The sequence below is a fragment of the Streptomyces sp. NPDC007901 genome (genome assembly GCF_042959465.1).
Classification (GTDB): domain Bacteria; phylum Actinomycetota; class Actinomycetes; order Streptomycetales; family Streptomycetaceae; genus Streptomyces.
Map to the genome: position 1 here is coordinate 56302 of NZ_JBIBKW010000013.1, position 112195 is coordinate 168496.

Genomic DNA, 112195 nt, shown 5'->3' on the forward strand with positions numbered 1-112195 from the left:
TGTCCTGCATCATCCGCGGGTTGAAGGCATTGAGTTTCTCGGGCCGGTCGAGGGTGACGGTGAGGATCCGGTCCGCCACCTCGGCCCGTACGGTCTCGTACCGCTGCTGCGCCATGCGCGTCCTCCGCCACCCGTCGACCGGTTCTCATTGAGCTTAATTAGTTATAGCATTCAGCTCTACTTACTCGTTAGTGATCTGCGGCGGTGGAGATGACGGAGCTGACCGATCTGCTGGTGACGGCCGTCGGGCCGGTCCGGCTGGTGGAGCTGAACCGGCCCGAGCAGCTGAACGCCATGAGCGAGGAGCTGCACACCGGGCTCGCCGGCCTGTGGGACGACCTGGCGGCCGACCCGGAGGCGCGGGCGGTCGTGGTCACCGGGCGCGGGCGGGCGTTCAGCGCCGGGGGCAACTTCGGGATCATGACTCGGGTCCAGCGCGACGCCGCCTTCCGGGAGCGACAGGTGGACGAGGCCCGCCGGATCATCACCGGCATGATCCGCTGCCCGCTGCCGGTGATCGCGGCGGTCAACGGCCCGGCCGTGGGCCTCGGTTGCAGCCTGGCCCTGCTGAGCGACCTGGTGCTGGTCGCCGACGACGCCTATCTCGCCGACCCGCACGTGCAGGTGGGGCTGGTGGCGGGCGACGGCGGTGCGTTCGTGCTGCCGCCGCTGGTCGGCGGGGTCCGGGCGAAGGAGCTGCTGTTCCTCGGCGAGCGGGTGAGCGCCGAGGACGCGGTGCGGCTGGGCATCGCCAATCGTGCCGTGCCGAAGGACAAGCTCCGGGACGAGGCCATGGACCTGGCCGGACGGCTGGCCGCGCTGCCCACGCAGGCGCTGCGCGAGACCAAGCGGGCGGTGAACCGGCATCTGGAGCAGGCGCTGGACACCGTGATGGAGCCTGCCCTGCTCGCGGAGCGGGACTCCATGCACGCGCCGGACCACATCGCCGCCGTCGAGCGGATCATCGCCGCGCGCGGCCGCCGCTGAAGGGGAGAGGAGCACACGGCCATGGACTTCGCGTTCAGCGCGGAGCAGGAAGAACTGCGCCGCACCGTACGGGCGTTCCTCGCGGACACCTCGCCCGAGTCCGAGGTACGACGCCTCATGGAGACGCCCGAGGGCTTCGACCGGGACCTGTGGCGCCGGATGGGCGGCGAACTCGGGCTGCAGGGGCTGGCCGTCCCCGAGGAGTACGGCGGCGCCGGCTGCGGTCCCGTCGAAGTGGGCGCCGTACTGGAGGAGATGGGCCGCGCCCTGCTGTGCGCCCCGTACCTGTCCTCGACCGTACTGGCCACCACCACGCTGCTGCGCTCGGCCGACGAGGAGGCCCGCAAGCGGCTGCTGCCGGGCCTGGCCTCCGGCGAACTGGTCGCGACGCTGGCCCTCACCGAGGACTCCGCCCGCTGGGACGCGGCCGGGGTCGCGCTCACCGCCCGTACATGCGAAGGGAGTTGGCGGCTGACCGGGCACAAGACGTTCGTGCTCGACGGTGCCGCCGCCGACATCGTGCTCACCGTGGCCCGGACCGCCGACGACGGCATCGGGGTGTTCGTGGTGGACGGCGACGCGGCCGGGCTCACCCGACAAGCACTGCCCACGATGGACCCGACCCGTCGCCAGGCACGCCTGGACTACCACGAGGTACCTGCCCAGCCGCTGCGCACCCACGGCGACGGCTGGGACCTGGTGGCCGAGGTGCTCGACCGGGCCGCGGTGGCACTGGCCGCCGAGCAGGTCGGGGTGGCCTCCCGCGCCCTCGACATGGCGGTGGAGTACGCCAAGGTGCGGCACCAGTTCGGGCGGCCGATCGGCTCGTTCCAGGCCGTGAAGCACCTGCTGGCCGACGTGCTCCTGGAGGTGGAGTCGGCGCGTGCCGCCGCGCACTTCGCACTGCTCGCGGCCGAGCAGGACGACCCGCGCCTGCCGGCCGTGGCAAGCCTCGCCAAGGCCTTCTGCTCGGATGCCTGTCTGCAGGCGACGAGCCAGAACATCCAGGTGCACGGCGGCATCGGCTTCACCTGGGAACACCCCGCCCACCTGTATCTCAAGCGGGCGAAGACATCACAGCTGCTGTTCGGCGACCCCGCGTACCACCGCGAACTGCTGGCACAGCGCATCGGCATGGACGCGGTCGAAGGAGCGGTATGAAGGTCGACGGCAAGCTCAACGTGTGGAGCACCGCAGAAGTGGTCGAGGAGGCCCGGCACCACGACAAGACCGGCTACGACGGCCTGTGGGCATCCGAGTCCAAACACGACCCCTTCCTGCCCCTGCTGCTGGCCGCCGAGCACACCGACCGCCTGGAGGTCGGCACGGCCATCGCGGTGGCGTTCGCCCGCTCCCCCATGCAACTCGCCTACACGGCCCACGACTTGCAGAGCTACTCCGGCGGCCGTTTCGTCCTCGGCCTGGGCAGCCAGATCAAGCCGCACATCGAGCGGCGGTTCGCCATGCCGTGGAGCCGGCCCGCGGCCCGGATGCGGGAGTACGTGAGCGCGCTGCGCGCCATCTGGGCCGCCTGGAACGAGGACCAACGGCTCGACTTCCGGGGCGACTTCTACACGCACACTCTGATGTCCCCGTTCTTCTCTCCCCCGCCCGCCGTCGGTGGTGCGCCGAAGGTGTTCGTGGCCGCCGTCGGCGAGGCGATGACCCGGGTGGCGGGCGAGGTGGCGGACGGACTGCTCGCGCACGGCTTCACCACCGAGCGCTACCTGCGCGAGGTCACCCTCCCCACCGTCGAGGCGGGCCTCGCGAAGTCGGGCCGTACCCGCGCCGACTTCGCCGTCTCCCACCTGCTGCTGACCGCCACCGGCCGGACGGAGGAGGAGATGGCCCGCGCGGTGGCGGGCACCCGACAGCAGATCGCCTTCTACGGCAGCACCCCCGCCTACCGCGGTGTCCTCGAACTGCACGGATGGGGCGAACTCGGCGACGAACTCCACGCGTTGTCGACGTCCCGGCGCGAGGACAAGTGGGAGGCGATGACCGCTCTCGTCGACGACGAGGTCCTCAACACCTTCGCGGTGGTGGCGGAGCCGGACCGGGTGGCGGGCGAGATCCACAGGCGGTACGGGGCCCTGGTCGACCGGGTGTCCTTCTACACCGCCTACGAGATCGACGCCGAGGTGTGGGAGCCGATCGTGCGGGAGCTGCGCACCGCTTGACGAGGCCGTGGGGCCGGTCAGCCGAGCAGGTCCAGGACCGTGGTCATGGACCTGCTCTGCAGCAGGTAGTCCTCGGCCTCCTGAAGGTGGACCCGCCACAGTTCCTGCGCGGCCTCGGACCGGTGGGCGGCCACCAGGTCGACGAGCGCGACATGGGCACGGAAGCCGCGGCGGTTGGCGCGGATGTTCTCCGGGCTGCCGGCGTCGAGGTCGACATGGGACCAGTTGGCCTGGTCGATGATGTGCCGGACCATGCCGTTGAGGACGCCGAGGGTCTGGTTGCCGGCGAGTTCGACGACGAGGGCGTGGAACTCCATATGGGCGCGGATGAAGGCCGAGGGATCGTCCATGAGCCCCTCGGCCTCGGCAACGGCCGCCCGCAGCCGTGCCAGGTCCTCGTCCGTGCGCCGCTCGGCGAGCAGGCCGGCGCACGGCGCCTCGATCACCGTACGGGCGTCGTAGACGTCCTTGAGGGTCGTGCCCCGGTATTCCAGGACCACCCCGGCGTACCGGGCCGCCACCGTGCCCTCCGGGATCTGGACCCGCGCCCCGCCACGGGCGCCCCTGCGCACGTTGATCAGGGACTCCGACTCCAGCACCCGGAACGCCTCGCGCAGCGTCGGCCGGGAGACGGCGAACTGCTCCATGAGGGCGGTCTCGGACGGCAGCGACTCGCCTTCGGTCAGCTCACCGCGCACGATCATCCGGCGCAGCCGGGCGGCCACCAGCTCGGCCATCTTGGGCACCCGTACCGGTGTGTGCGCCACTCTGCCCACCTCCACCCTCAGTGAGTGTGCTCCGGCACGAAGTACGGCAGGGTGATGTCGTCCGTGAGCGGCCGGAAGTCCGCACGCACCCGCATGCCGATGACGACGGCGTCCGGGTCGCCGGCGTCGATGTGGGACAGCAGGGTGCCGCCCTCGTCCAGGTCGATCACGGCCAGCGCGAAGGGGGTGTCGAAACCGGGGCCGGACGCGCGGTGCACCATGGTCACGGAGTAGACCGTGCCCCGGCCGGCGCTCGGCGCGTACCGCCAGTCCCGGGACAGGCAGCCGGGGCAGGCCGGTTCGGGGGTGAAGAAGCGCAGGCCGCAGGCCGGACAGTGCGGGATCACCAGTTCGCCGCGCCGGGCGGCGGCCCAGAAGGGCTCGGACAGGGCGGTGGGCACGGGCACCGGGCGACCGGTCATCGCAGCCTCCCCAGGACGCTCATCTCGTAGTGCTGGGCCCCCGAGCCGGCGTTGCCGACGACCGCGAGTTCGGCGCCGTCGACCTGGTGCACGGCGGTGCCGCGCAACTGCCGTACGGCCTCGACGACTTTGAGGGTCATCTGCTGGGTTCCGTTCCACGCGTACGCGAGGCATCCGCCGTCCGGGTTGACCGGGTGCTTGCCGCCGACGGCGATGGCACCGGAGGCGGCCAGCGGGCCGCCCTCGCCCTCGCCACAGAGGCCGAGGATCTCCAGCTGGCGGATGATCTCGAAGGAGTTGGGGTCGTAGAGGGAGAACACGTCCACGTCGTGCGGCCCTATGCCGGCCATGGCGTAGGCGCGGGCGGCCGCGTCCCGGCCGAGCTGTCCGACCTCGCGGTGCAGCGCGGGGTTGGCGTAGGCGGCCTGGTGGTACTCCATCCCGCCGCCGAGGACGGCGACGGGCGGCCGCGGGAGGTCACGGGCGCGTTCGGCGGTGGTGACCACGAGCGCGGCGCCGCCCTCCCCCACGATGCAGCAGTCCAGGAGATGGAAGGGCGTGGCGACCATGCGGGAGGCGAGCACGTCGTCGGCGGTGTAGGGGCCACGCCCGTACATCATCGCCTCCGGGTTGGTGGTGCCGTTGTTGCGGATGGTCGCGGCGACCTCGGCGAGCTGGCGGGAGGTGGTGCCGTACTCGTGCATGTGCCGGGCGGCCACCAGCGCGAACTGGGCGACGACATAGCTGCCCCAGACGTCCGCGAACTCCAGCGGCACCCCGGCGCCGACCGGGCCGGTCCCGCGCGAGACCAGCTTGCAGCCGCCGACCACGACGGTGTCGGCGTATCCGGCGCGGACGGCCGCCGCGGCTTTCAGCAGGCCGCGCGAACCGGCGTTGTCCAGCATGGAGTCGCTGGTCCAGCGCAGGTCGCGGCCGAGCAGGCGGGCCCAGGAGCTGCCCTCGCCGGGTACGCCACCGGGGCCGGGCCAGTCGACCTGGGCGCCGTCGACGTCGGCCGGGGTCAGCCCGGCGTCCGCGATCGCTCCGGTGACCGCTTCGAGGGCGAGGTCCATGGCGTCGCGGTGCGGCAGGGACAGCGCCTGTTCGGTGGCGTGGACACCGACGACGACGGGCCGCCGGTCGGTCGCGGTCACCGTCCCGCGCCGAGCTGCTCGCCGCCGGGATAGCCGCCTCCGCCGAAGCGTTGATCGAGGGCGTCGTAGTCCTTGGCGTAGTCCTTGGTGCGCGGCAGCGCGTCGACGAACTCCACCGTCTTGGGCTTCTTGTACGAGGCGATGCGTGCCCGGCAGTGCTCGATCAGGTCCTCGGCGGTGACCGGGTCCGTGCCCGGGTGGAGGACGACGACGGCCTTGACGTCCTGGGCCCAGCGCTCGTTGGGGACGCCGATGACGGCCGCCTCCTTGACCGCCGGGTGCGCCTCGACGCAGTTCTCCACCTCGGCCGGGAAGATGTTCTCGGCGGCCGACTTGAGCATCCGGGTCGTGGTGCCGAGGAAGCTGATCGTGCCGTCGGTCTCCCGGCGGCCCAGGTCGGTGGTGTGCCACCAGCCGAAACGGAAGCGCTGCTCGTTGGTCTCGGGGCGGTTCCAGTACCCGAGGTGGACGAGGTCGCCGCGGACGCAGATCTCGCCGACCTCGCACTCCTGCCCGGCCGAGTCGAGGATGCGGACGGCCGTGAAGGGGCCGGGGCGGCCCGCGTTGCCGAGGCCGCTGTCGCCGTACGCGCCGGTCACGGCGAACCCGGTCACCTCGGTCTGCCCGTAGCCGCGGCCCTCGCCGCCGCCGTTGCGGGTGAAGCGGCTGGTGTCGGTGGGCACCGTGCCCTGCCACAGCGGGGCGGCGACGCTCGCCCGCAGGTGGGACAGGTCGTGGCCGGCTGCGCGGTTCAGCTCGACAAGCTGCGCGATGGTCGGGGGCATCAGGTAGGCGTGGGTGCACCGCTCCGCCGCCAGCAGCGGGAGCAGTTCCTCGGCGACTACGCGTCGCACGATCACGTTCTTGCCGCCGTGCACGAAGGCCGGGATGCCCCAGAACTGGTAGTTGCCGATGTGGAACATCGGGCCCGCGCCGAGGAAGGCGGCCTCCCGGCCGATGTCGCCCATCCAGGCGGCGCTGACGCCCATGGCCAGCAGGTTGCGGTGCGAGAGCATCGAGCCGGACTGGCGTCCGCTGATCGCCGCGGTGTAGATGACCAGGAGCGCGGAGTCGGGGTCGACGTCGGCGGCCGGGTCCTCGGGCGCGCCGGAGGCAAGGAACGACTCGTAGGTGTCAGGTCCCTCGGCGTCGTGCCGCAGCCACAACGCCCGGTGACCGTCGCCGAGTTCGGCCCGCGCCTTGCCGACCGTGTCGCCGATCTCCGCGTCCTGCCAGACGATGACCCGGGGGTCGAAGTCCTCGATGGCGAAGGCCATTTCCGGGGCGGCCCAGCGCCAGTAGCCGGGGCAGACCATGGCGCCGGTCTTGGCGGCGGCGCCGAGCAGTTCCCAGATACGAAAGGAGTTCTGCCCCAGCCACAGGATCCGGTCACCGGGTCCGACCCCGGCATCCGTCAGGGCGTGGGCGAGGCGGTTGGTGCGCTCGTCCAGTTGCGGCCAGGTGAGCCGGACTTCGCCGTCGACCAGGGCGACTTGGTCCGGGTAGGACCGCCGGTGCTCGCGGATGAGGTCGCCGAACGTCAGGCGGCGGGCGGAATCCATCTGAAATCGCTCCTGTGAGGTCTCGTCAGACGCGGGCTATCCCGACGCCCTTGACGTGGATGAACTCGTCGAGTCCGGCCTTGCCGCCCTCGCGTCCGAACCCGCTGATCCCGACCCCGCCGAACGGTGTGGCGGGTGAAGTGATGGGGTTCGGGCCGGGGTTGACGTAGACCGTGCCGGCCTTCAGGCGCGGCACCAGCCGGTTGACCCGCGCGATGTCGCGGGACTGGAGGTAGGCGGACAGGCCGTACTCGGTGTCGTTGGCGAGGGCGACGGCCTCGTCCTCGGTGTCGAAGGGGGTGATGGCAAGGACCGGGCCGAAGACCTCCCGCTGGGCGAGGTCGCTGCGGTTGTCGACGTCGGCGAAGACGGTCGGGGTGACGAAGTAGCCGTCGGCGTCGACGGGTTCGCCGCCGTACACGAGCCGGCCCGCACCTGCCTCGGCCGCCTCGTCGATCACGTGCTGGACGCGGTCGCGGGCGTTCGCGTCGATGAGCGGGCCGATGTACGTCGCCGGGTCGAGCGGGTCGCCGACGGGCAGATGGGCCACCACCCCGGTGACGCGGGCGACGACCTCGTCGTAGACCGGCCGCTCGACCAGCAGCCGGGTGGGCAGTGCGCAGCCCTGGCCGGTGTTGCTCATGGCGAAGGCCGCGCAGTAGGGCACGACGGTGTCCAGGTCGGTGTCGGCGAAGAGCAGGTTGGCGGACTTGCCACCCAGCTCGAACACCACCGGTTTCAGGCTCAGGGCCGCGTCCGCCATGATGCGGCGGGCGGTGGCCGGGCCGCCGGTGAAGGAGATCTTGTCGACGCCGGGATGCCGGACCAGGGCCGCGCCCGCGTCGCCGAGCCCGGTGACGACGTTGATCACACCGTCGGGGATGCCCGCCTCGCGGGCCAGGTCGGCGAAGAGCAGCGCGGAGAAGGGCGTGGACTCGGCGGGTTTGATCACCACGGTGTTCCCGGCGGCGAGCGACGGCGGCACCTTCATCGCCAGCGACAGCGCGGGCGAGTTCCAGGTGATGATGTGGCCGATGACGCCGTAGGGCTCGGCGAGGGTGTACTCGACGTTCTCGTACGGGCTGTAGGCCGCGCCGACCATGCCCTCGATCTTGTCGGCCCAGCCGGCGTAGTACTCGGTCCACTCGGCGACGTGCGGTCCGACGTTCTCCGCCCAGCCGCCGATGCAGACGCCGTTCTCCAGCGGGCAGATCGCGGCGAAGTCGGTGATGTGGTCGCGGATCAGACCGGCGAAGCGGGTGAGGAGGCGGCGGCGTTCGGCGGGGCGCATGGTGCCCCAGACCTCGAAGGCCTGGCGGGCGGCGGCGACCGCCCGGTCCACCTCGGCCGCGCCCGCGAGCGGGATGTGCGCCTGGACCAGGCCGGTCGCCGGGTTGCGGTGCTCGTGGACGCCGCCGCTCGCGTCGGTCACGTCCTTGCCGCCGATGACCAGACGCGGCCGCGGCAGATCCTGCTCGGCCCTGTCCTGGTGCAGTTGTACGTCGACCGTGACCACGGGTGCCTCCTCGCACGCCTCGACCATCGACCTCCACGTGACTAAATAGCTAACCTATTTAGCCAAGACAGTCAATAAAGGGGGCGCCACTCACAGCCCGAGCGAGCGGCCCACGATCTCCTGCATGATCTCCGAGGTGCCGCCGAACACCCGCTGCACCCGACTGTCCCGCCAGATGCGGGCGATCTCGTACTCATTGACGTAGCCGTAGCCGCCGAACAGCTGCATGCAGCGGTCGATCACCTCCCAGCAGGTCTCCGTGGTCCAGTACTTGGCCGCGGCGGCCTCGTCGGCGGTCAGCTCGCCCCGCACCAGCGCCATCGTGCAGCCGTCGACGTAGACCCGGGCGGCGGAGAGCCGGGCCCTGATGTCCGCGAGCGCGAACCGGTTGGCCTGGAACTGCCCGATCGGCCGGCCGAAGGCGGTGCGGTCCTTGGCGTACTCCAGCGTCACTTCGAAGGCACGCTCTGCCGAGGCCAGCGCGGAGACGGCGATGGCGAGCCGCTCGGTGGGGAGGTTGCCCATCATGTGGTAGAAACCGCGCCCCTCCTCCCCGATGAGATTCCCGGCCGGAACCCGGACCTCGTGGAAGAAGAGCTCGGCGGTGTCCTGCGCCTTCATGCCGACCTTGTCCAGCTTGCGGCCCCGCTCGAAGCCCTCCGCGCCGCGCTCGACGACGATCAGGCTGATGCCCTTGTGCCCGGCGGCCGGGTCGGTCTTGCAGGCGACGACGACCAGGTCGGCCAGGATGCCGTTGGTGATGAAGGTCTTGGAGCCGTCGATCACCCACTCGCCGCCGTCCCGGCGGGCGGTGGTGCGGATGCCCTTGAGGTCGGAGCCGGCGGCCGGTTCGGAGAGGGCGAGCGCGCAGACGGTCTCGCCGCTGGTCACGCCGGGGAGCCAGCGGGCCTTCTGCTCCGGGGTGGTCAGCCGCATCAGGTACGGCGGGATGACGTCGTTCTGCAGCCCCAGCCCGATGCCGACCGAGGCGGTGGCCGCCATCTCCTCGGCCATGATGGCGTTGTAGCGGAAGTCCCGGATCCCCTGCCCGCCGTACTCCTCCGGGAACTCCCAGCCGATCAGCCCGGCCTTGCCCGCGGCGGTCCAGGCGGCCCGGCTCACCTGTCCGTCCCGCTCCCACTGCTCGGCGTACGGGGCGCATTCCCGCAGGTAGTAGGAGCGGGCCGTGTCCCGGAACTGGTCGTGCTCCTCGGTGAAGATCTCTCGGCGCATCCTCGGCTCCCCACTCAGGCATCTCGCTTATTCAGCTGAAGTAGTTATACGATAGCGCTGATTCGGATCCGGGCCAGGGAGGGCGCGTGAGCGTACGGGAGAAGGTGGCGCTCGTCACCGGGGCGGGCCGCGGCATCGGCGAGGCGATCGCCGACGCGCTGGCCGCGCACGGAGCCGCGGTCGCCGTCTGCGACGTGGACGCGGAGGCCGCCGCCAAGGTCGCCGCCTCCCTCGCCGAACGGCACGGCGTCCGCACCGCGGGAGTCGGCGCGGACATCTCCGACAGCGGGGCCGTGCGGACGGCCGTAGAGCAGGTGACCGCCGCGCTCGGACCGGTGGACGTGCTGGTCAACAACGCGGCCGTCGACGTCATCGGCCGCTTCGTCGACAGCGACGAGGAGACCTGGGACCGGATCATCGCCGTCAACCTGCGCGGCACGATCACGGTGACCCGGGCCGTCCTCGACCCGATGATCGAGCGCGGCGGCGGCCGGATCGTCCACATCGCCTCGGACGCCGGCCGGGTCGGCTCCTCCGGCGAGGTGGTGTACTCCGCCACGAAGGGCGGCGTGATCGCCTTCGGCAAGGCCCTCGCCCGCGAGGTCGCCCGGCACGGCATCACCGTCAACTGCGTCTGCCCCGGCCCCACCGACACGGCGCTGCTCGGCCAGGTCGCCGAGTACAGCCGGAAGATGTACGACGCCACCGTGCGGGCGATCCCGCTGCGCCGGGTCGCCCGGCCGGACGAGATCGCCGGTGTGGTGGCCTTTCTCGCCTCCGACGACGCCGCCTACATGACCGGGCAGACGCTCTCGGTCAGCGGCGGCCTGACGATGGTGTGAGGTGAGCGACGTGCTGCGCGTCGAAGTACGCGACCGGGTGGCCGTGTTCACCCTGGACCGGCCGGACCGGCTCAACGCCGTCGGCACCGAGACCGTCGGGCTGCTGCGGGACGCGCTGGCCCGGGTGCGCGAGGACGACGACGTACGCGCCCTGGTGCTGACCGGCGCGGGCCGGGCCTTCTCGGCCGGTGCCGACCTGGGCGAGATCGAGTCGTTCACCACCCCCTGGCAGTTCCGGGCCTTCGTGGGGCGGCTGACGGAGACGTACGCGCTGCTGGAGGAGTTCCCCAAGCCGTCGGTGGCGGCGATCCACGGCTTCGCGTTCGGCGGCGGTCTGGAACTCGCGCTCGCCTGCGACCTGCGGGTGGCGGAGCGCGGGGCCCGCCTCGGGCTGCCGGAGATGAAGCTCGGCGTGCTGCCGGGCGCGGGCGGCACCCAGCGGCTGCCGCGTCTGCTGCCGCCGGCGATCGCCAAGCAGATGATCCTCACCGGCGAGCCCATCGACGCCGAGCGGGCCCACGCACTCGGCCTGCTCAACGAGCTGACCGAGCCGGGCGGGGCGCTCAAGGCCGCCGAGGCGCTGGCGGCCCGACTCGCCGCCGGAGCCCCTCTCGCGCTCGCGGCGGGCAAGCGCCTGATCGACCACGGCCTCGGCATGGACCTGGCGGCGGCCGTCGCCTTCGAACAGGAGACCGTCTCGGTGCTGTTCGCCACCGAGGACCGCGCCGAGGGGCTACGGGCCTTCCGAGACCGGCGTCCCGGGGAGTTCCGCGGTGTCTGACCGACCAGGGAGGTGGGCCGTGCGGCCACTGGAGGGCTTTTCCGTCGTCGAGCTCGGCATGTGGGTGGCCGCTCCGGCCGCCGCCACCATGCTGGCGGACTGGGGCGCGGACGTGATCAAGGTGGAGGCGCCGGCCGGTGACCCCAACCGGTACACACTGCGCCATGTCGGCCAGGACATCGACAGCGCTCCCCCGTTCGAGACGGACAACCGGGGCAAGCGCAGCGTGATCCTCGACCTCAGGTCCGAGGACGGCAAGGCCGCCCTTGAACAACTGCTTGCCCGCGCCGACGTGTTCGTCACCAACCTCCGCCCGGGCGCCCTGGAACGGCTCGGCCTCGGCCCCGACGGGATCCGCGCGCGCCACCCCCGGCTCATCGTCGGCACGCTGACGGGGTACGGCTGGACCGGAGCCGAGCGCGACCGCGCCGGGTACGACGTCTCCGCCTTCTGGGCCCGGCCCGGCATCGCCGCCATGCTCAACCCGGCCGGTGAGCCCCCGCCCGGCATCCGCCCCGGTCTCGGCGACCGCACCGCCGCCGCCAACCTCGTGGCCGGCGTCCTCGCCGCACTGCTGCGCCGGGCGCGTACCGGCGAGGGCGGCGTGGTGGACGTGTCGCTGCTGCGCTCCGGGGCGTACGCCAACGGCAACGACCTGGCCCTGCAGAACTTCTTCGGCAAGCGCGGCCGGACCCGGCCCCGCACCGAGCACGAGTCCCCGCTCTACAACTGCTACCGGACCGCCGACGACCGCTGGTTCTGGCTTGTAGGCCTGGAGGGCAACCGCCACTGGCCCGGGGTGATCAAGGCGCTCGGCCGGGAGGACCTGGCACAGGACGAGCGGTTCGCCACCGGCACGGCCCGGCGCGGCCACGTACGTGAGCTGATCGCCGTCTTCGACGAGGAGTTCGCGCGGCGGCCACTGGCGGAGTGGGCGGAGCGGTTCGACGCCGAGGAGGTGTGGTGGGCCCCCGTGCAGACCCTCGCCGAGGTGGCGGCCGACCCGCAGGCCGAGGCGGTCGGGGCGTTCGTGGAGCAGCCCGGTATGGGTGACGCGCCGCCGCTGCGGACCGTGGCCACGCCGGTCGCCTTCTGGGGCGTGGACGACAAGCCGCGCGCCGGCGCACCGGCGCTGGGCGAGCACACCGACGAAGTACTCGACGAGCTGGGCGGAACAGGGAGGTAGGGCGTGGGCATCCTGGACGACAAGGTCGCCATCGTGACCGGCGGGGGCCGGGGGCTGGGCCGGGCGCACTGTCTGGCGCTCGCCGAGGCCGGGGCCACCGTGGTGGTCAACGACCTCGGCTCCGGCATCCACGGCGAGCGGACCGGCGACTCCCCCGCCGACGAGGTCGTCGCCGAGATCACCAAGCTCGGCGGCCGGGCGGTCGCCAACCATGCCTCGGTCACCGACTGGGGGGCGACCGAGGCCATGGTGGCGGACACCGTCGCCGAGTTCGGGCGGCTGGACGTCGTCGTGAACAACGCCGGGATCGTGCGCGACCGCATGCTGTTCTCGATGAGCGAGGCCGAGTTCGACGCGGTCATCGCGGTCCACCTGAAGGGCACGTTCGCGCTGACCCGGCACGCCTGCGCGTACTGGCGGGAGGCCGCCAAGCGGGGCGAGCCGGTCGCCGGCCGCGTCATCAACACCACGTCCGGCACCGGGCTGTTCGGCAACCAGGGCCAGTCCAACTACGGCGCCGCGAAGGCGGGCATCGCCGGGCTCACGATCCTCACCGCACTGGAGATGCGCCGCTACGGCGTCACCGCGAACGCCATCTCGCCCATCGCGGCCACCCGGATGACGGAAGGCCTGGAGGTCGGCACCAACCTCCAGGCCACCGACGGCTTCGACCCGCGCGACCCGGCCAACGCCTCCGGTGTCGTCGTCTACCTCGCCTCCGACGCCGCGTCCTGGCTGACCGGGCAGGTGCTGCGCATCGAGGGCAACCGGCTCAACCGGCTGGAGGGCTGGACGGTCTCCGGCGTGTACCCGAGCCGCAACGGCGAGGCCCTCAGTCCCGAGGAACTCATCGACGCCGTACCGCGGTTGTACGGCACGGCGCCCGCCGGCCGGGCCACCGGAGTCGGCCAGTGAAGGCTCAGGACGCCGCCGCCCTGGCCCTGCGCGCGACCCTCGGCCCGATGCTCGTCGCCCACGGCTGGAACAAGGTCGCCGGGCCGGGCGGGCTGAGGGGGACAACGGGCTGGTTCGAGGCGCTGGGGCTGCGGCCCGCCGCCGTGCACGCCCGGATGGCGGCGGGCACGGAACTGGCCGCAGGGGTGGGTATCACGCTGGGCGCGGCCAACCCGCTGCCCGCCGCGGCGGCCGTCGGCCTGATGACCGTGGCGGCCCGCACCGACCACCGCGGCAAGGGCTTCTTCGTGTTCAAGGGCGGCTGGGAGTACGTCGGCGTGGTGGGCGGCGCGGCCGTGGCACTGGCCGCACTCGGCAACGGCCGGTACTCGGTGGATGGCTTGACGGGACGTCAACGCGCGGGCTCCGAGCCCGCGTTGCTTGCCGCGGGGCTGGGCGTGGTGAGCGCGGCGGCACTGCTCGCGGCCTGCTACCGGCCAGACGAAAAGCCGGACGAAACAGACAAGTAGCAGACGAGGGAAGAGAGGCGACATGGACGCGGAGGACTTCACCGCGGTGCTGTCGGAGGTCCGGCGGTTCGTCCGGGAACGCGTCGTGCCGCTGGAGGCGGAGATCGACGAGAAGGACGAGATGCCGGCCGACATCCGCGAGACGGCGAAGAAGATGGGGCTCTTCGGCTTCGCCCTGCCGGAGGAGTACGGCGGCCTTGGGCTGTCGATGTACGAGGAGGCCCGGCTGATGTTCGAGCTGGGCTACACCACCCCGTCGCTGCGCTCGATGTTCGGCACCAACAACGGCATCGCCGGGCACGTCCTGATGGTCGGCGGCACCGAGGGGCAGAAGACCGAGTGGCTGCCGAAGATCGCGTCCGGCGAGGTGCTGGCCTCCTTCGCCCTCACCGAGCCGGACGCCGGGTCGGACCCCTCGACACTGACCACCCGGGCGCACCTGGACGGCGACGCGTGGGTGATCAACGGGGCCAAGCGGTACATCACCAATGCCCCGCTCGCCGACGTCTTCATGGTCTTCGCCCGCACCGACCCGGACGCGCCGCGCACCCGGGGCATCTCCACCTTCCTGGTCCCGGCCGGCACCCCGGGCCTGACGGTGGCGCCCCGGGACCACAAGATGGGCCAGTTCGGCGCCTGGACGGCCGACGTGTACTTCGACGACGTGCGGGTGCCGGCCGAGGCCCTCGTCGGCGGCGAGGCCGGCCTGAACCGGGGCTTCAGCACGGCGATGGGCTGCATCGCGCACGGACGCGTGCACATCTCGGCCCTGTGCGTCGGCATGGCCGAGCGCCTGGTCGACGAGTCGGTGGAGTACGCCCGCACCCGCAGGCAGTCCGGAACGCCGATCGGCTCCTTCCAGCTGGTCCAGGGGCTGATCGCCGACTCGATGACCGACTACTACGCCGGCCGCGCCACCGTCCTGGAGGCCGCCCGCGGCTTCGACGCCGGCACGGACACCAAGATCGGCCCGTCCTGCACGAAGTACTTCGCCAGCGAGATGGTGTGGCGGGTCGCCGACCGCGCGGTGCAGATCCACGGCGGTGCGGGCTATATGCGCGGGGTCGCCGTCGAGCGCTTCTACCGGGACGCCCGGCTCTTCCGGATCTACGAGGGCACCAGCCAGATCCAGCAGGTGATCATCGCGCGGGCACTGCTGGGCGACGCGACACGAGGTTGACGCGACACGAGGTGGCATCCCGCTCCGCCGCCGTCTCCGCAACCACCGCCGCCCCGGACTCCGCCGCGGCCGGGACGCACGATCCCAGGACGCTCGACATCCGCTCCGCCGCCTGCCGGACCGCTCTCGCCCCAGGAGCGCACGGGGACTGTGTCGCCGCCCTCCAGTACCTCCTCGGCGGATACGGCTACCTGGTGCCGGTCGACGGCGACATCGAGGCACGGACGCTCGCCGCCGTGAAGGTCTTCCAGACGTCGGCCGGACTCACGGCCGACTGCGGGGTCGGCCTGAGACCAAGGAGATGCTGTACAGCAGGCCGCGCGGCGCCGTGCACAGCGGCACGCTGACGGTGACCGAGACCGTCAACGGCGTCGCGACCGCGCGCTGCCTGGACGCCGACACCGGTACGGCGGCGCTGAAGCAGCAGACAGTACAGATCTGGGAGTGCACCGGCGCGCCCCACCAGAAGTGGGCGCTGTACCCACTGCCGGGCCGGGACGCGCAGTACGTCGCCGTCAACCGGAGCACGCACCGCTGCCTGGAGGTGGATGCCGCCGGTGTCGGCCAGAACGGCCACGGCATCCACAGCACCGCCTGCGACGGGCTCGCCGTCCAGCGGTGGAGCCTGGGCAGCTCCGGAGTCCCCGGCGCCCAGGCCCTGGTGAGCGTGCCGGACGGCCTCTGCCTGGACGCGGAGGCCGCCACCTCGGGCCAGGACGGCCAGCGCGTCCAGGCGTGGAGCTGCGCCGGAAACGGCAACCAGGCCTGGCACTGGGGCTGACGGCCGGCCGGTTCAGATCCCCAGCCGGTCCAGCAGCCGCTCGTGGTAGACCGCCGGTCCCCCGAAGAGCAGTTGCGAGGACTTGGCCCGCCGGAAGTACAGGTGGGCGGGGTGCTCCCAGGTGAAGCCGATGCCGCCGTGCACCTGGATGTTCTCCATGGCCACGCTCAGGTACGCCCGGGAGCAGCAGGCGTGCGCCACGGCCGCGGCCACCGGGAGGTCCGCGGCGCCCTCGGCGGCCAGCAGCGCCGCCTCCCGTGCGGCCGCCTCCGCCAGTTCCACCTGGACGAGCATGTCGGCGCACTTGTGCTTGACCGCCTGGAAGGAGCCGATCGGCCGGCCGAACTGCTGCCGGGTGCGGGCGTACTCCGTACTCGCCTCCAGGCACCGGCGTGCCCCGCCGGCCTGCTCGGCGGCGAGCGCGACCGTGGCGGTGTCCAGGACGCCGGCCATCACGCGCCCGCCGGCTCCCTGCACGCCGACGAGTACGGCCGGCACGGCGTCGAGGGTCAGCCGGGCCATCGCCCGGGTGGCGTCCAGGGTCTCCATCGGCTCGGCCGCCACGCCGACGGAAGCGCGGTCCACCGCGAAGAGGGAGGGTCCGGCGACCGTGCGGGCCACGACCAGGAGCAGATCCGCCGTCGTACCGTCGACGACGAAGCACTTGCGGCCGGTCAGCCGCCATCCGCCGTCCGCGTCCGGTACGGCGCGCGTGGAGATGAGGGCGGGGTCCCAGGAGCCGTGGTCCTCGGCGACGGCGAGGGTGGCTGTCGTGGTCCCGGCCGCGATGCCGGGCAGGTGGCGGGCGCAGGCATCCTGGTCGCCCGAGGCCAGCAGGGCCTGGGCGGCCAGCACGACGGTGGCGAAGAAGGGCGCGCAGAACAGGGCGCGGCCCATCTCCTCCAGGACGACGCCGAGTTCGACCGCTCCGAAGCCGTCGCCGCCGTACTCCTCGGGGATGGCGAGCGCGGGCAGCCGCAGCTGGTCGGCGGCCTGGGCCCATACGTCGGGGTCGAAGCGCGGTTCGCTCTCCATGAGCTTGCGTACGGCCTCCTCGGGCGACTTGGTGTCGAGGAACTCCCGTACGGCGGAGCGCAGTTCGCTCAGTTCCCGGTCGTCGGCGGTCATGCGCGCACCTCCTTGGGCAGGCCGAGGACGCGTTCGGCGAGGATGTTCTTCATGATCTCCTCGGTGCCGCCGAGGATGCGCAGGGCCGGGGTGGCCAGGAGCAGTTCGGTCCAGGCGTACGTGCCCCACTGGCCGGTGTCCGCGATCGCGCGCGGTCCGAGCACGTCGGCGATGAAGTGGGCGGCCCGGGTGAGGTTCTGACCGTACATCAGCTTGGACACGGACATCTCGGGGCCGGGTGTCACCCCGGCGCGGAGCCTGCGCAGGGCCCGGTTGTTGAGGTGCTGGGTGGCCATGGCGTCCACGAGGAGTTCGGCGAGCCGGCCGCGCAGGGCCCGGTCGTCCCAGGTCCAGGTGGCCCGCATGAGCGCCGACAGCCGGTCCGGGGAGAGTGCGGCGGCGACCGGTCCCGCGCCCTCGCTGCCGACGGTGGCGCGTTCGTTCATGAGGGTGGTCAGGGCGACGGTCCAGCCGCCGTCGACCTCGCCGAGGCGGTGGCCGTCGGGGACGCGGACGTCGGTGAGGAACACCTCGTTGAAATCGGCGCCGCCGGTCATCTGCCGCAGGGGGCGGACCTCGACGCCCGGGGCGTCCATGGGGACCAGGAAGGCGGTGATGCCCTGGTGCTTCGGGGCCTTTGGGTTCGTCCGGGTGAGAGCAAGACCGATGCTGCTGTGCTGGGCGACCGACGTCCACACCTTCTGCCCGTTGAGCACCCAGTCGCCGCCCTCACGCACCGCCTTGGTGGCCACGCTCGCCAGATCGGAGCCCGCGCCGGGCTCGCTGAACAGCTGACAGGCGATGGCGTCGCCCCGGTACATCGCGGGCAGCCAGCGTTCCTTGATCGGGGGCTGGGCGTGGGCCAGGATCGTCGGGCCGATCATGCCGAGGCCGATGACACTGAGCACGCCGGTGTCGGGGACGGTGTACTCGGACTCGATGGTGTCGTAGAGCAGGTCGTGGACGGGGGTCAGGCCCCGGCCGCCGTACTCGGGCGGGCCGGTGATCCAGCCGAGGCCGTTCTCGTGGCGGACACGCTGCCAGGCCCTGGCCCGGTCCACCTCCGCCCGCTCCTCCTCGGGCGGCAGGCTGCTGAAGTAGGCCATCGAGTCGTCGCCCTCGCCCCAGGTGAAGGCGGTGCGGTCGGGGGTCTTCGTCGCGTGCGCGTCCAGGAAGCCGCGCACGTCGGCGGCGAAGTCCTGCATGTCTTGGTCCATTGGGGGCTCCGGTCAGGTGGACAGGATCGTCACCGCCGACACGCCCGGCGCGCCGTACAGGTGGGTGTAGCCGACTCGGGGGGTGCCGGGGATCTGCCGGGATCCGGCGGTGCCGCGCAGTTGGAGGACGATCTCGTGGATCTGCCGCAGTCCGGACGCGCCGATGGGTTCGCCGTTGCCGAGCAGGCCGCCGTCGGTGTTGACCGGGAGCCGGCCGCCGATCTCGGTGGCGCCCTCGGCGATCAGGCGTTCCTGCTCGCCGTCCTTGCAGAGGCCGTTCTCGGCCATGTGGATGATCTCCGACCCGGCGTCGGTGTCCTGGAGCTGGGCGACGTCGACGTCCTCGGGGCCGATGCCCGCGCGTTCGTACGCCTCCCGGGCGGCGTCCACCGTCGGGCTCTGGACGACGTCCCCGACCGGGAAGGAGGGGCTCTGCACCTCGAAGGCGCCGAGCCGGCGGCTGCGCAGGGCGGTGGCGCGGATCCGTACCGGCGTCGAGGTGTACTTGTGGGCCTGGTCGGCGCGGCACAGCACGACGGCCGCCGCGCCCTCGTCCGGGCCGCAGTACATGTACTGCCGGAGCGGGTGGTTGAGCACCGGCGAGGCGAGGATCTCCTCCTCCGAGAGAGGCGTGCGGCGCCAGGCCTTGCCGTTGCCGGCGGCGTTGCGGAAGTTCTTCGCGGCCACCCGGGCGAGCGTCCGCTCGCCGATGCCGTGGTCGTGCATGTAGCGGTTGATCTTCATGCCGAAGAAGTGGGTGGTGAGGAAGAGCCCGGTCTGTCCGTACCAGGCGGGGATGCCGGCCACGGACGGGTCTGCGGCGAACGCGCCGCGCGGGTGCTTGTCCATGCCGATGGCGATGGTCAGGTCGTGTTCTCCGGTCTCGATGGCACGGGCGGCCAGCGCCACCGCCGTACCGGCCGTGGCGCAGCCGTTGAACACCCCGCGCAGCGGCAGGCCGGTCAGGCCGAGGCGGGCCACGATCGCGTCGGGATTGGCCACCTCGTAGCTGCCGATGCAGCCGCCCTGGATCTGCGGCCAGGTCACTCCCGCGTCGGCGAGCGCGAGGCGGACCGCGTCCGCGCCCATGTCCATGGCGGGCTTCCCGGGGAACCTGCCGAACGGGTGGAGTCCCACCCCGATGATGACGGCCTCGGTCACGATGTCCTCTCCTCGTCCGGGGCGAACGCGAACGTGATGACCTCGGTGCCGTCCTCGCGCACGGTGTACGGCACGAGGGTCAGCCGCATGGCCTGGCCGATCCTGAGCCGCGCGGGGTCGGGTTCGGTGAGGCGGGCCTCGACGAGCAGTTCGCCGGGCAGCTCGACGTATCCGACGGTGTACGGCTCGAAGTCCTCGGGGCCGTCGTACGGCGGGGAGGGCGGCGGGAAGTTCTGGGTGGTGTACGTCCACAGGGTGCCGCGGTCGGCGAGCAGTCGTTCCTTCGTCTCGGTGCCGGCGCAGCGCACGCAGTCCGGGGCGGCGGGGAAGCTCACCAGTCCGCAGGAGGAGCACTCGGATCCGATCAGGCGCGGAGTGTCGCCCGCCGTGAACAGACCTTCGGCGACCGGGATCTGTCGGGCCGTCATGTTGGCCATCTCAGGCGCCCTTCCGGTTGCCGAGCGCGTCCGCGTTGGGGGCCGCCTTGGCCACCAGGTTGGGGACGGCCGAGGTCAGCTCGTCCTGGGTCCAGCGGGATTCGGCGCTCGCCGTGGGACCGCCCACCCAGCCCTCCAGGACCGTGACGCGGTTGCCGACGACGCCGAAGACGCGGCCGGTGACCTCGCGGGAGGCGGCGGAGCCGAGCCACACCACCAGCGGCGAGATGGCCTCCGGGGTGAGGTCCTGGCTCGTCGCGGCCTCCCGCATCATCTCGATGTCGTCGGTAAGCCGGGTGAGCGCGGTCGGCGCGATGGCGTTCACCGTCACGCCGTAGCGGGCGAGTTCGGCCGCCGCGATGACGGTCAGGCTCGCGATGCCCGCTTTGGCCGAGCCGTAGTTGGACTGGCCGGGGTTGCCGAAGACGCCGGAGGGGGACGTCGTGTTGATCACGCGGGCGTCGTTGCTCCGGCCGGCCTTGGCCCGCTCGCGCCAGTGGGCCGCGGCGTGGTGCAGGGTGGCGAAGCTGCCCTTGAGATGGACGGCGATCACGCTGTCCCAGTCCCGCTCGGTCATCGACACGATCATCCGGTCGCGGAGGATCCCGGCGTTGTTGACCAGCACGTCCAGGCCGCCGTAGGTGTCCACGGCCTGCCGGACGAGGCGGCCGGCTCCCGCCCAGGACGCGATGTCGTCCGTGTTGGCGACCGCCTCGCCGCCGGCGGCGAGGATCTCGTCCACCACGGCCTGCGCGGGACCCGCCGAGGCGCCTGCCCCGTCCCGTCCCCCGCCGAGGTCGTTGACCACGACCTTGGCTCCCTGCGCGGCGAAGGCCAGGGCATGCGCCCGGCCGATGCCGTTCCCGGCGCCGGTGACGACCACCACCCGGCCGTCGACCACTGCTTCGGACATCCTCAACTCCTCGGTGACGAAGACGAATCGGCCTCGGCGAGCAGCACCCGCGGGTCCTCGCTGCCGCATGCGCAGCGGCCGCCCGCCACGCGCCCCCGGATGCCGAGCGGGGTCTCGGCCAGCGGCGAGGTGCGCGACTCCCCCGCGGCCACGTGCAGTTCCCCGTCCCGCTCGCCGACGCGCCACTCGGCGGCGTTGACGTGCGCGCCGCCGCGCTCGGGGCACTCCAGGGCGAGGGCCGGTCCGACGGCGGCCAGCACACACGCGGGCACCCCCGCGCGGCGCAGCACCGGTACGGCGGCGGGCCGGGCCAGCACGACCCGCGTCGGGCGGAACATCTCGCCGATGTCGGCGGTGCCGGACAGCCCTTCCAGCGTCTCCGCGGACAGGCCGATCACCGCGTCCGGGTGGAGTTCGCGGTGGAAGACCGTGGTGCGGCGGTGGTCCCAGCCCATCGCCTCGGCGATGCCGTAGGTCACCCGCAGGGTGCACAGGGCGCCGATCACCGCCTGCCCCCAGAAGCCCTCGAAGCCCGACGCGGTCAGCAGGGCCCGTTGCCCGGGCGCCAGGCCGTGCCCGCGCAGCCGCTCGGTGGCCCAGGCCGTGTCACGGGCGAGTTCCGCCCAGGTGAGTTCGGTCTCCCGGATGCCGGCGGGGGTGGGGAAGCGGACGAGGTAGGCGAGTTCGGGCCGTTCCAGTTCCCGGGCGTGGGCGAGGGTGTCGGCGCGGGCCATCAGTTCTTCACCACCCGGGGGAACTTGGCGACGCTGGTCATGGTCTGCAGCAACTCCTCTTCGGTGCGCAGGTCGAGCACCGGTTTGACCCCGGTCCGCTCCCGCACGGCCTCGATCAGCCGTCCGGCCAGCGCGTCGGGATCGCCGGTGAGGTGGGGGTCGTATCCGACCCGGAGTCGCAGTTCGTCGACCTCGCGTCCCTGCCGGACGATCTGGAACACTCCGGCGACCGTCTCCGGCTGGTCCTCCACCGCCTGCCAGATGTCCCGCAGCACGACCGCCCGGCCGCGCACCACGGTCTCGTCGCCACGCCGGCCGGCCACCCACATCCGGGCGTGGGTGCGCCCGCAGCCGCAGGTGTCGCGGGAGAGCCGGACCAGGTCCTCGCTGCGGTAGCGGATCAGGGGTGCGGCGCGGTTGTCGAGGTCGGTGGCGACGAGTTCTCCGAGGTCGCCCTCGGCGGCGTCGTGCCAGCCGTCCTCCGTGACCTCGACGCACTCGGGGAAGACGGTGTCCTCCCACAGGTGGAAGCCGTCGTGCTCGCGGCACTCCCAGGCCGTGCCGGTGTCGGCGGCGCTGGTGTACTCGTAGACGTCGATGCCCCAGTCGTCGCGGATCCGGGCGCGCATTCTGCGGCTGAGCGGCTGGCCGGCGCAGGAGGCGCCCTTGAGGGACGAGAAAGCCTCCCGCAGGTCCGTGCTCTCGGCCAGCCGTTCCAACTCCACCATCTGCGGATACATCATCTGGAGATAGGCGGGGCGGTAGGTGCGCAGGGCGTCGACGACCTCCTGCATCTTCCCCATCCAGGTGTCGACCTCGATGACCACGGCGCCCAGTGCCTGGTAGCCGGCGTCCATGAGGTTGCGGAAGGTGCCGGGCGGGCTGAGCACCCGGTCCCCCGGCCGGAGGCCGAGCTCCCACAGGTCCCGCACCTGTGCGGTGACCAGGGGCGGGGCGCCCTGCCAGATCTCGGCGAAGAACTCCGGGTCGCCGGTGGTGCCCGAGCTGGAGGAGACGGAGGTCAGTTGCTCGACGGGGACGCAGAGCAGCCCCCCGAAGGGGTCGCCGGTGCGGGCCCGGTGGGCGCGGACCATGTCCTTGGTGATGAACGGCACCCGGTCCCGGAAGTCCTCCAGGCAGCGGATGTCGCGGGGGTGCACCCCGTGTCCGTCCCACAGCTCGCGGTAGAAGGCGGAGCGGCCGTAGGCGTACTCGACGAGCTCCAGGACCTGTTCCTCCTGCCGCGCCTCCAGGCGGTCGCGCGGCATGGTCTCCACCAGCGGCTCGAAGTACCTGTCAGCGGTGTCCCGATCACCGGCCATGGCGCCTCCTCGCGGCTCAGCTGCCCAGATCTTCCAGCTATCAGCGCAATCAGTCAACCAATTCGACTGATTCAACGATCGACCTCGATCTCGACCCCGTTCACGTCTTCCCTCCGCACACTCGCCCACCTAAAATAGCTAACTGATTGCATCCATTCAGTCGAAGGAGCGCCATGACCAAGCTCTGGGTCAACTCAGGGGACTCCCATGTGATGGAACCCGCCGACCTGTGGACCGAGGCGCTGCCGCCCCGGCTGGCCGCCCGGGCGCCGCGCAGCGAGCGCGGCGAGAAGTACGAGGTGCTCTACATCGACGACCAGCGCGTCGACCGCCAGCTCGGCGACTTCATGGACGCCATGCGGCCGCCGGGCGCCTGGGACCTGAAGGTCCGGCTGAAGGACCTCGACCAGGAGGGCGTGTGGGGCCAGCTGGCCTTCCCCTCCATGGGGTTCTGGCTGGTCTCCATCACCGACCGCGAGCTCGCCCGGGAGACCGTGCGCGCCTGGAACGACTGGGCCTACGACGAGGTCCTGTGCAGGAACAAGCGCGTCATCACCCCCGCCTGTGTCTCGACCGCGAACATCGAGGACGCGGTCAAGGAGGTTGAGCGGGTGGCCGAACTCGGCTTCCAGGCGGTGTTCCTGCCCTGCTCGACCCGGCCCGGCGAGGAGTACGCGCTCGACCGCTGGGAGCCGCTGTGGACGGCGGTGGAGCGGGCCGGCCTGGTGCTCGGCTTCCACATCGGCACCGGCGGCGAGACCGTCGTCTTCCGCGGCCCGGGCGGCGCGGTGGTCAACTACATGGAGACCACCTATCCGGGCATGCGGGTGATCTCCCACATGGTCGCGGGCGGCGCCCTGGACCGGCATCCGAACCTGCGGATGCTCATCGCGGAAGGCGGCGCGGGCTGGGTGCCGGCCATCGGCGACCGCATGGACGAGGCCTACCGCCAGCACGGCATGTTCGTCCGCCCGAAGCTGAGCCGGCTGCCCAGCGAGATCATCAGGCAGCAGGTGTACGCCTCCTTCCAGCACGACAAGAGCTCGGTGGAGATCGTCGAGTCCACCGGCTACCGGAACGTGATGTGGGGCGACGACTACCCCCACCTGGAGGGCACCTACGGCCACACCCAGGCCACGCTGCACGAGCTGTTCGACGGGGTGCCGGACGACATCCGCGACCGGGTCACCCGCGGCACCTTCGACGAGCTGTTCCGCCTGCCGGAGCAGACTCCCCAGGAGGCGGCCGTCTGAGCGGCACCACCCCCGGGGCCGCTCCCCCCTACCCCGAGGACCTGGAGCGGCCGGGACTCGTGCGGACGGGCCGGTCGACGTTCGTCCGGCCCGTGCGGCCCGAGGACGCCGACCGGCTGGTCGCCTTCGTCGCCGGCCTGTCCCGGCAGACCCTCGCCTACCGCTCCCTCGGACCCGTGGTCCGGGTGCGCGACGACGTCATCCGGCGCGGCGCGCACGTGGACTACCTCAACGAACTGGCGCTGATCGCCCTTGCGGGAGACGACATCGCGGGGCTCGTGCGCTATGTCCGCGACCCCCAGGAGCCGGAGCACGCCGAGGTCACCTTCACCATCCGCGACGACCACCAGAGCGAGGGCTTCGGCAGGCTGCTCCTGGAGCACATCGCGGCGGCGGCCCGCGCCCGCGGCATCCGGGTCCTGGAGGCCGACGTCCTCGCGGACAACACCCGGATGATCAACGTGTTCCTCGGCTCCGGCTTCCGGGTCGAGGCCGGACCGCCCGGCCAGATCATCCACTTCGAGATCGCCGTCGACCCGCAGGCCCAAGCCCTCGCTCGGGCCGAGCGCCGCGAGCAGACCGCGGTACGGCGCTCCCTGCGGCCCCTGCTCGAACCGCGGTCGGTCGCGGTGATCGGCGCCAACCGCGAGCCGCTGACGATCGGCCACGAGATCGTGGCCAACCTGCGGCGTGGTGGCTTCACCGGCGGCGTGTTCCCGGTCAACCCGCACGCCGGACAGGTCGCCGGGGCACGGGCGTACGCGGATGTCCGCGACCTTCCCGAGGCACCGGACCTGGCCCTGGTCGCCGTCCGGGCCGAGGCCGTGCCCGAGGTCGTACGGGACTGCGCCGAGGCCGGGGTCAAGGCGGTGGTCGTCGTCTCCAGCGGCTTCGGCGAGACCGGTCCCGCCGGCCGGGCCGCGGAGCGCGAACTGGCCCGGTTCGCGCGGGCGTCCGGGATGCGGCTGGTGGGACCGAACTGCATGGGCGTGGTCAACACGACGCCGGCCGCGCGGCTCGCCGCGACCTTCTCCCCCGCCCTGCCGGCGCCCGGCCGGGTGGCGATGTCCAGCCAGTCGGGGCCGCTCGGGCTCGCCGTACTCGACCACGCCCGAAGGCTCGGGCTCGGCTTCTCCGGCTTCGTGTCGGTCGGCCACGCCGTGGACGTGTCCACCAACGACCTGCTCCGGTGGTGGGAGGAGGACCCGGCCACCTCCGTGATCCTGCTGCACGTCGAGACGTTCGGAAATCCGCGCCGCTTCGCCCGGATCGCCCGCCGTATCGCGCCCCGCAAGCCGATCATCGCCGTCCACCCGGGCGGCTCTGCGGACTCGGCGGTGAGTTCGCTGTTCGCGCAGTCCGGGGTGATCCGCACCCGCGGTCTGCAGGAACTGTTCGACGTGGCCCTGCTCCTCTCCCACCAGCCCCCGCCGCCCGGCGACCGCGTCGCGGTGATCACCAACGCGGGCGGCCCCGCGGCGCTGACGGTCGGCGCCTGCACGGCGAACGGCCTGCGCGTGCCCCCGCTCGGCGAGCGGACCCGGCAGCGGCTGAGCCCGGTTCTCGCGCCCGGCGCCGAGATCGGCAACCCCGTCGACCTCACCCCGACGGCGACCGCTGCCCACTACCGGCAGGCCCTGGACGCCGCCCTCGCCGACGACGGCATCGACGCCGCGATCGTCCTGTTCATGCCGCCGCTGACGGACAAGCCCGACGAGGTGGCGTCGGCCATCCTCGACGCCGCCGCCGCGGTGCCCGAAAAGCCGGTGGTGACCAGCTTCCTGGGCAGCGCGGGCATCACCGGCCCGCTGCGCCGGGACGGGCTGGCCGTACCGTCGTACACCTTCCCGGAGGCGGCCGCCGCCTCGCTCGGGCATGCGGCGGCCTACCAGGCCTGGCGCTCCACCGCCGCGGGCGTCGTCCCCGACCTGCCGGGAATCGACGTCGACCGGGCGCGTTCCCTGCTCACCGGAATCAGCGAAGGCACCGGCACGGCGGCCGAACTGCTCGCCGCCTACGGCATCCCCGTCCACGACCCCGGCCCGGGCCCGGGTCCCGACGCGTTCCTGTCCGTCGGCTCCGACCCGGTCTTCGGCCCGGTCATCTCCTTCGGCCTCACCGGCGGATACGCCGACCTGATGGCGGACGTCGCCCACCGGGTCACCCCGCTGAGCGACCGCGACGCCCGGGAGATGGTCCGCTCGCTGCGGGCGGCTCCGCTGCTGGAGGGCAGGGCGGGCGCACCCGGCGTGGATCTGGCCGCCCTGGAGGAGACGGTGCTGCGGCTGTCGGCGATGGTCGAGGACCTGCCCGAGACAGCGACCCTTGACCTGCGTCCCGTACGACTGCTGCCGCCCGGCGCCGGGATCGCGGTGACCCACGCGACGGTCCGCCTGGCGCACGACACCCCTGGAGGTTCCCGGTGAAGGTGGGTATCTACTTCGACCTGCGCAATCCCCCGCCCTGGCAACAGAACTGGTCCCGGCTGTACGGCTTCGCGCTGGAGATGTGCGAGGAGGCGGACCGGCTGGGCCTGGACTCGGTGTGGTTCTCCGAGCACCACGGCTTCGAGGACGGCTACCTCCCCCAGCCCCTCACCATGGCCGCCGCGGCCGCGGCCCGCACCCGCCGATTGCGCCTGGGCACCGCCGTCGTGGCCGCGCCCCTGCACGCGGCCCCCGAGATCGCCGAACAGGCCGCCCTCGTGGACATCCTCAGCGACGGCCGCCTGGATCTGGGGCTGGGCACCGGCTACCGGGTCCCCGAGTACCGGCTGTACGGCGCGGACCTCGGCAAGCGCTACACCACGACAGATCAACGAGTGCGGGACATACGGGAGTTGTGGGCCTCGGGCCGGGTCACCCCCGTCCCGCTCCAGGACCCGCTGCCGATCTGGCTCGGCTACCAGGGCCCGCAGGGCGCCCGGCGGGCCGGGCGTCTCGGCACGGGTCTGCTCTCGCTCGACCCGGCGCTCCTCGCGCCGTACCGCGAGGGGCTGGCCGAGAGCGGGTACGACGGGGAGGCGGCCCGGATGCAGGGCTCGTTCACCACCTTCGTCACCGAGGACCCGGAGGCCGACTGGCCCGTGGTGCGCGGACACCTCTCGTACCAGTGGGACAGCTACCGCCGCTACATGGTGGAGGGCACCGACCGGCCCGTGCCCCGCCCCATCGACCCCGACAGGTGGCGGGAGACGGGGCTCGCCGCGACCGGCGTCGGCCAGTTCCTCTACGGCACGCCGGAGACCGTCGCCGAGGCCATCAGGTCGTATGTGAAAGGCCTGCCGGCCGAGGGGGTTTTCCTGTGGGCGTCCCTGGCCGGCATGCCGGAGGACATGGTGGCCCGCCAGGTCCGGCTGATCGCGGGAACACTGCGCCCGCTGCTGGCCGATGTCTGACGTGCTTACGTTCTGAAGTGTGCAGGCGTTCTGATGCGAGGAGTTGCGCGATGTCGACAAGATCCGGAGCCACGGAGGCGGCGGCCTCGGAGTTCCATGAGCCGCCGCGTACACCCGGCGGCGTCGCTCTGTGCGGTGCCTGTCGCGGTGCCGGTTCCTGCCGCCTGGGAGTCGAGCGGGAGCGGCTGGACGAGGACGGCGTGGCCTGGTTCGACCTCAGCTGCCCGCCCGATCAGGAGGGTGGCCCGAACGTCGCGCACGGCGGCTGGACGGCGGCCGTGCTGGACGACTGCCTCGGTCATCTTCCGCTGCTGCACCGGGTGTTGAGTGTCACGGCCGAGCTGACCGTGAGCTTCGTCAAGCCGGTGCCTGTGCGGCACCCGCTGCGCGTGCGGGCCTGGGTCGAGCGGCGGGAGGGCTCCCGCTGGTACATCGCGGGCGAGATGGTGCTGCTGCCGACGCGCGCCGTACTGGCCCGGGCCTCCGGGATCTGGGTCACCCGGGACCAGGGCCATTTCGCACGGCACGAGCGCTGGCTCGCGGAGCAGGAGGAGGCTCAGTAGCCGCGCAGGCCCATGGTGCGGGCGATGCCGTTGCGCTGGATCTGGCTGGTGCCGCCGGAGATGGTGGCGACGATCGACTCCCGGTAGCGGAAGCTCATCACGCTCTCCGTGGAGAAGCCGTGCCCCGCGCACACCTGCATGCCGAGCCGGGCGGCGGCCACATAGGTCTCCGACCCCTTCAGCTTGGCCATCGAGCCCTCCCGGGTGCAGGGTCTGCCCTGGGCGAGCAGCCAGGCCGCGCGGTAGGCCAGCAGCCGGGCCGAGTCGATCTCGGTCTGCAGGTCGGCCATGGCGTGGGCGAGGACCTGGAAGTTGCCGATCGGACGTCCGAAGGCATGCCGGGTGCGGGAGTACGCCAGCATCTCGTCCAAGGTGGCCTGGGCGGCGCCGAGATACCCGCCGCTGATGATCACCTTCTCCAGCTCGATGTTGGAGAGCATCACCTTCCAGCCCTCGTCACGGGGGCCGACGAGGTTCTCCTTGGGCACCCGGACGTCGTTGAGGAACACCTCGTTGGTGCCCAGGATGTGCCGGGCCAGGGTCGGCGTCCGGCGCACCTCGACGCCCTCCGTGGTCGGGTCGACGAGGAGGAGGCTGATCCCGCCGTGCTTGGGTTCGCGGGGCCCGGTGCGCACATAGGTCGCGATGGTGGTGTGGGGCAGCCCGGCCCCGGTGCACCAGGCCTTCTGGCCGCGCACCAGGAAGTGGTCGCCGTGGTCCTCGGCGCTGGTGCGCAGCGCCGCCGCGTCGGACCCGCTGTCCGGCTCGCTGAGGCCGACGGCCAGCCGGTGGCGGCCGGTCATCACCTGCTCGCGGATGAAGCGGCGCTGCTCCTCGTCCCCCCACCGGAACACGGTGATGCCGGGGATGAGCACCCCGATGTAGCACATGGCCACGTCGAAACTGGCCCGCCCGAGTTCCTCGGCTATGAGGATCAGCTCCAGCGGGCCACCGCCGTCACCGCCCTCCTCCTCGTCGAAGGGCAGCGAGAACCAGCCGAGGTCGGCCATGCCGCGGAACAGCTCGGGCGGTACGACACCTTGCTCGTCCCACTCCTTGGCCTTCTCTGCGGGGCACACGTCGGCGACGAACTGCCGTGCCGTCGCGCGCAATAGATCCTGCTCGTCGGTCAGTCCGAAGTCCACGGCCACCCCTGAGAACGATCAGCGAATTCATCTATCTAATTTCACTATGTTAGTTGATTCAGGTCGGGACACATAGAGGTCACCGCGACCGCGTACGCGACGGTCGACGTCGCTGCTGTTGTCGCCGAGGGACGCGAGCAGTAGCGCGGGCGGAAGCCCGGCGGGCGACCACCGTTCAGGACCACCTGAAGGACGTGCCGCCGGGCCCTGGGTGTGTCAGATGCGGTCGCGCAGCCGCCTCTCCCGCCCGTAGAGGCCCACGACGAGCAGGATCAGCCCGCCGGTGATCATGTCCTGGGACGCCGAGGACAGCTGGTTGGCGCTGAGCAGCAGGGCGACCACCGACAGCACGAGCGCGCCGAGCACCGTACGCCAGTAGTCGCCGCGCCCACCGAACATGGTGCCGCCGACGATGACCGCCGCCAGGGACTGGAAGAGGTACGGGTCGCCGATCGTGACGTTGCCCGAGCCCGAGTAGCCCGCGAGCAGGATGCCCACGCAGGTGGCCAGCACCGCGCTGGCGACGTACGCGTAGATCCAGGTGCGGTTGACCCGCACCAGGGCGAGCCGGGCGGCGGGCTGGTTGACGCCGGTCAGGTAGAGGTTCCGTCCGGCGCGGGTGCGGGTGAGCACCAGGCCGATGACGATCGCCACCACCGCCCAGATGACGACCACCGGCGGGATGCCGATGCCGATGGTGGTGCCGTTGGCGGCCGTCAGCTTGCCCAGCCACGCCGGGGCGACCCCGGTGGCGGAGCCGTTGATCCACTTGAGCACCAGACCGGACAGCAGTGCGCTGACGCCCAGCGTCACGATGAGCGGCTCGACCTTGAAGCGGTACGACAGCACTCCGTTGGCGAGTCCGCCCAGCACACCGACGGCCAGCGCGACCGCCACCGCGGCCCCGGTGGACCAGTGGTCGGTGCCGCACAGTTCGGCGATGATGACGTTGCCGGCCGAGATGAACGCGGCGATCGAGAAGTCGATGCCGCCCACCAGGACGACGATGGTCTGTCCGGCGCCCGCGAGGCCCAGCAGCGAGGCGTTGACGAGGATGGCGTAGAGCACGCGCTGCGAGCCGAAGCCTTCGATGGTGCTCAGGCCGTAGACGTACAGCGCCGCCAGGGCGAGCAGTTGGAACAGGGGGAACCGGCGCTGCCACTCGGTGAGGGTGTGCAGCAGGGGCGTCCCGCCCGCTCCCGTCGCCGGGTCCGCGACCGCGGTGTCTGTGGTCATGCGACGGCCCTCCTGCGGGCGTTGGTCAACGCGGCGCCCACGACCACGGCGAAGAGCAGCATCGCGCCGTAGATCGCGGTGGACCACAGGGTGGACACCTTCACCACGTTGAGCAGGTTGTTGATCAGGTAGATGCCGGCCGCGCCGAGCAGCGAGCCCTGGAGGGAGCCCCGGCCGCCGGCCAGCGAGGTGCCGCCGAGGGCCACCGCGGCGATGGCGAGCAGGGTGTACTGCGCGGACATGCTGGCCGCGCCCTCGCTGATGAGGGACATCAGGGCGATTCCGGCGATGCCCGCGTAGAGGCCGCCGAGGGAGTACGCGGCGATGCGGACCTTCGGCACGTTCACTCCGGCGGAGAAGGCGGTGGCGTCGTCGCCGCCGACCGCGTACAGCGCCTTGACGAACGGCGTCCGGGACAGGCCCCACCAGATCAGCAGCGGGGCGCCGATGGTCAGCAGGGCGCCGGGGACCGGGCCGAAGGAACCGGCCAGGTCCTTGGTCCACGAGGTGCTGCCGGAGGGCACGGTGTCGCCCTGCACCTGGGTGGCCAGGCCGCCGATGACGATGTTGGCGCAGAGCGTGGCCACCACCGGCTGGAAGCGCAGTACGGCCACGAGGACGCCGTTGACCGCGCCGATCACCGCGCCGATCGCCAGACAGATGGGGAGTACGACGAAGGGCGAGGTCAGGCCATTGGGCAGCAGGTTCGCCACGATGACGATGTCGATCAGGGTCAGCAGCGGGCCGATCGAGATGTCGATGCCGCCGCCGCCCGAGAGGATCGCCGGGGTGCTGGCCATCGCCGCCACGGCCAGCGGTGCGAAGGACGCGAGCACCGCCGCCCAGTTGTCGAAGGCCAGGAACGCCGGCTGCAGGGCGGTGTTGACCACCAGCAGGAGCAGCGCGAGGAGTCCGGCGAACGCGTACGGGCGCTTGCCGAGCTGGCCCCGCAGGAAGTCGAGGGCATTCATGCGTCACCATCCGGGGAGGCGGAGCCGGCGACCGATGAGGTGACCGTGCGGCCGAAGAACGCGGCGACCAGGGACTGGCGGGTCAGGGACGGGCGGTCGAGGGTCGTGGAGTGCGATCCCTCGCGGAAGACGAGGACGCGGTCCATGAGCTCGATGTGCTCGTCGACCTCCGTCGAGAGCATGACGACCGCGACACCGCGCGCCGTCAGCTCGTCCAGGAGCGCGTAGATGTCGCGCTTGGCGCCGATGTCCACGCCCCGGGTGGGGTCGTTGAGCAGGAGGACGTCCGGGCGGCGGGCGAGCCAGCGGGCGATGACGACCTTCTGCTGGTTGCCGCCGGACAGGGTGGTGATGGGGTCGGACTCGCGGCCCATCCGGACCTTGAGGCCGGACCGGTACTCCGCGAAGCGGCCCAGCGCGGAGGCCCGGGACAGCAGCCCGAAGCGGGTGTCCTTGTCCTGGGTGGCGGCCGAGAAGTTCTCCCGGATGGAGAGCGTCCCGAACAGGGCCTCGCCGCGCCGGTCGCGCGGTGCGTACCCGATGCCGGCCGCCGCCGCCCGTTGCTCGGAGCGGATCTCGGTCTCGCCGCCCACCTCCACGCGCACGACGGACCCTTCACCCGAAGGACCGTGCCACAGCGCCTTGATGAAGGCGTCCTGACCGTGGCCCTCAAGGCCGGCCAGGCCGACCATCTCCCCGGCCCGCAGCTCGAAGTCGACCGGTTCGGCGTCCGGCCGGAGCCTGACCCCGCGCACCCGCAGCAGTACCGGCGCGTCGGCGGCGGGGCCGCTGCGGAGGGCGAGCGTGCCGCCCTCGGGGATGTCGGTGAGGTGTGCGGCGCCGGTCATCAGGCGCACCAGCTCGGCCGTGGTGGCTTCGTCGGCGTCCAGGGTGGCCACCGACTCGCCCGAGCGCAGCACGGACACCCGGTCGGAGATCGCGTCGACCTCGTCCATGCGGTGGGAGACGAACAGCACGGCCATGCCGGCCGCCTTGCGCCGGGCGATGGCCTCGAAGAGCCGGTCCCGGGTGGCCACGTCGAGCGCGCTGGTGGCCTCGTCCAGGATCAGCACCCTGGGCTCGCGGACCAGCGCGCGGGCGATGCCGCACGCCTGCCGGTCGCTCAGCGAGAGCTGTTCGACCGGGGTGTCCAGGTCGGGCGCCGCGCCGAGCAGTTCGCCCAGTACGGCGCCGGCCCTGGCCCGCTTGTCCGCCTCGGAGATCTTCCGCCGGAAGACGCCGTCGGCGCCGAGCCAGACGTTCTCCAGCACGGAGCGGGGGCCGACCACCAGAACCTCCTGGTAGACGGCCATCACACCGGCGGCGATCGCGGCCGCCGGGCCGCCGAGGCGGACCGCACGGCCGCCGACCTGGTAGCCGCCGGAGTCCGGGGCGTGCACCCCGGTGAGAATCTTGACCAGGGTGCTCTTCCCGGACCCGTTCTCGCCCATCAGGGCATGGACCTCGCCGGCCAGAAGCCGGAGCGAACAGGACCGCAAGGCCCTGGTCGCTCCGAACGACTTGGCGAGACCGGTGACTTCGAGGGCCACCTGGCTCTGCTCGCTCAACGTACTTGCTCCCTACGAGCCGAAGAAGCCGTCGATGTAGCTCGTCTCCGCGAATGTCTGGCCGACATCGCCCACCGTGATGGTGGAGGCGTCGCCGGTCTTGAAACTCGACTTCGAGAACTTCGACAGGTTGTCGCTCGTGACGAGCGGGGGGTTGATGACGATGTCCGAGGCCTTGACCCCGTCACCGTCGAGCATGTGCTTGGCCACCTGGCCGACGGCCTTGGCCAGTCCGTCGGCCGGGTTGTACAGGCCGACGCCCTTGTAGCTGCTCTGGTTGGCCGCCCAGTACGCCACGCCGCCCTTGGTGAGGCCGTTGTCGGCGACCGGCGCCACGGTGACGTTGGACTTCTGGAAGGCCGAGATGATGCCGGTGGTCATCGGGCCGCCCTCCAGGACGCCGCCGATGGTCTTGGTCGGGTTCGCCGCCAGGTACTGCTGGACCTTGGTCTGCGCCGTGGTGGGCGAGAAGTCGGTGTAGAGCGAGTCGTCCAGCGTGATGCCGGAGCACTTCGCCAGCGCGGCCTTGGCGCCGTTGAAGGTGTCGGTGTCGATCGGCACGCCCTTGATGCCGTGCACGCCGAGGATCGTGCCCTTCCCGCCCATCGACTTCGCCAGGGCGGCGGCCTGCGCCTCGCCCGCCGCGAAGGCGTTGGGCACGACGTTGACGGTGTTGGCGTCGGCCACGTTGTTCAGCACCGAGATCGACGGGATGCCGGCCTTGGCGGCCTTGTCGACGACCGACTCGAAACCGGCGGCCAGCGGCTGGTAGACGATCAGGTCGACCTTGTCGGTGATCAGCTGGTTGAACTGCGAGATCTGGTTGGTGACCTCGTTGGTGGACACCAGGTCGATGACCTTGTAGCCCTGTGCCTTGAGGTACTTCTGCAGTGCGGTGTTGATCAGCGTCTGGTAGGGGTTCACCAGCTGGGACTCGGAGATGCCGACGGTGATCGTGCCGGACTTCTTGCCCTCCCAGTTCGCCCACGCGCTCTTCTGCACGGTGCCGGAGTAGCCGCTGTACGCCGCTGCGTACTCCGAGCCCAGGGCCTTGATCAGACCGGCCGTGTCGTTGAATTTCGCAGCCGGGACGGTCCCGCAGGACGCGGACGAGGAGTCGGAACCGGCGCTCGTGCTGTCGGAGCTCTTCTTGCTGCAGCCCGCCGCGGTGACGGTGAGCAGGACCGCGGCACAGAGAGCGCCCGAGATCCGGACTGTGCGGTTGTGGTGCGTCGTGGCGGTGGCCGCGGTCGCTGGTCTTGCGGTCATCGTGGGGACTCTCCTTTGAGCCTGTGCGAGTCGGCGCCGGGGTCATGGAGCGAAACGGCCCGACTAAATTGCACGGCAGCGTAAGAAGTGCCCGAAACGACGTACAAGGTCCGCAGTCATCGAGCCTGGGGATGGGAGGTATACCGGCCCGGTGCACACCCCCCCGGCCGGCGCAGGCCGCGCCCGCCGTCCCGCACCACGGAGAACACGGTCTCGTCGCGATCGCGAACGCCGGAGTCGACGTCTGTGAGGCTCCTTCGCTACTCCTGGGCTCGGCCGCGGAGCGTCGCGAGGGCCAGCAGGGCCGAGAACAGTGCGGCCGAGCCGCAGACGACGAAGCCGACCGAGTAACCGTGGCCTAGGGCGTCCAGGGCCAGCGGGTGCAGTTCGGACAGCTTCGGTGACGCCGCCGAGGCACCGTTCACCGCGAGTGGGCCGCCCTCTTCCAGTACGGCCGTGCCCGCGCCCTTCAGTGCCTGCGGCAGCGCGGAGTCGTGCAGCGAGTCGGAGAAGCCGCTTGCCGCGCGGCTCAGGGCCACCGCGCCGATGACGGCCGGGCCGAGGGTGAAGCCGAAGTCCCGCAGCAGGTTGGTGGTGGCGCTCGCCATGCCGGCCAGGTGCACCGGCACGGTGTTGACGGCCGTCGCCGTGATCGACGAGACGGTGATCGCGAAGCCGAGGCCGACCAGACCGAGCGGCAGGATCAGCGAGGTGAAGGCGGTGTCGGTGATCGGCAGCGTGGCCGCCCAGTAGTCGCCGGCCGCGATCAACAGCAGCCCCGCGCCCAGCAGCAGTCCCGGCGCGACGGTTCTCAGCAGCCGTTCCGTCAGCGGCAGCATCACCAGGGTGATGCCGTTGAGCAGGACGAAGGCCATGGCCGTCCGCATCGGGGCCTGGTCCTGCACCGGGCCCAGCCGGATGCTCACGGAGTAGGCGGTGCCCAGAAAGGCGAACATCCCCACCACGGCCACGACCGAGGCCACCGCGAAGGCGCGGTTGCGGAACAGGTCGAGGCGAAGGAGCGGGGACTTGGCGCGCTTCTCGGCGAGGACGAAGGCGGCGAGGAACGCTGCCGCCAGGGCGAAGGCGGTGACGATCGAGGGCGAGCCCCAACCGTCCGTGGGGCCCTGGATGATGGCGTAGAGCAGGGAGAACAGGCCGAGACCGATGGTCAGTTGGCCTGCCAGGTCCAGTGACCGCCCTTCGGGGGCACTGGAGTCGACGACGAAGAGGGAGCTGACGACGGCGCTGGCCGCGGCCACGGCGAAGACCACGACGAAGGACCACCGCCACGAGCCGTAGGTGGCGGTGACGCCGCCGAGCAGGGGGGCGAGGAACCCGCCGGTGGAGAGCAGGGCGGCCCACATGGCGATGACCCGGGCCCGTTGCGCGGGCGAAGTGGTGCCGGCGGCCAGGATGGCCAGCGAGGTCGGGAACAGGCACGCGGCACCCAGACCCGCCAGGGCCTGTCCGGCCCAGAGCTGGTGGACGCCGGAGGCGGTGGCGCTGACCAGCTCGCCCACGGCCAGCAGCGCGGCGCCGCCGATCAGCAGCCGCTTACGGCCGAAGAGGTCGCCGAGCAGGCCGAAGGTCAGCTCCAGTACGGCGACCGGCAACAGGAAGGCGTCGGAGATCCAGGTGAGCTGTGAGCCGACCGGGTGCAGGTCGGACTGGAACAGTCCGTTGAGGGTGGCCGGTATGGCCAGCCCGATCTGGGCGAGGCAGACGGCGAGGAGACCGGCGACCAGGGTGCCGGTGGTCAGACCGGGGCCGGCGGCCGTTCTGGCGGAAGGTTCGGTCGTCATGGACACAGCGCCTCCTGAGGTGTGCGAGCTGGGGATGAGATGAGGTGAAGGTGGTTCGGGATCAGCGGGTACCGGTCAGCCGGCTCGGCCGGTAATCCGTGAAGGCGGCGCCGCCGAGGTCCAGTTCGTCGGCGCTGTGCTGGAGTTCGGCGCTGGTGGCGGAGTTGTCCCAGTGCCCGGTGTCCAGCCGGTGTTCCACGGCGTGCAGCCCGGCGACGACTTCGGCGGTGGTGAAGTTGCAGTGGCTCTGGCGTGCCACGTAGGCCTGTCGCAGCAGCGCGGAGTCTTTGGCCCTGCGCACCCGCCCGGCGAAGGCCGACTCCTGCTCGACGGGCACGAGTTGGTCGGCGGTGGTGTGGATGTCGAGCAGCGGCACGGCCAGTGACTGGCCGGCCGTGGAGGTCCGCTTCAGATGAGCCACCGCGGCCGGGTCGGCCGAGATGTCCGCACCGCGGGTGAGCCGGTTCAGGTCCGTGCGCAGGTCGAGCCCGGCGTCGCGGTAGAGCGCCTTCACCTGCTTGGCGTGGCTGGACTTGTGCAGCAGGCCGGCATAGTCGACGCCCTTGTTCCAGGACGTGTTGCCGCCGGCGGACTGCTCCACCGACCAGCGCGCCGGGACGATGAACCCGAGCAGGCCCTGGGCCAGCCATGCGTACTGCTGCTGCTCCTGGTCCGCGAAGTCGTCAGGCGCGGGCGGCTGTTGGCCCGGAGCCCAGTCGGTCAGGTTGAGGAAGGCGGCGGCCAGGGCGATGCGGGCGCGTCCCGTGGGGGTCTGCTGTGCCGTCTCCACAGCCTTGGTGAGCCGGTCGGCCAGCGCGCCGGCGTCGGCCTGGCTGTCCAGGTTCACGAGCTTGTCGGCGTCGGCCGGGTCGAAGAACGTGGCCAGGGTGTACTCGGCGTCCAGCTGGTAGTTGTCCAGATCCACGCCGCCCGCGACCAGGCCGCACAGGCCGAGTGAGCCGTCGACGCGTCCCGCGCCGTCGCGGGCGATCTGAGCGTTGATGAGGCCGCCCATGGACTGGCCCACGGAGATGACCCGGGTCGGCGTGCCGACCTGCCGGCGGAAGGCGGCGAGCGCGGCGAACTGATCCCGCTCGGCCGAGTCGAGCGCCCACATCGAGCCGTTCGGGTCGTAGGAGGAGCCGGCGAGGGCGTAGCCGGCGTCCAGCAGGGCCTGGCGCGCCGCGGCCGACGGGGCGTCGGCCGCGGTGGTCGGTCCGAAGCCGTGGCTGAAGAGCAGCAGGGTGCCGTTCCACTGTGCGGGTTTGTCCGCGATCCAGGTGGCGCCGTCGGACAGGGTGCCGGAGTAGTGATCGGCGGTTTCGGCCTGGGCGCCGGTGGCCGGTCCGATCAGGGTGGTCGCGAGGGCCGCCGCACAGGCGGCGGCAAAGGTCGAGAAACGGGGTCGGGACATGACGGCGGCTCCGCGAGTCGAGGGGGACCGAGTGGGGACGCGAGCGGAAGAGCGCTGCGAATGTAGGGCTCTTTTTTCATCGCCGTCAATGGACTGCCCAATATTGAGTCAGGCGGTGCCGTGTTCCGGACGCACGGGTTCGGGTGCGGATCAGTCCAGCGTCAGGGTGTCGAGCAGCCGGGCGGCCACGCGCGCGGCCGGGCGCTCCCAGCGGTCGGCCAGGCCACGGAAGACGGTCTCCGCCTCGGCGGCGGGCCAGTCCCTCGGCAGGTGCTCGGCGGGCAGATGCGGGTCCCGTCGCACCAGGTCCAGCCAGTCGGTGTGCAGCAGGAGCTGGCCCGCGAGTTCGTCACCGGAGACCGCCACGGGCAGCGGGTCGGTGCGGTCCCAGCGCTCCAGGAACGCCCGGTATCGCGCGCCGATGGCCGGCACGTCGAAGGCCTGCTCCAGTACCTCACGGACGTCGGTCGGCGACTCCACCTCGGCCCGGAACACCCGCAGATAGGGTTCCATCCCGAGACCCGCCACCATCTCCCGGACGTCGACGCGGGACGGGGCCACCCACAGGCCGTTCTGCAGAGGGCCGAAGCCCGCCCAGATCAGCCGGGAGCGCAGGTCGTGCCGTTCACGGCTCCACGCCTCGGGCAGCGAGAACCCGACCATCGTCCACCGGCCGTCCCAGTCCCGGTTCACCGCACCGGTGCGCCAGATGCGGTCCCTGCCGTCCGTGAGCACCTGGACGGCGTGCGGCGTCAGCCCGAAGTAGGCCTTCCGGCCCTGGCGTCGGCGCTCCAGCAGACCGCGTCCGACCATCCGGTTCAAGGTGGTCCGCACCGCCTCCTCGGTGCTCCCCAGCCTCCCGAGAGCGGCGATCGCACTCCCCGACGACACGGCGATGGGCCGCCCCAGCACATGAATGCCGAAGAAGGTGAGCATCACGGACCGGGTACGCGGCTCGGGTCCGCTCTCGGCGGCGGGCCCGCGGGCGACATCGGCACTGGTCACCGGCACAGCGTAGGCCTGGGGCGCGTGAACGCCGCGACCACCACCGGAAAACATGTCACATCTGTGACGGCCGTCGGACAGATGCCCGCCGGCACGGCCGGGGAGTCGGGTTCTCAGCAAGGGGACCCACATCCGGGGTGGGTTGGAGCACATCGGGAGGAACTGGCCTCCGTGGGACCCCACATGAGCCACCGGGCACCGGCTCCACCCGGATCATCACCGCGTTCCGTTGTCGTTGAGCCCCCTGTGCGGGCAGGTTCTAGTCGGGGAGTCGCTCCAGCGTCGCCGAGATGCCCGCCCGGTCGGCCACACCGATCAGGGCCTGCGCGAGCATGGAGCGCGGCTCGCGGGCCGGGAGTACCAGGCCGATGCGCTCGGTGCGGACGGGCCGGACCAGGGGTACGGCGCGCATGCCTGCGGGGACTCCGAAGACATGCAGCCAGGCATGCGGTACGACGCTGGCCCAGTGCCCGGCTCTGACCTGTGCGAACAGGGACGCGATGGAGTCGGTCTCGACTCGCGGCGTCACGGTCACTCCCGCCGTTTCGAACACGGCGTCGAGCACTTGGCGGCCCTGCATCATGGGGTGCAGCAGGCACAGGGGGTACTGGGCGGCCTCCTCCCAGGAGATCTCGGCGGGGCCGGCGCCGGGTGCGGGACGCTGGGTCAGCAGGACATAGCGTTCCTGGTACAGCGGCAGGAACGTGAAGTCGTCCGCGGCGACGGAGCTGTGGTAGGTGACGGCGGCGTCGAGTTCGTACGTGCGCAGCCGGTTCACGATGTCCACGGCCTGCAGGTCGGCGAAGACCTGGACGGTCGCGAGCGGGTTGGCCGCACAGAACGGCTGGGTGAGCAGCGCGACGGCCGTGGACGCGGTCGGGACGGTGCCGATGCGGAGCCGGCCGCTGAGTCCGGCTCGCAGTGCCTGGATCTCGCCCTGCATCGCGTCCCGGTCGGCGAGGATGCGTTGTGCCCACAGGACGACCCGCTCGCCCTCCGGTGTGAGGCCGTCGAATCGGCGCCCTCGCTGGACGAGCGGGATGCCGAGTTCGTCCTCCAGCTTCCGGATGCCCTCGGACAGGGTCGGCTGGGAGACGTAGCAGGCCTGGGCCGCCTTCGCGAAGTGGCGGGCGCGGGCGAGGGCGACGAGGTATTCGAGTTGGCGCAGCAGCACGCCTCAATGATCCCCCGCGGGCCGCCGTGCGGCGCCGGTCACGCGGCCGTGATCGGCGCCGCCTGTCAGCCGATCGGAACTACCGCTTTGACCTGCCCGGAGGGGCTGCCGAAGAGTGGGCAGGAACAGTGGGCGGGGTGTGCCTGGCCCGCGCGGGTCCCAGGGGCGTGGTGTGCGATGCGGGATGTCGGCGAACCGGATGAGGCCGAGCTGTCGGTGACGGCTCCCAAGACGTGGGCGACCGGTGCTCCAGCCGTCGTACACGCCTTGCAGTACGCGCTCGGGCAGACCTCGCCGAAGCGCACCGCGCTGACCCTGCTGAACATCAACCAGACCAAGGGCTTCGACTGCCCGGGCTGTGCCTGGCCGGAGCCCGGGCCGGACCATCGCCACCGCAACGAGTACTGCGAGAACGGTGCCAAGCACATCGGTGACGAGGCCACCTCCCGCCGGGTGACCGCGGACTTCTTCCGGCAGTACTCGGTGGACGAGCTGAGCCGGAAGTCGGACTACTGGCTCAACCAGCAGGGCCGACTGACCGAACCGATGGTGCTGCGCGAGGGCGCGACCCACTACGAGCCGATCGGCTGGGACGACGCCCTGGACCTGCTCGCCGACGAGCTGCGCGCCCTGGACCACCCGGACGAGGCGCTCTTCTACACCTCGGGCCGGCTGGCCAACGAACCGGCCTTCCTGCTCCAGCTGTTCGCGCGGGCCTTCGGCACCAACAACCTGCCGGACTGCTCCAACATGTGCCACGAGTCCAGTGGTTCGGCGCTGAACGAGACCCTGGGGATCGGCAAGGGCAGCGTCAGCCTGGACGACCTGTACGACTCCGACCTCGTCTTCGTGGTGGGGCAGAACCCGGGCACCAACCACCCGCGCATGCTGTCCGCGCTGGAGGAGACCAAGCGGCGCGGCGGCCGTGTCGTCGCCGTCAATCCGCTGCCCGAGGCGGGGCTGCTCCGCTTCAAGCACCCGCAGAAGGCACGCGGGATCATCGGCCGTGGCACGGACATCGCCGACCAGTTCCTGCAGATACGGCCCGGAGGTGATCTGGCCCTGTTCCAGGCGCTGAACCTGTTGCTTCTGGAGGCCGAGGAGAAGGAGCCGGGCACCGTCCTGGACCGGGACTTCATCAAGGCGCACACCACGGGCTACGACGCCTTCGCCGAGTACATCCGGGAGACGTCCTGGGATGCCGTCCTGGAGGCGACCGGCCTGAGCCGGGACGAGATCGAGCAGGTGCACGAGCGGGTGCTGGCCAGCCGCAGTGTCATCGTCTGCTGGGCGATGGGGCTGACCCAGCACAAGCACGGCGTGCCGACCATTCGCGAGGTCGTGAACTTCCTTCTGCTGCGCGGCAACATCGGCCGCCGGGGCGCGGGCGTGTGTCCGGTCCGGGGGCACAGCAACGTGCAGGGCGACCGCACCATGGGCATCTGGGAGCGCATGCCCCAGCCCTTCCTCGACCGGCTGGGAGAGGAGTTCCGTTTCACCGCGCCGACCAAGCACGGCCTGGACTCCGTCGACTCCATCCGGGCCATGCTCGACGGACGTGCCAAGCTGTTCGTCGGAGTCGCGGGCAACTTCGTGCGGGCGTCGCCCGACAGCGGCGCCACCGAGCGGGCGCTGCGCAACTGCCGTCTGACGGCGCACATCTCGACGAAGCTCAACCGCTCCCACGCGGTGTGCGGACGCACCGCGCTGATCCTGCCCACGCTCGGGCGCAGCGACCGTGACGTCCAGGCCGGCGCCGAGCAGTTCATGACCGTCGAGGACTCGATGAGCGAGGTCCACGCGACCCGCGGCCGTCTCGCCCCGGCCTCCCCGCACCTGATCAGCGAGGTGTCGATCATCAGCCGCCTGGCCCGCAGGGTCCTGGGCTCCGGGCCGGACATTCCCTGGGCGGACTTCGAGGCCGACTACGACCTCGTCCGCGACCGCATCGCCCGAGTCGTCGACGGCTTCGGGGACTTCAACGAGCGGGTACGGCGTCCGGGCGGCTTCCGGCTGCCCAACCCGGTCAACGAGAAGGTGTTCCGCACCCCCGCCGGGAAGGCCGTCTTCACCGTCAACGACTTCACGATGCTCCAGGCGCCGCCGGGCCACCTGGTCCTGCAGACGCTGCGCTCGCACGACCAGTGGAACACGATCCCGTACGCGATGGACGACCGTTACCGGGGCATCAAGGGCGGCCGGCGTGTCGTCCTCGTCAACCGCGCCGACCTCACGGATCTCGGCCTCGACGACGGCAGCCTCGTCGACCTCGTCAGCGTGTGGACCGACGGCTCCGAGCGCCGCGCCGACGCCTTCCGCGTCGTCGCCTACCCGACGCCCCGGGGATCGGCGGCCGCCTACTACCCGGAGACCAACGTCCTGGTGCCGCTCGACAGCGTCGCGGACATCAGCAACACGCCCACGTCGAAGAGCGTGATCGTCCGCCTGGAACGGGCCGCCGACCGGACACCGGCGTAGCTCCTGCCCCGGCGACGTTCACAGGCGTCTCCTTGTCACGTCGGCACCAATCCCACAACGTCCCCGACACGGCGGCCCGGCTGAACGTTCACCCGCAGACAGTCCGCTACGGCTGCGGCAGCTGGAGCAACTCTTCGGCGACGGACTCCACACGCCCGACACTCGGCTGGCGCTCCTCCTCGCACTGCAGGCCGACTCCGCCGACTGATCCTCCTTCGGACGCCTCCCCATTGCCTGCGTCCTGCCCCCAGCAGTCCAGCCCTGGTCGTGATCGTGCGGCTGAGCACGTCAACGGGTCGGAGTGGCGTCTTTGAGCGAGGTCAGGCCGGTGTCGATGAGTGTGGCCGCGCGGCGGACGTCGGCGGTCACCGCCTCTTGGATCCGTGTCGGCGTGTGGGCGCCGTTCAGGTGTTTCCCAAGGCTTTGGAACTGGATCGACCACAGTCCGAGCAGGGCGGTTGCCGCGATCTGCGGTTCCGGGTCGTCCGGACGTGTGCGGGTGCGCTGGGCCAGCGCCTCGGCCGCGACGGTGACGAGCCGGTCGGTCATGTCCCGGTGGTAGGCCCTCAACGAGGGCGCGGACCTGGTCAGCGCGCCGAAGCGCCTGATCATGGCGGCGGCGTGGACGGGGTCGTCCTGCGCGGCGATCCAGGACGTCATGGCGCGCAACTCGTCGGAGAGGATCCGCAGCACCGCCTCGACCGGAGAGTGGTCCATGTCGGCCAGGCCGGCACGCAGGGCGGCCATCGTGGTCTCGCCTCGGTCCAGGATGAGCGATTCCTTGGTGGGGAAGTAGTTGAATACCGTCTTCTCCGAGACTCCGCAGGCCTGGGCGATCTCTGATACGCGGACAGCGTCGAAGCCGCGCTCCAGGAACATTTCGGTCGCGGTGTCGGACAGGCGTTGCCGCAACCGGCGCTTCTTCTGCTCCCGCAAGCCTTCCGCCTCGGGCTCCGTAGCCTCCGGGCGCCATGCCGTCCAGTCCACCGTGCTCATGGCGCCAGGGTAGTACAGCAGCAGAATATTTACTGCTACTGTAAATTTCCAGTGACTGTATCTTCCGTATCTTCGTGACTGCTGCAGGAGCACCATGAGCGCCATCCACATCGTCCGCGACTACCCGCACTCCCCCGCCAAGGTCTGGCACGCCGTCACCGACCCCGGGCTCATACCGCTGTGGACCGCGACCGGAGCCGGGGCACACCCGGAAGGATTCACCACCACCGTCGGCGCCCGGTTCCAGTTCGTCGCCAAGCCCAAGCCCGGCTGGAGCGGCATCGTCGAGTGCGTCATGCTGGAGGTGGACGAGCCCCGACTGCTGCGCTACTCGTGGACCGACCCTGGCAGCAGCGAGACCACCGAGGTCGCCTACCGCGTCGAACCTCACGGCAAGGGAACGCGATTCACCTACGACCACACCGGCTTCACGGGTGTGGGCGGGTTTCTGATGACCCAGATCCTGGGTCACGTCCGGAGAAAGATGCTGAGCGTCGGCCTGCCCGCCGTACTGAACGACCTCAACAAGGACGGCGAACTCCGCCCCGGCAGCACTCTCAAGCCCAAGACCTGACGCCCTGCGCCCTGGGGAGCCCACATCAGCACCGCCCCAGGGGACTTGGCCGGCGAGGACGAGGGGGACGCGCTCGAGGGTGTCGGCGGCGGCCCCGGTAGTTCCAGGGTGGTGACCACGTCGATCACGCCAAGGGGTTCGCGCGGGATGGACGTGGTCGGCCAACTGGGACCGGTACTACGGCCGGGACTTCCGGAACAGCCACCGGCCGTTCCTCAACGGGCCGTTCCGAGCAGCGACTCGACGAGCCCGCGTGCCTGCCGTGCGGGACCGTCGGCGCCGTGTGACTGCACGGAGGCGTAAACGCCTTCCATGACAAGGAAGATCTGGTCCGCGAGGACGCCCGACGGGGTGAGTGCGCCGATCTGCTCGCGGACCCACGCCTTGGTCTCGACGGCCAGCGTGTGCGCTTTCACCGACGCGTCCGGCAACTCGGCCATGGCCATCAGGAAGGGGCAACCCCGGCAGTATTCGGGTTGCACCTGCTCGATGAGCGCGTCGAACAGCGAGAGGATCCGGTCGTCGGGCGAGCCTTCGGCCGTCGCGTCGAGGAACCACTGCTTGTAGAGCCCACTGGCGCGCTCGACGTACGCCGCGACGAGATCGTCCTTCGACGCGAACAGGCGGTAGAGGGTCGTCGGCGCGACACCGGCCGCTGCGGCGATGGTGTCGACGCCGGTGCCCTTGATGCTGTGCCAGTAGAAGAGGTCGTGCGTCACCGTCAGGATGTGTTCCCGCGTCTCCTGGGCAGTGCGTCTCATGCACACGTAGCCTACTTGTTAGGGAACCATCCCTAACAACTGGGGAGTGCGCATGATCGTCGTGACTGGCGCGACCGGAAACGTCGGGCGTGAGGTGGCCCGCCTGCTGGTCGACAGTGGTGAGCAGGTGAGGGCCCTGACCAGGAATCCGGCGGCGGCGACGGTGCCGCCCGGCGCCGAGGCCGTGGCCGGGGACCTGACCGACCCGACGTCCCTGGCACCGGCGCTGACCGGCGCGGAGGCGTTATTCCTGCTCAGCGGCTACGCACCGGAGATCTTCGCCGAGGCGGAGAAGGCCGGCGTGCGTCGCGTCGTACTGATGTCCGGCGGCTCGGCCGAGACCGGCGACCGGACCAACGCCGTCGCCCGCTACATGATCGACACCGAGGACGCACTGCGTGCGTCCGGGCTCGCGTGGACCATGGTCCGCCCACGCATGTTCATGACGAACGCGTTCCAGTGGCTGCCGATGATCAAGGCCGGTGCGGTGCGGGCGCCTTGGCCGGATGTTCCCGCCGCCGTCGTCGACCCGGCCGACATCGCCGCCGTAGCCGCGAAAGCGCTGGCCTCGGCGGAACACGAGGGCCGCGCGTACCCGGTGACCGGCCCGGAGGCGCTGCGTCCGGGAGACCGGGTCCGCATCCTCGGCGAGGTACTCGGCCGCGAGATCCGCTACGAGGCCCAGCCCGACGACGAGGCCCGCGCGGAGATGCTCGCCCAGATGCCCGAGCAGTACGTCGACGCGTTCTTCAGCTTCTACTCCGGCGGAAAGCTGGACGAGGCAACCGTGTTCCCGTCCGTCGAGGAAGTCACCGGCCGACCGCCCCGCACCTTCGCGGACTGGGCCCGGGCCAACGCGGCGCGATTCCGGTGAGAAAACTCGTCGTCGCGTTCCTGCCGCTGATCCTGGCCGCCGCGGCGCGGTGACGCGCCGGTGAAGGGACTGCGTCCCTTCCTGTCCTCCTGAACCCGCGGACTGCGCCGGCCGGGACGCGGGGATGCACGACGCTGACCGGCCCGGCCGTTGACACGGTGGTGAGTCAGCCGGTCACCTGGACGACCGTGGTGGCTCCGGCGCGCACGGTGGGTGTCGCGTAGGTGTAGGTGACGCCGTTGACGGTCTTGGTGCGGGCGTGCTGGGGGACTCCGTTGACGGTGATCTTCTTGTGGGCGCCCGGGAAGCGGGCCTCCCAGGTGTAGGCGCCGTGGCGGGAGTTGTTGGTCAGGGTGGTCTTGGTCGCGCCGTCGTGGCGCACGGTGACCGTGCCGGTGCCGATGGGTATGTCCGCCACCTGGAGCCACTTCATCCCGGAGGGGAGCCGGGACTGGGTGGTCACCTGGTGGTCCGCGGCGTTCGGGGTGATGCCCATCAGACCCTCGACGGTCTGGCTGACGAGGGTGAAGGACACCTCGGGGTAGTCGCCGTTGGGGCCCTGGCTGGAGTTGATGTGCTGCTGTTCGCGCTCGCCGTAGATCTTCTTCATCCACCACCAGGCGGTGTCGGCACGGTTGTTCTTGAAGAACATGTCGGGCAGGTACGTCGTGGACTCGATGTTGGGCGAACCGTCCGGGCCCAGCTCCTGTGCCTGGATGTAGTCGAGGTAGGCGTCGTTGCGCGGGCCCGGGTCGATGATCTGCTTCATCGGCATGAAGACGCTGTTCTCCTTGCCCCAGCCGGTGACCGGCGTGCCGGAGAGGGTGTAGGCACGGACCATGGCGGCGCCGCTGCCGGTGCCGCTCCAGGTGTCGTTGAAGTAGGCCTTGAGGTCGGCGGCCTTGCGGTCGTACTTCTTCGCCAGCGCGGTGTCGCCCTTGCCGCGCGCGAGCACGGCCATCGCCAAGTAGGCCTGGTATTCGGAGGCGATGCCGTCGCCGGCCTCGGCAAGCCCGTCACCGTCCTGCTCGTTGTAGCTGGCCGCGCCGGCGAAGATGCCGTTGCCGGTGCCCTCGGCGACCTTGACCTTCCCGTTGGGCACAGCGCTGTTGTGCAGGTCGATGAAGTCCTCGGTGGCGTGCCGGTAGAAGTCCCACAGCACCGGGTCGTCGACGTATCTGCGATCCCCCGTCCACAGGTAGGCCTGGGCCGCCTTCTCTACGAGTTCGAAGGTGGCCGGGACCTCGCGTACGAAGTCGTCCGGGCCGCGGTAGTCGATGCTCAGATACGTCTGGGCGTCGAAATTGAGGGACCACACGGGGAAGTACTTGTGCTCGGCGGTCGCCGACGCCGCGTACGAGCGGAGCATCGTCTCGTTCTCGGTGTCCAGGCCGATGAGGTGGGCGCCGGCGAGCTGGTGGGTCATGTCACGGGAGTAGTAGGCGCTGCGGTTGGCGTATCCGGCCCAGTAGGTGGGCCCGTACGTCGCGGTGCCGGTGCCGCTGGTGTGGTACTCGTCGGCGTTGACCGGGCCCACCGTGCCGGGCAGCTGCACCCAGCTGTTCGCCTTCCGCTTGGCCCAGTCGAACATCGCCACGACCTCCGGGTCGGACGAGGTGACCTTCGGGTCGGCGGGCGCGGCCGGGGAGATCATCAGGTCGTCCGCGTTGACCCAGGCGGTGCCGGAAGCGAAGACGATCTCCAGCCGGTCGCCCGCCTTCAGGTCGACGCGGCTGACGGTGTAGCGGGCGTAGGCGCGGCGCTCCGGCAGCTCGACCGAGCCGACCGTCTCGCCGTTGCGCCGGATCGTGTACGTACCGCCGGTCCCGGCGCTGCCGATCCACGCGGAGAAGTCGTAACTGCCGTCGCGGGGAGCGATCAGGGTCTGGCTGGCCCGCTTGCCCGCACCGGCGTCGAGGTAGAGGAAACGGCTGCCGCTGTGGACGTTCCCTTCGCCGACCCCGGCACCGGCGCTGAAGGTCCAGCCCACCCCGCCGTTCTCGAAACCCGGGTCCGGCAGGGCGAGTTGGGAGGCGGTGGACCCGGCGCCGGACGCGGAGGCCGCGCCCTGACCGGTCGCCGCCACGGCCGACAGCGCGGGGGCCGTCGACATGAGGAGGGCCATGGCGGTGAGCAGCACGGGTCTTGAGTGCTTCATCGGAACTCCCGGTCTTCGGTGACGGCGGGTGGGGCGGCCGAGTGGCGGCAAGCTAGCAGGGGCCGATGAGGCGGTTCAATGGTCATGCAGAAGAAGGATGCAAGTAGTGCACCTCACCTTCCGATTCGGAGAGCCGATCACGCTGAAAATTTTCTGCCATATCTTGCAAGCCCGATGGAGCGCTTGCTAGTGCTGTGACCGGGATGGTTCACCGTGATCGGAAGGCGGCTTGTGGGACGAGCGCACGCGAAACGGCTGGTATTACTGGGGCATGCAGGAAGAGACCGCACGCTCCGCGATCGACACGTTCATCTCCGCGTTCAACGCCTCGGACGACAGCTATGTGACTGCCCTGCTCTCCCAGGCCCTGACCTCAGACGTGGTCTTCTGGGGGCCGTTGGGTCGCAGCGAAGGAATCGGGGCGGTCGAGCGGTTCGTGCTGGACATCCGGCGCCACCCGGCGGGGACCGGCACGATGGTGCGCTGCTCAGCCGTGGACATGCCTGACGAATGGGCCCGGTACCAGTGGGTCTTCACCACGCCTGATGGAGGCCCCCGCCTGGCGGGAACGGACGTCGTCCATCTGCGACGGAGCCTCATCGACCAGGTCATCGTCTTCGCGGGGGAGATCGAGCCGTTCGCCTCCTGAGTCGTCCTTCTGTCGCTGTCCTTCTCCTGAACTTGCCCCTTCGGCGTTCGGGAGCTGCGGTTCGCGGTTGGTCAGGCCGCGGTGTTGAGGGGGCGTCCGCCCGCAGCGGATGCCCTTTTCGCTGCGGGTGCGGGCGCGTTCCTTGCGTGGGGCGGCGAGGACGTCGGGGTGGCGGGCGTTGGTGTGGCGCCAGCGCAGGTAGCGGTGCAGTGCCTGGGTTTGCGCGGGGTGGCTGCGGTGGTGGGAGTTGGCCAGGGTGAACTGCCGCAGCGGGCCGAAGTGGGCCTCGATCGGGTTGGCCCAGGAAGCGTAGGTCGGGGTGAAGCACAGCTCGACCTTGTTCTTCTTCGCCCAGCGGCGGATGTCCGCGCCGGTGTGGGTGGAGAGGTTGTCCAGGATGATGCGGATCGGGGCGCCGTCGGGTCGGGCGGCGCGGATCGACTTGAGCGCGGCCAGGGTGTTGGCGGTGCCCTTGCGGCGGCGCAGCCGGTTTGACTTGCCCTGCTTCGCCCAGCAGGAGCCTGCGGTGGGCCGGATCCCCAGGGGCCCGAACTCGTCGAAGGCGAAGACCCGGTCCAAGAAGCCGCGCCGCTGCTGCTACCGACGAATTAGGGTTCAGGCAGGCCAGGCCGATCTCGTTGAACCGGTGGATCACGTCCCGGACGGTGTCCTCATCGGCCTGGACCAGCTGGGCGATCACCGGCACCCGGTTCCCGCCGGCCGAAGCCAGGAGCATCATCGCACGCCGGTAGCGCACCGAACTTGTGCTGCCCCGGCGCACGATCTGCTGCAGCTTCTGCCCCTCCTGGTCGATCAGTCTGCGCACACGGACAGGCTCGGCCACCGCACCTCCAGCGGTCGGAACGGACGACGTCACCGCACATCCGACCGTCGCGACCACCAACCCGGCGAACCTTCCCGGTCAGAGCACTGGCGGCCCGGCGGTGCCGTCCCGGTAGTACTCGGGGCTCAGCCAGCCCGGGGTCCCGGTGAGGATGCCGGTGCGGGTGACAGCGGTGCCGTCGGCGACGTGGGCGATACCGAAGTCCAGCACCCGCGGCCCGTCCGGGGCCAGGATCACGTTCGCGGGTTTCAGGTCGCGGTGGACCACCCCGGCGGCGTGCACGGCCGCGAGCGCCCCGGCCGTCCCCGCTGCGAACAGGTGCAGCTGGATCCCGGCCAGCGGCCCGTACACCGCCGTGTGCTCTGCGAGCGTCAAGCCGGGTACGTAGGCCGTCGCCAGCCACGGGATGTCCGCCTCGGGATCGGCCTCCAGCAACGGCACCAGACACGGACCCGACACCCGCCGCAGAACCTGCACCTCGCGCCGGAATCGGGCCCGGAACTGGTCATCTGCGGCCTGCCCGACATGCACGGCCTTCACCGCTACCCGCTCGCCCCGCTCCCCGACTGCGGCGTACACGGTGCCCATCCCACCCGAGCCCAGTACCCCGACCACCCGGAATCGCCCGATCCGAGCCGGGTCCGAAGCACGACGAACAGCAATCCGTGACACGAACAAGACCCCCGCCGAGAGCAATTACGGACAAGACGTGCACCCTGGCGGGATCACCTCGATTTCCGCGATCACGATAGTCATCGGAGACCGCCTGCTCGTGGATGCGGCAAGGCCGGATTCGTGCCGTTACGCACCTGCTGAACTCCTTGCTGACGTGAGAGGCCCTGCAAGCCACAGCCTGGGTGCGGTGTGGTCTCCAGGCGCGTATCGACTCCAGGTACCGCTGGCCTCGGTGGCCAGCCGGGTGGCGGTCTTGTCGTGGTAGCCGAGTGCCTTCGCGATGACGGGGCCGGGGCTTGAAGAACGAGCTGCCGGATTGCGGAGGTCCTGGCGCGCTGAAGCGGGACGCCGATCTCACGCAGATGGACTTGGAGGCTGACTGGGTTCGGTGCGAGCACGGTGAGTTCGGCGACGTCGCGGCCGAGCCGCTTCATCTCGTATGCCGTGAGGATGACCCGCCAGTCGGACTGTTTCCATCACTTCCTACGGGCGTACGCGGATGACTGTCTTCCCGCTGCGTCGCGTGGTCGGGTTGAGGGCACCAACGGCATCATCCAGGGTCGCGACATCGCCGATGTTTGTCCGCAGCCGTCCGTCCCGCACCCGCTGCACGATCTCACCCAGTTGGGCACGATCGGCCTCGACGACGAAGTCCACCGCCAGGCCGTCAGCAGGCCGCGTCTCGGCCGGGCCGACGATGGACACCAGCGTTCCTCCGGCCCTGATCAGGGCAGCGGACCGCTTCTGAACGTCGCCACCGATGACATCGAAGACCAGATCGACGCCGCCGACGTCTTTCAGCGCGTCGTTGTCGAGGTCGACGAACTCATGCGCGCCGAAGTCGAGTGCCTTCTCACGGTCGGCGGCGCGTCCGGTGCCGATGACGTAAGCGCCGGCCTCACGTGCGAGCTGGGTCACCATCGTTCCGACTGCCCCGGCCGCGCCGTGGGCGAGGACGGTCTGGCCGGCCTGAAGGCGGCCGTGCTGGAACAGCCCCTGCCACGCGGTCAGACCTGAGATGGGCAGGGACGCGGCTACCGTGAAGTCGACGTCGCCGGGCAGCGGTGCGAGGTTGCGTGCTTCGATTGCCACGTACTCCGCCAGGGTGCCGTCGCGGTGCCAGTCGGCGAGGCCGAACACCCGCTGCCCGACCGACAGCCCCGTCGTGCCGTAGCCGAGGGCGCTGACCACTCCGGCCACCTCGTGGCCGGGGATCGACGGTGTCTTGTCACGGCCGGCGCGATCGGCCCAGGTCGATGGCCACTCCATCTCAGTCGGGACGAAGCCCGATGCATGAATCCGAACGATGACGTCGTTGATCGCTGCGGGCGGCTCAGGCCGCTCCGTCAGCGTCATCCCGGCCGTTCCCGCGACCTGGTCGGTCACCACAATGGCTTTCATTGAGATTGTCCCCTTCCTCGTATGTCGTTGTGGGCTTGGATCTCCGATGAGCCAGGGTGAGGAAACAGCGGTGCCCGCTCGTCCACTGGTCGGTGATGCTGAGGGCGAGGTCCTCGGCGACCCTGTGGAGCGCGCGTCGTCCCAGCCGTGCCCAGGGGAAAGGCGGACCGCTGTGGCCCTGGTGGTCCTCGAACCGCGCCGTGCACAGCTCCTCGATGTCATCGGGGTCGACCTCGATGACGAGGCGTCCCGCCTGGGCCATGAGTCCACCACAGCGGTGCAGCAGGCTGTGAGGGTCGCCTCCGATGCCGATGTTGCCGTCGATGAGCAGAACCGTCTGCCAGCCGCTCTCGGCCGGCAGACGGTCGAAGACCGAGCGGCACAGAGCGAGCCCGCCCTGGACAGTGGTGAGTGCGACCGCGTGAGGTGCGATATCGACCCCGAGAGCGAAGACTCCCCGGCCCAGCAGCTCTCTGCACATCCGGCCCGGCCCGCAGCCGACATCCAGGACTGGGCCGACGCAGCGTTCCAGCACGGTCGTGTCGGCTGCTGTGGGCTGCTCGTGCCAGCGGTGCACGGGCATCCGGATCCGGCGCCCGTCGACCAGCCGCAGATACACCGGTCCGCGGCCGGGTTGCAGGGCCAGCGCGTAGGGGCCCTGTTCGGTGCCGTACGGCTTGTCCTCGTCGGCCGTCACGGTGTGGGGCCATGACCTGTGGCGGGCAGGCCCTCGTCACCGCGGCCGGCTCGCCGGGCGCGGCGAACTCTGATCGCGAAGGCCACTGCGGAGGCGGCGAAGAGCACGCCGGTGATCGCCAGCCATCGGCCGAGGTAGACGCTGTCGGAGAGCCCGGTGTCACCGGGGTAGGGGACGGCGAGCCGGAAGACGAGAGGGAACCAGACCAGCAGGAGCAGGCCGGACAGGAAGGCGGGGACGCGCAGGTGGTTGATCCACGGCACTGCTCGTACGTCGGTGGTGCGATGACGCAGTACAGAGAGGGCAGACAGGTCGGCCAGCGAGTACAGGGGCAGCAGGATGAGGTCATGGAGGATGGCCGCGCCGACGAACCAGATCGCCACCTCCAGCGGCCGGACCGCGAAGAGGCGCACCATGGCGTAGGCGGTGAGGGCAAGCGAGGCGATCAGGACCAGCAGATGCAGGGGGCCGGAGCCGTACCAGCGAACGAATCGTGTCATGGTCACGCCCTGAACGTGAGCCGGTGGACCCACTTGGTGTTGTTCACGCCGGGGTTGGCCGGGACGATGATGCGGGCCGGGTACCCGTGATCGAGCGAGAGGTCCGCGCCGTTGACGCGGAGGGCGAGCAGCGCTCTGGCATCGCGGATCTGGTTGCCCCGCAGCACCACCCTGGTGAACGGGCCGGGCGGTTGGATGGATTCGACCAGGACGCTTCCGGCGCCGGTCATACCGGCCAGGGCGGCGAGGTCGGCCAGCCGAAGGCCGCTCCAGTTCTGGTCGTCGGTGGACCAGCCCTCCACGCAGGCGATCGGCAGCGCGGCGGCGTGCTGGGGCATCGTCAGAAGCTGCTCGCGTGTGAAGACCTGCGGCGCTCCGCGTCCGTGCACCTCCAGCCGCCAGCTGGGGCCGACCAGAGCGGGGGGGACGCCGACCTTCACCGCCGTCTTGTTGATCTGGAAGGCGTTCGGGCCGCTGCCGGAGTCGCGGTTGTGCGGTGCGAGGAGCGCGGTACCGCGCAGCCGGCCGCCGATGCTCTGCCCAGCGGTCACGGCGAGGAGCAGCAGCGATCCCGCGCCCACCATGCCCAGCGCGCCGCGGCGGGTCATCGTCGGCGGGGCGGGGGCAGCTGCCACCAGGCCGTCGCGATCGGGGGGTTCGGGCACGGTGTGGGCAAGGTCGGTGCGCAGCTCGGCGCTCAGACTGCGCGAGCGCAGGGCCCGTGTCATCCGGCCGAGCTTGAGGCACACGTGGACGACGAAGGCGGCAAAGAACACCCAGGCGCCGTAGAAGTGCAGGCGGTAGAACGAGCCCGGGAAGACGTAGTAGAGCTGGATGTTCAGGATTCCGGTGACGAATTCGAAGATGACGCCGCCGACCAGCATCAGCAGGGACAGCCGCTCCAAGCTGTGGGCGACGGAGCGTACCGGCAGCCATTCGAACAGCTTCGGGATCACCGACCACAGCTTGGCCAGCAGCACCGGTACGAGGACCACTCCCAGCGTCACGTGCACGCCCTGGAGCAGCCGGTAGAGCCAGTAGGGATGTGTGGGCCAGCTGAAGAGGTAGAAGCCCAGGACGCCCTTGTCGGGGGTCTCGTCGTTGAGGGGGCTCAAGTCGGGGTTGTAGGCGGCGTAGGAGAGCAGCCCGGTGATGAACAGCAGCGGAATGCCGATCAGGAGGACCAGGCCGAATGCCGAGGTCAGCCAGGGCCCGCGGATCGGACTGCGCCAGAATCCGGGGCGGAACGGCCCCGGAGGCGGGGGCATCTGGCTGACGCGCCGCGCCGCCGTACGGGTACGGGCGGCCGCCGACGCCACCGCAGCCACGCCACCGGCCCGCACACGCCTCAGCCACTCCCGTACGCGCCTCTCGTCCGGTTCCCGGCGCGCCGGCCCACCGCGAGGGGCCGAACCCGACGGCTGTCCGCCACTTGCCATCGGCATGCCGCTACCGGTGCTCGGGGTTTTCGTAGTCGCGGCGGCAGCCGGCATCCCAGGCGGTGCGCTGGTTGCCGTAGGCGGGGATGCCGCCGAGGTCCTTCAGCGCCCGGGCCAGGTGGAGCAGGTTCCAGGTCATGAAGGTGGTGTTGCGGTTGGTGAAGTCGTTCTCCGGACCGCCCGAGCCGGGATCGAGGTAGGAGGGGCCGGGGCCGGCCTCGCCGATCCAGCCGGCGTCCGCCTGGGGCGGGATGGTGTAGCCCAGGTGCTGGAGGCTGTAGAGGACGTTCATGGCGCAGTGCTTGACGCCGTCCTCGTTGCCGGTGACCAGACAGCCGCCGACGCGGCCGTAATAGGCGTACTGGCCCGCCTCGTTGAGCAGGCTGGAGCAGGCGTAGAGGCGCTCGATCACCCGTTTCATCACGGAACTGTTGTCGCCCAGCCAGATCGGGCCGGCCAGCACCAGGATGTCGGCCGCCAGGACCTGCCGGTACAGCTCCGGCCAGTCGTCCGTCGCCCAGCCGTGCTCCCGCATGTCCGGCCACACTCCGGTGGCGATGTCGTGGTCCACCGCCCGCACGACATCGACGTGCACTCCCTGCGCGGCCATGATGGCGACGGTGCGGTCGATCAGCCCCTGGGTGTTACTCGTCTCCGGTGAGCGCTTGAGGGTGCAGTTGACCACCAGCGCGCGCAGGTCGTCGTACCGGGCCGGCGGTGCGTCGGTAGCGGGCGACGAAGCGGTCACGCATACCTCCTGAAAGCCATGCCGCCGCACGATGCACGGCGACTCGTCCACTGTGGCCAGCCTGGGTGTCGACCCCGGCAGCCGCCACCGCAACGCCTCCGAATGGTTCCGGCGTTCCGCACCCCTCGGTCGGCTGCCGACGAGTGGCCGGGACCGGTGGCCATGCCTACGTTCGTCTCATAGGTACCGAAGGCGCGATCGAGTCGCAGCACACGGCATCAGTCGAGGACGTCGCGCACCTGTTGGTGCGTTGTCTGCGGGCCGAGGGCGTGGAGTACGTCTTCGGCATCGCCGGGGAGGAGAACATCCGCTTCGTCGACGCGCTGAACGGCTCCGGTATCCGGTACATCCCGGTGCGCCACGAACAGGCCACCTCGTTCATGGCGGAGATCTACGGACGGCTGACCGGCCGGGCCGGGGTGTGCTCGGCGACGCTGGGGACTGGCGCGATCAATCTGCTGCCCGGCACCGCGGACGCCATGACCAACAGCTTGGGGGTGTGTCAGCGACGAACGCGAGACCCTGCGCGACATGCTCGACACCGCACCCGACGTGACCGCCTCCCACCCCGGGCAGACGATCATCGGCGACTGGAACTACTACGGCCGTGAGTTCGAGCACGACCTCACTGGACGTGACCTGAAGCTGCTGCGCCCGGCCCGCAAGGGCGAGCCCGAGCGGGCCGGCGCTCACTTGTTCAAGCCGCCCGGTCAGGTCATCGAGTCGATCAACCAGACCTTGCACGGGACAAACCCGAGGCTCATGACGGCGGGGGCAGCGCCGTGGCGCGCCACCCGGGACGGCCTCTCTTCCAGGGTGGGCGGCGTCGGCGGTGTGACTCAGGCGGGCGGCGATCAGACGGACGGCCTCGTCGATATCACCGCCGAGGACCGCCGCGGCGAGGGCACGATGCTGGAGGGAGTGCTCCATGTCGATGGACGTGGCGGCGAATCGCTGCGTCTGGTCCTGCAGGATGCCGCATATCCGCAGCATCCTGGTTGCGCCCTCCCGAACCCCGGCTGACCAGCAGCGTCCCGTCCCCGCGAACAGCACCACCATCCGGAGCCTTGGAACCCGGCGCCCACCTGACGCGACAACCGGGCCATCAGCCTGACCAAAGCCCCGAAAATCCCCAACAACGCTCGCCACAAAGGGCCGCCAGCAAGCTGACGTCCCCTCATGAACGATCGAGGCTAACGAGTTGGTGCGTGATCGCGGGTGAGGCGTGCTCGTCCTACTCACGGCCGTTCTCAGATCGTGGCGGTGCGGTCGGAGACGAGGTTGGCGATGGCGCGGTAGGTGTCGCGGAGGCGGTCGCGGCGGTGGGTCCAGCGCGTCAGTTGTTTCCAGCGTTTGTGGTCGGCGAGGGCGTGTTCGACGGTGATGCGGTCGGATGAGTGTTCGTGGCGGTCGCGTTCCCACTGCTGGACTCTGCCGGGCAGTGCTCCGGGCCGTGGTTTTCGTGGTGGTGTGATCGCTTGCCCGCGGTGGTCGCGGCTCAGGCCGAGGTAGCCGTCGTCCAGGAGGACCTCGACGTCGGGGAAGTGCTGGAAGCAGACGTCGATGCCTTCGTTGCGGGCGGCCGTGGCATCGTGCATACGCCCAGGCCGCAGGGTGTCGGTCCATAAGGTGCGGCCGCGCCAGTCAGCGATGACGGTGGCCTTCATGGTGTTCTGTTTCTTCTTTCCGGAAACGAATGCGCGCCGTCCGCCGCGGCCGGCCGGTGGTCGGCGGACCTGGATCTCGGTGGCGTCCAGCCGCAGCTCGATGCCTTCGGCCTGGGCATAGGCGAACACGTCGGCCAGAGTCCGCAATCGCAGGCCGGGGCGGTCGGGGACCGCGCACCCCCGCTCGGCCAGGAGCGTACGTATCTCGGCGATCGCACGGGTGATGGTGGAGCGGTCGACACCGAACAGCAGCCCCAACACCGAATGCGGCAAGTCGTGCCGCAGATGGATCAGCGTGGCCACCAGCCGGTCGACGAACACCAGCTGGTGACGGGCACCGGCACCCGCGGCCCGCTTCCTGGCCCCACCTCACGCAGCATGGCGACGCCCCTCGACCCCGGCTTGCCACGGGACCGCCAACTCCTCGACCAGGACCGCGAGATGCCGCCGAGAGATCCCCGTGAACAGCCGATGCGCCAACACCGCCCGATTGACCATGATCGCCACACCCGGATCATGCCACCGGCCAGGCACGACGCCTCACCCGCTATCACGCACCAACTCGTTAGACCGTGTCCTACGTGGTGAGGCGTCGTTGTTCCGGGCATGGGGCGGGGTACGTGGAGTTGGATTGTTCCGGACGGGCTATGGGAGATCGCGAAGCCGCTGGTCCCGCCCGCGAGAGTGCGGCCGCAGGGCGGCGGAACGCAGGACACGCCTGATGAGACGCTGTTCGCGGCCATCATCTACGTCCTGGTCAGTGGCTGCGCCTGGCGCCATCTGTCGCCCTGCTTCGGCATATCGAAGTCGACGGCTCACCGCCGCTTCCGGATCTGGTCGAGGGCGGGTGTCTGGGGCCGCCTCCACGAGGCCGTGCTGCACCGGCTTGACGACGCCGGCCTCATCGATGTCACCCGCGTCGTCCTGGACACCGCCCATGTCCGCACTAAAAAAGGGGCGAACACACAGGTCCGAGCCCCGTGGGCCGCGGTAAGCCGGGTTCCAAGATGCACGTCCTGTCGGACGCGAACGGACTGCCCCTCCTCGTGGGCGTCTCGGCGGGTAACACCCACGACAGCGAAAGGCTGAAGCCCATGGTCGAGGGTCACCAAACGAGACACGACCCCCACCGCGGCCGCTACTTCAAGCCCCAGCGCCTGCACGCGGACAAGGCCTACGACCGTGCTGATCTGCGGAAATGGTTACGTGGCAAGCGCATCGGAGTGCGGATCGCGCGCAGGGGCATCGAGTCCAGCGAGCGATTGGGTCGCCGCAGGTGGGTGATCGAGCGCACGATGTCGTGGCTGTCGGGCTACCGCCGGCTCAGCCCCCGCTACGAACGCAATCCCCGCAACTACCTGGCCTTTCTCGGACTTGCCGCAGCCCTCTGCTGCTACAAGCGCCTCGTCCGCCTCACCACGTAGGACACGGTCTTAACGACGGGAGCCGAAGGCCATGCCGCACATCACCGCTTTTGCCAGGAACCGGTGGTACGAGTCCGGTGCGGTCACCGACCTCACGATCCGCGGGAACACCTTCACCCTGCCCAGCGGTCCGGTCATCTTCGTGGAGCCGACCAACCAGGTCGTGGACCCGGCACACCCGGTGCACCACGACATCAAGGTCCAGGACAACAGGTTCGACGTCGGTGACGTCACCGTCGTCAACGCCAAGAGCGTCGGAGGGTTCGCCTTCACCGGCAACACCGTGCGCCGACTGGAAAAGGCCGACGCACCGCCGTACACCTCGCCCCTGTTCGTCTTCCACGGGAGTACGGGGATCCGCATCGCCCACAACGACTACGACAAGGGCCTCAACACGTCCGTGGTCACGGACTGATTCGGACGTCTCCCCGGCGGCGGACAGCTGTTGTTTTCGCCGGCCGCCGGGTGCGTCCTCGTGGCAGCCCCTCACTCCGCAACCCTGCGCAGATACCGGGTGAGGGTTCGGCCGGGAATCGATCCGGAGGGAACGCGGCTGACGGGGACCCCGCCCATGGCCTCGTAGAAGGGCTCGGCGTTCGGGTCCGCATCGATGGTGAACTGGGTGAATCCCAAGGCCTGGGCAGTCTCGACAGCGTGGGTGAACAGCAGACGGCCGATGCCCTTCCCGATCGCACGCGGGTCGACGAACATCATGCCCAACACGCCCTGCGGCGGCTCACCCTCCAAGGTCGTGAAGCCCACGACGCTGCCGGCTCCCTCTGCCACGGTCGTTCGGCGGGTGCCGAGTTCCGCGTCCGTGAGCGTCAACTCCTCACGGCACGACGCGAGAAACGCGGCGTCATACCCCCAGTGGGCCTTGGACCGCAGCGCAAGATCGGACAAGAACCGTGCTTCCCCGGATCGAGCAGACCGGATCGAGATGGTCACCCAGCACCTCCACAAACCATTCGCCGTCATCCCATGATCCAGGCGCGCGGCTTCCGGGAACAGACGGTGGCGTCAGCCCAGCGCCTCCTGCAGCCAGGCCTGTTCCGCGTGGCTGGTGGCGCGGGCGATGGTGAGCATGCCGCGACGGTAGGGGTCGTCGGTGTCCTCGGCGCGGAGTGGGCGATCGCCGTCGTGGAAGAAGCTCGCGGGCTGTCGCAGGAATTCCAGGCGTCGGCGCAGTACCGCGTGCTGGTCGGCGGTGTCGGGGAGTTGGGAGAGGAAGGCGAGGACGGTGAAGTACCGGGTGCTGTCGCTGATGTCCAGGCCGTCGGCGTCCCGCAGCCGGCGCAGGAGTTCGGCGCGACCGATGGCGGTCAGGCTCAGGGTGTGCCGATGTGCGGCGGAGGCGCCGGGCTCGGTTCTGCGATCCAGTAGCCCGGCGTCGACGAGCCGGTTGATTGCCGGATAGAGGCTGCCGTCGCTGACCGGCCGGGCGTGACCGGACAAGTGCGCTATCCGGCGGCGCAGTTGGTAGCCGTGCAGCGGGCCGTCGGCCAGGAATCCCAGGATCGCGAGTTCCAGCATGCTGCTACTCTCGCACATCGAACCGAGGTACCTCGAACCGATGTAGGGGGTTGGGGATGTCGTACACCGAGGAATGGGTGACCGCGCGGGCTCGGGACTCCTACGAGCACGGCCGGGCGTCCTTCGACGTACGGCCGGAGCGCACTGCATTGCTGGTCATCGACATGCAGGATGAATTCGTCCGGCCCGGCTGGAGCCCCTACTGGGTGCCGGCGGCGACCCGGATGGTGCCCAGACTGCGCCGGCTGGTCGAGAGCTGCCGATCCGTCTCTGTCCCGGTGATCTGGACCATCTTCGACGACACCCACCTCGGGCTGGACCGGCCGAGGGCCCTGCGTCACCTTCCGCACGCCGACACCGACTGGCGTCGGCCGGGCCCGGCCGAGGTGTGGCACCAGATGGGCCGCCGGCCCGACGAGGCCCTGATCCGTAAGCCCTCGTACGGCGCGTTCTACGACACTCCGCTCGACACGATGCTCCGCAACCTCGGCCGTGACACGGTCATCGTGACGGGAACGCTCACCAACTACTGCTGCGGCACCACGGCCCGGCAGGCATACGAGCGCGGCTACCAGGTCCTGTTCGGGGCGGACGTCACCGCCACCGACGACGAGTCCCGTCAGGAACCCGAACTCGCCGTCCTGCGCAAAGGCTTCGCGCTCGTCCTGACCGCCGAGCAGATCACGAACCGGCTGACCACGGCCGACACCCGTTTACGAGAGGCCGCCGAGAGGACGAACGGTGACTGATGCGGCAGCAGGTGAGCCTCGATGGCTTGGGGGGGAGCTGAGGTGGAGAACATCCTGGCCGTGGCCATAGGGGCTTGTCTGGGCCTCATAGGTGCCGTGTTCGGGTCCTGGTTCACCGCGCGCCGGCAGGACCGCATGTGGCTGCGCGAACAGAAGCTGAAAGCCGGGGTCGGCTTCAACACCGCCGTGGTCCAGCTCATCGACCACCTCCGGGAAACACAGCTGAGTGACGACGGCGCCGGGGCCAACGAACTGGCGGGCCGGATGCAGGAGGCCCGCTCGGCCATCTACCTCCTCTGCGCCGACGACACCGTCGGCCTCGCCGACGCCCTCGCGCGTCGCGTCTGGAGCTCCCGGCCCACCGAGGGCAGGGACGATCGCAGGGCCGAGCACAGGGAAACGGAGGATCTTCTGCGCCGTTTCACCCGCCGGCTCCGGCAGGAAATCGCCAGGACCTAGCCAGGGCCTGTCCGGCGAGGGTATGCCGTCACGTCCCGGTGTGGCGGAACTTACGGTTTGTGGGTCACCCAGAGCAGTTCCGCCGGCCAGCGGTGTGCCCAGTCGGGTGGGTCGGTTTCGTTGTAGCCGTTGGGTGTTCCGGGTTCGGGCCGCGGCTCGATGAGGTCGTCGATGACGAGACCCGCGCCGCGCAGGACCCTGACCCAGTCGCCGTAGGTGAGCTGATAGCTGGTCGCGCCGTCTCCTTCGGCGATGGTGTCCAGCCCGAAGTAGTCCTGCTGTAGCGTCGTGGTCACGCGGCCGGCGGCTTCGTCGTAGCAAGCCTCGAACCATGGGCTGGCGACGTTGAACACCAGGCGCCCGCCTCGGCTCAAGACTCGTGCGGCCTGCGGGACGGCCAGGTGCGGGGGCGCCCAGCTGAGCCCACCGAAGTCGCAGAACACCAGGTCGAAGCTGTCGGCGGCGAAGGGGAGTTGTTCGGCGGCGCCCTGCACCAGCGGGTAGCGGACCGCTCCCATCGCGCAGGTCGCTGCGGCGAGTTGGGCTTCGGACAGGTCGAACCCGACCACGGTGGCGCCCTCGGCGGCGAGCGCCCTGGACCACTGCCCGGCACCGCAGCCGAGTTCGAGGACGCGCTTGCCGGTGACGTCGCCCAGGGCGTGCAGGTGCGCGTCGGGGATGGAGTACATGCCCCACAGCCGGGGTGCGGCGCCGATTTGCGGGTCGTGCTCGTGCTGGTAGGCGCTGCTGATCTGGTTCCAGAGCCGCCGGTTGGCGGGGATGCTTTCCACGCGCCGACTCCAGCACTGCCTGCCGGGGGCGGTCAACACGATTAGGGCACTGGCCGGCCCTCGCCTCGGTCCGGCCCTGGCTCGGCCCATGAGCCGCCGGTTTGAGCCGGTGCAGTTCGACGGCCGGGTCCGGAGCCGCGCGCCAGGGCAGGGTGATCAGGGCGGCGAGTTCATCGGCCTACTCGGTTCGATGACTCCTGACCTGGGATCCAGTCGTCATTCATCGGGAAGGACAGGATGAAGCTTCTGCTCACTGACTCCGGTGTCAAGAACGCGAGCATCCAGGAGGTGCTGGTCGGCCTCCTCGGCAAGCCGATCGCCGAGTGCAGCGCCCTCTGCATCCCCACCGCGGGGTACGGGGCGCCCGACGCCGATCCGGGCGGGCCGTGGCGGTTCATCAGCGGACGGTCTGCCGGCCCCATGACCGGGTTGGGGTGGAAGTCGGTGGGGGTGCTGGAGCTCACGGCGCTGCCCAGCATCGAGGAGGCGCGCTGGGTCTCCTGGGTCCGGGAGGCCGATGTTCTGCTGGTCAACGGTGGTGACGCGTTGTATCTGGGCCACTGGATGCGGGAGTCCGGGCTGGCTGGACTCCTGCCGTCGCTGCCCGACACGGTCTACGTGGGACTCAGCGCCGGGAGCATGGTGATGACCCCCCGTATCGGGGAGGAGTTCGTGGGCTGGAGACCGCCGGCCGGTGGCGACGGCACGCTGGGCGTGGTCGATTTTTCGATCTTCCCGCACCTGGATCATCCGGCCTGTCCGGAGAACACCATGGCCCGGGCGGAACGATGGGCCGCCAGGATCGCGGGGCCGGCGTATGCGATGGACGAGCAGACCGCCATCAAGGTGGTCGACGGCGCCGTCGAGGTGGTCTCCGAGGGCCGTTGGAGGTATTTCGGCCCGACCTCGTAACTCGTAACCCGGACCGGGACCTTCTGGGTGGTCGACCAGTGCTCGACGATCTTGCCGTGTTGTACACGGAACATCTCGACGGTCGCGGTGTATTCGGGGTGTGCCGCGAACTGGTCGGCGTAAGCCCTCCTGGCGGCGGCGCCGCGCCGATCAAACCTGCGGCCGTGGCCGTCGGCAGACAGCTGCTCCGCTGCCGCGTCAGGCCCGGGTGGTCCGGTGCGGGGCCGTCGGTCGTCGGAGGAGAGGCAGCAGGGCTGCCGCCATGACCACCGACGCGAACCCCAGGGTGCTTACGGCGGCGGTGCGCAGCCCGGTGGTGGACTGCAGGGCCGTCAGGGTGAACGGGCGGAGGAACTGGCCCAGGAAGAACGACGCGGTCCACAGGCCGGTGCCACGGCCGCGGTTGGCGTACTGCAGCTTGGACATCGCCCAGGTGAGCAGGGAAGGCAGCAGAAAGCCGGTGCCGATGCAGTTGAGGGCTGCCGATCATGGACGCGAAGATGACGCTCCCGCAGACGGTGCCCGCGCCGGCGATCGCCGTGACCATGCCGATGAGGCCGCTGGACTCTGTGCCCAGACCGTTCATCAGGTACGCCGTCTCCACCGGGACGGTGTAGAACACGATGCCGCCGCACACCGAGAGGCCACGGATGCCCGCCGGGCGCAGGGCCGAGGCCGGCCGCCGCGCCGGGTCGGGTGCCTCGTGCTCGTCGGCGCGCGATCGGGATCCGGGCAGGAAAACGGCCATGGCGGGGGCGAGGAGCAGTCCGACGGCGTAGAGCCGGAACGGGGCGTGCCAGTCGGAGGTGCCCATGGCGCCGCCGAGGATGATGAAGGCGGTGGCGGAGACGGTGGCACACACCGACTGCAGGGCCAGGTAGCGGTCGCGCATCCGGCCCCCGTAGTGGTCGCCGATCAGTGTGGTGCAGGCGGTCATGATGAACGCCTCCGCCGCACCGAGCAGGGCCCGGCCGGCCACGACGGCACGGAGCGAGTCCAGCCACAGCGGGGCGGTGCCGAACAGCGCGTACAGCAGGGTCGCGCCCACCAGCAGGCGTTTGCGCCCGAAGCGGTCGATCAGGACACCCGCGAGCAGGGCGAGTGAGCGCGGGGACCGTGAGGATCATCGGGACCAGCACGCCCGCGTAGGGCTGCGTACCGAAGTTGTCCTGCAGCTTCGGCAGCATCGGAGCAAGCAGCACCGCGCCGAGGACCGGCAGACAGCTGCCGGCCATCAGGAGCGTCACGCTCACCTGGCCCCCGGCTGGGGCGCGGACTCGGCGCCGCGCACGAGAACATCGTCGGCGGGTACGGGCTGCGGAGCGAATCCGGGCATGCAGGGTCTCCACAACGGCGGTCGCCAGGGCGCGCAGTGGGGTACCGCCGTGGACGTGCCAGATCGCGGGTCGGCGCCTCGTCGAGCGGATACACAGACGAGGGGCGGCATCAGGACTTGCATGACTATGGGTCAGAACGTCACCCACGCCTACCCCTTGGCTCATTCGACCTCCGGATCACGGACATCCGCCCGCTGGATGCCCTGAGGCCCGTCCCGCGGACTGCGATCCCATGATCAGGGGAACACTCCGGCGCCGGAGGATCAGAGGACACCGACAGATGTGGCATGTCCACGCCTTGACGGCCTTGGTATAGACCTTTAGCTTTCACGGTGTCAGGTCATCCTGACGTGCGTCCAGTCGGCCTCCGCCACACGTGCGTGTCCTTTCCGGAAAGGCTCCCCCACCCCCCATGGCTGCTCGCTCCTCCCTCCTCACCACCGCGTTACGCGGCACTCCTCCCATGGCTCTGCTGGCCTTGCTGCTCAGCCCGTCGACCGCCGCACCGGCTGCCGCGGCGACCGCGGCAGCAGCGGCGACCGGCCCGGTCACGGGCCTCGCCGGCAAGTGCCTCGACGTCGCCGGTGCCAACTCCGCCGACGGCACCCCGGTGCAGCTCTACGACTGCAACGGCACCGGCGCCCAGCAGTGGACCCTGGGCGCCGACAACACCCTGCGCGCCCTGGGCAAATGCCTCGACGTCACCGCCAACTCCACCGCCGACGGCGCCAAGATCCAGCTGTGGTCCTGCACGGGCGGCGCCAACCAGCGGTGGACCGTCACCGCCGCCCACGACATCGTCAACCCCGCGGCGAACAAGTGCCTCGACGTCACCGACCGTTCCTCCGCCAACGGCGCCCGGATCCAGATCTGGAGCTGCACCGGATCCGACAACCAGAAGTGGAACGCTCCCGCTCCCGCGGATCAGAGCGGCGAACAGTGCTGGGCCACGCACTACGGCCCCCAGCCACCCGGCGCCCTGACCGCCAGCGGCGAGGTCTTCGACAACAACGCCGACACGGTCGCCACCTCCCTCTCCCGTCAGCCTCAACTGCCCTTCGGCACGCTGGTCCAGGTCACCAACGTCGCCAACGGCCGCTCCCTGACGGTGCGGGTCAACGACCGTGGGACGTTCGTCCAGACCCCGCAGGAACCCAAGTGCCTCGATCTGACCGACGGCGCGTTCAGCAGGCTCGGCGGCGTTCTCGACCCCGACGCCGGGCACATCGTCGTGACCCAGAAGGTCCTCGGCTGAGCCGGCGCCGCAGCAGGCCCGGTCACGCTCTCTCACCCTCCTCGTTTCGCGTCAGGAGCAGCTCCCCCATGCGTCCTTCTCTCCTCATGTCCCGGCTCGGCGGGCGCTCCGCCCTCGGCCGCCTCGCCGTCGGCGTCGTCCTCGCCGCCGTCCTGTCCGCCCTGTTCGCCGTCGCCCCGGCGCAGGCGGCGACCGGCCAGATCACCGGGCTGGCCGGCAAGTGCGTCGACGCGGCCGCCGCGAGCAGCGCCAACGGAACGGCCGTGCAGCTCTACGACTGCAACGGCACCGGCGCCCAGAGCTGGTCCAACAACGGCGACGGCACCCTGCGCGTCCTCGGCAAGTGTCTCGACGTGGTCGACCGCAGCACGGCCGACGGAGCCCCCGTCCAGCTCTGGGACTGTTCCGGCGGAGCGAACCAGCAGTGGGTCGTCACCGCCGCCCACGACATCGTCAACCCCGCCGCCAACAAGTGCCTCGACGTGACGGGCAACAACAGCGCCAACGGCACCCGCCTGCAGATATGGACGTGCAGCGGCGGCGCCAACCAGAAGTGGAACGCCCCGGCCGGTGGTGGCGGCGGCGGTACCCCGTCCGGGTTCGCCGTCAGCGAGGCGCAGTTCAACCAGATGTTCCCGAACCGGAACGGCTTCTACACCTACCAGGGCCTGACCGCCGCGCTCAGCGCGTACCCCGGCTTCGCCGACACCGGCAGCGACACCACCAAGAAGCAGGAGGCCGCCGCCTTCCTCGCCAACGTCAGCCACGAGACCGGCGGCCTGGTCTACGTCGTCGAGCAGAACACCGCCAACTACCCGACGTACTGCGACTGGAGCCAGTCCTACGGCTGCCCCGCGGGCCAGTCCGCCTACTACGGACGCGGCCCCATCCAGCTCAGCTGGAACTTCAACTACAAGGCCGCCGGCGACGCGCTCGGCATCGACCTCCTCAACAACCCCTGGCTGGTGCAGAACGACTCGGCCGTCGCCTGGAAGACCGGCCTGTGGTACTGGAACACCCAGACCGGCCCCGGCACGATGACGCCCCACAACGCCATGGTCAACGGTGCGGGGTTCGGCCAGACCATCCGCTCCATCAACGGCTCCCTGGAATGCGACGGCCGCAACCCGGCCCAGGTCCAGAGCCGCGTCGACGCCTACCAGCGCTTCACCTCGATCCTCGGCGTGTCCCCGGGCAGCAACCTGTACTGCTGATCACTTCCGGGCCCCGGACTCGCCGAGGGCCGCATGGTGGACCGGCCATCAGCAAGTGCGGCCCACCACCGGGGAGCGTCGGCGCTCGGGGGGGGCGGCACCGGTCACGCGCCCGCGACCGCCCGGTCGTCGAGGCCCAGTTGTGCGAAGACGGTGTCGCGGACGCGAAGGACGGTGTCCGGGTCGAGGACGGCCAGGACCTGGATCGCGTGGTACCAGCCGTCCGGGGTGAGCGCCTCCGCCAGCAGGTCTCTCGCAAGGGCGGGATCCGGACCGGAGCGCTTCGGGAGGAGGAGCGGGGCGAGCCGCCGGGCGGTCAGCAAACTGGACCGCTCACCCGCGAAGATCGGGGTGGCCAGTCGGTGGAGGAGGGCCTGGGCCACGTACTCGGCGATGACCATCAGGGCCACCGCGCGTTCCTCCTCCGTCTCCTTGCCTCGTGCCATAGCGCGGGCCGCCTCGAGTTCGCCGAGGGCCGCGTACACGAGGATCTCCACGTCCCCCGGCCGGAAGCCGGGGATCTCACGGGCACATTCGGCAAGGAGCGCGTCCATACGGTGACGCGCCTCGGCCGGATCGGTGGCCGCCGTCACGAGGGCGAGCAGGGCGTCCTCGTCCACATCGTTCCCGCTCGTCGGGTCGTTCCGGAGCGGCAGCGCGGTCCAGGCCCAGGCGCCGCGCTCCCCGTCGTGGGCGGCCACTGTGGCGAGGAGATACGCGATGTCCCGGACGCGAGGGGGCCGCAGACTCGTCACCAGGTCGAAGAGGTTGTCGAAGACGCGGCCTGCCACCTCGCGGTCGTGGAACCACAGGCCGGCCGCGACCTCCGCCCACGTGACCCTTCTGTGGTAGCCGTCCCTCCAGTGCGTCACGTCGTCCTGCGAGCCCTGTTCGACGACAGCCACGGCGGCGTCGACCGCACCCGCACGCGCCAGGGCCTGAGCGGCGTTCACCCTGGTGTTCGGGCGTACGTTCCTGTCGTCTTCGATCGTGGCCGCCTCGTCGAGCGCCCGCTCCGCCAACCGCACCGCCCGGTCGGGTTCGTCGGGCGCGACGGCCACGGCCACGGCGGAGTACCCCCAGGCATGTGCCTTGGGCTCGTCGATCCCCTCGACGAGACGCTCGGCCTCGTCGAACAGGCCGACAGCGGCGAGCGCGGTCGCGAGGGCGGCGAGCGCGACGCTCAGGTACTCCGGCATCGGTCCCGCGGTCGCGGACCGCCCCTCGGCCCGGCGGAGGATGCGCAGTGCCCGCGCGGGATCGGTCGCGGCCAGCTCGCCGGCGAGGGCGGTCAGCGCTTCGAACACCCCTCCGTGCCAGGCGACCGTCCCGCCGAGCAGCAGCGCCTCGAGTTCGCTGTCGGCTCCCGCCTCCGCGAGCAGCACGGCGACGCGGGCGCCCGAGCGCTCATGCACTTCCGGCGTCCGGTGGTACCACCCCTGCTCCAATGCCGCCCATGCCTGCGCCGCCCTGCCCTCACGGGCCCGGCCGTCGGCGATCGCCAGCCACATGTCCGCCAGTTGGTAGTGCTCCGCCTCGCCCGGCGCGGATTCCGTGAGCCGCTCCGCCTCGTCCACCCGGCCCTCCGCGACGAGGGCGAGCACGGTGTCGGACAGGCTCGCGCCGCCGTTCTCCCGTCGTAGCGTGCTGACGCTCTCCCGGGCCAGCACCGCCCGCGCCAGCACCGTCCGGGCCTGAGCCGCACGGCTCCCGTTCTCCGCCGCGGCCGGCCGCACCCGGTGCAGAGCCTCGGCGGCGAGCGCGAGTTCGTCCGCGTAGGCGTCCGTGTGCTGCCGGGCCAGCGGGGCCAGGGAGGCGTACAGCCGTGCCCCGTGGTCGACGTCGGTTCCCGTCGCCCAGGCCTCGGCGAGCAGCGCCCGTGTGGCGAGTCGGATCCGCGGTGCCCTGATCCGCTCGGCGAAGTGTTCCACCCGCCGCACCAGCTCGGACGCGCCGACCGGTTCCGGGACCGCCGCGAAGGTCGTCGTGAACGCCTCGATCAACGCGGCGGCCATCTCGTCGTCCTCGGGCCTGTCCTGCTCGCGCAGAGAGTGGGTCCATCCGTCGAGCAGGCGTCCCGCCTCCTCCCCGTCGCCCGCGGCCGCCAGAACGGCGATCAGGGTTCCCCTCGCCGCGAGCGCGCAAGGGGGGTCGTCGAAGAACCGTACGTCCGACGGAATCGCCTCGGCGGTCCGCAGCGCCTCCTTCGCCACCTCCAGGGCCCGCCGGTCACCCGCGGCGGCCAGGGCGCGTGCGACGCCGGTCAGTGCGGGGGCGCGGAGGAGGGGGTGCGGGAGGCTGCGCGCCAGACCGACGGCCTGCCGGACCCGGCCGAGGAGGGCGTACGCCCGGGGAACGTCCGGATGCAGCTGGTCGTTGCGGCGGGCCACCATGTCCTGCGCGGCCGCGAGTGCGGCGAGCGTCCCCAGGTCGTCGGGGGTGGTCCGCAGGACGGTCTCGCGCACGGCGGCGAGCTCGGCCAGGCACGCGGCGTCGCTGCCGGTCGCCTCGTGGAGCCGGTCGCGGCGCCGCGGGTCCGTGGCGAGGGAGGTGGCACGGCGGGTGTCCCCGAGGAGGGTGAGCAGCCGCCCGTACGGCCGGAGCAGGTAGGGCGGGGTGTCCTCCGGCCAGCCGCGCTCCGCGTACCGGTCCGCCCAGGCGTGCAGTCGCTCCAGGTAGCCGCCCAGATCCGGCCCGAGTTCCTGCTGGGCGGCGGTGCGGAGGGTGTCGTGGGCGAAGAGGTACCCATGCGTGGGCGCGTACAGCAACAGGTCGTCGCCGTGGCCGTCGGGTCCGCCGCCTCCGCCGTGGGCATCGCCCCGCAGCCGCACGATCCGCCCGAACGCGCTGTCCAGCCGTCGGCGCAGTTCGTCGTACGGCGGTTCACCGGTGAGTCTGTACAGGTCGTCCAGGTTGAGCGGTCCGCGTGCGACGGTGAGAAAACCGACCAGGTCGCGTGGGAGCCGCTCGCCGGAGAGGGCTTGCCGGAGGTCGAACTTGGCCTCGTGCTCGGTGTGGCGGGCGGCGGCCGTCGCCGACAGAGTCACCACCCGGCAGGTGCGCAGCGGGTGTCCGCCCTTGACGTCGTCCGGGAGGGCGGGGGCGGTGCGACTGGTGACCAGGACGCGCAGGCCCGGCGGCGGCCGTTCGGGCAGCAGGGAGGCGATGCTCGGGCCGGTGCGGCCGGGGGTGAGGGACTGGTCCTCGTCCAGGCCGTCCACCACCAGGAGCAGCGTGCCGCCGTCCCGGGCCACCTGCTCGGCGGCCTCGCGCAGCAGCAGTCGGCGCTCGCCGTCGCGGGCGGTCGGGGAGGTGGTGGGGGTCGGTTCGCGGCCCACGACGGCCGCGAGCTGGTCGATGAGGGCGGCCGTGCAGGCGTCGCCGTCGGACTGGCCGGCGTCGCGCGCGGTGACGAAGAACCAGACCGGGACGACTCCGCACGGCGGATGGAGGGCGAACCAGGCCGCCAGCGCCGTCTTGCCCGCCCAGGGCGGCCCCTGGAGCCAGAGGTACCGTTCCGTGCCCCCGCAGAAGGACACCAGGTCCGCGAGCTCCTGCTCGCGCTCGCTCAGTGACTCCGGGGCGCTGCTGTCCGCGAGTTGGGCCCGGTAGAACTCCTGGACGCGGCCCACATGCGCGGGCCGGGTGGCGGAGGGCAGCGCGGAGGAGCCGAGCCGATGCCCCAACAGCCTTTCCAGATCGGCCTGTCGGGTGTCGTCCAGGACCTCCGCCCAGCGGTCGACCCGGCTCGCGGCGATCCGGCCCGTGCCCTCGGCACGGTGGTGGCGGCTGACCACGCCGACCAGCAGACCGCCGCTGAAGACCGCCGCACCGGACATGCCCTCCCAGGCGTCCCGCGCGGGATCCGGATCCTCGGCGGGCGCCGGGGAGACGCCGAGGTCGAGCGTGCCCTCACGCCGGTTGGACAGCACCGCGCAGGTCGCGTGCACGTGCTCGGCGTCCCGGAACCGTGAACCGTCCGTGTCCGTACGGAGTTTGAAGCGCGGGAAGCCCACTGCCGTGCACCGCACCACCGTGTCCTGCTCGCCCAGACCGCCGTACGCGACCGACGCCACGTCGTCCTCGGGCACCGCCAGCACGGCCACGTCGATCCCCGGGTCCGCCCAGACCACCGCCGCCTCGACCGTCCGCTCCCCCGGCCGGTCGGCCTCGTAGCGCACCTCCACGTCCACGGCACCCTCGACGACGTGCGCGGCCGTGAGGACCCGCCCCGGCGCGACGAGATAGCCCGAGCCCCGGCGCCCCCCACCGGGCCGGTCACCCTCACCCGGCAGTCGGACGATGATCTCCGCGACCCGCTCGGGCCGCAGCCCCTGCTCAGCGTTCGCCGTCAACCTCGCCGCCCGTGATCATCACCGTCCGCGGCGATCTCCCGTCCGCCGACAGCTGCTTGGGGGTGAGCGTGAGCGTGATCCGCTGGGTCTCGGCCTGCGTGTACTTGCCGTTGGCGCCCGCGTCGACGACCCACAGCCGGACCTTGGCGTCCGCGCCTGCCTCGCGCGAGACGGCGACGGACGCCTCGACCTCCACCGGCCCCAGCTCGAAGCGAACGGTCTCCCCGTCGCCGTCGACCAGAGCAGTGGTCAGCTGCTGCCGCAGTTCCCGGATCAGGTCGGCCAGTTCGATCACACGTCCCCCTCGTGCGGCGGTGCTCAGATGGTACAAGTCGCCCGGTGGCACCGCCCGTCTCGCACGGGATGTGTACACGAGATCTGTACACGGGATGTACCCCCGGCGGGCCGCCGACGTGCTGTCGGGCCGCCACGGCTCACGCGTCGCGGAGTCGGAGGCCGAGCAGGCCGGCGAGCAGTGCGGCGGCCGCCCACGTGGCGAGGACGCCGAGACCTGTCCAGGGGCCGATGGGCAGGTCGTGCCGGCCGGTGGTGGCCTGGACGGCGAGGCCTGCGGTTATGGGTCCGATCTGCTGGAGGTGCCGGTGCCAGTCGGGGTCGGTGACGACGGCGGCGAGGATCGGGAAGAGGTGGAGCAGGCCGAGGACGGTCCCGATCGCGGTGGCGGAGTCCCGGACGGCGGTGGCGACGCCCAGGCCGAGCAGGGCGACGAGGACGAGGTGGAGCACCGAGCCGGCGACGAGCTCTCGTACTCCAGCTCCGAGGCTGTTGTTCAGCCGTGATGGTTCAGTCCCGCTGTACGACGATCATGGCCATGTCGTCGTTGAGCCGACCGTCGGTGTAGGCCCGGACGTCCGCGGCGAGCCGTTCGGCGAGCGGACCGGGCGCCTTGTCCGCCCAGACCGTGGCCCGCTCGGCGAGCGGATAGAAGTCACCGGCCGCGTTCCGGGCCTCGCTGACGCCGTCGGTGTACAGGACCAGCCGGTCACCGTGGTCGAACGGGAAGGTCGCCGGTACGTAGCAGCCGTCGGCATCGTCGATGGTGTTCGTGTCGGCGGGCCTGACACCCAGGCCCAGCGGGGGCGCCGGTTCGGGGACCGTCAGCACCCGTGCCGTCCCGGTGCGGCCGGCCAGCAGGAGGGGCGGCGGGTGCCCGCAGCTGATCAGGTGTACCACGGGCTCGCCGTCCGGGATGTCGATGACGGCGGCGGTCACGAAGCGCTCGGCGGCGTCCTCCTCCGGCTCCGCGAACTCCGCGAGTCCCCACCGGACGGCGTCCTCGATGTAGGCGACCAGCTCCGGCAGCGGGATCCGGCGGTGTGCGGCGGCGCGGAAGGCGCCCAGCACGATCGCCGTGTCGCCGATCGAGGGAAGCCCCTTGCCGCGGACGTCCCCGATGAGGATCCGTGTGGAGCCGGGGATCCGGGCGGCGGCGTACAGGTCGCCGCCGATGGTCGCGTCCGCCTCGGCGCTGCGGTAGTGCGAGGCGAGGGTGACGGGGCCGGCCCGCTTCGGCAACGGCCGCAGTACGACGCGCTGTGCCGCGTCGGACACCGAGCGCACCCGGGCGAGCTCCCGTTCGCGCCGGTCCCGCAGGCCGGTGAAGAGGACGAAGAACGCGCAGACGGCGAGGAGGGCGGAGAGTTCGACGAGGACACTCTCGGTGGTCAGCGTCCGCCGCTGCGCGCCCGCGACGACCAGCGCGAGGACCGCCAACGCCCCGATCAGGGCGGTGGTGCGCGGCCCGGCACCGATCGCGGTGACCGCCACGGCGACGACGAGCAGGTGGGCGAGATGGATGTCCGGCGGCAGGAACCCGTCGGCCACCGGGATCGCGATGATCAGCAGGACGGGTCCGGCCGGCCACAGCGGTCCTGGCGCGGAATGACGCCATGCACGCCAGGTGTCGACCACAGGCGTCGTGATGATGGCAACGTTCACGTCCTGCTCCGGTACTCGTCGTTCCCCCCACCATTAGCGCACCGCAACGAGTCTCCCATTCTCGGACGCGGCCTCCTGTGAGCGCGCTACTGCGCTCAGTGGCGCCTGAGGCGCGCGTCGGGTCACTTCAGGTGCCGGGTGAAGAACTGCGCCGCGGAATCTCCCGCGAACTGCGGGACGCCGGTGTGGCCGCCCATGTTGGCGTGCAGGGACTTCTCCTTGGAGCCGAAGGCATCGAAGAGGTCCAGGGCCGCCTGCCGGTCGTTCCCCTCGTCGTCCCACTGCAGCAGGACGTGCAGCGGAATGGTGACCTGCCGGGCCTCCTCGAACATGGCGCGGGGCACGAAGCTCCCGGCGAAGAGACCGGCGGCCGCGAGGCGCGGCTCGACCACGGCGAGGCGGACACCGAGGGAGATCAGTCCCCCCGAGTACCCGACCGGGCCGCCGATCTCCGGCAGCGTCAGGAGGGCGTCAAGGGTGGTCCGCCATTCCGGGACCGCCTTGTCGACGAGTGGGAGGATCAGGGCGTCGATGATCTCGTCGCTGACCGGCTCGCCGGCCTCCACGGCCCGGCGCAGGTCGGCGCGCGACTGCTCGACGGCGGCCCAGCGGGGCCGGTCACCGCTCCCGGGGAGTTCGATGGTGACCGTGGCGAAGCCGTCCGCCGCGGCACGCCTGGCCCGCGCCACCAGTCGGGGGTACATCCTGCGCACCCCGAGCGGGGGGTGGCCGAGCAGGATCAGCGGGACCGGCGCGGACGCGGATGCCGAGGCGGGTGTCCACAGGATGCCGGGGATCTCGCCGAGGGTGAACTCACGTTCGCGGACGCCGTCGTCGAGGCGCTGTTCGGAAGTGAAGTGAAGGGCCAAGGGAAGGGCCATGGTCGTGCCTTTCGGGAGTGCTCTTGAAATGGCGCTCCCGGACGACCTATCGCCCGACCGTGACCCCGGAGGGAAGCACCCATGTCGATTCGTTCACGGGTACCACCTCCTCGTTCTCTCGCACGGCCTCCGGAAAGGTAGCAACGCCCGCTGCGGTCCGCCAACGGGTTTTCCGCGGAGGCTCAACGGTCCGTGGGCACGGGGCTGTCCTGGGCCGGGTCGAGGCCGGTCATCAGTTCCGCGAAGGCCTGGGCGGCCTTCGGGGAGGTGAAGAGGCGGTCGAGGCGGGCGCGGGCCAGGTTGCGCAGGAACGGGCCGGAGTCGGTGTCGTCGCCGGCGTCGTGGACCGTGCGGGTGAGCCAGTGGGAGAACTCCTGGTCGTTCCAGACGCGGCGCAGACAGCGCTGGGAGTAGGTGCGCAGTCCGGTGTCGTCGTGGTCGCGGACGTGGTCCCGGACGGCGCGGGCGAAGAGATCGGCGTCGTACAGGGCGAGGTTCATGCCTTTGCCGCCCATCGGGGACACGATGTGGGCCGCGTCCCCGACCAGGAACAGGCGGCCGTACTGCATGGGGTCGTGGACCAGGCTGCGCAGTCGGAAGGTCTCGCGGTCGGTGATCGGGCCGGAGGTGAGGGCGGGGTCGGCGAGCCTGGTGCGCAGGGCGTCCCAGACGCGCTGGTCGGGCCAGGCGTCGGGGTGGTCGTCGGGCGGGCACTGGAGGTAGTAGCGACTGCTGTGCGGTCCGCGGGGGAAGTGCGCGGCGAAGCCCTGCGGGCTGACGGCGAGCAGGGGGTGGGCGGGGGGCGGGGCGTCGGCGAGGACGGTGAGCCAGCCGATGCCGTGGTCGAGGGCGTGGGCGGTGAGGACGCCGTCGGGGACGGCGGTGCGGGTGACGCCGTGATCACCGTCGCAGCCGGCGACGAAGGCGCAGGTGATCGCGTGCGGGGTGCCGTCGGCGGACCGGTAGCGGACGGTCGGGTGGTCGCCGGTGAGGTCGTGCAGGGAGACGTCGGCCACCTCGTAGCGCACATCGCCGCCGCCGGCGAGGTGGGCGGCGGTGAGCTTCTGGACCAGGACCTGCTGGGGACACAGGCGGGCCCCGGGGCCTGCGGAACCGTCGCTGTCGTCGACGAGTCGGCTCTCGCCGTCCACCCGGAACTCCAGGATGCCGTCGTGCGGCGGGCCGGCCAGCACCAGGTCGGCCAGCCCCCAGGACTCGAACATGCGCACGGCGCGGCTCTCCACGATGCCGGCCCGCTGTCGCTGCGCCACGTACTCCTGGCTGCGGCTCTCCAGGACCACACAGTCCACGCCGGATCTGCGCAGCAGATTGGCGACGGTCAGCCCGGCCGGACCCGCGCCGATCACCACGACCGTCGCGGACTCCGATGTCTCGCCCAACTCGCGCTCCCCCACGGCCACTTGGCACCTCCGCACGTCAGCCTAACCGGATACGGCGGATGGTGAGGCGGCGCGCTCCAGATCGGGTCGGCGCCTTCAGGCCGGCGCCGACCACGGCTTGCCGCACGGCTGACACCGGCCCGATCCCGGCAGTTCAATGGCTGTTACACGGATCACTGTGCCGTTGGCCGGTGGCGAGTGAGATGATCACAGGGTGGGGATGGGAAGCACTCGTTCGGCGCCGGACGCGCCGACCCGCCACGCCGCGATCCGGCGTTCCTGACCATCGAGTCGCCCTTCCACGTCCCCGGAAGAAGGGAAGAAGAGTGTCCGTGTTCCAGCGCATCCTGGTGGCCGTCGATCCCAGCCCCGCCCGCCACTCCGCCGTGCGGCTGGCCGGCGAGCTGGCGCAGCTGGCGAACGCCGAGGTCCGCGTCATACACGTCATCGCCTCCGCCGCCTCCATCGCCGCGGTCGTCCCCCTGGAGGAGGACACCGAGGCCCAGGCCGTCCTCGACGAGGCGCTGACGGCGCTGCGCGCGAAGGGGGTCAAGGCCGAGGGGACCCTCGTCCGAGGGCTCACCACGCAGGTCGCGGCCGCCATCTCCGAGACGGCTGAGGAGTTCGCCGCCGATCTCATCGTCCTCAGCCCCCATCACCGGGGTGCCGTCGAGGCGCTGTTCGACCCGCGCGTCAGCGACGCCGTCGCGCACCACACCAACACGGCGATCCTGCTCGCCCCGGAAGGCGGCCAGGAGGCCTGACCGGCGAAGCCGCCACACCCGGGGGCCCGCCGCCGACGGCAGATCCGCGGCGGGCCCCCGGGCGTCAAATCCACGGCGGGCCCGAGGCGTTCGGCCGTATGCCGCCGCGGGCTCCGAGCCGTCACTTCTCGATGCCGAACGCCTGGCGGAACTCCTTCCTGGTGTCGGCCGAGGCCATGTTCGCTCCGCACACCGGTACGACGCCGTCCTTGGTGGCGGCCACGATGTAGTGCCCGCCGACCGAGAAGGTCAGCCGCTCCGGCCGGCCCGCGCCGCCGTCGAGCCGCACCGATTCCGCGCCGCCGCCGCGGAACCACTGGTCGACGCGGAAGGAGACCGAGGAACCCTTGACGGAGGTGACCGTTCCCTCGAAGAGCGTCGGGTAGGGGCGCAGCAGGTCGGGGACAGGCTCCCTGCACTTGGCGGAGGCGGAGCCGGGAGCCATGGTGAGGGCGAGGGCGAGGGGTTGTGCCGTGGGCGGGTGCGTGTCGTCGTGCGTCCTCATCCCTCCGGCGATGCCGCCCCCGGCCAGGATCAGCGCGACAGCCGCCGCCAGGGCGAAGCGGTGTCCGCGTCCCCGTGCGGGGGCCGCTTTCGTGGGGTGAGTGGGGATGCCTGCGGTGGCGCCGTGCCGCTCGGCGGACCCGTCGCCGTTCAGGGCGCCCGCGACGAGGCAGTCGATGTCGGGCGGCGGAGCGTCCGCGGTCAGTGCCGGATCCGCGGCCCTCAGCCGGGCCAGCAGTTCGTCGTCGTTCACTGACCGCCCCTCGCCTCGTCCGTCCCGTGTCCGGACCGCGCCGTGTTCTCTCGTCCCGTCCGACCCGTCCGCAGTCGCGTCGAGAGCTTCTTCTTCGCCCGGTGCAGCCGCATGCTCACCGCGTTGGCGGTCAGGCCCGTCACCTCCGCGATCTGACGCGGGCCCAGCTCCTCCCACGCCCACAACCGGACCACCTCGCGGTCGAGTTCCCCGAACTCGGCGAGCGCGGCGTGCAGGTCGCCGTGGTCGGCGGCGCCGGCCGGCTGCTGCGGCCGGGTCCGCATCAGCCGGTCCAGCAGGCGCAGTCTGCGACCGTCGGCCCGGTGGGCGTTCGCGAGGCAGCCCCGTGCGACGCCGTAGCACCACGGCAGTACGTCGTCGGGGTCGGGCGCGCCATCGGCACCGAGTCCGGGAACGTCGTCGATACGGCGCCACAGCACCAGCAGTGTCTCCGACAGGACGTCCTCGGCCGTGTCGGCGTGCGTCCGTCGCAGCAGGTACCGGTGCAGCGGTTCCGCCACCACGTGCGCCAGTCTCTCGAAACGCTTCTGCCGCTGCCGGCGCGTCTCCTGTTCGGTCATGGATTCCACGCTCTGTCCTGTCCGGCAGCGCCCGGTTCCTTTCGACTCCGTCGCACCGGAGAAGAAAAGGTTCTACCGGCGCCGCCAGGGCAGGGCTTCCCGCTCGTCGCTGTCGGCGTCCATGCGCTGGAGGGCGGCGTTGATCACCTCGCCGATCTCGGCGAACTGGGTCACCTGCTCCGGGGTGAGGGCGTCGAAGACGCCCCGGCGGACCGCCTCCACATGGCCGGGTGCCTCGCGCTCCAGGAGGCGTACACCCTCCTCGGTGAGGACGGCGAGCTGGTTGCGCCGGCTGGCGGGGTCCTCGCGGCGGTCGACGTACCCGGCCTCCTGGAGACGGGTCACGGCGTGCGTGAGGCGGCTTCGGGTGATCTTGAGGCGTTCGGCCAGCTCGGACATGGTGAGCGAGTGCTCCTTGACCGACGACAGGTTGGCCAGGAGGGTGTAGTCGGCGTGCGTCATCCCCGCGTCGCGGCGCAGCTGCCGGTTCAGGTGGTCGGACAGGTGGGTGGAGAACTGGACGTAGGCGAGCCACGCCCGTCGTTCCTCGGGGGTCAGCCAGCGGGGCGTCGTCGCGGTCATGACCCCAGCCTAACGATTCACGTTTGAATGTTCACACCTTGACCGAGGGTCTGCTCATCCATGCCGTGGATGAGCCGGATACGGGATTCGGATCGCGTGGGGGATGGCGACCGGGCTCGCGGACGCCCCATAGTCGTCCGTACCCCGCACGTCGCTGTCCGGACCAGCCGCCGGTGCGCGGGTTCCTCCCCGCATGCCGTGCGCCTTCCGTGGCGTCCCTGCCGGCATGCCCGCTCCGTTCGTTCGCCGTCCCTGGAGTCGCCATGCCCGGTTCCGTGCCCCCGTCCCCTGTCGTGGCGGAAGACGCCGCCGCGTCACCCGTCGCCGTGTCGGGGCCCGCGCATCTGCTGCGGGTGACCCTGCTGATGGCGGGCAGCTGTCTGCCGATCCTCGGCGCGGTGCTGATCGCGCCCGTGCTGCCGAAGATGCAGGACCAGTTCGCGTCCGTGCCCGGCGCCAAGGCGCTGGTGCCGCTCGCGCTGACCGTACCGGCGCTGGCGCTTGCGCTGCTGGCGCCGATCGCCGGGGTGATCGTGGACCGGCTGGGCCGTAAGCGCCTGCTGGTCGTGGCGACCCTGCTGTATGCCGTGTTCGGTACCGCCCCGCTGTGGCTGGACTCCCTCGGGGCGATCATCGCCAGCCGCGCGCTGGTCGGTGTCGCCGAGGCCGCGATCATGACCTGCTGCACCACGCTGATCGGCGACTACTACTCCGGGCAGCGGCGGGTGAAGTACCTCGCCCTGCAGACCATGTGCGCCTCCGCCTCGGCCACCGTCTTCTTCGTGCTCGGCGGCGCGGCCGGGTCGGCCGGGTGGCGGGTGCCGTTCTGGGTGTACGCCGTGAGTCTCGTCCTCGCGCCGCTGATGGCCTCCGCGCTGCCGAGCCCGGCGACCGGGGGTACGTCCGCGACGGCCGGCTCCGCCGGGGGCCGACGCCCGTTCCCCCGGCGGCAGTTGGGCGGGATCTGCGCCCTGACCTTCTTCGGGGCGATGGTGTTCTACACCGTCCCGGTCGAGATGTCCTACCTGCTCGACGACCTCGGGGTGAAGAACTCCGGGGTGATCGGGCTGGCCACCGCGATCGCGAGTGCCGCCACGGTGGGCGGTGCCGTGACCTTCGCGCGGCTGAAGAGGTCCCCCGATCCGATGCTGCCCGCCGTGCTCGGCGTCTGCGCGGTCGGGTTCGGGCTGATGTTCCTCGCGGGGAGCGCTCCCTTGCTGGTCGTCGGGGCGGTCGTCAACTGTGTGGGTACGGGGATGCTGTTGCCGGCGCTGCTCACCAGCGCGATGTCGCGGCTGGCGTTCGAGGACCGGGGGCGGGGGACGGGGCTGTGGATGGCCGCGTTCTTCGGTGGGGAGTTCGTGTGTCCGCTGGTGCTGCTCGTCGGGGAGTCTGCGGTGGGGACGCTCGCCGGGGCGGTGGGGGTGCTCGGGGTGGCCTGTGCGGTGGTGGCGGGTGCGTTGTTCGTTGTGCGGAGGCGGGCGGGGGCGGTGGATCCCCGGCCGTTGCCTGAGCGGTTGGCCTGAGGCGGAAGGCGCCTATGGATGTGCCGCAGTCGTGTGTGTGGCGACTGCGGCGCCGTCGTGGCTTGTCGCGCCCACGCGGCGGAGCCGCATATCGATACCGCCCCGCGCCCCTAAAGGGGCGCTTTGGCTTGCGTCAGTGTTGCGCCTACCTCTGCTGCCTTCTCGCGGAGCCAGATGTGGGCGGCGTCCTGGGCGTGGACGGGGTGCCACCACATGGCTTCCTGGACGGGGACGGCCTCGAAGGGGCAGGGAAGGACGCGTACCGCGGCGGAGGGGGCGACCTTGCGGATGAGGCGTTCCTGGATCATCGCCACGCGGCGGGTGCCCTCGACCATGTACGGGAGCAGTTGGAAGGTCTGTACGGAGACCTCCACCCGGGGGCTGATGCCGAGCATGCTGAGCTGGCGGGCGGCCGGGGCGTCGTACGGGCGCTGGTAGACGGCCCAGGGCAGCTGCGCCAGGTGGTCCAGGGTGAGGGAGGTGCCGACCTCGGGGTTGTCGTCGGCGACCATGCACAGCCAGCGGTCCTGGTGGAGGTCGACGGCGGGGAAGCCGTCGATGATGCCGTGCGGGAGCAGCAGTCCGTCGATGGTGCTCAGGGTGGTGGCGGGGTTCTCCTCGATGTTCGGCGGGGTGTGCCGGAAGGTGAGGCGGATGCCCGGTGCCTCACGGTGCAGGGCGCGCGCGAGGGGGGCGCCGAAGACGGCCGCGCCGTAGTCGGAGGCGAGCAGGGTGAACTCGCGGGTCTCCGCCGCCGGGTCGAAGTCGGGCTGGCTGGAGAAGACCCGGTCCAGCAGGTCGCAGGCGGTGGCGCTGCGGTCGCGCAGCGAGGCGCCGAGGGGGGTCAGCTCGTAGGAGTTGCCGGCGCGGGCGAGCAGTTCGTCGTCGAAATGGCGGCGCAGCCGGGCCAGCGCCGCGCTCATGGCGGGCTGGCTCAGTCCGATGCGTTCGCCGGCGCGGGTGACGTTGCGTTCCTCCAGCAGCGCGCGCAGGGCGACGACCAGGTTGAGGTCGAGTCGGGAGAGGTTCACCGGGTACCGCCTAGCCAGTCGAGGGCCGCCGAGAGCCATCCATGCCGTCGATTCGGCACATCCACAGGATCTATTTCCGTGATCCGCCGATCAGGGCCACAGTAGACCGCAACCCCGCAGGAGGAAATCTGATGGCAACGCTCGCGCAACCTGCCGGCCCGTTCGCGCTCGGCACGTTCTCCGTCCCGGACCGGGAGCCGTTCCCCGGTCTGCTGGCCCGGGAACAGGTGCTCGACCTGAGCAGAGCGCTCGACTGGGCGCCGACCGGCCTGCGCGCCGTGGTGGAGCGGTGGGAGGAGACCCTCCCCGTGCTGCACGACCTCGCGGACGACGTGACCCTGGACTGGCAGCCGCTGGACGGTCTGCGGGTGCACGCGCCGGTCGAGCCCCGGCAGATCTTCCAGTCCGGCGCCAACTACCGGCAGCACGTGATCGACCTGGAGGTCGCGCACCGCTCCCCCGACGACCCGCGCACGGTCGAGGAGGCCCGGGCGGAGATCGCCGCGGTGATGGACCGGCGGGCGGCCGAGGACCTGCCGTACGTCTTCATCGGGCTGCCGACGACGATCGCCGGGCCGTACGACGATGTCGTGCTCCCCGAGTGGGCCGAGCAGCCGGACTGGGAGCTGGAGCTGGCGGCCGTCATCGCCAGGCCCGCCTACCGGGTGCCGGTCGAGGAGGCCCTGGAGTACGTCGCCGGGTACACGATCGCCAACGACCTCACCGACCGGGCGACCGTCTTCCGCCGGGACATGAAGGCCATCGGCACGGACTGGCTGCGCTGCAAGAACGCGCCGGGGTTCACCCCGCTCGGGCCGTGGCTGGTGCCGGCCGCCTCGATCGCCGACCCGGGTGACCTGCGGGTGACGCTGAAGCTGAACGGCGACACCATGCAGGACGAGTCGACGAAGGACATGCTCTTCGGGATCGCGCGTCTGGTGTCGTACATCTCGCAGACGGCCCGGCTGCTGCCCGGGGACCTGGTGCTCACCGGCAGCCCGGCCGGGAACGGCATCCACTGGGGGCGGCTGCTGCGGGACGGCGACGTGATGGAGGGGGCCGTGACCGGGCTCGGTGCGCAGCGCACCCGTTGTGTGAAGGAGTCGGCGTGAACCGGCAGGATCCCGAGGGTGCGATCACCGAGGCCGCCAAGGCGTACTCGAACTGGGGGCGTTGGGGCGCGGACGACGTGCTCGGCACCCTGAACTTCCTGGACGAGGCCAAGCGGCGCGAGGGGGCCGCGCTGGTGCGGCGGGGGGTCAGCTTCTCGCTGTCGCAGGCCTTCGACATGGACGGCCCGCAGAAGGGCTGGCGGCGCCGGACCAACCCGGTGCACACCATGCTGGACACCGGTACCGACGCGGCCCTCGGCAACCAGGGTTTCCCGCACGGCATCGGCGGCGCCGACGACGTGATCGCGATGCCGTTGCAGTGCTCCACCCAGTGGGACGGGCTCGGGCACATCTTCGACCACGGCAAGGCCTGGAACGGGCGGGACGCGGCGCGCACGGTCACCTCCGACGGCGACCTCGTCACCGGCATCGAGCACATGGCGCCGTACGTCGCGGGGCGCGGGGTGCTGCTCGATGTGGGCCGAGTGGTGGGCTCCGAGGGCGAGTTGCCCGACGGGTTCGCCATCACCGAGGCGCATCTGACGGCGACCGCCGAGGCCCACGGGGTGACCGTCGGCCGCGGGGACATCGTCCTCGTCCGCACCGGGCGGCTGGCCCGGGCCCGGCGGGAGGGCTGGGGCGAGTACGCGGGCGGGCCGGCCCCGGGCCTGTCGTTCACGACCGCCGGGTGGCTGCACGGCACCGAGATCGCCGCGATCGCCACCGACACCTGGGGGTTCGAGGTGCGGCCGAACGAGTTCGAGCACGCCTTCCAGCCGCTGCACCAGGTCGCCATCCCCAACATGGGGCTGCTCATCGGCGAGATGTGGGACCTCGACGCGCTCGCCGCGGACTGCGCGGCCGACGGCGAGTACGCGTTCTGGCTGACCGCCGCTCCCCTGCCCATCACCGGGGCCGTCGGTTCGCCGGTCAACCCCATCGCCGTCAAGTAGCCCCGCACGACCGCCGGATGTGCCGCACTCCCCGGACAGCGGCGGCGCATCCGGCCCTCCGCTCCCCCATCTCTCCCCCGGCCCGCGCCATCTGCGGGCAGGAGCCGCATCCACGCCGCCCGAAGTCGCGCGGCCCAACCCCGGGAGGTATCCCCCGACATGGCTGACCGCCTCACCCCTACCGTCCTCGTCGTCGGCGGAGGCACCTCCGGTAACGCCCTGACGGTCCTGCTGCGCCGGGCCGGGATCGCCGTCGATCTCGTCGAGGCGAGCCCCGACTGGAAGGCCGTGGCCGGTTCCGGCATCACCCTGCAGGGCAACGCGCTGCGGGTGCTGCGCGAGGTCGGCGTCCTGGAGGACGTCGAGAAGGACGGGTACGCCGCCAACGGGGTCGCCGTCCTCGCCCCCGACGGCACCGTGATCCACGCCCACGAGGAACTCCGCACCGGCGGCGACCAGTTGCCCGCCCACATCGGCATGCAGCGACCCAGACTCCAGCAGCATCTGATCGACCGGGTGCGCGCCTCGGGCGCCGACGTCCGGCTCGGCACCACCGCCACCGCGTTCGAGCAGGACGACCAGGGTGTCGACGTCACCTTCTCCGACGGCACGAGCCGCCGGTACGACCTGGTGGCCGGCGCCGACGGCCTGCACTCCGCGACCCGCCGGATGATCGGCATCACCGACGAGCCGGAGCCCGTCGGCATGGGGATCTGGCGGGCCCCCGCGCCCCGCCCGGCCGGCGTATCCCGCACCGAGATGATCTACGGCGGTCGCTGCTTCATAGCCGGCTACTGCCCGACCAGCGAGGACACGGTCTACACCTACCTCGTCGAACCGGCCCGCGACCGCGCCGCCATCGACCCGGCCTCGTACGCCGACGAGATGCGGGCGCTCAGCGAGGGCTACGGCGGCGCCTGGAAGGAGCTGCGCGAGGCGTTCACCGACCCCTCGGTCGTCAACTACACGTGGTTCGACCGGCACTTGGTGGAGGGCCTCTGGCACCGGGGCCGGGTGGTGCTCGTGGGCGACGCCGCGCACGCCTGCCCGCCCACCTTCGCCCAGGGCGCCGCGATGTCCCTGGAGGACGTCCTGGTCCTGGCCGAGCTGCTGACCGGCCTGGACGACTGGGACACCCAATCCCTCGACCGGGTGCTCACCGGCTACCACGCCCGGCGGCTGCCCCGGGTGCGTTTGGTCGTCGACGCCTCCTGTCAGCTCACCGACTGGATGCTCGAAGGCCGGCGCGACGCGGACGTGCCCGGGCTGATGGGCCGTACTCTCACCGCTCTCAAGGAACTGCCGTGACCGAGCCCGGGTCGACACCGACCATCGACGTCCACGCCCATCTCCTGCTCCCGGACGTGGAGCAGGCCGTCGCCGGACAGCCGGGGCTGGCCGAGGCCCGCGCTCTGGACGCCCGCCGCAACGGACCGGCCGCGCTGGCCGTGAACGGGCCGATGGTCGGGCAGCGGGTGCCCCGGCTGACGGATGTCGCCGTGCGGCTGGCCGCGATGGACGCGCAGGGCGTGGACGTACAGCTGGTCAGCCCGTCACCGTCGCACTACCACTACTGGGCGGACGCACAACTGGCCGACCGGGTCTGCCGGTTGGCCAACGAGGGCACCGCCGGGCACTGCGCGAAGGCCCCCGACCGGCTGTACGGCCTCGGGCTGGTCCCGCTCCAGCACCCGGAACTGGCAACGGAGTTGCTCGACGACGCGGTGGCGCAGGGGCTGCGGGGCGTGGAGATCTCCTCACACGCGCCCGGCCGCGAGCTGTCGCACCCGGCCTATGAGCCCTTCTGGGCCCGGGCGGAGGAGACGGGGGCGCTGGTCTTCCTGCACCCGTTCGGCTGCACGCTGGACGAGCGCCTGGACCGGTGGTACCTGTCCAACACGGTCGGCCAGCCCACCGAGAACGCCGTCGCGCTCTCGCACCTGATCTTCTCGGGTGTCCTGGACCGTCATCCGCGCCTGAAGCTGATCGCCGCGCACGGCGGCGGTTATCTGCCGACCCACCTGGGCCGCTCCGACCACGCCTGGCGGGCCCGCCCCGACGCCCGGGACTGCGCGCGGGAGCCGAGCAGCTACCTCAAGCAGCTGTACTTCGACTCCCTCGTCCACGACCCGCACGTACTGCGGGAGTTGGTGCGGGTCGCGGGCGCGGACCGGGTGCTCCTCGGCTCCGACTTCCCCTTCGACATGGGCACCGAGGACCCGCTGGGCGCGCTGCGGGCGGCCGGCCTGCCCGACCCCGACTTCCATGCCGTCCGCGGCGCCACCGCCGCCGTACTGCTGAACCTGTGCTGATTCCGTTCTGAGGAGGAACCCCCCATGAGCAACCGTCTGCTCACCCACCTCCGGCACGTCGACCTCGCCGTGCCCGACTACGACAAGCAGCTGGACTTCTACGCCGGTGTCTGGGGTCTGACCAAGGTCGCCGAGGACTCGGGCATCTCCTTCCTGGCCGCCGAGGGCTCGCCCGAGCAGTACGTCGTCCGGCTGCGCAAGGCCGACGAGAAGCGGCTCGACCTGGTGTCCTACGGCGCCGCCTCCGCTGCGGACGTCGACATCCTCGCCGAGCAACTCCTTGCGGGCGGAGTGCAGTTGATCTCGCAGCCGGGCAAGGTCGACACTCCCGGGGGCGGTTACGGCTTCCGGTTCTTCGACGTGGACGGCCGCACCGTCGAGGTCTCCGCGGACGTCGAGGTACGGCAGCACCGCAGGATCGAGGAGAAGGAGTCGATCCCGGTCAAGCTGTCGCACGTCGTGCTCAACTCGCCGGACCTGGACCGGACCCGCGCCTGGTACGAGGAGCACCTCGGCTTCCGGCTCTCCGACACCCTGAGCTCGCCGCACATGGGCGAGGTCATGCACTTCATGCGGATCTCCGACCAGCACCACTCGATGGCCCTCGCGAAGGGCCCGCACACCTCGCTGCACCACGTGTCCTTCGAGATGCGCGGCATCGACGAGTACATGCGCGGCTCCGGCCGGGTGATCCGGGCCGGCTTCAAGAAGGTCTGGGGTCCGGGCCGGCACATGGCCGGTGACAACACCTTCACCTACTTCCTCGACCCGCACGGCAACACGGTCGAGTACACGACCGAGCTGGAGCTCCTCGACGAGGACACCTGGCACCCGAGCGTCTACGACTTCTCCAGGCCCGAGGTCACCGACCAGTGGGGCACCGCCAACCCGATGAACGAGCTGGTCGCCAAGGAGTCGTTCAACGACGTCGACCGCGGTGTCTTCGTGGCCCCGCCGGTCTGACCTCCCCGAGTTCCGGGGGTGCGGCGATCCCCTGTCACTGCCCTGACTGCCCGCCGCACCCCCGGGTCCGCGCCACCCGTTCTCCTGACGACAGGACCTCCCATGCGCTTCGCCACGTACGAGTACCGCTCCCGACGCCATGTGGCCGTCGTCGACACGGACGGCACGCTGTATCCGCTCCCCGGTGTCAGCTCACTGGCCGCGCTGCTCGGGGCGTGCGGAGGGCTGCCCGAACTCCTGGCGGCGGGCGCGGCGATGCTCGACGTGCCGGCCGGCCCGAACGTGTCGGAGGTACGGCTGCTCCCGCCGCTCGAACCGCCCACCGTGCGGGACTTCGTGACCTTCGAGGAGCATGTCGAGGGCGTACGGCGGTCCATCGACGGCAACGCGGGCGTGCCGGAGCAGTGGTACGCGGCGCCGACCTTCTACTTCACCAACCCCTACGCGGTGTACGGCCCGCACGACGACATCCCTGTACCCCCCGGTTCGCAGGTGCTGGACTTCGAGCTCGAAGTCGCCGCGGTGATCGGCAGGGAGGGCCGCGACCTCACCCCGGAACAGGCCCGAGAGCACATCGTCGGCTACACCGTCTTCAACGACTGGTCCGCCCGCGACCTGCAGTCCGCCGAGATGAAGGTGAACCTCGGCCCCTGCAAGGGCAAGGACACCGCCACCACCCTGGGCCCTTACCTGGTCACCGCCGACGAGTTCGAGAAGCACCGGGACCCGGACGGCTTCCTGCGGCTCGCGCTCACCGCCTCGGTGAACGGCGAGGTGGTCGGCGAGGACCTGCTGTCCAACATGAGCTGGACCTTCGAGGAGATGGTCGCCTACGCCTCGCGCGGCACCTGGGTGCGCCCGGGCGACGTACTCGGCTCGGGCACCTGCGGCAACGGCGGCTGCCTGGCCGAGCTGTGGGGGGTGCGGGGCAGGCAGGACCCGCCGCCGCTGAAGCCGGGTGACACCGTCACGCTCACCGTCGAGGGCATCGGCAGCGTCTCCAACACGGTGGTCGCCGGGCCCGATCCGCTCCCGCTGCCGACCGCCCGGCGCCGCACCCGGGAGCGGCCGTGACGCGACCGTCCGGGAGACCCCACCCGGCCGCCGTACGCGCCGCTTCCTGAACCGAGAGCAACAGAAAGGCCCCCATGGACAAGGTCAGCGCGAGCGCCGAAGAGGCGGTCGCCGACATCCCCGACGGCGCGTCGCTGGCCGTCGGCGGCTTCGGCCTCAGCGGCATCCCGGCCGTTCTGATCCGCGCCCTGTACGACCAGGGCGCCACCGGTCTCGAAGTCGTGTCGAACAACTGCGGTGTGGACGGCCAGGGCCTCGGCGTCCTGCTGGGCGCGGGCCGCATCGCCCGGGTCACCGGCTCGTACGTCGGCGAGAACAAGGAGTTCGCCCGCCAGTACCTCTCCGGCGAACTGGAGGTGGAGCTGGTGCCGCAGGGCACCCTCGCCGAACGGCTGCGCGCCGGCGGCGCGGGCATCCCCGCGTTCTACACCCCGGCCGGTGTGGGCACCCAGGTGGCCAACGGCGGGCTGCCCTGGCGCTACGCCCCCGACAGGTCGGTGGCCCTCGCCTCCCCGGTGAAGGAGATCCGCACCTTCCACGACCGCCGCTACGTCCTGGAGCACGCCATCACCACCGACTTCGCGCTCGTCCACGCCTGGCGCGGCGACCGGCACGGCAACCTCGTCTTCCGCAAGTCGGCCGCCAACTTCAACCCGCTCGCCGCCATGGCGGGCCGGGTCACCCTCGCCGAGGTCGAGGAACTGGTCGAGCCGGGCGCACTGGACCCGGACGAGGTGCAACTGCCCGGCATCTACGTCCAGCGGGTGGTGGAGCTGACCGCCGGCCAGGCGGACGCCAAGCAGATCGAGAAGAGGACCGTACGCGCATGAGCTGGACCCGCGACCAGATGGCCGCCCGCGCCGCCGCCGAACTCGCCGACGGCTCCTACGTCAACCTCGGCATCGGCCTGCCCACCCTGATCCCCGGCCATCTCCCGCCCGGCGTCCAGGTGGTCCTGCACTCCGAGAACGGCATCCTCGGCACCGGCCCCTACCCCCGCGAGCACGAGGTCGACCCGGACCTGATCAACGCCGGCAAGGAGACCGTGACCGTCCTGCCCGGCGCGTCCTTCTTCGACTCCGCGCTGTCCTTCGGGATGATCCGCGGCGGGCACATCGACACCGCCGTCCTCGGCGCCATGCAGGTCTCCGCCACCGGCGACCTGGCCAACTGGATGATCCCCGGCAAGGTCAAGGGCATGGGCGGCGCGATGGACCTCGTCCACGGCGCCCGCCGGGTCATCGTCCTGATGGAGCACACCGCCAAGGACGGCACCCCCAAGATCCTCAAGGAGTGCACCCTGCCGCTGACCGGCGAGCACTGCGTCCACCGGATCATCACCGACCTCGGCGTCCTGGACGTGACCGCCGAGGGGCTGGTGCTCGTGGAGTGCGCGCCAGGGGTGACGGCCGAGGAGATCGCGGACCGGACGGACGCGCCGCTGAACCGGGTGCCGTAGGCCGCGAACGCCCGGCGCTAGGAGAGCGGCATGACCTTGCGGTAGGCGAACACCACGACCGCCGCGACCGCGACATGCATCAGGAGCAGCGCGCCGACACCGATCGCGCCGCCGTTGCCGTAGAGCAGGAAGTCGGGCACGAAGGACACCACGACGACGGTCGGCACCAGCCGGCGCACCAGTGCCTCGGGGTCCTTCGCCGCCTTGCGCACGACGGCCCAGCCGAGGGCGCCTATCAGGGTGCCGACCGCCGTGAGGAAGATGTACGACCCGGCCTTCAGCGGCTGGAAGTCGTCCGGCGCGCCGGCGGCGAGGGCGATGAGCGAGATCACGGTGTTGACGATCGAGGCCACCACGATCGCGGCGACGACACCTCCCGCCACGACGAGCGGGCCACGGCGGACGGCGACTGCCTCAGAGGTAACGGACACAACGAACTCCAGGGGAGGGCATGGGGGGACACGTCCGGGAAGGGCGTGCGTTTGAAGAATCAAACGGAGACGGGACCAGTCTCGCCCAGCCCATTTGAAGTCTCAAGCTCTTGGCCCTGTCAGTCTCCTGTCGACCGACGGCCGTGGAACGCGGCGATCCGCTCCCGCATCGCGACCGGGTCGGCGTACATCGGCCACTGCCCGCTGTGCGGGATCGCGGCCAGCTCCACGCCATGCGCCGCGAGTTCGGGCAGGTAGGACAGGTGGGCGTTCTCGGCGCCGTACAGGAACATGCGCGGGAAGGGCAGCGCGAGGAACTTCTTCATGAGGTCGCCGTGGTCGGACAGGGCGACCATCGACTCGAAGATCCCCCGCACCGCCTCCGGCCGCACCTTGTGGCGCAGGCTCGCCGCGTAGAGGGCGCTGGAGGTCTCGGTCGAGCGACGGGCGCGGTCGGCGAAGCCGGCGAGGAAGTGGGCGGGGTCGTCCGTGCGGTGGGTGACGATCTGGCGGCTGAGGAAGCAGTCCTCCGGGGCGAGGTAGCCCTCGATGTCGACGAAGCTGAGGACGCGCTCGGGCTCCGGGTGGGCCGGCAGGAGGGCGGTGAGGCCGCCCATGGAGTGGCCGACGAGGTGGAAGCGCTCGGCAACAGATCCTCGCAGGTCGTCTCGCCGCAGCCGGGAGCGTCGTAGGCGAGGAAGGGGCCGCCGGCGAAGTCGGCGCAATCCTCCTTGGTCGAGCCGAAGCCGTGCAGGAAGAGGACGGGGTCGCCCTCGCCGGTGCGGCGGAGGACGGCGATGTCCAGGGCCACGCCGTCGACGCGCGGTCCCACCCGCTCGTTCGTGCGGTCCGTCATGGCGTGCTCCTCTGCCCCAGGCGGTAGTACTCGAGGGTGGTGACCCCGCGGCGGACGGCTTCGAGGGCGCGCTGCTCGGCGGCGACCCGGTCGTCCGACCGGTCGAGGGTCTCGGTCAGGGCTTCGGCGGGTACGACGACCACACCGTCCGCGTCGCCGACGACCAGGTCCCCGGGGCGCACGACAGCGCGCGCATGAAGCGGCCGCGGGTGAAGAGGGGGTAGTGCTGCGTCAGCGAGGCGGAGACGTCTCGGGGGACGCCGTCGATGACGGTGCCCGCGGTGCCGCGATGGCGGCGACCCCGGTCATGATGCCGCCCCAGACGGTGACGTCGGTACGGCCGTCGTTGGCCATGACGACGACCGCGCCGGGCGGGACGTCGTCGAGGAAGTCACCGACCGTGCCGCCCGTGGTGGCGTCGACGGGGGCAGCACCATCGCCGAGTTCCGACGGGTGCGGCCCCGCGTCGAGTTGCGGGTGGTGGAGGTGGACACACCGTCCGGGCAGGAACTGGTGGCCGGGCACGAACTGGACATCGCGGTCGTACGACCCGACGCACCCGTGCGCGGGCTGCGCGCCCGGCCCTGGCGGCACGACCGGTTCGTCGTCGCCCTGCCCGCCGGGCATCCCCTCGTCGACGGCAGCGGGCGGCCGGTGGACCTCGCGCGGTTCGCCGAGGAGCCCTGGGTCTGGCTGAGCCGGGACGCCTCTCCCGACTGCCACGACCAGTTGACGGCCACCTGCCGGCGGGCCGGGTTCACCCCCGACGTACGCCATCCGGCCGGCTCGATCATGACCCAACTGGCCATGGTGGGCTGCGGTTTCGGGGTGACTCTCGTGCCCCATGTGACGGTGCGCGGGACCGCCTTCCGGCCCCTCACCGACCGCGCCGACATCGTCGAGCTCTCGCTGGTGTGCCGGAGCGGTGCGCAGGAGCCGCTGGTGGCGGAGTTCCTGCGCACCGCGTCCGGGTAGGGCGGTCAGGCGCCGACGTACTGCGCGAGGTGCTCGGCGGTGAGGGTGGCGCGGGCGGCGACCAGGTCGGCCGGGGTGCCCTCGAAGACGATCCGGCCGCCGTCGTGGCCGGCGCCCGGGCCGAGGTCGATGATCCAGTCGGCGTGGGCCATGACCGCCTGGTGGTGCTCGACGACGATGACCGACTTGCCGGAGTCGACCAACCGGTCGAGCAGGCCGAGGAGTTGCTCGACGTCGGCGAGGTGCAGACCGGCGGTCGGCTCGTCGAGGACGTAGACGCCGCCCTTGTCGGCCATGTGCGTGGCCAGCTTGAGGCGCTGGCGCTCGCCGCCGGACAGCGTGGTGAGAGGCTGGCCGATGGTGAGGTAGCCGAGGCCGACGTCGGTGAGCCGCTGGAGGATGCGGTGGGCGGCCGGGATGTGTGCCTCGCCCGCGGCGAAGAACTCCTCGGCCTCGGTCACCGGCATCGCCAGTACCTCGCTGATGTCGCGGCCGCCGAGGCGGTACTCGAGGACGGACGCCTCGAACCGCTTCCCGTCGCACTCCTCGCAGGTGGTGGCGACGCCGGCCATCATCGCCAGGTCGGTGTAGATGACGCCGGCACCGTTGCAGGTGGGGCAGGCGCCCTCGGAGTTGGAGCTGAACAGGGCGGGCTTGACGCCGTTCTCCTTGGCGAAGGCCTTGCGGATCGGTTCGAGCAGTCCGGTGTACGTCGCCGGGTTGCTGCGCCGGGAGCCGCGGATGGCGCCCTGGTCGACGGAGATCACCCCGGAGCCCGTCGGAATCGAGCCGTGCACCAGGGAGCTCTTGCCGGAGCCGGCGACGCCGGTGACGACGGTCAGTATCCCGAGGGGGATGTCGACGTCGACGCCCTGGAGGTTGTGGGTGGAGGCGCCCCGGATCTCCAGCGCTCCGCTGGGCTTGCGGACGCTCTCCTTGAGGGCGGCCCGGTCGTCGAAGTGCCGGCCGGTGATGGTGCCGCCCTTGCGCAGGCCGTCGACGGTGCCCTCGAAACAGACGGTGCCGCCGCCCGCGCCGGCGCCGGGACCGAGGTCGACGACGTGGTCGGCGATCTCGATCACCTCCGGCTTGTGCTCCACGACCAGGACCGTGTTGCCCTTGTCGCGCAGCCGCAGCAGCAGGCCGTTCATGCGCTGGATGTCGTGCGGGTGCAGACCGGTGGTGGGCTCGTCGAAGACATAGGTGACGTCGGTGAGCGAGGAGCCGAGGTGGCGGATCATCTTGGTGCGCTGCGCCTCGCCTCCGGAGAGGGTGCCGGCGGGACGGTCGAGGGAGAGATAGCCGAGGCCGATCTCCACGAACGAGTCGAGGGTGTGCCGGAGCGTGGCGAGGAGGGGCGCCACCGAGGGCTCGTCGAGGCCCCCGACCCAGGCGGCCAGGTCGCTGATCTGCATCGCGCAGGCGTCGGCGATGCTGATCCCGTCGATCTTCGAGGAGCGGGCGCCCTCACTGAGGCGGGTGCCGTCGCAGTCGGGGCAGGTGGCGAAGGTGACCGCCCGCTCCACGAACTCGCGGATGTGCGGCTGCATCGACTCCTTGTCCTTGGAGAGCATCGACTTCTGGATGCGCGGGATCAGACCCTCGTAGGTCATGTTGATCCCGGCGATCTTCATCCGGGTCGGCTCGCGGTGCAGGAAGTCCTGCAGCTCCTTCTTCGTGAACTTGCTGATCGGCTTGTCCGGGTCGTAGAAGCCGGACTCGGCGTAGAGGCGGGAGTTCCAGCCGCCGCCCTTGTAGCCGGGGACGGTGATCGCGCCCTCGTTGAGGGACAGGTTCTCGTCGTAGAGCTGGGCGAGATCGAGGTCGGTGACGGCGCCGCGGCCCTCGCAGCGCGGGCACATGCCGCCGGTGATGCTGAAGCTGCGGCGCTCCTTGACCTTCTGCCCGGCGCGTTCGACGGTGACGGCGCCCGCGCCGCTGATGGAGGCGATGTTGAAGGAGAACGCCTTGGGCGAGCCGATGTGCGGCTTGCCGAGGCGGCTGAAGAGGATCCGCAGCAGGGCGTTGGCGTCGGTGGCGGTGCCGACGGTGGAGCGGGGATCGCCGCCCATCCGCTGCTGGTCGACGATGATCGCGGTGGTGAGGCCGTCGAGGACGTCGACCTCGGGGCGGGCCAGGTTCGGCATGAAGCCCTGGACGAAGGCCGGGTAGGTCTCGTTGATCAGCCGCTGGGACTCGGCGGCGATGGTGTCGAACACCAGGGAGCTCTTGCCCGAGCCGGAGACGCCGGTGAAGACGGTCAGCCGGCGCTTGGGGATCTCGATGCTGACGTCCTTGAGGTTGTTCTCGCGCGCGCCGTGCACCCGGATCAGGCCGTGGCTGTCGGCCACATGCGGCTCGGACGTCTGCGTCTCGGACGTCTGCGTCTCGGTCATTCTGGCCATGCTCAAACCCACTCCATCTGCTGCGCGAGGCCTCCGTCGATGGCCGCCACGCTAGCCGGGCAGCACCGCGAACGCTTCTCCATTCCTGACGGGCTCGTGTGCTCGCGACGCGCCCGCCCGGCCGGGGGTGGCTAGGCTGGCCCTGCCGGGGAAGGGCGGTGCCATGGATACCGAGTCCCTGATCAGGGCCGCGATCGAGGAGCACTGGCGGGCGTCGGAACGCGGGGACATCGCCGCCGAGCACGCCGTCTACGCCGCGGACGCGATCCTGGACTACCCGCAGTCGGGCGAGCGTTTCCGGGGCCGCGAGACGATCGCGGCGCAACGCGGTGGGCACCCGGCCGACCGGCACTTCACCGTCCTGCGCATCACCGGCCACGCTCAGGTGTGGGTGAGCGAATGCGTCATCACGTACGACGGCGTGCCGTCGTACTCAGTGAGCGTCATGGAATTCGCCGGTCGGCAGGTGGTGCACGAGACGCAGTACTTCGCCGGCCCCTTCGGTGCGCCCGCGTGGCGGGCCGCGCTCGCGGAGCCGATGCCGGGGCGCACCATCGAGGAAGCCTGACTTTCGACTCCACCATGCCCCGGGCCGACGACATGGTCGGTCTACGGCGTCCGCTCAGCCGAACCACCGGGTGAGGGCCGTTCGAGGGGGCTGCCGTCGGTCGTGGACCAGGCGACGTAGCCGTCGGGCCTGATCAGCAGGGCCTCGGCGCCCGCCACGTCCTCGTCGGTCTTCGCCGCGACGTGCTCGACCCGGTCGGACCGGTGGCCCACGGGCCGCTGCCTGCCGTCGAGCGAGAGCAGCAGGCCCCGGCCGGAGTGCATCAGCCGGCTCACCCGGGTCGGGCCGGACTCGGTGGTCAGCTCCAGGTCGATCATCCGGGGGCCGACGCCGGGGTACCGGGTGTCGAGGCCCGACATCACGCCCGAGAGGTAGCGGTTGGTGTCGGGCAGGCGCAGTAGTTCGGTCGTGAGGGTACGGACCGCCGCGACCTCCTCGTCGGCGGGTCGGCAGCCGCTCGACGCGCTGCTGGACGCGTTGGCGCGACGCGACCCGAACACCGGACTGAACGACGCTCCCGAGATCGTCTCCTTCCTGAGGATGATCTTCGACACGGAGAGCCTGGCGGCGCGGCTGACGCGGTACACCGCACGCGGGATCGAGGCGCTGTCCGAGGCGTTGCGGGAGCCCGGCGCCGATCCGCTGACCGCGCACCTGGCGGCGGCCCAGGTGATCATGGTGCAGCGGGAACTGGCCGTCATGAACCACGAGGCGCCGGCGGACGGCGAGTCCGCCGACGACCGCTACCCGGAGGCCGTCCGAGCGGCCCGGCAGCCGTTCGACCTCCTCCACGACGGCCTGGGGCCCCCTCACCACCGCTTGACCACCCTGCGCGAGAGCTTGGCGAAGGCACCGCGCAGGACGGGTGTCAACGGCGGTTCCAGCTCCCGTCGTCGGCAAGTGTCTCCAGTTCCCGGCGGCCCGGGGGCGCCGCGTGGTCGCTGTGCACCCGCAGGACGGCCGCCGCCGGCAGGTGGCCCCAGCGCAGGGCGTGCGGGGGCCGGCTGCCGAAGCGCCGCGCCGCGAGGTACCCGGCGACGAAGGCGTCGCCCGTGGATCCAGACGCCGACGAGGACGATGGTCGCGATGGCGAGGTCCGGTGAGACGAGCCGGCCGGGGCGGCCGAACCCCAGGGCGGAGACGAGCTCGTTGACGAGTCCGGTCTGCCGGTCCAGGGCGGCCTTCCGGACGATGCCGACGACGACCGGGGAGATCATCGGCGGCAGCAGGCAGGCGGCGCTCGGCGAGCGACTCCCCGACGCCCCGGGAGTCCGTGTCGCCCACGACGGACCGGCCCGGAGCGGTGGCCAAGGCGGTGCGGGTCATCGAGGCGATGGCGGAGCACCGCGGCGTCAGCGAGATCAGCCGCAGCACCCGGCTGCCCACGTCCACCGTGCACCGCATCATCCAGGAACTCGTCACCGTGGGCTCGGCCCGCAGGGACAGGGAGAGCGGCTGTCTGCCCGGTGTCGGGCTGCTCACTCTCGCGGCCCGCGCCGAGTCCGAGGCGGGCATCACGACGATCGCCCGGCCGGTCACGCAGCGGCTGCGCGACACCACCACCCACACCGTGCACCCGGCGCTCCGCCACGGCGACCAGGCCGTGTACGTGGACAAGCTGGAGGGGCTGCGCGCCTACGAGATGCGCTCCCGCGTGGGCCCGGTGATCCCGCTGCACTCCACCGGCATCGGCAAGGCCCTGCCGGCCGCGCTCCCCGCGGACGAGGTCAGGGGGATCCTGCAGCGGTCGGGGACACCGGCCGTGACCCCGCACACCATCGACGACCCGGACGAACTGCTGCGCCACCTCGCCGAGATCGCCCACCGCGGCTACGCCGTCGACAACGAGGAGAACGAGCTGTCCACGCGGTGCATCGGGGCGACCGTGTACGACTGCCGCGACACCCGGATCGGCGGTATCAGCATCTCGTCGATGGCCTTCGAACTCGACGAGCAGCGCATCCGGGTGCTCGCGCCGCTCGTCGTCGGCGCGGCCCGCGAGATCTCCCGGGCGCTCGGCCACCGCTGAACCACCGTCACAGGCCGCCCCGCGGATCGGCCCGCGATCGGCTACGAACATTTTGCGTTCTCGCGGGACGCCCATGAACCGACCGCCACCTGCGCGGAGTCTACTTTGTCCGGCGGTACGGCCCCCAGGTAACGGCGAGTTCACCAGCCCTCTCTTCCTCGGCAGTCTACGCGCGTGGTGTCATGCACACGCTCACCCACCCCCCACGTGAGCGTCTACTCAACTAGGAGTCACGCAATGCTGTCGAAGCTTCTCGTTCGCGCGGGTGTCGCCCTGGCGGCCAGCGCGGCCGTGGTCGCCACCGCGGTCCCCGCGAACGCCGCGAGCTACTCCGCGTTCGCCTTCTCGCTCAGCAGCAGCGAGCCCACGATCTACGACTTCATCAACTCGGCCACCAGCTCGCTCGACATGACGATGTACGAGCTGGAGGACACCACGGCCGTCAACGACCTGATCGCCCTGGAGAACAAGGGCGTCACCGTGCGGGTCGTCCTGGACCAGGCGCACAAGAGCGCCAACAACTCCGCCTACACCTCTCTCACGAACGCGGGCGTGGGCGTGGTGTGGTCGCCGTCCAGCTTCGTCTACACGCACCAGAAGACGATCACGGTGGACGCCACCAAGTCGCTGGTCCTGACCGGCAACCTGACCTCCCAGTACTACTCGACCGGACGGGACTACGGCGTCTTCACCGACGACACCCGGGACGTCGCGGCGATCGAGAAGGTCTTCAACGCCGACTACGCAGGCACCTCGATCACCCCCACGGACGGCGACCACCTGCTCTGGTCCCCCACCGACTCGCGCAGCCGCCTGCTGACCGTGGTCAACGCCGCCACCAAGACGCTCGACGTCGAGGAACTGGAGTTCAGCGACAGCACGGTGGTCAACGCCATCGTCGCCAGGGCCAAGGCGGGCGTGAAGGTGCGGGTCGTCCTGGAGACACCGGGCGACTACTCCAGCGAGGTCTCCGCGATCAAGGCCGCCGGCGGCACGGTCGTCGGCTACTCCGACCCCGACGGCTTCTACATCCACGCCAAGGCCATGGTCGCCGACTACGGCCTGTCCACCCAGGAGGTGGAGGCCGGTTCGATGAACATCAGCAGCAACTCCCTCTCCAACAACCGCGAGCTGGGCATCATCCTCACGGGCACGGGGGTCGCGCAGTCGGTGGCCACGACCATCGAGACCACGTTCAACAGCGACTACGCGGGCGGCACCGCCGCGTGACGCCACCGGTCCCCGCCCCGGCCGCGTGATGGCGCGACCGGGGCGGGGACCCCGGCGCGAGCGCCCCGGAAAATGCCGGGTCCCGCAGGGCACACGGCGATAGCCTCGCCCCGCGCATCGTCGTCATCGCCGTACGGGGAGGGGCCGTTCATGTCGGGGCAGGACTGGGTCGCACAGACGGAAGAGTTGTTCGAGGCCGCGATGTTCGGCGGGGACCCGGCCGCACTGGACGCGTCCGACGACGCGCTGGACGCGGTCGAGGCGGCCCTGTGCATGGCACGGGGCAAGGTGCTGCACGTCCGCTTCCTCAACGACCGCGTGGAGAACGGCCGGGAACCGGAACTGTTCGAGCGCGCGGCCGAGTTGTACCGGCGGCTCGGCGACACGTCGGGTGAGGCGGACGCGCTGTTCTGGGTCGGCTGCTGGCACCAGGTGGTGAAGGGCGACGGTGCCACCGGCGGGCCGTACTTCGAGCGGTCGTACACACTGGCGAGCTCCGTCGACGACCGCAGGACGATGTCCTACGCGGTCCGCCATCTCGCCTTCGCCGACAAGGACGCGGGCCGCTTCGACCAGGCCCGCGAGCGGTTCACCGAATCGGTGGCGCTGCGCCGGGAGATCGGTTTCCGGCCCGGGGAGGCGGCCGGACTGGTGGCGCTGGCCTACCTCGCGGCCGAGACCGGCGACGCGCCGACGGCACTCCGGCACCTCGACGAGGCGCAGTCGGTCGCCGAGGAGTGCGACGCCAAGGCCGTCCTGGGGTGGATCGAGGAGGCCCGCACACACCTCCACCCCTAGGACCGGGAACCGACCGGAGCGGCGGCCGACTGCGGTGTGCGCGCTGCACACCCTGGAGGACCGGGTCGCCTCGGGCCACTGGCAGGACGGCGACCCCGCGTCCCTGAACGCGCGCGACCGCGGCCGACCCCGCCTCGGCGGCGCGCCGCACCGCGTACGAGCCGAGTGCCCGCCCCCGTCCGTACGGCCTGTCCCACCCGGGCGACCAGCACCGGAAGTGAGATCACCCGGGCCGCCGCACGCCGGCCGGGGGCCGTAATCTTGCGCACGTGACAGCCGAGATCGCGCCAGAGCCCGCGGAGCCCCTGGACACCCCGCAGCCCCGCCCGCAGTCGCTGCTGCTCGCCTTCTTCGGCAACCACGTGCTGGAGCAGGGCCCGCTCGGCGTCTACTCGGGGAGCATCATCGCGGTCCTGGGGCGGGCGGGCGTCGGTGAGCAGGCGGTGCGCTCCACGCTCACCCGCATGGTCAACCGGAACCTGCTGCAGCGGCAACGGCAGGGCCGCAAGATGTACTTCGGCCTGACGCCGTCCGCCACACAGATCCTCCAGGACGGCCGGCGGCGCATCTGGCAGACGGGAGCCGTCAACGACGACTGGGACGGCTCCTGGACCCTGCTCGGCTTCTCGCTGCCCGAGTCCTGGCAGCGGCAGCGGCACGATCTGCGCTCGCAGCTCGGCTGGTCCGGCTTCGGGCCGCTCTACAGCGGTCTGTGGATCGCGCCGGGCCGGGTGGACGTCTCCGCCGTCGTCGCCGAACTCGGGCTCTCCGCCCACGTGAAGATCTTCCACGCGCTGGCCGACGAGGCGACGGACATCGACCTGATGATCCGCGACACCTGGGACCTGGGGTCGATCGCGGCCCGGTACGAGGACTTCCGCACCCGCTGGGAGGCCTGGCGCCCCGGCCTGGGCGACGATGCCGTCGTCACCCGGCTGCGGCTGGTCAGCGAGTGGCTGGGCATCATCCGCACCGACCCCCGGCTGCCCGTCCGGCATCTGCCGGCCGACTGGCCGGCCCACCGGGCGGAGGCGACGTTCCACCGGGTCGCCGCCGAGACCGAGACCCCCGCCCGCCTGATGGCCGCGGACCTCCTGGACACCACCCCCCTCTGACCCGCCGGGCCCGGCCGACGGCCCCGCGGCCGGGCGGAATCCCCTGGTCAGGGCGGAGATCGTCGGGCGATCTATGCTTCTTGGAGCAGGAAGTCCGCCGGACCGTCGAAGGAGAGGCTGCCCGTGTACGGCGACGCCCTCCGTCCGGCATCCGCACCGTGTTCGTCTCTCCCGAGGAAGCCCCGTTGAACTTCTGGTCGATCTATGAGCACGGCTTCGCGCGCGTCGCCGCGTGCACGGGCCACACCGTCATCGCCGACCCGCTCGCCAACGCCGAGGCGGTGCTGCGCCAGGCCCGCCGTTGCGCCGAGGACGGGATCGCCGTCGCCGTCTTTCCCGAGCTCGGCCTGACCGGTTACTCGATCGAGGACCTGCTGCTGCAGGACGCGCTGCTGGACCAGGTCGAGGAGGCGATCGAGACGGTGGTGGCCGGCTCGGCCGACCTGCTGCCGGTGCTCGTCGTCGGCGCCCCGCTGCGTCATCGCAACCGGATCTACAACTGCGCGGTGTTCGTGCACCGGGGCCGGATCCTCGGGGTGGCGCCCAAGTCGTACCCGCCGAACTACCGGGAGTTCTACGAACGGCGCCAGATCGCCTCGGGCGACGACGAGCGGGGCGGCACGATCCGGATCGGCGGCGAGAGCCTGCCGTTCGGGGTCGACCTGCTGTTCGAGGCGGAGGACGTGCCCGGTCTGGTGCTGCACGCCGAGATCTGCGAGGACATGTGGGTGCCGGTGCCGCCGAGCGCGGAGGCGGCGCTGGCCGGGGCCACCGTGCTGGTGAACCTCTCGGGCAGCCCGATCACGGTCGGCCGGGCGGAGGACCGCAAGCTGCTGTGCCGCTCCGCGTCGCAGCGCTGCCTGGCCGCGTACGTCTACGCGGCGGCCGGTCTGGGCGAGTCGTCCACCGACCTGTCCTGGGACGGCCAGACCATGATCTACGAGAACGGCGCGCTGCTCGCCGAGTCGGACCGGTTCCCGCTCGGCGACCAGTACGCGGTCGCCGACGTGGACCTGGACCTGCTGCGCCAGGAGCGGGCCCGGATGGGCTCCTTCGACGACAACCGCCGTACGCACGCGGCCCGCACCGGCGACTTCCGGACCGTCGCCTTCCGGCTCGACCCGCCGACGGCCGACCTGGGCCTGCGCCGCCGCGTCGAGCGCTTCCCGTTCGTGCCGGCAGACCCCGAGCGGCTCGCCCTGGACTGCTACGAGGCGTACAACATCCAGGTCGCGGCGCTCCAGCAGCGGCTGGCGGCGATCGGCGGCCCGAAGGTGGTCATCGGGGTGTCCGGCGGCCTCGACTCCACGCACGCACTGATCGTGGCCGCGCGGGCGATGGACCGGGCGGGCCGCCCGCGCAGCGACATCCTGGCCTTCACCCTGCCCGGCTTCGCCACCGGCGAGCACACCAAGGGCAACGCGCACCGGCTGATGAACTCGCTCGGTGTCACCGCGGCGGAGCTGGACATCACGCCGACCGCCCGGCTCATGCTCAAGGAGATGGGCCACCCGTTCGCCGCCGACGAGCCGGTGTACGACATCACCTTCGAGAACGTCCAGGCGGGGCTGCGCACCGACTACCTGTTCCGGCTCGCCAACCAGCGCGGTGGCGTCGTCCTCGGCACCGGCGACCTGTCCGAGCTGGCGCTCGGCTGGTGCACCTACGGTGTCGGCGACCAGATGAGCCACTACAACGTGAACTCCGGGGTGCCCAAGACGCTGATCCAGCATCTGATCCGCTGGGTCATCAGCAGTGAACAGTTCGACGCGGAGACCGGCGAGACCCTGGCCGCCATCCTCGATACGGAGATCAGCCCGGAGCTGGTGCCGGGCGAGGAACTGCAGTCCACCGAGTCCAAGATCGGGCCGTACGCGCTGCACGACTTCACCCTCTACCAGGTGCTGCGGCACGGGTTCCGGCCGTCGAAGATCGCCTTCCTGGCCTGGACCGCCTGGCACGACCGGGAGGCGGGCGCCTGGCCGCCCGGTTTCCCCGAGGGCGACCGGAAGGCGTACGACCTGGCGGAGATCCGGCACTGGCTGGAGTACTTCTGCCGGCGCTTCTTCGCCTTCGCCCAGTTCAAGCGCTCGGCCATGCCGAACGGCCCGAAGGTCTCGGCGGGCGGCTCCCTCTCACCGCGCGGCGACTGGCGGGCCCCGTCCGACAGTTCGGCGAAGGCCTGGCTGCGCGACCTGGCCCGGGTCCCGGACTGACACCCCGGGGTGACGCGCTCCCGGTTTGGAGCGCGTCACCCGTCTGCGCTACAGTCGATCTTGCGCTCGACACCCCGACTCGGGGCAGCGGGCGATGCGTTGGTGGTCCAAGGAAAGACGCCCCGCTTCCTGCGGGGAAATGCAGGTGCAAGGCCTGCCCGGCGCTCCAGCACAAGAGGCCCGGCTCCGTTCTCACGGAGCCGGGCCTCTTCGCGTGTGCGGATCTCGGCGACGGCCGCGCGCACCCTTACGGGCGAACCTCCCGCCGACACTCGGAAGGATGCTTGACGCGGAGCAAAAGACCAGTTCAGGGACGTGGCGACGGCAGGCGGGGCGACACCTGGGCCGGAGTACCGGTTGCGGCGCCCCGCACCGCTTCACACGGTGGGCGCAACAACAGTCCCGAAAGGAAACCCATGCGCGCCCTAGTCTCCCGCGGCCTCCTCGTCTCCCCCCTGGTCTGCGCCGCCCTGGTCCTCGGCCCGGCCGCCGCCTCCGCTGCCGCCGCCGACGCCGGCCGAGAAGCGTCGGGGCCGGGTGTCGCGCAGACGGTTCCGTGGCCCGGCACCGACATCGCCACGCTCCTGGACCGCGTCGAGGCGATGCACACGACGCGGCAGGACCGCGCCCTGACCCCGCTTCTGGACACGCTGCCGAACCTCACCACGGGGCACGGCACCCGGCTCGACCCGGACCGGGCCGCCGCCTACGCCAAGGCGGTACGGGAGTGGAGCAGCACCGTGCAGCAGCGGCTGCGGCACCTGGAGCCCGGCGCCGCCGACCGCGCGCACCGGAACCCGACCCGAGCCGCCGACCCCGTCGCGGACCTGCTGAACGCGGTCCAGGCAGCCGTCAACGGACTGCTCGGCTCGCTGACTTCGCTTGACCTCGGCGGGGTGCTGAGCGCCGTCACCGGGCTGCTCGCCCCGATCCTCAGTGCGGTCACCGGCCTCCTCGGCGCGGTGCCCGACCTGCCGGCGCTGCCGGCCGTGGACACTCTGACCTCCACGGCGACCGTCACACCGTGAGGCTCTGACACCGACCCGCAGGGGTGGCCGGGAATCCGGGCACCCCTGCCGCACGTCCGGTCCCTCCCGCGGCCTCCGGGGCCGTCAGTCCTCTCCCGCGGCCTCCCGGGCCGTCAGTTTTCGCTCCAGCCCGGGACGGTGGGCAGGACCCGTTCGGCGGCCCGTACGAGGGCGGTGTCGTCGGGCAGTACGTCGTCCTGCCGCCAGATCGAGACTTCGAAGGTGCCCTTGCCGTCGTCCTTCGCGTGCTTCGAGACGAGGACGCAGCGCGCCGTGCCGCCGGGGCCCGTGGTGGCCTTCCCGCCGCCGAGGTTGAAGCCGATGGAGATGGTCGGGCTGGAGTAGAGGACCGCGGGATGCCCCATGATGGTCGTCTTCCGTGCGTCGCCCATCAGGTCGCCCATGTCGGAGACGGTCAGGTCCTCGTACGACGCCGACAGCTTCACGGAGTAGGTGTCCAGCGTCACCGTCGCATCGGGATCGGCGATCTTCCCGCCGCCGGCGAGGGTGATCCAGTCCCCGCTGCCGCTGGCGGACTCGGCCTGCTCCCCGGGAGTTCCCAGCAGGGCAGGCAGGTCCGGGCGGTTCAGCGCCTTGCACAACCGCGCGCCGGATATGTATCGGGCCGGGAGGCGGTCGGTCGACTTCGAGCAGGCCGCCGGCTCACTGCTCGCGCTCTTCTGGTGGACGAACCTGCCCTGGGCCCACAGGCCCCCCACGACGACCGCGAACAGGCCCACCGCCGCGATCGCCTGGACCACCGGTCTGCCGTCCTTTTCAGGCGCGCCGATACCGTCGGTCATGTCCCCCACCCCCGCTGTGCGTCCCCTGTGCGCCATGGAGCCTAACTGATGTTCACGGGGACGGCACCGGCCGCACACACCCCTCGGTGGCCGCGGATTCCCGCAGGAGTGTTTGATGGCGGGAGCAGCCTGGGTGCCGGAGGAAGCTGAGGTGGACGCGGTGGCCGACGGACGGGTCGTCGAGGCGGGCGGGGGCGCCCTGGTGGTGCGTCGCGCACCGCGGGACAGGGCGCGCGCGGCGGTGCTCGTCCTGCACGGCGGCCAGGAGAACGGCCGCCGTCCGGCCCGCCCCTGGCAACCGGCCGCACTGCGTATGCGCCCTTTCCTGAGCGCCGCGGCCTCGGTCTCCTCGCCCCGTGACGTGCTGATCGGGCAGGTGCGCTACCGCTACCGGGGCTGGAACGACGCCGCCGACCCGCTCCAGGACACGCTGCGCGCCCTCGACGAACTGCGCGGCCGGGCCGGGGACGTCTCCGTGGTGCTGGTCGGCCACTCGATGGGCGGCAGGGCGGCGCTGCGCGCGGCGGCCGATCCGTCGGTGCGCGGGGTGCTGGCGCTGGCGCCGTGGTGCCCGCCCGGCGACCCCCTGACCGGTCTCACCGGGACGCGGATCATCGTCCTGCACGGGGACCGGGACCGGGTCACCGCGCCCGCCGAATCGGCCACTTATGTGCGCCAGGCCCGTGAGACCGGTGCACAGGCCGGCATGGTGCTGCTCAGGGGCGGCGACCACGCGATGCTCCGCCGCAGCCGTGACTGGCATCGTGCCTCCGCCGCCGCCATCAGGCGGTTGCTGCGCCCCGAACGCGACCTCGAGGGCTGGACGGCGGAGGCCTGCGAGACGGACGGGCCGCTTCTGCGCTGACCCGCGCCCTGATAAGGTGCCACGCCCCCACGCGGCATCCACCCTGAGGACGGCTGATGTCGATCACGAAGTCGCTCACCACATCGCTCAGATTTGTCACGTACCTGACAGTGACCTTCCTGGTTCTCGCACTGTCCGGAACCGCCCCCGCCACCACGGTGTCGCGCTCCCCCGACCTGGCTTCGGCCGCGTCGGCGACCGGCACCTGGCAGCCCCCGCTGTCCACCCGGGGCCGCTACATCGTCGACGCCGACGGAAACCGGTTCCGTCTCAAGGCCGCCAACTGGGACGGCGCACAGGGCTCCTGGACCGGCAGCGGCAGCGTCACCGACCCCGCCCAGCACCACGCCGGCCAGGACTCCTACGGCATCCCCCTCGGCCTGGACCGCGCGACGCTCCCCCAGCTCCTCGCCGATTTCCAGGCGCTCGGCATCAACAGCGTCCGGCTCCCCTTCTCGAACGAGATGATCCACACGACGGCCGCGGTGCCGGACGCCGCGGTCGCGGCCAATCCGCAGCTGCGCGGAAAGACGCCCCTGGAGGTCTACGACGCCGTCGTGACCGCCCTCACCGGCGCGGGCTTCGCCGTCGTCCTCAACAACCACACCAACACGTCCCGTTGGTGCTGCGGCGTCGACGGCAACGAGCGCTGGAACAGCAGCCAGTCGACCCGGCAGTGGGCCGACGACTGGGTCTTCATGGCCCGCCGTTACGCCGCGAACGCCCGTGTCGTGGGCGCCGACCTCTACAACGAGGTGCGCCGGGACGTGCTCGACGACCCCAACTGGGGCCTGGGCGACGCCCATGACTGGTACGCCGCCGCCCAGCTCGCCGCCGACCGCATCCTCACCGAGGGCAACCCGAACCTCCTCATCGTCATCGAGGGCATCAACTGGACGGGACTGCCGGTCGACGGACTCCCCCACGACCGCCCCACCCTCAAGCCGGTCCGCACCCTCTCGAACACCCTCGTGGACGCCCACAAACTCGTCTACTCGGCGCACTTCTACGGCTACACGGGTCCCCGGCACAGCGGCGCCACCGGCATCGGCGAGACCAGCGATCCCCGCTACCAGGACCTGAGCCGCGACGACCTGTACCAGGCCCTGGCCGACGAGGCCTTCTTCGTCACCGCCGAGGGCAAGCACTACACGGCCCCCGTATGGGTCAGCGAGTTCGGCATCGGAGCGAACGAGACGGGGACGGCCGCCCGCACCTGGTTCGGCAACATCACCGACTACTTCGCCGACCACGACACGGACTTCGCCTACTGGCCGCTGGTCGGCTGGGAGGGCCACGACGACTGGGCGCTGCTGCGCTACGACACCGCCGGGCACCGCTCCGGCCTCCTCGACGGAGGGGACTGGCGGGCCACCGCGTGGGACCACCTGGTGAACACCCCCGGCCGCACCGGGTACATCGCGCCGGGAACGACCTGGCGCATGCTGTCCACGGACCACGGCGACCAGGTCGAGTCGCTGCGGGTGCGGACGAACGGCGACTGGGACTCGGGGGCCTCCAAGGCGGCCTGCCCGGACGGGCTGCGGCTCATCGGTCTCGCACACTCCGGCGGGCGCGGCCTGTGCACCGACGCGACGGCGGGCGACCTGCGGGCCGCGGGCACCACCCAGACGGTCGTGACCGACGAACGGTACGTGCCGGCGGGCGGCGACTGGGCCTCCGGGTACACCAAGTTCCAGTGTCCTACGGGCCAGTTCGTCATCGGGTACAGCCGACGCGGTGAGCGGGTGTCGGCGGCGTTGTGCGCGCCCGCCGGCCGCACGCCGGGAACCGGTGGCCGGACGCTGTGGTTCGACCGGTCCGACAACCGTCCCGCCGACGGCGCGGGCGACGACTACGCGTACGGCGCCTACAAGGGCCAGTGCGCGGCCGACGAGTACATCGCCGGAATCGCCTTCACGACCCGGGTGGGCAGCACACCCGGCCCGGCCGCCGTGCGGTGCGTCCCCCTCCAGCCCTGAACACCACCGGGGCCCGTCCTCGACGGGGGCCCCGGCGTGCACGGACCGCCGGGCCCGGTCGGAGGGCTCAGGGCACCCGCGCCAGGCCCCCGCCGGGTGCCGGTGCGGCCAGGTCGTCGTGGTGCGACGGGGTGCCCGGGGTCTCGGCGGTGGCCGTGAGGATGGCCTGCTGGAGGCGGCGCAGCCGCGGGGAGGGTTCCAGGCCGAGGTCTCTGACGAGGTGGGTGCGCAGCTGCTGGTAGACGTGCAGGGACTCGCTGCGCCGGCCCGAGCGGTACAGGGCCAGCATGAACTGGGCGTGCAGGTTCTCGTGGGAGCGGTAGCGGCTGGTCAGCACCGTGAGTTCGGCCAGGAGTTCGCGGTGCCTGCCGAGGTGCAGATCGGCCTCGATGCGCTGGTCGAGGGCGCACAGCCGGCCCTCCTCCAGCCGCCGTGCCTCCACGGTCAGCTGGGCGCCGGTGTGCACGTCGGCGAAGGGCGGGCCGGTCCACAGGTCCAGCGCCTGGCGCAGGAAGCGGGAGGCGCCCGCGTGGTTCTCGTCGTCCATGGCCCGGTAGCCCAGTTCGGCGAGCCGCTCGAACTCCGCGATGTCGCTGCCGCCGCCTCCGGTGGCCAGCAGGTAGGCGCCCGGCAGGGTCGTCAGGACGTCCTTCGCGGACCGCTCCGGCGCGCTCCCGGGGTCGTCGCCCTGGCGCAGTGCCGTCGCGATGAGGTCGCGCAGCTGGAGCACATAGGTCTGCAGGGTGGTGCGGGCGCTGCGCGGCGGGGTGCCCGCCCACAGTTCCTCGACGAGCGTCGCGACGGGCACCACCTGGTCGGCGCGCACCGCCAGCAGGGCCAGTATCTGGCGGGGCTTCGACGCGGTCGGGACGATCGAGACCCCGTTCTCCCGCACTCTCAGTGCACCCAGCAACCCGATGTCCACACGCGTCTCCCTGATCCTCACACCTGACACTCCGCCAGTAGAAAACAGCACGTGCGGTCTGTCAACCGACGCGTCGCTAGGCCGTCTCTAATGAACCGCCGGAGAACGGCCGGAGGACTCCACCCCACCCCCGAGCTTCCCGAAATGGCCGCGCGGAACGGCCATTTCGGGACTCACAGGGGCGAGCACACACCGCCGTGACCGCGCGGCCCGGCCACTCGGCCGCCAAGTCACCCGCTTCCGGTGGCCTTTAGGAAACAGACCCTATGGTCGGTTACTTGACTGGGGCTCAGCTCTTGCCCTCCCGGGTGAGCAGGACAACTCCCACCGCCAGCACCGCGAGTCCGCACCAGGACACGGCCGGCAGGCGCTCGCCCAGGACCGCGACCCCCAGGACGGCGGCCACGGCCGGCTCGACCAGGGTCAGGGTCGTCGCGGTCTGGGCGGTGGTGTGCCGCAGGCCGTAGCCGAAGAGCCGGTAGCAGAGGAAGGTGGTGACCACCCCGAGAAAGAGGACGACCAGCGCGCCGCGCGCCGTCGGCAGCCACGGCCCGGCGCTGCACAGCACCACCGGCAGCACGAGCACCGCCGCGCCCCCGAACATCACGCCCATCACCGCGCCGGAGGCATGTCCGCGGGCGATGAGCAGTCCGCCGACCAGCGCGTAGACGGCGTACGACAGACCCGCCGCCCCCGCCAGCAGGACACCGAGGAGGTCGACGGGAGTGCCCGCGCCGGTGAGCCCGGGGCCGAGGACGAGCGCCACGCAGCCGAGGACGGCCGTGGCGGTCGCGGCCGCCCAGCGGACGGTCGGCCGGGACTGCCGGGTGAGCCAGGCGAGCAGACCGGCGAGGACGGGAGCCCCGCCGAGTGCCACCACGGTGGCCACGGCCACGCCGGTGCGTGCCACGGCGGGATAGAAGGAGAGCGGGTATCCGGCCACCGCGAGGGCGCCCAGGGCGAGCAGCCCGCGTTCGCCTCCGGTGCAGGTCCGGGGAAGGGAGCGGCCGCCGGGCGCGGTCAGGAACAGCAGCAGGCCGCCGAGGACCAGGCCGGCGGCGCCGACGGCGGCGGCAGGTGCTCCGGCGGGGGCGAGGGAACTGGCGGTCCCCGTGGTGCCCCACAGCACGGCGGCCGTGAGGATCGGCAGCGGACCGGTGAGCAGGGCGGCGAGGTGGGGACGCGGGCGCGTGGGAGCCCGGCCGGTCAGGGCAGGGGAAGGCTGGGATGAGGTGTCGTTCGGCACAGTCGTGAACTTCCGTCGTCGAATACCGTCTGCGGACTGGTTTCGAAACGGGCGCACGTCACAGTCGTCCAGCCGCCGGGAAGCCCGGGCCGGAGCGTGGATTCAAGCCGTCAGCGGGTGCGCCCGATCAGGCGCAGAGCGGCGGCAGAACGACGTGCCAGTAGGTGTTCACGCACCGATCGTACAGGGGCGGCCGGGCCGGGCGACTGCGTGACCAGCCCGTACGGCAGCGGGCGCACTGGCCGCCCCGCCTCGAAGGGGTGCGCCTCGGCGGGGTCCCGGCCGGTGGCGCTGCCGGTGCCCGCGCCGACCGATCCTGTCGGGTCGGTGATCGCCGGGACGCATCCCGCGCACGTCAATGACACGGTCGCCGTCGCTTGTCGTATGGTTCGACCAAGTTTTGGCCAACGTGCGTCGATATCGTTTCCCGGTGCCTGCCCGTGGGAGAGACTCACCGGCGGAGGGGGGACGGGCACGGCCGATTCACGCCGGGCGTGCCATCCCGCAGTGTCGCGTCGCCCAGGGGAAGGCGGCGAGCAGACCAGCGGAGGGATGCATGACGCAGTCGCTTCCGGGGCAGCGCCCTGCCCAGGAGCAGGCGTTCGCCGGGCACGGCCGGCCACCGGTCGTCGTGGTCGGTGCCGGGCCGTACGGACTGTCGGTGGCCGCCCACTTACGGGCGGCGGGGACTCCGGTCCGTGTCTTCGGTGAGGTGATGGGCAGTTGGCGGCACGCCATGGCCACCGGGATGTTCCTGAAATCGACGCCGGCCGCGACCGATCTGTCGGCACCGGAGCCCGGTGGCCGGCTGGCGGACTTCCGGCGCGAGCACGGCGAGCCGGAGCTGACCGAGCTGACCCCGATCCCGTGCGACGTCTTCGTACGGTACGGGCAGTGGTTCCAGAAGCGGTACGTCGGTGAAGTCGAGCCGGCCCGGGTGACGGCGGTCGAGCAGCCCGCGTCCGGACCCGGCTTCCTGGTCCGGCTGGACGACGGGCAGGAGATGGCGGCCTCGGCCGTCGTGGTGGCGACCGGCCTGAACGGACTCGCCCATGTCCCGGAGGAGTTGCGGCAGTTGGTGCCCGAAGGGCCGGGTCCCCGGGCATGGGTGTCGCACACCAGCCAGCACACCGATCTGTCGATGTACGCGGGGCGGCGGGTGGCCGTCGTCGGCGGTGGCCAGTCGGCACTGGAGAGTGCCGCGCTGCTGCACGAGGCGGGCGCCGAGGCGCAGGTCCTGGTGCGTGAGCGCAAGGTGCTGTGGGGCATGACCCCGGACCTGGCCCGGCCCTGGACCCAGCGGCTGGCCAAGCCGGCCTCGCCGCTGGGCACCGGCTGGATCCTGGCGGCGGTCTGCGCGGCACCGGGGAGTGTGCGCTGGTGTCCGCCGGCCGCCCGGCTGCTGCTGTTCCGGCGGGCGCTCGGCCCCTCGGGCGGCTGGTGGCTGCGGGACCGGGTCGAGGGGGTCGTACGGGTGCGCACCTCGCGCCGGGTCACCGGTGCCCAGGTGTCCGGGCCCGCGGTGCGGCTGGACGTCGCCGGTCCCGGCGGGGAGCGCGAGTCCCTCACCGTGGACCATGTGCTGGCGGCCACCGGTTACCGGCTGGACCTGGACGCCGTGCCGTTCCTGTCCGCGTCGGTGCGGCGGGCCGTGGCGTGCGTGCCGGGTTCGAAGGCGCCCGCGCTGCGCGGGACCTTCGAGTCGTCGGTGCCCGGTCTGTACTTCACCGGCTCGCTCGCGGCGCCGATGTTCGGGCCGATGATGCGGTTCGTGGCGGGTACGGAGTTCGCGGCCGGCCGGATCGCCGGGCACATCGGGGCCGCCTGACGGCTCCGGGACGATTCCTGCCCCGGAGGCACATACGGCGCGGACGGTTTGCCCGGCCGAACTCCCGTGCCCGCGCGTGCCGATGACTCCGGGTCAGGAATCCGATCGGGCGGCGCCCACGAACTCGTCGCCGGGCGCCGCCAGTTGGGGCAGCACCAGTGACCAGAACTGTTCGACGTGCTGGGGTGGGATCCGGTCATGATCCGCCGCGCCGAGCACCTCGAACCCGACCGTCGTGGCGACGATCACCGCGGCGACCCGGTCCGGCGACACTCCGTCGGCCAGTTCCCCCTCGCGCTGCGCCCGCAGCAGTTGCTCGCACACCCAGGCACGCCACCAGGACCCGAAGTCCGTGCCGTTCTTGCGCGAGGGGTCGACGCTCAGCTTGAAGCCGGCGCGGACGACGGCATCGGTGGCGCCCAACGCCAACAGGTCCCGGGTGACCGTGATCAGCAGTCGCAGTGCGGAGGTGGCCGACCTCCGCCGCCCCGCGACCAGTTGTTCGACGGACCGCCGGGCCGCCCCCTCCACCTCGCAGGCGAGCGCGTCCTTGCTGGGAAAGTGGAAGTGCAGCGCGCCGGCGCTCACTCCCGCCCGCCGGATGATCGCGGGCAGCGAGGTCAGCGCGTAGCCGTTGTCGGCGAAGTTCTCGGCGGCGGCCAGGACGAGTGCCTGGCGGGTTCGGGCCGCCCGGAGTTGCTTGACCATCGCGTCCCCCTGTTGATCCGGAGGAAGCCGGAATTGGACGGTCCGGTTCCCCCTGGGCCTGCAACAATTGCGATCTGAGAACCCTAGCAAACAGCACGATTGGTAGGTTTCACGGACATTTCGGGCGACACCGAGCGATCCACCGCACGGCGGGTCGTACCGCCCCCGAACAAAACCAGGCGGATGGTTTGGTCCGAGGCGGGTCAGGCCTCGGCGGTCACCGGTTCTTCTTGCCGCCGGCGCTCGACTTCCTCGACGACCCGGGCACCGCGGTCGGGTGCGGTGTCCAGCCGGATCAGGGCCGCCGGGGTCGCGATGGCCGGCAGTACGTGGTTGTAGAGGACGGAGATGCGGTCGTTCAGGTCCGTCCAGTCGGAGACCACCTCGGACATGAACTGGGTCCCGATCCAGGCCCCGAGGAAGCACTCCGCGGTCTCACGGGGATCGACATGCGGCAGCACCTCGCCGCGTTCCTTCGCCTCCACCAGCTTGCTCGTCACCAGTTCGGTCCAGGCGGGCCAGGCGCTGCCGAACAGCGAACGCCCCTGGAGGTCGGCGGACAGCCGTATCCCGGCGAGCAGGATGACCTCCTTGGGGATGCGGTAGGCCAGCGTCATGCCGATGTCCACCCACTCCTGGAGCTTCAGCTCGCGCCGAACCCAGTAGTCGTCGCTGATCTGGGCGTTGATCACACCCCGGGCGAGGGCTTCCTTGGAGTCGAAGTGGAAGTACAGGGCGCCCTTGGTGACTCCGGCCCGCTCGAGGATCTCGGAGATGGTCGCCGCCGTGTACCCGCGCTCGGCGAAGACCGCCGCGGCGGCCTCGACAACAGCGCGACGGGTCCGAATCGCACGCTCCTGACGCGCCATGCGGACCCCCTCCTGGTCAAAACAAAACCGGACGTGACGTACCTTACCCCAATCGGGGGTCGATATTTCGGCCGCGCAGGGCCGATTCCCGGTCGCTCCCGCGCCGGCACGGCGGCGTCGACGCGGGCTCGTCGGGCAGTTCACCAGGCGGTGCGTCCACCGTCCACGGTAAGTGTGGCACCCGTGACGAAGCTCGCCTTGTCGCTGCACAGCCAGGCGGCGGCCTCCGCGACCTCCTCCGGGTCGGCGGCGCGGGCCTGCGGGGCGGAACGGTAGGCCCGCGCCTCGTTCTCCGGCGACTTGGCGAACCAGTCGTCGATCATCTCGGAGCGGGTCAGGCCCGGGGCGATGGCGTTCACGCGGATGTGGTGCGGGGCGTACTCGACGGCCGCCGCCTTGGTCAGTCCGATCACCGCGTGCTTGGAGGCGATGTACGGCGCGGCCGTCGAGGAGGCGACCAGGCCGCCCACGCTGCTGGTGTTGACGATCGACCCGCCGCCGCTCTCCAGCATGGCCGTGATCTCGTGGCGCAGGCAGTTCCACACGCCCCGCACGTTGGTCTCGGTGACGCGCTCGTAGTCGGCGTCGCCGATGAGGTGCATGGGGGTCTTCGGCAGGGCGACGCCCGCGTTGTTGAAGGCGGCGTCGAGACGGCCGTACCGCTCGACGACGAACTCCACCGTGCGCCGCACCTCCTCCCCGTCGCGCACGTCCAGGGTGCGGTGGCTCGCCTCGGCTCCCCGGGCGCGCAGTTCGCCGGCGAGTTCGCGGAGCTTGTCGTCGCGGCGGGCGGTGAGGACGACGGTGGCTCCCTGCCGGGCGAACACCCGGGCCGCGGCCGCGCCGATGCCGCTGCTGGCGCCGGTGATGAGGGCGACCCTGCCCGCCAGGACGGCTCCTTCCGCGGCGGTCACCGGGTCACCTCGGAGAGACCGGTGAGCGAGCCGGCGTCCTGCCAGACGGTGCCGAGTCCGGCCTCGCGGTCGAGGGTGCGCAGGAGCTCTTCGTCGATCTCGGCGAGGCCGCCGACCAGGTGACGGACGCCGAGTTCGCGCATCAGCTCGGGCTGGAAACCGTGTTCGAAGGTGCTGGGATGCCCGACGAACGGCACGTCCAGCTCCTTGGCGTGGCCGGCGAACCGGGCCACGTCGTCGATGAAGAGGACCTGGTGGTGATCGAGCCCGAAGTGATCCTGGACGATCTCCCGGATGCCGGGGCGGACGGCGTCGGTGCAGATGTAGGGCGGCGCGGTGAACAGGTGCTCCCAGGCGCCGAGATGGCGGCGGAAGTGGTCCTCGTCTAGGCCGCCGTAGCAGACGACGTCGAGGCCCAGGGCGCGCAGCCGGTGCAGGAGTTCCTCAGCGCCGTCGAGGGTGTGGACGGGGTGTGTGCGCAGGTACCGCTCGCGTTCGGCGAAGTAGTCGGCGATGGCCTCCCGCTCGCTCACGCCGGCGCCGGTCTCCTCCAGCAGCACCCGGGCGGCCGCGAGCCGGGACTGCGAGAAGAGCCGCTGCTCCAGCTCCCGGCTGTAGGTACCGCCGTACTTGAGGACGAGGCGGTGCAGGACGGGGCTGAAGCTGTCGTTGAGCAGGACGCCGTCGATGTTGACGGCGGCGAGGCGCAGGGTGCGCAGCGCTTCCATCGGGGTCTCCCTCCCGCAGGCCGTTCGACAATCATGCAGTGGGCATCGGGTCCCGGAGGACCACGGGTACCGCGATGGGGCGTCAACTCCCCAGGACCCTGGCCG

The 112195-nt window shown here is 71.3% G+C and carries 109 protein-coding genes and 6 pseudogenes (1 of these 115 cut by a window edge); 51 read left to right on the forward strand and 64 right to left on the reverse strand.

The genetic code is table 11. From position 1 onward, the window contains the following. Positions 1-115 carry the beginning of an enoyl-CoA hydratase-related protein gene (locus tag ACFZDK_RS35005; protein ID WP_390978204.1) on the reverse strand. Its footprint begins 752 nt before the window's first position, so only the first 115 of its 867 coding nucleotides appear in the window; the start codon lies at positions 113-115; the stop codon falls past the left edge of the window. A gap of 95 nt (positions 116-210) precedes the next feature. Between ACFZDK_RS35005 and ACFZDK_RS35010 the strand changes: the two genes are divergently transcribed. The 3 genes from ACFZDK_RS35010 to ACFZDK_RS35020 are packed head-to-tail and all read left to right on the forward strand — an operon-like array spanning position 211 to position 3167. Next, positions 211-987, forward strand: coding sequence for an enoyl-CoA hydratase-related protein (locus tag ACFZDK_RS35010; RefSeq protein WP_390978206.1), 777 nt, complete (start codon positions 211-213; stop codon positions 985-987). 21 nt (positions 988-1008) lie between these two features. Next, on the forward strand, positions 1009-2148 hold the full coding sequence (locus tag ACFZDK_RS35015) for an acyl-CoA dehydrogenase family protein (RefSeq protein WP_390978208.1): 1140 nt from the start codon (positions 1009-1011) through the stop codon (positions 2146-2148). Next, positions 2145-3167 (forward strand): TIGR03617 family F420-dependent LLM class oxidoreductase, encoded by a 1023-nt coding sequence (locus ACFZDK_RS35020; protein WP_390978210.1) that lies wholly within the window; start codon positions 2145-2147, stop codon positions 3165-3167. The genes ACFZDK_RS35015 and ACFZDK_RS35020 overlap by 4 nt, the downstream gene beginning before the upstream one ends. Before the next feature lie 17 nt (positions 3168-3184). Here ACFZDK_RS35020 and ACFZDK_RS35025 read toward each other — a convergent pair whose 3' ends face one another. The 6 genes from ACFZDK_RS35025 to ACFZDK_RS35050 all read right to left on the reverse strand — a co-directional run bounded on the left by ACFZDK_RS35025 (position 3185) and on the right by ACFZDK_RS35050 (position 9821). Continuing rightward, positions 3185-3934, reverse strand: coding sequence for an FCD domain-containing protein (locus tag ACFZDK_RS35025; RefSeq protein ID WP_390978212.1), 750 nt, complete (start codon positions 3932-3934; stop codon positions 3185-3187). 17 nt (positions 3935-3951) lie between these two features. Continuing rightward, positions 3952-4356, reverse strand: coding sequence for an OB-fold domain-containing protein (locus tag ACFZDK_RS35030; RefSeq protein ID WP_390978214.1), 405 nt, complete (start codon positions 4354-4356; stop codon positions 3952-3954). Next, positions 4353-5510 (reverse strand): thiolase family protein, encoded by a 1158-nt coding sequence (locus ACFZDK_RS35035; protein ID WP_390978216.1) that lies wholly within the window; start codon positions 5508-5510, stop codon positions 4353-4355. The genes ACFZDK_RS35030 and ACFZDK_RS35035 overlap by 4 nt, the downstream gene beginning before the upstream one ends. After that, entirely contained in the window at positions 5507-7072 is a 1566-nt protein-coding gene (locus ACFZDK_RS35040) for an AMP-binding protein (RefSeq protein ID WP_390978218.1), read from the reverse strand. The genes ACFZDK_RS35035 and ACFZDK_RS35040 overlap by 4 nt, the downstream gene beginning before the upstream one ends. Before the next feature lie 25 nt (positions 7073-7097). Then, positions 7098-8588 (reverse strand): aldehyde dehydrogenase family protein, encoded by a 1491-nt coding sequence (locus ACFZDK_RS35045; RefSeq protein ID WP_390978221.1) that lies wholly within the window; start codon positions 8586-8588, stop codon positions 7098-7100. Positions 8589-8678: 90 nt separating this feature from the next. Continuing rightward, positions 8679-9821, reverse strand: coding sequence for an acyl-CoA dehydrogenase family protein (locus ACFZDK_RS35050; protein ID WP_390978223.1), 1143 nt, complete (start codon positions 9819-9821; stop codon positions 8679-8681). 86 nt (positions 9822-9907) lie between these two features. Between ACFZDK_RS35050 and ACFZDK_RS35055 the strand changes: the two genes are divergently transcribed. The 8 genes from ACFZDK_RS35055 to ACFZDK_RS35090 are packed head-to-tail and all read left to right on the forward strand — an operon-like array spanning position 9908 to position 16015. Continuing rightward, on the forward strand, positions 9908-10663 hold the full coding sequence (locus ACFZDK_RS35055; RefSeq protein WP_390978225.1) for a glucose 1-dehydrogenase: 756 nt from the start codon (positions 9908-9910) through the stop codon (positions 10661-10663). Between the two features lies 1 nt (position 10664). Further along, positions 10665-11444, forward strand: a complete 780-nt coding sequence (locus tag ACFZDK_RS35060) for an enoyl-CoA hydratase-related protein (RefSeq protein WP_390978227.1) — start codon at positions 10665-10667, stop codon at positions 11442-11444. A 19-nt stretch (positions 11445-11463) separates the two neighbouring features. Then, positions 11464-12630, forward strand: coding sequence for a CoA transferase (locus tag ACFZDK_RS35065; RefSeq protein ID WP_390978230.1), 1167 nt, complete (start codon positions 11464-11466; stop codon positions 12628-12630). A 3-nt stretch (positions 12631-12633) separates the two neighbouring features. Then, on the forward strand, positions 12634-13545 hold the full coding sequence (locus ACFZDK_RS35070; RefSeq protein ID WP_390978232.1) for an SDR family NAD(P)-dependent oxidoreductase: 912 nt from the start codon (positions 12634-12636) through the stop codon (positions 13543-13545). Further along, positions 13542-14054: a DoxX family membrane protein gene (locus ACFZDK_RS35075; protein ID WP_390978234.1), complete on the forward strand. Its 513-nt coding sequence runs from the start codon at positions 13542-13544 to the stop codon at positions 14052-14054. Before ACFZDK_RS35070 ends, ACFZDK_RS35075 begins: the two co-directional genes overlap by 4 nt. A gap of 22 nt (positions 14055-14076) precedes the next feature. Further along, positions 14077-15234: an acyl-CoA dehydrogenase family protein gene (locus tag ACFZDK_RS35080; RefSeq protein WP_390978236.1), complete on the forward strand. Its 1158-nt coding sequence runs from the start codon at positions 14077-14079 to the stop codon at positions 15232-15234. A gap of 11 nt (positions 15235-15245) precedes the next feature. Then, the gene (locus ACFZDK_RS35085) at positions 15246-15581 is read left to right on the forward strand and encodes a peptidoglycan-binding protein (protein WP_390978238.1); all 336 of its coding nucleotides are present in this window, start codon (positions 15246-15248) and stop codon (positions 15579-15581) included. Next, the gene (locus ACFZDK_RS35090) at positions 15536-16015 is read left to right on the forward strand and encodes a ricin-type beta-trefoil lectin domain protein (RefSeq protein ID WP_390978240.1); all 480 of its coding nucleotides are present in this window, start codon (positions 15536-15538) and stop codon (positions 16013-16015) included. Before ACFZDK_RS35085 ends, ACFZDK_RS35090 begins: the two co-directional genes overlap by 46 nt. Before the next feature lie 12 nt (positions 16016-16027). On the opposite strand, the gene ACFZDK_RS35095 is transcribed toward ACFZDK_RS35090, so the two are convergent. From ACFZDK_RS35095 to ACFZDK_RS35125, 7 genes are read right to left on the reverse strand one after another with little or no spacing between them, the layout of a single operon-like run. Beyond that, positions 16028-17143: an acyl-CoA dehydrogenase family protein gene (locus ACFZDK_RS35095; protein WP_390978242.1), complete on the reverse strand. Its 1116-nt coding sequence runs from the start codon at positions 17141-17143 to the stop codon at positions 16028-16030. Continuing rightward, the gene (locus tag ACFZDK_RS35100) at positions 17140-18360 is read right to left on the reverse strand and encodes an acyl-CoA dehydrogenase family protein (protein ID WP_390978244.1); all 1221 of its coding nucleotides are present in this window, start codon (positions 18358-18360) and stop codon (positions 17140-17142) included. The genes ACFZDK_RS35095 and ACFZDK_RS35100 overlap by 4 nt, the downstream gene beginning before the upstream one ends. A gap of 12 nt (positions 18361-18372) precedes the next feature. Further along, on the reverse strand, positions 18373-19521 hold the full coding sequence (locus tag ACFZDK_RS35105) for a thiolase family protein (protein ID WP_390978246.1): 1149 nt from the start codon (positions 19519-19521) through the stop codon (positions 18373-18375). Next, positions 19518-19949 carry an OB-fold domain-containing protein gene (locus ACFZDK_RS35110; protein WP_390978248.1) on the reverse strand — a complete coding sequence of 144 codons (432 nt, stop codon included), beginning with the start codon at positions 19947-19949 and terminating at the stop codon, positions 19518-19520. Before ACFZDK_RS35110 ends, ACFZDK_RS35105 begins: the two co-directional genes overlap by 4 nt. A 10-nt stretch (positions 19950-19959) precedes the next feature. Further along, positions 19960-20871, reverse strand: a complete 912-nt coding sequence (locus ACFZDK_RS35115; protein WP_390978250.1) for an SDR family oxidoreductase — start codon at positions 20869-20871, stop codon at positions 19960-19962. Between the two features lie 2 nt (positions 20872-20873). Beyond that, positions 20874-21605 carry a hypothetical protein gene (locus tag ACFZDK_RS35120; protein ID WP_390978252.1) on the reverse strand — a complete coding sequence of 244 codons (732 nt, stop codon included), beginning with the start codon at positions 21603-21605 and terminating at the stop codon, positions 20874-20876. Beyond that, positions 21605-22927 carry a phenylacetate--CoA ligase family protein gene (locus ACFZDK_RS35125; protein WP_390978254.1) on the reverse strand — a complete coding sequence of 441 codons (1323 nt, stop codon included), beginning with the start codon at positions 22925-22927 and terminating at the stop codon, positions 21605-21607. The genes ACFZDK_RS35120 and ACFZDK_RS35125 overlap by 1 nt, the downstream gene beginning before the upstream one ends. Positions 22928-23100: 173 nt before the next feature. On the opposite strand from ACFZDK_RS35125, the gene ACFZDK_RS35130 reads away from it, so the two are divergent. From ACFZDK_RS35130 to ACFZDK_RS35145, 4 genes are all read left to right on the forward strand, one after another. After that, positions 23101-24180 (forward strand): amidohydrolase family protein, encoded by a 1080-nt coding sequence (locus tag ACFZDK_RS35130; protein ID WP_390978256.1) that lies wholly within the window; start codon positions 23101-23103, stop codon positions 24178-24180. A gap of 92 nt (positions 24181-24272) precedes the next feature. Further along, positions 24273-26606, forward strand: a complete 2334-nt coding sequence (locus tag ACFZDK_RS35135) for a GNAT family N-acetyltransferase (RefSeq protein ID WP_390978258.1) — start codon at positions 24273-24275, stop codon at positions 26604-26606. Next, positions 26603-27577 carry an LLM class flavin-dependent oxidoreductase gene (locus tag ACFZDK_RS35140; RefSeq protein WP_390978260.1) on the forward strand — a complete coding sequence of 325 codons (975 nt, stop codon included), beginning with the start codon at positions 26603-26605 and terminating at the stop codon, positions 27575-27577. Before ACFZDK_RS35135 ends, ACFZDK_RS35140 begins: the two co-directional genes overlap by 4 nt. A 50-nt stretch (positions 27578-27627) precedes the next feature. Beyond that, positions 27628-28140, forward strand: coding sequence for a hotdog domain-containing protein (locus ACFZDK_RS35145; protein ID WP_390978262.1), 513 nt, complete (start codon positions 27628-27630; stop codon positions 28138-28140). On the opposite strand, the gene ACFZDK_RS35150 is transcribed toward ACFZDK_RS35145, so the two are convergent. From ACFZDK_RS35150 to ACFZDK_RS35190, 9 genes are all read right to left on the reverse strand, one after another. After that, positions 28134-29285: an acyl-CoA dehydrogenase family protein gene (locus ACFZDK_RS35150; protein ID WP_390978264.1), complete on the reverse strand. Its 1152-nt coding sequence runs from the start codon at positions 29283-29285 to the stop codon at positions 28134-28136. The genes ACFZDK_RS35145 and ACFZDK_RS35150 overlap by 7 nt on opposite strands. A 216-nt stretch (positions 29286-29501) precedes the next feature. Next, on the reverse strand, positions 29502-30521 hold the full coding sequence (locus ACFZDK_RS35155; RefSeq protein WP_390978266.1) for an ABC transporter permease: 1020 nt from the start codon (positions 30519-30521) through the stop codon (positions 29502-29504). Continuing rightward, positions 30518-31492 carry an ABC transporter permease gene (locus tag ACFZDK_RS35160; protein ID WP_390978268.1) on the reverse strand — a complete coding sequence of 325 codons (975 nt, stop codon included), beginning with the start codon at positions 31490-31492 and terminating at the stop codon, positions 30518-30520. The genes ACFZDK_RS35155 and ACFZDK_RS35160 overlap by 4 nt, the downstream gene beginning before the upstream one ends. Then, a complete protein-coding gene (locus ACFZDK_RS35165) occupies positions 31489-33060 on the reverse strand; it encodes an ATP-binding cassette domain-containing protein (RefSeq protein WP_390978270.1) in 1572 nt (523 codons plus the stop codon). The genes ACFZDK_RS35160 and ACFZDK_RS35165 overlap by 4 nt, the downstream gene beginning before the upstream one ends. Positions 33061-33072: 12 nt before the next feature. Beyond that, complete coding sequence (locus tag ACFZDK_RS35170) at positions 33073-34329, reverse strand: substrate-binding domain-containing protein (protein ID WP_390978272.1); 1257 nt, start codon at positions 34327-34329, stop codon at positions 33073-33075. Positions 34330-34589: 260 nt separating this feature from the next. Continuing rightward, positions 34590-36134 carry an MFS transporter gene (locus ACFZDK_RS35175; RefSeq protein ID WP_390978274.1) on the reverse strand — a complete coding sequence of 515 codons (1545 nt, stop codon included), beginning with the start codon at positions 36132-36134 and terminating at the stop codon, positions 34590-34592. Between the two features lie 61 nt (positions 36135-36195). Continuing rightward, positions 36196-37548 carry an alpha/beta hydrolase gene (locus ACFZDK_RS35180; RefSeq protein ID WP_390978276.1) on the reverse strand — a complete coding sequence of 451 codons (1353 nt, stop codon included), beginning with the start codon at positions 37546-37548 and terminating at the stop codon, positions 36196-36198. 150 nt (positions 37549-37698) lie between these two features. Continuing rightward, complete coding sequence (locus tag ACFZDK_RS35185) at positions 37699-38559, reverse strand: PaaX family transcriptional regulator C-terminal domain-containing protein (RefSeq protein WP_390978278.1); 861 nt, start codon at positions 38557-38559, stop codon at positions 37699-37701. A 253-nt stretch (positions 38560-38812) separates the two neighbouring features. Beyond that, complete coding sequence (locus tag ACFZDK_RS35190; RefSeq protein WP_390978281.1) at positions 38813-39727, reverse strand: LysR substrate-binding domain-containing protein; 915 nt, start codon at positions 39725-39727, stop codon at positions 38813-38815. Positions 39728-39904: 177 nt separating this feature from the next. On the opposite strand from ACFZDK_RS35190, the gene ACFZDK_RS35195 reads away from it, so the two are divergent. Then, on the forward strand, positions 39905-42205 hold the full coding sequence (locus ACFZDK_RS35195) for an FdhF/YdeP family oxidoreductase (protein ID WP_390978283.1): 2301 nt from the start codon (positions 39905-39907) through the stop codon (positions 42203-42205). A 288-nt stretch (positions 42206-42493) separates the two neighbouring features. Here ACFZDK_RS35195 and ACFZDK_RS35200 read toward each other — a convergent pair whose 3' ends face one another. Beyond that, positions 42494-43297 carry a TetR family transcriptional regulator gene (locus tag ACFZDK_RS35200; RefSeq protein WP_390978285.1) on the reverse strand — a complete coding sequence of 268 codons (804 nt, stop codon included), beginning with the start codon at positions 43295-43297 and terminating at the stop codon, positions 42494-42496. On the opposite strand from ACFZDK_RS35200, the gene ACFZDK_RS35205 reads away from it, so the two are divergent. Further along, the gene (locus ACFZDK_RS35205; RefSeq protein WP_390978287.1) at positions 43296-43775 is read left to right on the forward strand and encodes an SRPBCC domain-containing protein; all 480 of its coding nucleotides are present in this window, start codon (positions 43296-43298) and stop codon (positions 43773-43775) included. The genes ACFZDK_RS35200 and ACFZDK_RS35205 overlap by 2 nt on opposite strands. Before the next feature lie 215 nt (positions 43776-43990). Here ACFZDK_RS35205 and ACFZDK_RS35210 read toward each other — a convergent pair whose 3' ends face one another. Next, complete coding sequence (locus tag ACFZDK_RS35210; protein ID WP_390978289.1) at positions 43991-44536, reverse strand: TetR family transcriptional regulator; 546 nt, start codon at positions 44534-44536, stop codon at positions 43991-43993. A gap of 52 nt (positions 44537-44588) precedes the next feature. On the opposite strand from ACFZDK_RS35210, the gene ACFZDK_RS35215 reads away from it, so the two are divergent. Next, on the forward strand, positions 44589-45410 hold the full coding sequence (locus ACFZDK_RS35215) for an NAD(P)H-binding protein (RefSeq protein WP_390978291.1): 822 nt from the start codon (positions 44589-44591) through the stop codon (positions 45408-45410). A 166-nt stretch (positions 45411-45576) separates the two neighbouring features. Here the strand turns inward: ACFZDK_RS35215 and ACFZDK_RS35220 are convergent, their stop codons facing one another. After that, on the reverse strand, positions 45577-47568 hold the full coding sequence (locus tag ACFZDK_RS35220; RefSeq protein WP_390978293.1) for a hypothetical protein: 1992 nt from the start codon (positions 47566-47568) through the stop codon (positions 45577-45579). A gap of 271 nt (positions 47569-47839) precedes the next feature. Here ACFZDK_RS35220 and ACFZDK_RS35225 point away from each other — a divergent pair, with 271 nt between their 5' ends. Further along, positions 47840-48217 carry a hypothetical protein gene (locus tag ACFZDK_RS35225; RefSeq protein ID WP_086831186.1) on the forward strand — a complete coding sequence of 126 codons (378 nt, stop codon included), beginning with the start codon at positions 47840-47842 and terminating at the stop codon, positions 48215-48217. A gap of 71 nt (positions 48218-48288) precedes the next feature. Here the strand turns inward: ACFZDK_RS35225 and ACFZDK_RS35230 are convergent. From ACFZDK_RS35230 to ACFZDK_RS35255, 6 genes and pseudogenes are all read right to left on the reverse strand, one after another. Further along, positions 48289-49061: pseudogene (locus ACFZDK_RS35230) on the reverse strand (transposase). 78 nt (positions 49062-49139) lie between these two features. Beyond that, positions 49140-49733 carry a protein kinase gene (locus tag ACFZDK_RS35235; protein WP_390978295.1) on the reverse strand — a complete coding sequence of 198 codons (594 nt, stop codon included), beginning with the start codon at positions 49731-49733 and terminating at the stop codon, positions 49140-49142. Positions 49734-50219: 486 nt separating this feature from the next. Then, positions 50220-51137 (reverse strand): alcohol dehydrogenase catalytic domain-containing protein, encoded by a 918-nt coding sequence (locus tag ACFZDK_RS35240; RefSeq protein WP_390978297.1) that lies wholly within the window; start codon positions 51135-51137, stop codon positions 50220-50222. Then, positions 51070-51834: a class I SAM-dependent methyltransferase gene (locus tag ACFZDK_RS35245; RefSeq protein ID WP_390978299.1), complete on the reverse strand. Its 765-nt coding sequence runs from the start codon at positions 51832-51834 to the stop codon at positions 51070-51072. Before ACFZDK_RS35245 ends, ACFZDK_RS35240 begins: the two co-directional genes overlap by 68 nt. Continuing rightward, positions 51831-52334, reverse strand: coding sequence for a hypothetical protein (locus ACFZDK_RS35250; RefSeq protein ID WP_390978301.1), 504 nt, complete (start codon positions 52332-52334; stop codon positions 51831-51833). The genes ACFZDK_RS35245 and ACFZDK_RS35250 overlap by 4 nt, the downstream gene beginning before the upstream one ends. A 2-nt stretch (positions 52335-52336) precedes the next feature. After that, complete coding sequence (locus ACFZDK_RS35255; protein ID WP_390978719.1) at positions 52337-52750, reverse strand: molybdopterin-dependent oxidoreductase; 414 nt, start codon at positions 52748-52750, stop codon at positions 52337-52339. On the opposite strand from ACFZDK_RS35255, the pseudogene ACFZDK_RS35260 reads away from it, so the two are divergent. Beyond that, positions 52735-52788 (forward strand): annotated as a pseudogene (locus tag ACFZDK_RS35260) (hypothetical protein); the annotation flags it as partial. The gene ACFZDK_RS35255 and the pseudogene ACFZDK_RS35260 overlap by 16 nt on opposite strands. 995 nt (positions 52789-53783) lie before the next feature. Here the strand turns inward: ACFZDK_RS35260 and ACFZDK_RS35265 are convergent. Continuing rightward, positions 53784-54521, reverse strand: a complete 738-nt coding sequence (locus tag ACFZDK_RS35265) for an NAD(P)H-dependent oxidoreductase (protein ID WP_390978303.1) — start codon at positions 54519-54521, stop codon at positions 53784-53786. A gap of 197 nt (positions 54522-54718) precedes the next feature. On the opposite strand from ACFZDK_RS35265, the pseudogene ACFZDK_RS35270 reads away from it, so the two are divergent. Together ACFZDK_RS35270 and ACFZDK_RS35275 are read left to right on the forward strand one after the other, a co-directional pair. Then, a pseudogene (locus ACFZDK_RS35270) lies at positions 54719-55021 on the forward strand (thiamine pyrophosphate-binding protein); the annotation flags it as partial. A gap of 31 nt (positions 55022-55052) precedes the next feature. Next, a complete protein-coding gene (locus ACFZDK_RS35275) occupies positions 55053-55544 on the forward strand; it encodes a hypothetical protein (RefSeq protein WP_390978305.1) in 492 nt (163 codons plus the stop codon). Between the two features lie 227 nt (positions 55545-55771). On the opposite strand, the pseudogene ACFZDK_RS35280 reads toward ACFZDK_RS35275, so the two are convergent. Beyond that, positions 55772-56686, reverse strand: a pseudogene (locus tag ACFZDK_RS35280) (transposase family protein). Between the two features lie 108 nt (positions 56687-56794). Here ACFZDK_RS35280 and ACFZDK_RS35285 point away from each other — a divergent pair. Beyond that, positions 56795-57612 (forward strand): IS5 family transposase gene (locus ACFZDK_RS35285; protein ID WP_390978307.1). Its coding sequence is split into 2 segments (ribosomal slippage): positions 56795-57143 and positions 57143-57612, totalling 819 coding nucleotides; the frame shifts between segments, so codons are not numbered across the junction. A 31-nt stretch (positions 57613-57643) separates the two neighbouring features. After that, complete coding sequence (locus ACFZDK_RS35290; RefSeq protein WP_390978309.1) at positions 57644-58027, forward strand: hypothetical protein; 384 nt, start codon at positions 57644-57646, stop codon at positions 58025-58027. Between the two features lie 71 nt (positions 58028-58098). Here the strand turns inward: ACFZDK_RS35290 and ACFZDK_RS35295 are convergent, their stop codons facing one another. Together ACFZDK_RS35295 and ACFZDK_RS35300 are read right to left on the reverse strand one after the other, a co-directional pair. Beyond that, positions 58099-58560, reverse strand: a complete 462-nt coding sequence (locus tag ACFZDK_RS35295) for a GNAT family N-acetyltransferase (protein ID WP_390978311.1) — start codon at positions 58558-58560, stop codon at positions 58099-58101. A 72-nt stretch (positions 58561-58632) separates the two neighbouring features. Continuing rightward, on the reverse strand, positions 58633-59145 hold the full coding sequence (locus tag ACFZDK_RS35300) for a helix-turn-helix transcriptional regulator (RefSeq protein ID WP_390978313.1): 513 nt from the start codon (positions 59143-59145) through the stop codon (positions 58633-58635). Positions 59146-59201: 56 nt separating this feature from the next. On the opposite strand from ACFZDK_RS35300, the gene ACFZDK_RS35305 reads away from it, so the two are divergent. Together ACFZDK_RS35305 and ACFZDK_RS35310 are read left to right on the forward strand one after the other, a co-directional pair. Beyond that, a complete protein-coding gene (locus ACFZDK_RS35305) occupies positions 59202-59894 on the forward strand; it encodes an isochorismatase family protein (protein ID WP_390978315.1) in 693 nt (230 codons plus the stop codon). Between the two features lie 42 nt (positions 59895-59936). Further along, positions 59937-60353, forward strand: coding sequence for a hypothetical protein (locus tag ACFZDK_RS35310; protein WP_390978317.1), 417 nt, complete (start codon positions 59937-59939; stop codon positions 60351-60353). Positions 60354-60403: 50 nt separating this feature from the next. On the opposite strand, the gene ACFZDK_RS35315 is transcribed toward ACFZDK_RS35310, so the two are convergent. After that, positions 60404-61144 carry a methyltransferase domain-containing protein gene (locus ACFZDK_RS35315; protein WP_390978319.1) on the reverse strand — a complete coding sequence of 247 codons (741 nt, stop codon included), beginning with the start codon at positions 61142-61144 and terminating at the stop codon, positions 60404-60406. 237 nt (positions 61145-61381) lie between these two features. Here ACFZDK_RS35315 and ACFZDK_RS35320 point away from each other — a divergent pair, with 237 nt between their 5' ends. Further along, entirely contained in the window at positions 61382-62056 is a 675-nt protein-coding gene (locus ACFZDK_RS35320; protein WP_390978321.1) for a Type 1 glutamine amidotransferase-like domain-containing protein, read from the forward strand. A gap of 198 nt (positions 62057-62254) precedes the next feature. On the opposite strand, the gene ACFZDK_RS35325 is transcribed toward ACFZDK_RS35320, so the two are convergent. Together ACFZDK_RS35325 and ACFZDK_RS35330 are read right to left on the reverse strand one after the other, a co-directional pair. After that, positions 62255-62482 (reverse strand): hypothetical protein, encoded by a 228-nt coding sequence (locus tag ACFZDK_RS35325; protein ID WP_390978735.1) that lies wholly within the window; start codon positions 62480-62482, stop codon positions 62255-62257. Between the two features lie 130 nt (positions 62483-62612). After that, a pseudogene (locus tag ACFZDK_RS35330) lies at positions 62613-63104 on the reverse strand (MFS transporter); the annotation flags it as partial. Between the two features lie 752 nt (positions 63105-63856). Here ACFZDK_RS35330 and ACFZDK_RS35335 point away from each other — a divergent pair. From ACFZDK_RS35335 to ACFZDK_RS35345, 3 genes and pseudogenes are all read left to right on the forward strand, one after another. Beyond that, positions 63857-64309 (forward strand): annotated as a pseudogene (locus tag ACFZDK_RS35335) (lectin); the annotation flags it as partial. 63 nt (positions 64310-64372) lie between these two features. Then, positions 64373-64648, forward strand: coding sequence for an RlpA-like double-psi beta-barrel domain-containing protein (locus ACFZDK_RS35340; protein WP_390978721.1), 276 nt, complete (start codon positions 64373-64375; stop codon positions 64646-64648). 86 nt (positions 64649-64734) lie between these two features. Further along, complete coding sequence (locus ACFZDK_RS35345) at positions 64735-65862, forward strand: glycoside hydrolase family 19 protein (protein ID WP_390978723.1); 1128 nt, start codon at positions 64735-64737, stop codon at positions 65860-65862. A gap of 104 nt (positions 65863-65966) precedes the next feature. On the opposite strand, the gene ACFZDK_RS35350 is transcribed toward ACFZDK_RS35345, so the two are convergent. The 6 genes from ACFZDK_RS35350 to ACFZDK_RS35375 form a co-directional block, all read right to left on the reverse strand. Continuing rightward, positions 65967-70217 (reverse strand): trypsin-like peptidase domain-containing protein, encoded by a 4251-nt coding sequence (locus ACFZDK_RS35350; RefSeq protein ID WP_390978323.1) that lies wholly within the window; start codon positions 70215-70217, stop codon positions 65967-65969. Continuing rightward, a complete protein-coding gene (locus ACFZDK_RS35355; protein WP_390978325.1) occupies positions 70201-70512 on the reverse strand; it encodes a trypco2 family protein in 312 nt (103 codons plus the stop codon). Before ACFZDK_RS35355 ends, ACFZDK_RS35350 begins: the two co-directional genes overlap by 17 nt. A gap of 139 nt (positions 70513-70651) precedes the next feature. Beyond that, positions 70652-70963 carry a hypothetical protein gene (locus tag ACFZDK_RS35360; protein ID WP_390978327.1) on the reverse strand — a complete coding sequence of 104 codons (312 nt, stop codon included), beginning with the start codon at positions 70961-70963 and terminating at the stop codon, positions 70652-70654. A gap of 58 nt (positions 70964-71021) precedes the next feature. Continuing rightward, complete coding sequence (locus tag ACFZDK_RS35365) at positions 71022-72176, reverse strand: SpoIIE family protein phosphatase (protein ID WP_390978329.1); 1155 nt, start codon at positions 72174-72176, stop codon at positions 71022-71024. A 122-nt stretch (positions 72177-72298) separates the two neighbouring features. Continuing rightward, positions 72299-73057 (reverse strand): alpha/beta hydrolase, encoded by a 759-nt coding sequence (locus ACFZDK_RS35370; RefSeq protein ID WP_390978331.1) that lies wholly within the window; start codon positions 73055-73057, stop codon positions 72299-72301. 182 nt (positions 73058-73239) lie between these two features. Then, positions 73240-74457 (reverse strand): 4-hydroxybenzoate 3-monooxygenase, encoded by a 1218-nt coding sequence (locus ACFZDK_RS35375; RefSeq protein ID WP_390978333.1) that lies wholly within the window; start codon positions 74455-74457, stop codon positions 73240-73242. Between the two features lie 332 nt (positions 74458-74789). On the opposite strand from ACFZDK_RS35375, the gene ACFZDK_RS35380 reads away from it, so the two are divergent. Beyond that, entirely contained in the window at positions 74790-75221 is a 432-nt protein-coding gene (locus tag ACFZDK_RS35380; RefSeq protein WP_390978335.1) for a universal stress protein, read from the forward strand. Positions 75222-75342: 121 nt separating this feature from the next. On the opposite strand, the gene ACFZDK_RS35385 is transcribed toward ACFZDK_RS35380, so the two are convergent. From ACFZDK_RS35385 to ACFZDK_RS35395, 3 genes are all read right to left on the reverse strand, one after another. Beyond that, on the reverse strand, positions 75343-75978 hold the full coding sequence (locus tag ACFZDK_RS35385; RefSeq protein WP_390978337.1) for a hypothetical protein: 636 nt from the start codon (positions 75976-75978) through the stop codon (positions 75343-75345). Next, on the reverse strand, positions 75975-76559 hold the full coding sequence (locus ACFZDK_RS35390; protein ID WP_390978339.1) for a sigma-70 family RNA polymerase sigma factor: 585 nt from the start codon (positions 76557-76559) through the stop codon (positions 75975-75977). Before ACFZDK_RS35390 ends, ACFZDK_RS35385 begins: the two co-directional genes overlap by 4 nt. 72 nt (positions 76560-76631) lie before the next feature. Next, positions 76632-77141, reverse strand: coding sequence for a MarR family transcriptional regulator (locus tag ACFZDK_RS35395; protein ID WP_390978341.1), 510 nt, complete (start codon positions 77139-77141; stop codon positions 76632-76634). A gap of 263 nt (positions 77142-77404) precedes the next feature. Between ACFZDK_RS35395 and ACFZDK_RS35400 the strand changes: the two genes are divergently transcribed. Beyond that, complete coding sequence (locus tag ACFZDK_RS35400; protein ID WP_390978343.1) at positions 77405-78667, forward strand: MFS transporter; 1263 nt, start codon at positions 77405-77407, stop codon at positions 78665-78667. Positions 78668-78777: 110 nt separating this feature from the next. On the opposite strand, the gene ACFZDK_RS35405 is transcribed toward ACFZDK_RS35400, so the two are convergent. After that, positions 78778-79698, reverse strand: a complete 921-nt coding sequence (locus ACFZDK_RS35405) for a LysR family transcriptional regulator (RefSeq protein ID WP_390978345.1) — start codon at positions 79696-79698, stop codon at positions 78778-78780. A 131-nt stretch (positions 79699-79829) separates the two neighbouring features. Here ACFZDK_RS35405 and ACFZDK_RS35410 point away from each other — a divergent pair, with 131 nt between their 5' ends. The 8 genes from ACFZDK_RS35410 (at position 79830) to ACFZDK_RS35445 (ending at position 87571) form a co-directional block, all read left to right on the forward strand. After that, complete coding sequence (locus ACFZDK_RS35410; RefSeq protein ID WP_390978347.1) at positions 79830-80810, forward strand: fumarylacetoacetate hydrolase family protein; 981 nt, start codon at positions 79830-79832, stop codon at positions 80808-80810. Continuing rightward, a complete protein-coding gene (locus tag ACFZDK_RS35415; protein ID WP_390978349.1) occupies positions 80807-81763 on the forward strand; it encodes a cyclase family protein in 957 nt (318 codons plus the stop codon). Before ACFZDK_RS35410 ends, ACFZDK_RS35415 begins: the two co-directional genes overlap by 4 nt. Positions 81764-81922: 159 nt before the next feature. Continuing rightward, positions 81923-83071 (forward strand): FAD-dependent monooxygenase, encoded by a 1149-nt coding sequence (locus ACFZDK_RS35420; protein ID WP_390978351.1) that lies wholly within the window; start codon positions 81923-81925, stop codon positions 83069-83071. After that, complete coding sequence (locus ACFZDK_RS35425; protein WP_390978353.1) at positions 83068-84075, forward strand: amidohydrolase family protein; 1008 nt, start codon at positions 83068-83070, stop codon at positions 84073-84075. Before ACFZDK_RS35420 ends, ACFZDK_RS35425 begins: the two co-directional genes overlap by 4 nt. Positions 84076-84099: 24 nt before the next feature. Further along, positions 84100-85038, forward strand: a complete 939-nt coding sequence (locus ACFZDK_RS35430; RefSeq protein WP_390978355.1) for a VOC family protein — start codon at positions 84100-84102, stop codon at positions 85036-85038. A 102-nt stretch (positions 85039-85140) separates the two neighbouring features. Beyond that, on the forward strand, positions 85141-86112 hold the full coding sequence (locus ACFZDK_RS35435; RefSeq protein WP_390978357.1) for a fumarylacetoacetate hydrolase family protein: 972 nt from the start codon (positions 85141-85143) through the stop codon (positions 86110-86112). 74 nt (positions 86113-86186) lie between these two features. Beyond that, positions 86187-86942 carry a 3-oxoacid CoA-transferase subunit A gene (locus ACFZDK_RS35440; protein WP_390978359.1) on the forward strand — a complete coding sequence of 252 codons (756 nt, stop codon included), beginning with the start codon at positions 86187-86189 and terminating at the stop codon, positions 86940-86942. Beyond that, positions 86939-87571 carry a 3-oxoacid CoA-transferase subunit B gene (locus tag ACFZDK_RS35445; protein ID WP_390978361.1) on the forward strand — a complete coding sequence of 211 codons (633 nt, stop codon included), beginning with the start codon at positions 86939-86941 and terminating at the stop codon, positions 87569-87571. The genes ACFZDK_RS35440 and ACFZDK_RS35445 overlap by 4 nt, the downstream gene beginning before the upstream one ends. Positions 87572-87588: 17 nt before the next feature. On the opposite strand, the gene ACFZDK_RS35450 is transcribed toward ACFZDK_RS35445, so the two are convergent. From ACFZDK_RS35450 to ACFZDK_RS35470, 5 genes are all read right to left on the reverse strand, one after another. Continuing rightward, the gene (locus ACFZDK_RS35450) at positions 87589-88002 is read right to left on the reverse strand and encodes a DUF6069 family protein (RefSeq protein ID WP_390978363.1); all 414 of its coding nucleotides are present in this window, start codon (positions 88000-88002) and stop codon (positions 87589-87591) included. Positions 88003-88121: 119 nt separating this feature from the next. Next, the gene (locus tag ACFZDK_RS35455; protein ID WP_390978365.1) at positions 88122-88727 is read right to left on the reverse strand and encodes an alpha/beta fold hydrolase; all 606 of its coding nucleotides are present in this window, start codon (positions 88725-88727) and stop codon (positions 88122-88124) included. A gap of 127 nt (positions 88728-88854) precedes the next feature. Next, positions 88855-89040 (reverse strand): hypothetical protein, encoded by a 186-nt coding sequence (locus tag ACFZDK_RS35460; protein WP_390978367.1) that lies wholly within the window; start codon positions 89038-89040, stop codon positions 88855-88857. Then, positions 88974-89180, reverse strand: a complete 207-nt coding sequence (locus ACFZDK_RS35465; RefSeq protein ID WP_390978725.1) for a hypothetical protein — start codon at positions 89178-89180, stop codon at positions 88974-88976. Before ACFZDK_RS35465 ends, ACFZDK_RS35460 begins: the two co-directional genes overlap by 67 nt. Next, positions 89090-89383 (reverse strand): hypothetical protein, encoded by a 294-nt coding sequence (locus ACFZDK_RS35470; protein ID WP_390978369.1) that lies wholly within the window; start codon positions 89381-89383, stop codon positions 89090-89092. Before ACFZDK_RS35470 ends, ACFZDK_RS35465 begins: the two co-directional genes overlap by 91 nt. Here ACFZDK_RS35470 and ACFZDK_RS35475 point away from each other — a divergent pair. Continuing rightward, positions 89345-89833 carry a LysR substrate-binding domain-containing protein gene (locus ACFZDK_RS35475; RefSeq protein WP_390978371.1) on the forward strand — a complete coding sequence of 163 codons (489 nt, stop codon included), beginning with the start codon at positions 89345-89347 and terminating at the stop codon, positions 89831-89833. The genes ACFZDK_RS35470 and ACFZDK_RS35475 overlap by 39 nt on opposite strands. A 5-nt stretch (positions 89834-89838) precedes the next feature. On the opposite strand, the gene ACFZDK_RS35480 is transcribed toward ACFZDK_RS35475, so the two are convergent. Further along, positions 89839-92229 (reverse strand): ATP-binding cassette domain-containing protein, encoded by a 2391-nt coding sequence (locus ACFZDK_RS35480; RefSeq protein ID WP_390978373.1) that lies wholly within the window; start codon positions 92227-92229, stop codon positions 89839-89841. A gap of 172 nt (positions 92230-92401) precedes the next feature. Between ACFZDK_RS35480 and ACFZDK_RS35485 the strand changes: the two genes are divergently transcribed. Beyond that, on the forward strand, positions 92402-92806 hold the full coding sequence (locus tag ACFZDK_RS35485) for a nuclear transport factor 2 family protein (RefSeq protein ID WP_390978375.1): 405 nt from the start codon (positions 92402-92404) through the stop codon (positions 92804-92806). A gap of 41 nt (positions 92807-92847) precedes the next feature. Here ACFZDK_RS35485 and ACFZDK_RS35490 read toward each other — a convergent pair whose 3' ends face one another. Continuing rightward, the gene (locus ACFZDK_RS35490) at positions 92848-93507 is read right to left on the reverse strand and encodes a hypothetical protein (RefSeq protein WP_390978377.1); all 660 of its coding nucleotides are present in this window, start codon (positions 93505-93507) and stop codon (positions 92848-92850) included. A 108-nt stretch (positions 93508-93615) separates the two neighbouring features. Next, positions 93616-94023, reverse strand: a complete 408-nt coding sequence (locus ACFZDK_RS35495; protein WP_390978379.1) for a hypothetical protein — start codon at positions 94021-94023, stop codon at positions 93616-93618. A 56-nt stretch (positions 94024-94079) separates the two neighbouring features. Between ACFZDK_RS35495 and ACFZDK_RS35500 the strand changes: the two genes are divergently transcribed. The 6 genes from ACFZDK_RS35500 (at position 94080) to ACFZDK_RS35525 (ending at position 101222) form a co-directional block, all read left to right on the forward strand. Continuing rightward, a complete protein-coding gene (locus ACFZDK_RS35500) occupies positions 94080-94835 on the forward strand; it encodes an IclR family transcriptional regulator C-terminal domain-containing protein (RefSeq protein ID WP_390978381.1) in 756 nt (251 codons plus the stop codon). A gap of 237 nt (positions 94836-95072) precedes the next feature. Beyond that, a complete protein-coding gene (locus ACFZDK_RS35505; RefSeq protein ID WP_390978383.1) occupies positions 95073-96065 on the forward strand; it encodes a phospholipase D-like domain-containing protein in 993 nt (330 codons plus the stop codon). 150 nt (positions 96066-96215) lie between these two features. After that, positions 96216-96863, forward strand: coding sequence for a tetratricopeptide repeat protein (locus tag ACFZDK_RS35510; protein WP_390978385.1), 648 nt, complete (start codon positions 96216-96218; stop codon positions 96861-96863). Positions 96864-97132: 269 nt separating this feature from the next. Beyond that, positions 97133-97978: a PaaX family transcriptional regulator C-terminal domain-containing protein gene (locus ACFZDK_RS35515; RefSeq protein ID WP_390978387.1), complete on the forward strand. Its 846-nt coding sequence runs from the start codon at positions 97133-97135 to the stop codon at positions 97976-97978. A 185-nt stretch (positions 97979-98163) separates the two neighbouring features. Beyond that, the gene (locus tag ACFZDK_RS35520) at positions 98164-100194 is read left to right on the forward strand and encodes an NAD(+) synthase (RefSeq protein ID WP_390978389.1); all 2031 of its coding nucleotides are present in this window, start codon (positions 98164-98166) and stop codon (positions 100192-100194) included. A gap of 416 nt (positions 100195-100610) precedes the next feature. Beyond that, complete coding sequence (locus tag ACFZDK_RS35525) at positions 100611-101222, forward strand: hypothetical protein (RefSeq protein ID WP_390978391.1); 612 nt, start codon at positions 100611-100613, stop codon at positions 101220-101222. A 113-nt stretch (positions 101223-101335) separates the two neighbouring features. Here the strand turns inward: ACFZDK_RS35525 and ACFZDK_RS35530 are convergent, their stop codons facing one another. Further along, positions 101336-102025 (reverse strand): DUF6215 domain-containing protein, encoded by a 690-nt coding sequence (locus ACFZDK_RS35530; RefSeq protein WP_390978393.1) that lies wholly within the window; start codon positions 102023-102025, stop codon positions 101336-101338. Between the two features lie 115 nt (positions 102026-102140). Here ACFZDK_RS35530 and ACFZDK_RS35535 point away from each other — a divergent pair, with 115 nt between their 5' ends. Beyond that, positions 102141-102890, forward strand: coding sequence for an alpha/beta fold hydrolase (locus tag ACFZDK_RS35535; RefSeq protein WP_390978395.1), 750 nt, complete (start codon positions 102141-102143; stop codon positions 102888-102890). A 56-nt stretch (positions 102891-102946) separates the two neighbouring features. Beyond that, positions 102947-104872: a cellulase family glycosylhydrolase gene (locus tag ACFZDK_RS35540; RefSeq protein ID WP_390978397.1), complete on the forward strand. Its 1926-nt coding sequence runs from the start codon at positions 102947-102949 to the stop codon at positions 104870-104872. A gap of 67 nt (positions 104873-104939) precedes the next feature. On the opposite strand, the gene ACFZDK_RS35545 is transcribed toward ACFZDK_RS35540, so the two are convergent. Further along, entirely contained in the window at positions 104940-105797 is an 858-nt protein-coding gene (locus ACFZDK_RS35545) for a BTAD domain-containing putative transcriptional regulator (RefSeq protein ID WP_390978399.1), read from the reverse strand. Positions 105798-106086: 289 nt separating this feature from the next. Next, a complete protein-coding gene (locus tag ACFZDK_RS35550) occupies positions 106087-107043 on the reverse strand; it encodes an EamA family transporter (protein WP_390978401.1) in 957 nt (318 codons plus the stop codon). A gap of 556 nt (positions 107044-107599) precedes the next feature. Here ACFZDK_RS35550 and ACFZDK_RS35555 point away from each other — a divergent pair. Further along, complete coding sequence (locus ACFZDK_RS35555; RefSeq protein WP_390978403.1) at positions 107600-108871, forward strand: FAD-dependent oxidoreductase; 1272 nt, start codon at positions 107600-107602, stop codon at positions 108869-108871. Positions 108872-108964: 93 nt separating this feature from the next. Here ACFZDK_RS35555 and ACFZDK_RS35560 read toward each other — a convergent pair whose 3' ends face one another. The 4 genes from ACFZDK_RS35560 to ACFZDK_RS35575 form a co-directional block, all read right to left on the reverse strand. Then, entirely contained in the window at positions 108965-109579 is a 615-nt protein-coding gene (locus ACFZDK_RS35560) for a ScbR family autoregulator-binding transcription factor (protein ID WP_390978405.1), read from the reverse strand. Positions 109580-109782: 203 nt separating this feature from the next. Further along, positions 109783-110448: a ScbR family autoregulator-binding transcription factor gene (locus tag ACFZDK_RS35565; RefSeq protein WP_390978407.1), complete on the reverse strand. Its 666-nt coding sequence runs from the start codon at positions 110446-110448 to the stop codon at positions 109783-109785. Positions 110449-110588: 140 nt separating this feature from the next. Then, positions 110589-111362 (reverse strand): glucose 1-dehydrogenase, encoded by a 774-nt coding sequence (locus ACFZDK_RS35570; protein WP_390978410.1) that lies wholly within the window; start codon positions 111360-111362, stop codon positions 110589-110591. Further along, positions 111359-112090: an HAD family phosphatase gene (locus tag ACFZDK_RS35575; protein ID WP_390978412.1), complete on the reverse strand. Its 732-nt coding sequence runs from the start codon at positions 112088-112090 to the stop codon at positions 111359-111361. Before ACFZDK_RS35575 ends, ACFZDK_RS35570 begins: the two co-directional genes overlap by 4 nt. Positions 112091-112195 lie beyond the last annotated feature (105 nt).

What these genes read in the sequence shown, in the direction of transcription:
- ACFZDK_RS35010 (WP_390978206.1), top strand. Translation starts at nt 211, where the DNA reads ATGACGGAGCTGACCGATCTGCTGGTGACGGCCGTCGGGCCGGTCCGG.
- ACFZDK_RS35015 (WP_390978208.1), top strand. Translation starts at nt 1,009, where the DNA reads ATGGACTTCGCGTTCAGCGCGGAGCAGGAAGAACTGCGCCGCACCGTA.
- ACFZDK_RS35020 (WP_390978210.1), top strand. Translation starts at nt 2,145, where the DNA reads ATGAAGGTCGACGGCAAGCTCAACGTGTGGAGCACCGCAGAAGTGGTC.
- ACFZDK_RS35030 (WP_390978214.1), bottom strand. Translation starts at nt 4,356, where the DNA reads ATGACCGGTCGCCCGGTGCCCGTGCCCACCGCCCTGTCCGAGCCCTTC.
- ACFZDK_RS35040 (WP_390978218.1), bottom strand. Translation starts at nt 7,072, where the DNA reads ATGGATTCCGCCCGCCGCCTGACGTTCGGCGACCTCATCCGCGAGCAC.
- ACFZDK_RS35050 (WP_390978223.1), bottom strand. Translation starts at nt 9,821, where the DNA reads ATGCGCCGAGAGATCTTCACCGAGGAGCACGACCAGTTCCGGGACACG.
- ACFZDK_RS35080 (WP_390978236.1), top strand. Translation starts at nt 14,077, where the DNA reads ATGGACGCGGAGGACTTCACCGCGGTGCTGTCGGAGGTCCGGCGGTTC.
- ACFZDK_RS35090 (WP_390978240.1), top strand. Translation starts at nt 15,536, where the DNA reads ATGCTGTACAGCAGGCCGCGCGGCGCCGTGCACAGCGGCACGCTGACG.
- ACFZDK_RS35095 (WP_390978242.1), bottom strand. Translation starts at nt 17,143, where the DNA reads ATGACCGCCGACGACCGGGAACTGAGCGAACTGCGCTCCGCCGTACGG.
- ACFZDK_RS35100 (WP_390978244.1), bottom strand. Translation starts at nt 18,360, where the DNA reads ATGGACCAAGACATGCAGGACTTCGCCGCCGACGTGCGCGGCTTCCTG.
- ACFZDK_RS35110 (WP_390978248.1), bottom strand. Translation starts at nt 19,949, where the DNA reads ATGACGGCCCGACAGATCCCGGTCGCCGAAGGTCTGTTCACGGCGGGC.
- ACFZDK_RS35115 (WP_390978250.1), bottom strand. Translation starts at nt 20,871, where the DNA reads ATGTCCGAAGCAGTGGTCGACGGCCGGGTGGTGGTCGTCACCGGCGCC.
- ACFZDK_RS35120 (WP_390978252.1), bottom strand. Translation starts at nt 21,605, where the DNA reads ATGGCCCGCGCCGACACCCTCGCCCACGCCCGGGAACTGGAACGGCCC.
- ACFZDK_RS35125 (WP_390978254.1), bottom strand. Translation starts at nt 22,927, where the DNA reads ATGGCCGGTGATCGGGACACCGCTGACAGGTACTTCGAGCCGCTGGTG.
- ACFZDK_RS35130 (WP_390978256.1), top strand. Translation starts at nt 23,101, where the DNA reads ATGACCAAGCTCTGGGTCAACTCAGGGGACTCCCATGTGATGGAACCC.
- ACFZDK_RS35145 (WP_390978262.1), top strand. Translation starts at nt 27,628, where the DNA reads ATGTCGACAAGATCCGGAGCCACGGAGGCGGCGGCCTCGGAGTTCCAT.
- ACFZDK_RS35155 (WP_390978266.1), bottom strand. Translation starts at nt 30,521, where the DNA reads ATGACCACAGACACCGCGGTCGCGGACCCGGCGACGGGAGCGGGCGGG.
- ACFZDK_RS35160 (WP_390978268.1), bottom strand. Translation starts at nt 31,492, where the DNA reads ATGAATGCCCTCGACTTCCTGCGGGGCCAGCTCGGCAAGCGCCCGTAC.
- ACFZDK_RS35170 (WP_390978272.1), bottom strand. Translation starts at nt 34,329, where the DNA reads ATGACCGCAAGACCAGCGACCGCGGCCACCGCCACGACGCACCACAAC.
- ACFZDK_RS35175 (WP_390978274.1), bottom strand. Translation starts at nt 36,134, where the DNA reads ATGACGACCGAACCTTCCGCCAGAACGGCCGCCGGCCCCGGTCTGACC.
- ACFZDK_RS35180 (WP_390978276.1), bottom strand. Translation starts at nt 37,548, where the DNA reads ATGTCCCGACCCCGTTTCTCGACCTTTGCCGCCGCCTGTGCGGCGGCC.
- ACFZDK_RS35195 (WP_390978283.1), top strand. Translation starts at nt 39,905, where the DNA reads ATGCGGGATGTCGGCGAACCGGATGAGGCCGAGCTGTCGGTGACGGCT.
- ACFZDK_RS35205 (WP_390978287.1), top strand. Translation starts at nt 43,296, where the DNA reads ATGAGCGCCATCCACATCGTCCGCGACTACCCGCACTCCCCCGCCAAG.
- ACFZDK_RS35200 (WP_390978285.1), bottom strand. Translation starts at nt 43,297, where the DNA reads ATGGTGCTCCTGCAGCAGTCACGAAGATACGGAAGATACAGTCACTGG.
- ACFZDK_RS35210 (WP_390978289.1), bottom strand. Translation starts at nt 44,536, where the DNA reads ATGAGACGCACTGCCCAGGAGACGCGGGAACACATCCTGACGGTGACG.
- ACFZDK_RS35215 (WP_390978291.1), top strand. Translation starts at nt 44,589, where the DNA reads ATGATCGTCGTGACTGGCGCGACCGGAAACGTCGGGCGTGAGGTGGCC.
- ACFZDK_RS35220 (WP_390978293.1), bottom strand. Translation starts at nt 47,568, where the DNA reads ATGAAGCACTCAAGACCCGTGCTGCTCACCGCCATGGCCCTCCTCATG.
- ACFZDK_RS35225 (WP_086831186.1), top strand. Translation starts at nt 47,840, where the DNA reads ATGCAGGAAGAGACCGCACGCTCCGCGATCGACACGTTCATCTCCGCG.
- ACFZDK_RS35240 (WP_390978297.1), bottom strand. Translation starts at nt 51,137, where the DNA reads ATGAAAGCCATTGTGGTGACCGACCAGGTCGCGGGAACGGCCGGGATG.
- ACFZDK_RS35250 (WP_390978301.1), bottom strand. Translation starts at nt 52,334, where the DNA reads ATGACACGATTCGTTCGCTGGTACGGCTCCGGCCCCCTGCATCTGCTG.
- ACFZDK_RS35275 (WP_390978305.1), top strand. Translation starts at nt 55,053, where the DNA reads ATGCTCGACACCGCACCCGACGTGACCGCCTCCCACCCCGGGCAGACG.
- ACFZDK_RS35290 (WP_390978309.1), top strand. Translation starts at nt 57,644, where the DNA reads ATGCCGCACATCACCGCTTTTGCCAGGAACCGGTGGTACGAGTCCGGT.
- ACFZDK_RS35300 (WP_390978313.1), bottom strand. Translation starts at nt 59,145, where the DNA reads ATGCTGGAACTCGCGATCCTGGGATTCCTGGCCGACGGCCCGCTGCAC.
- ACFZDK_RS35305 (WP_390978315.1), top strand. Translation starts at nt 59,202, where the DNA reads ATGTCGTACACCGAGGAATGGGTGACCGCGCGGGCTCGGGACTCCTAC.
- ACFZDK_RS35320 (WP_390978321.1), top strand. Translation starts at nt 61,382, where the DNA reads ATGAAGCTTCTGCTCACTGACTCCGGTGTCAAGAACGCGAGCATCCAG.
- ACFZDK_RS35325 (WP_390978735.1), bottom strand. Translation starts at nt 62,482, where the DNA reads ATGTCCAAGCTGCAGTACGCCAACCGCGGCCGTGGCACCGGCCTGTGG.
- ACFZDK_RS35345 (WP_390978723.1), top strand. Translation starts at nt 64,735, where the DNA reads ATGTCCCGGCTCGGCGGGCGCTCCGCCCTCGGCCGCCTCGCCGTCGGC.
- ACFZDK_RS35370 (WP_390978331.1), bottom strand. Translation starts at nt 73,057, where the DNA reads ATGGCCCTTCCCTTGGCCCTTCACTTCACTTCCGAACAGCGCCTCGAC.
- ACFZDK_RS35390 (WP_390978339.1), bottom strand. Translation starts at nt 76,559, where the DNA reads ATGACCGAACAGGAGACGCGCCGGCAGCGGCAGAAGCGTTTCGAGAGA.
- ACFZDK_RS35395 (WP_390978341.1), bottom strand. Translation starts at nt 77,141, where the DNA reads ATGACCGCGACGACGCCCCGCTGGCTGACCCCCGAGGAACGACGGGCG.
- ACFZDK_RS35400 (WP_390978343.1), top strand. Translation starts at nt 77,405, where the DNA reads ATGCCCGGTTCCGTGCCCCCGTCCCCTGTCGTGGCGGAAGACGCCGCC.
- ACFZDK_RS35410 (WP_390978347.1), top strand. Translation starts at nt 79,830, where the DNA reads ATGGCAACGCTCGCGCAACCTGCCGGCCCGTTCGCGCTCGGCACGTTC.
- ACFZDK_RS35420 (WP_390978351.1), top strand. Translation starts at nt 81,923, where the DNA reads ATGGCTGACCGCCTCACCCCTACCGTCCTCGTCGTCGGCGGAGGCACC.
- ACFZDK_RS35430 (WP_390978355.1), top strand. Translation starts at nt 84,100, where the DNA reads ATGAGCAACCGTCTGCTCACCCACCTCCGGCACGTCGACCTCGCCGTG.
- ACFZDK_RS35435 (WP_390978357.1), top strand. Translation starts at nt 85,141, where the DNA reads ATGCGCTTCGCCACGTACGAGTACCGCTCCCGACGCCATGTGGCCGTC.
- ACFZDK_RS35440 (WP_390978359.1), top strand. Translation starts at nt 86,187, where the DNA reads ATGGACAAGGTCAGCGCGAGCGCCGAAGAGGCGGTCGCCGACATCCCC.
- ACFZDK_RS35445 (WP_390978361.1), top strand. Translation starts at nt 86,939, where the DNA reads ATGAGCTGGACCCGCGACCAGATGGCCGCCCGCGCCGCCGCCGAACTC.
- ACFZDK_RS35480 (WP_390978373.1), bottom strand. Translation starts at nt 92,229, where the DNA reads ATGACCGAGACGCAGACGTCCGAGACGCAGACGTCCGAGCCGCATGTG.
- ACFZDK_RS35485 (WP_390978375.1), top strand. Translation starts at nt 92,402, where the DNA reads ATGGATACCGAGTCCCTGATCAGGGCCGCGATCGAGGAGCACTGGCGG.
- ACFZDK_RS35490 (WP_390978377.1), bottom strand. Translation starts at nt 93,507, where the DNA reads ATGACGGCCAGTTCCCGCTGCACCATGATCACCTGGGCCGCCGCCAGG.
- ACFZDK_RS35495 (WP_390978379.1), bottom strand. Translation starts at nt 94,023, where the DNA reads ATGATCTCCCCGGTCGTCGTCGGCATCGTCCGGAAGGCCGCCCTGGAC.
- ACFZDK_RS35505 (WP_390978383.1), top strand. Translation starts at nt 95,073, where the DNA reads ATGCTGTCGAAGCTTCTCGTTCGCGCGGGTGTCGCCCTGGCGGCCAGC.
- ACFZDK_RS35510 (WP_390978385.1), top strand. Translation starts at nt 96,216, where the DNA reads ATGTCGGGGCAGGACTGGGTCGCACAGACGGAAGAGTTGTTCGAGGCC.
- ACFZDK_RS35525 (WP_390978391.1), top strand. Translation starts at nt 100,611, where the DNA reads ATGCGCGCCCTAGTCTCCCGCGGCCTCCTCGTCTCCCCCCTGGTCTGC.
- ACFZDK_RS35530 (WP_390978393.1), bottom strand. Translation starts at nt 102,025, where the DNA reads ATGACCGACGGTATCGGCGCGCCTGAAAAGGACGGCAGACCGGTGGTC.
- ACFZDK_RS35535 (WP_390978395.1), top strand. Translation starts at nt 102,141, where the DNA reads ATGGCGGGAGCAGCCTGGGTGCCGGAGGAAGCTGAGGTGGACGCGGTG.
- ACFZDK_RS35540 (WP_390978397.1), top strand. Translation starts at nt 102,947, where the DNA reads ATGTCGATCACGAAGTCGCTCACCACATCGCTCAGATTTGTCACGTAC.
- ACFZDK_RS35555 (WP_390978403.1), top strand. Translation starts at nt 107,600, where the DNA reads ATGACGCAGTCGCTTCCGGGGCAGCGCCCTGCCCAGGAGCAGGCGTTC.
- ACFZDK_RS35560 (WP_390978405.1), bottom strand. Translation starts at nt 109,579, where the DNA reads ATGGTCAAGCAACTCCGGGCGGCCCGAACCCGCCAGGCACTCGTCCTG.
- ACFZDK_RS35565 (WP_390978407.1), bottom strand. Translation starts at nt 110,448, where the DNA reads ATGGCGCGTCAGGAGCGTGCGATTCGGACCCGTCGCGCTGTTGTCGAG.
- ACFZDK_RS35575 (WP_390978412.1), bottom strand. Translation starts at nt 112,090, where the DNA reads ATGGAAGCGCTGCGCACCCTGCGCCTCGCCGCCGTCAACATCGACGGC.